The sequence below is a fragment of the Burkholderia sp. RF7-non_BP4 genome, assembly GCF_001521935.1.
Taxonomy (GTDB): Bacteria; Pseudomonadota; Gammaproteobacteria; order Burkholderiales; family Burkholderiaceae; genus Burkholderia; species Burkholderia diffusa.
In genome coordinates this window covers 1-115094 of record NZ_LOTA01000089.1, presented here as the reverse complement: position 1 = coordinate 115094, position 115094 = coordinate 1, and the positions used below count along the sequence as shown (strand labels likewise).

Sequence of the window (115094 nt, the reverse complement as noted above, 5' to 3'; positions counted from 1 at the left end):
GGCGTCCGGCGCCGTGTAGCGCGAGAAGTACCACGACGAATCGACGAACGTGTCCATCGTGTCGGTTTCGCGCTTCGCGGCCGCGCCGCACTTCGGGCACGTGCAGTTCAGGAACGCTTCCGACTTCGCGAGCGGGTTGCCCGAGCCGTCCGGCACGAGGTCTTCCGGCAGCACGACCGGCAGGTCCTGCTCCGGCACCGGCACGTCGCCGCACGACGGGCAGTGGATGATCGGGATCGGCGTGCCCCAGTAGCGCTGGCGCGATACGCCCCAGTCACGCAGACGCCACGTGACCTGCTTGTCGCCGAAGCCGCCGGCCTTCAGGTCGGCCGCGATCGCATCGACCGCCGCGCCGTATGCCATGCCGTCGTACTTGCCGCTGTTGACGCAGACGGCGACTTCCTTGTCGCCGTACCACTCCTGCCATGCGTCCAGCGAGTACGTCTGGCCTTCGGCCGCGATCACCTGCTTGATCGGCAGGTCGTATTTCTTCGCGAACGCGAAATCGCGCTCGTCGTGCGCCGGCACGCCCATCACCGCGCCTTCGCCATAGCTCATCAGCACGTAGTTGCCGATCCACACCTCGACCGGCTCGCCCGTCAGCGGATGCGATACCGTGAAGCCCGTCGCGACGCCCTTCTTCTCCATCGTCGCGACATCGGCCTCGGCGACGCCGCCGCGCTTGCATTCGTCGATGAACGCCTGCAGTTCCGGCTTGCCCTGCGCAAGGCGCGTGGCGAGCGGGTGCTCGGCCGCGATCGCGCAGAACGTGACGCCCATGATCGTGTCGGCACGCGTCGTGAACACGCGCAGGAGTGCCTTCTCGCCGTCGAGTTCGTACGGGAAGCCGAAGTTCACGCCGAAGCTCTTGCCGATCCAGTTCTGCTGCATGATCTTCACGCGCTCGGGCCAGCCGAGGCCGTCGAGGTCGTTCAGCAGCTCGTCCGCGTACTGCGTGATGCGCAGGTAGTACATCGGGATCTCGCGCTTCTCGACGAGCGCGCCCGAGCGCCAGCCGCGGCCGTCGATCACCTGCTCGTTCGCGAGCACGGTCTGGTCGACCGGGTCCCAGTTCACGGTGCCCGTCTTCTTGTACGCGATGCCCTTCTCGAGCATCTTCAGGAACAGCCACTGGTTCCACTTGTAGTAGTCGGGCTTGCACGTCGCGATCTCGCGCGACCAGTCGATCGCGAGGCCCATCGACTGCATCTGGCCCTTCATGTAGTCGATGTTGTCGTAGGTCCACTTCGCGGGCGGCACGCCGTTCGCCATCGCGGCGTTCTCGGCCGGCATCCCGAACGCGTCCCAGCCCATCGGCATCAGCGTGTTGTAGCCGTTCATCCGCAGATAGCGGTACATCACGTCGTTGATCGTGTAGTTGCGCACGTGACCCATGTGCAGCTTGCCGGACGGGTACGGCAGCATCGACACGCAGTAGAACTTCGGCTTCTGCGAATCTTCCTTCGTCTTGTAGGCATCGGCTGCGCGCCAGTCGCCCTGAGCGGCGGCTTCGACGTCGGCGGGTACGTATCTCTCGTGCATGGTGTGGTTCGGACTAGGCTTTAAGCGGCGCGCCACGAGGCGGGCACGCGGAAGTGGACGAAATCGGGCAGCCCGGCGGCGGGAGCAGGCTCACGGTTCTCGGGCCTGCCTCATGGTTCCGGATATTCGCCGGGTAACCCGGAAGGTCTCCAGGTTACCCGGCGAAACCCTGCCAACCGGGCGGAAACGACGATTATACCGTCCGTGGCGGGCGGGACGGCCGGTCTCGCGGGCCGGCCATGCATTCTTGCCCGCCCGGGCGCGCGGGCGGCCTGCGCGTCAGCGTGCCGCGCCCGCGGCAGCCGGCGCGGCGGTGCCCGCCGGCGGCATGTCGGTGACGAAGCCGATCCGCGTGAGGCCCGCGGCCTGCGCGGCGCCCATCACCTGCGCGATCACGTCGTAGCGGGTCGCGCGCGATGCGCGCAGCCGCAGCTCGGGCGGCGCAGCGCCCGCGGCGGCGGCCCGGAAACGCGCCGGCAGCGCGTCGAGTGCGACGGGCGCGTCGTCCCAGTAGAGTTTGCCGGCGTCGTCGATCGACAGCGTGACCGACTGCGGCGTGTCGCGCGCGACGCTGGCCGCGACCTTCGGCAGGTCGAGCCGGATCGCGTGCGTCATCAGCGGCGCGGTGATGATGAAGATGACGAGCAGCACGAGCATCACGTCGATCAGCGGCGTCATGTTGATCTCCGCCATCGGCGCGGACGTCTTGTGGTGCTCCAGTCCGCCGAATGCCATGGTCGTTCCTCCCGGCCGCGCGTCAGGCGCCCTGCGCGCACACGAATACGTGCAGGTCGCGCGCGAAGCCGTCGAGTTCCTCTGCGAGCTGGCGCACGAGCCGCCCGAGGATGTTGTAGGCGAGCACCGCGGGGATCGCGACGACGAGCCCGAACGCGGTCATGATCAGCGCCTCGCCGACCGGCCCCGCGACGTTCTCGATCTGCGCCTGCCCGCTCGCGGCAATGCTGCCGAGCGCATGGTAGATGCCCCAGACGGTGCCGAGCAGCCCGACGAACGGCGCGGTGCTGCCGATCGACGCGAGCAGAACCTGACCGAATTCGAGACGCCGCTGCGAGCGCAGCATCGCGTGACGCAGCGCGCGCAGCACGCGTTCGCTGCGCTCCACACGCGCGGCGAGCGCGGCCGGATCGTGTTCGTCAGCCGCATCGCGCGCGGCTTCGGCGAGCGGTACGAACACGCGCTCGCGGTCGGCATCGGCGAGCGCGGCGATGCCGGCGTCGAGCGACGCCGCGCGCCAGAACGAGGCGAGCGCCCGCGGCCCCTGCCGCTTCGCGCGGACCAGCAGCCAGGCTTTCATGAGGAGGAAGCACCAGCTGGCGACGGACATCGCCAGCAGCACATAGGCGACGGCGTGCGTGATCGCATCGCCGCTTTCGAGGTAGTGGACAACGCCGGTGGGAATCGCCATCGGAGTTTCCCCGTGAGGGTCAGCGCAGGCCGAGCACGTCCTGCATGTCGAACAGGCCCGCGCCGCGCGCCGACAGGAAGCGGACCGCACGCAGCGCGCCCTGCGCGTACGACACGCGGCTCGACGACTTGTGCGTGATCTCGATCCGTTCGCCGATCCCGGCGAACAGCACGGTGTGATCGCCGACGATGTCGCCGCCGCGCACGGCCGCAAAGCCGATCGTCGACGGATCGCGTTCGCCCGTCACGCCGTGGCGGCCGTACACCGCGCATTCGTCGAGCGAGCGCCCGAGCGCGCCGGCAACGGCCTCGCCCATCATCAGCGCGGTGCCCGACGGCGCGTCGACCTTGTGACGATGGTGCGCCTCGATGATTTCGATGTCGTAGCCATGCGAGAAATGCTTCGCCGCGAATTCGAGCAGCTTCAGCGTGACGTTCACGCCGACGCTCATGTTCGCCGCGAACACGATGCCGATCTTGCCTGCCGCGGCCTGCAGCTCCGCCTTCTGCTCGGCGGTGAAGCCGGTCGTGCCGATCACGAGCTTCACGTCGTGGCGCAGCGCGGCCGCGACGTGCGCGATCGTGCCTTCCGGCCGCGTGAAGTCGATCAGGTAGTCGGCCTGCGCGAAGACGGCGTCGAGATCGTCGGTCAGCTTGATCCCGGTTTCCTTGCCGAGGAACGCGCCCGCGTCCTGGCCGAGGAACGGCGAATCGGCGCGGTCGAGCGCGCCGACGAGCTGCGCGTCGGAATCGTTGAGAACGGCTTCGATCAGCATCCGGCCCATACGGCCCGATGCACCGGCAATCGCAATCTTCATGGCTTTCTACACGACAGGTCTAAAGGCGGGCGGCGCATGCCGCCCTGTTTCCGCTCGCCGGCCGCTTACTGCGACTGGGCCGGCGCGGTGAGCGGCTGATTCTGCAGGTTGTCCGAACCCCGCGGGCCGACCGGCGGCGACGCCTCGTTCGACACGTTCGGCTGCGGCGGGCGATGGAACTGGAATTGCGGCTGGATCGCCGGCGCGGCGCCCGGCGGCTGGCCGCCCGGCACCGGCGCGCCACCCGAGGCCTGCGCGGACGGCGTGAAGCGGCGGGCGGTCGTGCCCTGCCCCGACACCTGGTTGGTCGCGCGGTTCGCCGCGCGCGCCGCCTGGGCGTTGGCATCCTGATCGACGACCGCGCCCGAAACCGGCTCGGCGGACGGGCTCGCGGCCGCGGCCGCCTGCGCGGCGCTCGCGGCAGCAGCGGCTTCGGACGCCTTCTTCGCCGCGGCCGCGGCCTTCGCCTTCTTGCCGCCGCGATCGCCGTCGATATCGGCCAGCAGGTCGAGTTCGGAAGGCAGGTTCTCGGCACCCGTCCAGCTCGCGAGGCGGTCGCCCGCGAACGTCAGCACGAGGTCGCGCTGCTGGACGACGGACGTCGAGCCGCGCTTGAAGTAAAAGAGGTAATCCCAGCGGTCGGCATGGAACATGTCCGACAGCAGCGGCGTGCCGAGCAGCGCGCGGACCTGCTCGCGCGTCATTCCGGCCTGCAGCTGCGCGGCCTTCTCCTGCGACACGAAGTTGCCCTGCACGACGGTGATCCGATAGGGCGTGATGCTCTGCGCGATGCGCTGCGTCACGCTGTCGTACGACGAACAACCAGCCAGCGCGGCAACGGCGGCGGCAGCGATGATGGCACTCCGCATGCGACTCCTCTGAAGGTGCGAAAGAGATTCCGGGAACATTTCCGTCACCGTGCAGGCCCGCGTCGCGGGCCGCGCGTGTTTCTGGAACGGCGAAAAGCCGGTAACATTGAAGCCCTGCATTGTACTCTAGGGATGCCTAGCCATGACCAATCCGACGGATCTCAAGAATATCGGGCTAAAGGCCACCCTACCGCGCCTCAAGATTCTCGAGATCTTCCAGCAAAGCCCGGTGCGTCACCTGACGGCCGAAGACGTCTACCGCAACCTGCTCAACGAGCAGCTCGACATCGGGCTCGCCACCGTTTACCGCGTGCTGACGCAGTTCGAGCAGGCCGGCCTGCTCACACGCAGCAACTTCGAATCCGGCAAGGCCGTGTTCGAACTGAACGAAGGCTCGCACCACGATCACCTCGTCTGCCTCGATTGCGGCCGCGTCGAGGAATTCTTCGATGCCGAGATCGAAAGCCGCCAGCAGGCGATCGCGAAGGAACGCGGCTTCCGGCTCCAGGAACACTCGCTCGCGATGTACGGCTCCTGCACGACCGAGAACTGCCCGCACCGCAAGCACTGATCCGCGCGCTTCACGCCTGCGCCACGGCCCGGCCGGCATCTCGCCGTCCGGGCCGTGTCGTTTTCGGGATCGGAATGGAAAAGGCCCGCGCGTTGCGTGCGGGCCGGTTCGGGAATGTTTCCGATCGTGAGCGGCGAGCCGTGCCGCCGCCGTGTGGCGCGCGGTGCTCGACGCCTTCGCCGTGCGTCAGGCCGCGCTCGCGCACGCCGGCGCGAACTCGAGCGCCCACGCGTCGTCGAGCGGAATCTCGTCGCAGTTCGGCTGCGGGCCGCCGCGGTCGACGATCACGAAGTCGCTGACCGCGTCGAGCGCGAGCAGCGGATGGTGCCAGACGCCCTTCGCGTAGTTCACGCCCTGCCAGCCTTCGGCGAGAAACGCGCGCATCGCGTCGGGCCGGAACTCGCCGGCTGGCGCGACGACGATCGCGTAGCGCGACACGGCCGCGAGCGGAATGAACGCCTGGCTGCCGTGCGGATGGCGCTCCATCAGCGTGATCGCGACCGGCAGCGCGCGCGGCTGCGCGCGAAACACGCTGACGAGCGGCCGGCCGCCGTCCGCGCAGACGTCGATCGTCGCGAGATCGTGGAAGCGCTCGGTCGTGCCGCCGTTGATCGGGAAGTGCCGCGCGCCTTCGAGCGCGATCACGTCGCCGAACGGCGCGAACGCCTCGCGGGTCAGGCGCTCGACGCGCAGGATGTGTGGTCCGCTCATGCCGATTCCTCCCTCAAGCCGGCTCGCCCCACAGACGCAGGCGCGACACGCCGCCGTCCGGGAAGATGTTGAAGCGCACGTGCGTGACGGGGCCGAGCGCCGCGAGCTGGTCGAACGTATGCACGTGGTCCATCTGCAGCTTCTGCTCGCCGAGCAGTTCGGCCCAGAACATCGCCTGCGTGACGAGCGAATCGTCGGTGCCGCCCGCGACCCGCGCGGCCTGAAGCGAACAGCGGTCGGGGAAGTTGCCCTTGAAGAACGCCGTGTCGACCTCGACGCGCCGGATGATCCCCGGCCGCGCCAGCGCGACGATCGCCCAGTCGTTGCCGGGCTCGCGGCGGCGCCGCGTTTCCCAGCCGTCGCCCATGTTCGCGCCGCGCCCCGGCATCAGCATCTGCGACGCCGGACCGAAGTGCTGATTGTTCGCGGCCACCAGGTAACCGCCGTTCTCGATCGCCGCGAGATCGACGAGCTCGCCGGCCGGCACGTGGCGCCAGTCGCGCTGCGGCTGGCCGTATACGCGCAGCCGCGCGAGCCCGCCGTCCGGATACAGGTTCACGCGCAGGTGCGTGACCGGCCGCGCATCGTCGACGCTCACGTAGTGGTGCGAATTGCCCTGCAGCGTCGTCGCGGGCACGATCGTGCGCCATTCGGCGTCGTCCGGCGGCGTGTCGCCGTCCACCGCGCATGCCTCGATCGACGCGGCCGGCGGGAAGTTGCCGGTGAAGTGGCTCGTATCGAGATCGACGCCGTGAATCACGCCCGGCCGCGCGAGCCGGACCACGCAGAAGTCGTGGCCGGTGGTGCGCTTGCGGCGCGTTTCCCAGCCGTCCATCCACTTGCCGTGGTCGTCGTACTTGCCGGGAATGAAGACGGCCGGCTCGGGATTCAGCATGCGCTCCTTCGGCGCGAAGAATTCGTCGCTGGCGAAGAGCGCCTGCGCGCCCAGGCGCGGATCGGCGAGGTTCATGTAGCGCCGCGTGAAGGCCGGCGCGTTCGGATCGAGGATGGGGGCTGCCATGTCGTCTCCATTATCTTGATGAGGGCCGGCGCATCGTGGCGCCGGCCGCAGGAAATTCGTTCGCGCGAAGCGGTCGGGGAAGCCGCTTCGCGCGAGGACGCTCAGAGCGCGTGAGCCTGGTCGCCGGCGACCGGTGCGGCGCTGCCCTGCTCGTCGGCCACGTAGCGCAGTTCGCGGTTCAGCACGCGCGTCGCGCGGGCCCGGTCGATGTCGTTCTCCCACACGGCGACGACCACCGTCGCGACGCAGTTGCCGATCAGGTTGGTCAGCGCGCGGGCGATGCCCACGAACCAGTCGACCGGCAGGATCAGCACGAGGCCGAGCACCGGAATCGCGGGAATCGCCGACAGCGTCGCCGCGAGGATCACGATCGCCGACCCCGGAATCCCGTGCGCGCCCTTCGACGTGACGAGCGATACCAGCAGCACGACGATCAGGTCGTGCGTGGACAGCGGCGTGTTGGTGGCCTGCGCGATGAACAGCACGGCGAGCGTCAGGTAGATCGAGAAGCCGTCGAGGTTGAACGAATAGCCGGTCGGGATCACCAGGCCGACCGTCGAATCCTTGATGCCCATGTATTCGAGCTTGCTCATCACCTGCGGCAGCACCGCGTCCGACGACGCCGTGCCGAGCACGATCGACAGCTCCTCGCGCAGGTAGCGGATCAGCTTGAACACCGAGAAGCCCGCGATGCGCATCACAATGCCGAGCACGACCGTGACGAACACGATGCAGCTCAGGTAGAACACGGCGACGAGGTAGCCGAGCTGCTTGAGCGACGCGACGCCGTACTTGCCGGTCGTGAACGCGATCGCGCCGAGCACGCCGAGCGGCGCGAGCTTGATGATGAAGCCGATGATGCGGAAGAACACGTGCGACAGTTCCTCGATCAGGCTGTTCACGCGCTGCGCCTTGTCGCCGAGCAGCGACAGCGCGGAGCCGAACAGCACCGCGAACACGAGGATCTGCAGGATGTCGCCCTTCGCGAACGCGTCGATCGCCGTCTCGGGGATGATCTTCATCAGGTAGCCGGCCGTGTCCTTCAGGCTTTCGGCGTTCTTCGCGTACGACGAGAGCGAGGCCGCGTCGAGCGAGCGCAGGTCGATGTTCATCCCGACGCCCGGGCGCGTCAGCCACGCGAGGACGAGCCCGATGCCGAGCGCGATCGTCGTCATCACCTCGAAGTAGACGACCGCCTTCAGGCCGACCCGGCCGACCTTCTTCAGGTCGCCCGCATTGGCCATCCCGCTGACCACGACGCAGAACACGATCGGGCCGATGACCATCTTGATGAGCTTCAGGAAGCCGTCGCCGAGCGGTCGCAGCGATTCGGCGAAATGCGGGAAGAACGCGCCGAGCGCGACCCCCAGGATTAATGCGACGACTACCCGGCCAAACAGCGAATTGAGGAATTTCGACACGGCGCTCTCCCGATCCAACGGTTGCAGTTTCGTCTGTTCATACTGGTAAGACCAGTGATGTTATGGTGGATAGTAGGAAGCCGATATAGTCGCGTCAAGGACGAACAAAATAGGGATTTCCCGCGCATGGAGGGGCGGATCGTGGCTTTCCCGTAGGCCGGTCATGCATCGCGCGCGGGCGGATTACAATGCCGGTCAGACCGGCCATCGTCCACATCATGAAAAACGTTCCGCACACCGTGACCGACGCCGCCATCGCGACGATCCGCGACCGGATCGAGGCAGGCGTGTATCCGGTCGGCAGCCTGCTGCCGGCCCAGCGCCAGCTCTCCGAGGAGCTGGAAATCAGCCGCGCGTCGCTGCGTGAGGCGCTCTCCACGCTCGAGGCGCTCGGGATGCTGCGCATCCGCGCCGGCAAGGGCGTGTATGTCGAAAGCGCCCAGGCGACGGCCGCCCATCCGTGGCAGTTCGCCGAGCAATCGTCGCCGCCCGACACGTACCAGATGCGCTATGCGCTCGAAGGGTTCGCCGCGCGGATGGCCGCGCACGTCGTCACCGACGACGACATCGCGTGGTTCGAGGACAACCTTGCCGACCTGCACGTCGCGCTGACCGAAAGCGCACTCGACGAAGCGTCGCGGCTCGACTTCGACTTCCACATGCGGATCATCCATCTCGCGGGCAACGCGGCGATCGAGTCGGTGCTGCGCAGCAGCGCCGACATCATGAAGGAAAGCCAGCGCATGCCGTTCTACCGGCGCGAGCTGCTGCTGTCGACGTGGCACGAGCACCGCGCGATCGTCGACGCGTTGATCGCCCGCGATGCGGCCGCGGCCGGCACGGCGATCGAGACGCACATCGCGAACGCCGCGCAACGCGCGGGCATCTTCTTCCCGACGCCGGGCGCCTGACGCCGCCGTCGGCCGGCGGTCCCGGCCGCCGCGGCAGCCATTCGCCGGTCGTACCGGTCATCCCCCCGCAGGATCGCGATACGCGAGCGCACGCGCGATGAACGCGCGCGCCGCGACGCTGCGGTACGCGCCCTTGCGCGTGAGCAGCGCCGCCGTGCGCGACGGCAGCGGCGGATCGAGCGCCAGCGCACACAGGTCGCCGCTCTCGCGCGCGACCGCGTCCGGCAGCACCGTCGCGAGCCGCCCGCGGCGCACGAGCTCCAGCACCGCGCTGACCGTGTTCGTCTCGATCGCGATCGTCGGCCGCGCGCCCTGTTCGATGAAATACCGGTCGATGCTTTCCCGCGTCGCGAACGCGCGGCTCAGCAGCACCAGCGGCTCGCCGACGAGCTCGGCCGGGCTCAGCGCGCGCCGGCGGCGGGCAAGGCGATGCGTGCGGCCCGTCACGAGCGCGAGCGGTTCGTCCCACAGCGGCAGCGCGTCGATGTCCGGCGCGCGCGGCGGCACGAACGCGAAACCCGCATCGAGCCGGTCGTCGGCGAGCAGCGCCTCGATGCGCTCCTGCGGCATCGCGTCGATCGTCAGCGCGACGTTCGGGAAATCTGCATGGAACGCGTCGATCAGCGAGCCGCTCAGGTAGGCCGCGAAGGTCGGCATCATCGCGAGCCGCAGCGAACCGCTGCCGAGATCGGCGACGTCGTGCAGCGCGCGCTGCCCCGCATCGAGCTCGTGCAGCGCCGCGCGCGCGTGACGCGCGTAGACCTCGCCGAATTCGGTGAGCTGCACCGCGCGGCCCGATCGGTCGAACAGCTGCACGCCGAGCATGTCCTCGAGCTGGCGGACCTGCTGCGACAGCGTCGGCTGCGACACGTGCAGAACATCGGCCGCGCGCGTGAAGCTGCGCTGCTCGGCGACGGCCAGGAAATAGCGGATGTGGCGGAGTAGCATCGTGGGCGATGTATTGGTAACGCCAATGGATACCATAAGAATCCAGTCTTGGACGCTATGGTTCGATTTCCGCATCATACGCACATCCGCTCCCGCCCACGGCGCCTGGCCGCCGCACCGGAGCGGCCCACCCGGGCCCGCCCTCCCTTCGCCCGCCGCACGACGCGCCGCCGCCAACCTCATCCGGACGCCGGCCACGCTCCGCCCGGCGCGCATCGGCGCATCGCCGAGCCGTTGAAGCCGGCCCCGACTTCCGCAACCCCGCGTTGCCGACGGCCCATGCCGCCGGCCGGCGCCGCTGTTTTTTCGCGACCATGGAACCGCATCACGACAACCATCCTCCCCTGACCCGCGCGATGACGCTGCTGTTCGCCTGCGCGTGCGGCATCGTCATCGGCAACATCTATTACGCGCAGCCGCTGCTCGCGGCGATCGCCCACAGCTTCGGCCGCCCGCCCGCCGAACTCGGCTATCTCGTCACGCTGACCCAGCTCGGCTATGCGGCGAGCCTGCTGCTGATCGTCCCGCTCGGCGACGCGGTCAATCGCCATACGCTGATCGTGCGACTGCTCGCGCTCAACGTGATCGCGCTGGTCGCCGTCGCGTTCAGCACGAACTTCACGATGTTCGTCGTCGCGAACGTCGCGCTCGGCTTCGTCACGTGCTCGACGCAGCTGCTCGTGCCGTTCGCCGCCTCGCTCGCCGATGCGCGCACGCGCGGCCGCGCGGTCGGCACCGTGATGAGCGGACTGCTGCTCGGCATCCTGCTCGCGCGCGTCGCGGCCGGCGCGATCGCCGACGGGTTCGGCTGGCGCGCGGTGTACGGAATCGCCGCGGCGATGATCCTCGCGCTGACCGGCGTGCTCGCCGCGAAGCTGCCGAAGGATCGCCGCCACGCACGGCTCGACTACGCGGCGCTGATGAAGTCGCTCGTCGCACTGGTGCGCGCGCAGCCGCTGATCGCGCTGCGCTCGACCTACGGCGCGCTCGTGTTCGCATGCTTCAGCCTGCTGTGGACCGGCCTCACGTTCCTGTTGAGCCAGCCGCCGTACAGCTATTCCGAAGGGCAGATCGGCCTGTTCGGGATCGTCGGCGCGGTGGGCGCGCTCGCGGCGACGTCGGCCGGCCGCCTCGTCGATCGCGGCCACGGCAACGCGGCGACCGGCCTGTTCGCGGCGGCCGTGCTCGCCTCGTTCGCACTGATCGCGGCCGGCGCGCATTCGCTCGTCGCGCTGATCGCGGGCATCCTGCTGCTCGACGTGGGCGTGCAGGGCATGCACATCTCGAACCAGAGCGTGATCTATGCGCTCGCCGGCCACGCGCGCAGCCGCGTGACGACGATCTACCTGACGAGCTACTTCATCGGCGGCGCATTCGGGTCGTTCGCGGCGAGCGTCGCGTACGGCGTCGACGGCTGGCGTGGCGTGTGCATCGCGGGCGCGGCGCTCTCCGGCGTGCTGATCGCCCTGTGGCTCGCGTCGCAGCGCGTCGGCGCGCGGCAAGTCACGCAATAGCCCGCTTTCGCCCCGGCCAATGAAAAAGGCACGCTCCGCAAATCGCGGGCGTGCCTTTTCCGCATGCGCGCCGTCGCGCCATCAGCAGACGATCATGCCCCCTCGTGCGCGAAATCGATCAGCACCTTCATCGCACGCTGCCGGTCACCGGCCAGCTCGAACGCGCGATTCGCGTCGCGCATCGGGAACACGCCCGTCACGGCCGGGCTCAGGTCGACGCGCCGCGCATTGATCAACTGCACCGCGAGCGCGAATTCCGCATGGAAGCGGAACGAACCGCAGATCGACAGCTCCTTGGCGACCACGACGTTCTGCGGCAGGCTGACGTCGCCGCCGAGCCCGAGCTGCACGACGACGCCGCGCGGCCGCATCACGTCGAGGCCGTCGCGCAATGCGCGCGCATTGCCCGAACACTCGATCATCACGTCGAACGTCCCCTTGTCGGCGCCGTAGCGCGCGACCCAGCCGGTGTCCGTCGACGCGTTGATCGCGTGATCCGCGCCGAGCGCGCGGGCAACCTCGAGCGGCGCATCGACCACGTCGGTCGCGACGATCTCCGCCGCGCCGTGCACGCGCGCCGCCGCGACCGCCAGCACGCCGATGGGCCCGCACCCCGACACGAGCACGCGGCGGCCGATCAGCGGGCCGGCGCGCGACACCGCATGCAGCCCGACCGCGAACGGCTCGGCGAGCGCCGCGAGCGACAGCGGCACATGGTCCGCCACCTTCACGCACTGCGCGGCATCGCACACGAGCGCGTTGCGAAATGCGCCCTGCACGTGCGGCATGCGCATCGCGCTGCCGTAGAAGCGCATGTCGAGACACTGGTTCGGGAGCCCTTCCAGGCAGTAGCGGCACGCGCCGCACGGGCGGCTCGGATTCACCGCGACGCGATCGCCGACCTTCACCGACGTCACGTCCGGCGCGACCGCCGCCACCGTGCCGGCCACTTCATGGCCGAGCACCATCGGCTGCTGCAGCCGGATCGCGCCGAAGCCGCCATGCCGGAAATAATGGAGATCGGAGCCGCAGATGCCGCCCATCGCGACATCGACGCGCACCTGGCCCGGGCCGATCTCGCCCGCGTCCTGCTCTTCGAGCCGCAGGTCGTTCGGCCCGTGGATCACGAGACACATGCAACGCATACGCATGACGTTCTCCTATACCGCGCTGATCAGGCCGCCGTCGACGAACAGCGTCTGGCCGTTCACGAAATCCGATGCGGCCGATGCGAGGAAGATCGCCGCGCCGCACAGCTCGTCGACGCGCCCCCAGCGGCCGGCTGGCGTGCGCTTGCACAGCCAGTCGGAGAACGCCGCGTCGTCGACCAGCGCGCGGTTCAGCTCCGTCTCGAAATAGCCTGGCGCGAGGGCGTTCGCCTGGATGCCATGCCGCGCCCAGTCGGCACACATCCCTTTCGTCAGCATCCGCACCGCGCCCTTGGTCGCCGCATACGGCGCGATCGTCGGCCGCGCAAGCTCGCTCTGCACCGAGCAGATGTTGATGATCTTGCCGCGGCCGCGCGCGATCATGTGGCGCGCCACCGCCTGCGCGACGTTGAACACGCCGTCGAGATTCACGCGCATCAGCGCATGCCAGTCGTCCGGATCGAATGCATCGAGCGGCGCACGGCGCTGGATGCCCGCGTTGTTCACGAGGATGTCGATCGCGCCGACGCGCGCCTCGACATCGTCGATTGCCGCACGCACCTGCGCGTGCTCGGCGACGTCGAACACCGCGTGATCGGCCGCGAAACCTTCGTCGCGGAAATGGCGCGCGAGCGTCGCGGCCTTCTCCTCATTGCGATCGTTGATCACGATCGCCGCACCGGCCTCCGCGAGCCCGCGGGCGAGCGTCAGCCCGATCCCGCGTCCGGAACCCGTGATCAGTGCGCGGCGGCCGTCCAGGCGGAACCGGTCAAGCGCGTTGCTCATGCATGTCTCCTCGTGCCATCGAGCCGCCCGCCGGTCGCGGCCGGTCTCGCGATGAGCGTATCTTCGGCGCTCGGCCGGGGTCACGCCAATGGTCTTTTTTGATCCGGTTATCATGAAATCCGATCACCGTCTGCTGCCGCCCGCCCACCATGGAACTCAAGCAATTGCGCGCCTTCGTCACGCTCGCGGAAGAGCTGCATTTCGGGCGCGCCGCGCAGCGCCTGTTCATCGTGCAATCCGCGGTGAGCATGCAGATCAAGGCGCTCGAGGAAGATCTGGGCGCACGCCTGTTCGAGCGCGACCGCCACAAGGTCGAACTCAGCGATACCGGGCGCGTGTTCCTGCCCGAGGCGCGGGCGACGCTGCAGCAGGCCGCGCGTGCGGAGCAGATGGCGCGGCTGTCGAGCCGCGGCGAGATCGGCACGCTGCGCATCGCGTTCGTGTCGTCGGTGCTGCCGGCGCTGCTGCCGGCCGTGCTGCGCACGATGCGCGAGCGCTATCCGCTGATCGCGCTCGAGCTGAAGGATCTGCCGACACCCGACCAGATTGCCGCGCTGCGCGACCGGCGCATCGATTTCGGAATGATCCGGCTGCCGGCCGCGTATGCGGGCATCGACACGCGCGTGGTGCTCGAGGAGGGCTTCGTCGTCGCGCTGCCGATCGACCATCCGCTCGCCGCGCACGAGACGATCGCGCCGGCCGCGTTGCGCGGCCAGCCCGCGTTCGTGCTCGCGCGCCGCTACGCGCCCGGCTTTCACGACGACATGCTGCTCGCGCTGAGCCGCGCGGGCACGACGCTCGAGATCGCGCAGGAATTCGGCGAATTCACGACGATGCTCGCGCTCGTCGCGGCCGGGATGGGGATCGGGCTGATCCCGGCGGAAGCCGCGAGCGCGCTGCCGCCGAACGTGCTCGCGCGGCCGCTCGACCTGGCCGGGCACCGGACCGGCATCGGCCTCGCGTGGACCGACCTCGACAGCCCGTTGAAGCGTGCGTTCGTCGACGCGCTCGAACACGTGACGGCGAACGCCGGGCAATAAAAAAGCCCGGCCGGAAAAACCGGGCCGGGCTCGTTCGTCACGCAGACCGCCTTGCGGCGGCCGCGCGACGTGCGGGATTACTTCGCGTTCGCGAATGCGACTGCCGTATCCAGCATGCGGTTCGAGAAACCCCACTCGTTGTCGTACCAGCTCGACACCTTGACGAGGCGGCCCGACACCTTGGTCAGCGTCGCGTCGAACGTCGACGAAGCCGGGTTGTGGTTGAAGTCGATCGACACCAGCGGTGCGTCGTTGTAGCCGAGGATGCCCTTCAGCGCGCCTTCCGATGCTTCCTTCATGATCGCGTTGACTTCCTCGACCGTCGTGTCGCGCTTCGCGATGAACGACAGGTCGACGATCGACACGTTGATCGTCGGGACGCGGATCGCGTAACCGTCGAGCTTGCCGTTCAGTTCCGGCAGCACGAGGCCGACGGCCGATGCAGCACCCGTCTTCGTCGGGATCTGGCTGTGGGTGGCCGAACGCGCGCGGCGCAGGTCTTCGTGATAGACGTCCGTCAGCACCTGGTCGTTCGTGTACGCGTGGATCGTCGTCATCAGGCCGGTTTCGAGGCCGATCTTGTCGTTCAGCGGCTTGACGAGCGGCGCGAGGCAGTTCGTCGTGCACGATGCGTTCGAGATGACGGTGTGCTCGGCCTTCAGCACGTCGTGGTTCACGCCGTAGACGATCGTCGCGTCGACGTCCTTGCCGCCCGGCGCCGAGATGATCACCTTCTTCGCGCCGCCCTTCAGGTGCGCGCTCGCCTTTTCCTTCGTCGTGAAGAAGCCCGTGCATTCCATCACGACGTCGACGCCCAGCTCGCCCCACGGCAGTTCCGCCGGGTTGCGGTTGGCCAGCACGCGGATCTTGTCGCCGTTCACGACGAGGTAGTCGCCGTCGACCGACACTTCGCCCGGGAACTTGCCGTGCGCGGTGTCGTACTGGGTCAGGTGCGCGTTGGTCTTCGCATCGCCCAGATCGTTGATCGCGACGATCTCGAGATCGTGCTTCTTGCCGTTTTCATAAAACGCGCGCAGCGTATTGCGGCCGATACGGCCGTAGCCGTTGATTGCGACGCGAATCGTCATGGTCTATCTCCTGATGGCTGAAAAAATTCGTTTCGTGCAGCTTCACGGTGCGACGCGCGCGGGGGTGGCGCGCGTCGCGAATGCTTTTAGGCCAGCACGGCCTTCGCGGTCTCGACGACGTGCTCGACAGTGAAGCCGAAGTACTTGAACAGCACGCCGGCCGGGGCCGATTCGCCGAACGTGTCGATCCCGACGACGCCGCCTTCGAGGCCGACGTACTTGTGCCAGAACGCGGTCACGCCCGCTTCGATCGCGACGCGGCGCACGCCGTGCGGCAGCACGCGTTCACGGTATTCGGCGTCCTGGCGGTCGAACACGTTGGTCGACGGCATCGACACGACGCGGGCCGCGATGCCCTGCTGCGCGAGCGGCTCGACGGCCTTCATCGCGAGTTCGACTTCCGAGCCCGTCGCGATCAGGATGATCTTGCGCGCGACGATCTCTTCGTCCCAGTCCTTCAGCACGTAGCCGCCCTTCTCGATGTTCGCGATCTGCGCGTCGGTGCGCGGGTTGAACGCGAGGTTCTGGCGGCTGAAGATCAGGCTCGACGGACGGTCTGCGGCAACCGCGTGGGTCCATGCGACGGCCGTCTCGACCGTGTCGGCCGGACGCCATACGTCGTGGTTCGGGATCAGGCGCAGGCTCGACACGTGCTCGATCGACTGGTGCGTCGGGCCGTCTTCGCCGAGGCCGATCGAATCGTGCGTGAACACGAAGATCGACGGGACCTTCATCAGCGACGCGACGCGCAGCGCGTTGCGGCTGTAGTCGGAGAACGTCAGGAAGGTGCCGCCGAACGGCTTGTGGCCACCGTGCAGCGCGAGGCCGTTGATCGCGGCGCTCATGCCGAATTCGCGCACGCCGTAGTTGATGTGGTTGCCGAGCAGCACGCCCGCGCCTTCCGGGTTCGCGCGGACCGCCTTCGATGCCTTCCAGTTGGTCAGGTTCGAGCCGGTCAGGTCGGCCGAGCCGCCGAGCAGTTCCGGCAGTGCGGCAGCCAGCCCTTCGATCGCCTGCTGCGATGCCTTGCGGGTCGCGACCGTCTCGGCGCGCTCGTTCGCGCCGGCGATGATCGCCGCGGCCTTCTCGGCCCAGTCGGCCGGCAGCTTGTTGGCCATCCGGCGCTCGAATTCAGCGGCTTCTGCCGGGAACTTCGCGCGATATTGCGCGAACGATGCGTCCCACTCGGATTCGGCACGCTTGCCGGCTTCCTTCGCGTCCCATGCCGCATAGACTTCCTGCGGGATCACGAACGGTTCCCACTTCCAGCCGAGCGCTGCGCGCGTCTTCGCGATTTCTTCCGCGCCGAGCGCCGCGCCGTGCACGTCGTGGCCGCCGGCCTTGGTCGCCGCGCCCTTGCCGATCACCGTCTTGCAGCAGATCAGCGTCGGCTTGTCCGACAGCTTCGCCTTCGCGATCGCCGCGTCGACCGCGTCGACGTCATGGCCGTTCACGTTCGGAATCACGTTCCAGCCGTAGGCTTCGAAGCGCTTCGGGGTGTCGTCGTGGAACCAGTTGACGACGTCGCCGTCGATCGAGATGCCGTTGTCGTCGTACAGCGCGATCAGCTTGTTCAGCTTCAGCGTGCCCGCGAGCGAGCAGGCTTCGTGCGAGATGCCTTCCATCAGGCAGCCGTCGCCGAGGAACACGTACGTGTGGTGATCGACGATCTTCGCGCCGTCGCGGTTGAACTCGTCGGCCATCAACGCTTCGCCGAGCGCCATGCCGACCGCGTTCGCCAGACCCTGGCCGAGCGGGCCGGTGGTCGTCTCGACGCCCGGCGTGATGCCGTATTCCGGGTGGCCCGGCGTCTTCGAGTGCAGCTGGCGGAAGTTCTTCAGCTCTTCCATCGGCAGGTCGTAGCCGGTCAGGTGCAGCAGCGAGTACAGCAGCATCGAGCCATGGCCGTTCGACAGCACGAAGCGGTCGCGGTCTGCCCAGTGCGGGTTCGTCGGGTTGTGCTTCAGGTGGCGCGACCAGAGCGCAACGCCGATTTCGGCCATGCCCATCGGCATGCCGGGGTGGCCGGAGTTCGCTTGCTGGACGGCGTCCATCGCGAGCGCACGGATCGCGTTGGCCATCAGGGTGGTGGAGGCGGGAGACGAAGTCGTCATGTCGAGTCCGGAGAACGAGTCGAGGAAACGGGGGCACGGCGGATCCGGAAGCTCGAGCGTCAATCGTTCCCGGCGCGCGGTGCGGCGCCTGACGGACGCGAAGCGGACGGAGCCTACGGACGGGGCTGCAAAGCTCGACATTTTAACAGATGGGCTGACATTTCCCTTGTCGGCGCACGGTGTTCCGGCACGCTTTTCCGCGGAACCGCACGCCTCCTATAATTCAGGCGTCGGAACTGCCCGCCCCGAGCGGCCCGCCCGTGAACACGACCCTTCTCTTCCATCCCACGCCCGACGCCGCGTACGGCTTCCCGAACGCACGCCGGCTCGCGCACGTCGCGTCGCCGCACCAGCACATCGAAGTCTGGGAAACCCCGCAGCTCGGGCGCCTGTTCACGCTGGACGGACGGCCGATGACGTCGGTCGGCGACGAATACGTGTACCACGAGTGCATGACGCACCCGGCCGCGCTCACGCATCCGTGCCCGCGCAAGGCGCTCGTGCTCGGCGGCGGCGACGGCGGCGCGGCGCGCCAGCTGCTCAAGCACGCGTGCATCGAGCGGATCGTCGTCGCCGAACTCGACGATGAAGTGGTCGGCATGGCGCGCCGCTATCTCGACGACGTGCACCAGGGCGCGCTCGACGACCCGCGCGTCGAGGTCGTGATCGGCGACGCCGCGCATTTCGTCACGTCGACCGTCGAGCATTTCGATCTCGTCGTGTTCGACCTCACGCCGCCCGATTCGCCGGCGGCCGGCCTCTATACGCGCGAGTTCTACGCGCGACTCAAGCGGATCCTCACGCCGTGCGGCGCGATCTCGCTGCATCTCGGCTCGCCGGTGTTCCACGCGGCGCGCATCGCCGCGCTGCTCGCCGACCTGCGCGCGAGCTTCGCGTTCGTCGATCCGTTGTCCGCGCACGTGCCGCTGTACGGATCCCAATGGCTGATGGCGATCGCGAGCGACACGCTCGATGCCGCCGCGCTGTTCGCGCACGACATCGACGAGCGTCTCTCCGCGCGCCGCGTGCAGGGCTTGCGCTACTACGATGCGCGGCTCCATGCGGCCCTCTTTGCCCTGCCGCGCGCGCTGCGCGATACACTGGGCGTTCGTCGCTGAGCGTCCCGGGCGGACGCATCGTTCTTCGGGTTGGCCGCGCGTTCTCCCGCGCCCGACCCGCGACGCCCACGCCCGGAACGATGCACGCGGCCCGCCGGCATGTCCGCGGGACCGCACCGGGCACCCGCGCGCCAATATCCGTTGGACTGCCAAGCATGGGACCGGAGCAACCGCTCAAGCGCCAACACCGTTCGACAGGAGATTTCATGACCGATCCACGTCCGGCCAACGTGCCTTGGTTGACGCCTTACCTGGCCGTGCGCAATGCGCATGCGGCCATCGAGTTCTTCCAGGCCGCATTCGGCTTCGAGTTGCGCGACGTCCTCGACGAGGACGGCGCGATCATGCACGTCGAGATGACCTACCGCGGGCAACTGATCGTGATGTTCGCGCCCGAAGGTGCATTCGGCTCCACCGCGCTCACGCCGAAGAGTGCGGGCGCAACCGCCCCGCAATCGTTCTATTTGTATGTCGACGACGTCGACGCGACCTGGCAGCGCGCGCTCGACGCGGGCGCAAAATCGCTGACCGCGCCGCAAGACCAGTTCTGGGGCGACCGCTTCGCGCAGATCGAGGATCTCGACGGCTACCGCTGGGCGCTCGCGCGCCGTCTGAGCGCATGAACGGAGCTGCGATACGCATGAGTGAAGCCACCACCACCGCGGCCGTGCCGCGCTTTTTCATCGAGGCGGCGCTGCGCACCGACGCGACGCTCGCGTTGCCGGCCGACGTCGCGCGTCACGCGCAAGTGCTGCGGCTGCAGCCCGGCGACGCGCTGGCGCTGTTCGACGGCAGCGGCGGCCAGTACCGCGCGCGGCTCGTCGAGATCGACAAGCGCAGCGCGCTCGCGCAGATCGAGGCGTTCGACCCGGCCGAGGCCGAGCCGCCTTATCGCGTGACGCTCGCGCAAGGCATCGCCGGCGGCGACAAGATGGATTGGGTGATCGAGAAGGCCGTCGAGCTCGGCGTCGCGGCGGTCGTGCCGCTGTCGACCGCGCGCGGCGTCGTGAAGCTGTCCGGCGAGCGCGCGGACAAGCGCGTCGCGCACTGGCGCGGCGTCGTGCGCGCGTCGTGCGAACAATGCGGGCGCAACCGCGTGCCCGACGTCGCGCCGGTACGCGGCTTCGGCGCCTGGCTCGATGGGCTGCCGGCCGCGCCGGCCGACGGCGAGCTGCGGCTGCTGCTGTCGCCGCGCGCGAGCATCCCGTTCGCGTCGCTGCCCGACGCGCCGCCTACGGCGACCGTCACGCTGCTGATCGGCCCCGAAGGCGGGCTGTCGCCGGACGAGGAAAACGCGGCACGCGCACGCGGGTTCACCGCGTTGTCGCTCGGCCCGCGCGTGCTGCGCACCGAGACGGCCGGCGCGGCTGTGCTCGCGGCGCTGGCCGCGCGCTGGGGCGGCTGGTGACGAACCCGACGCGTCGCGACACGCGGCGCGCGGGCTCTCGGGGTCGCCGCGCGAATGCGTCGCGCGGACGCAAAAAAGCCCGCGCGAGGCGGGCCTTTTGCCGGATCGGCCGCGTTCGGGCGGCCGACGGGTTCGCGCTTTACGCGAACGAATAGAACACGCGGAACGCGACCTTGCGCTCGGCCCAGAATTCGGCGGCTTCGCGGAACACGTCGAGCAGCGTTTCGCGCCCTTCCTTGTCGAATTTCTGCGCGATCGGCAGCCCTTCGAGGACGATCACGAAACCAGGCTGCGCGCCGGCCTTCGCGACCAGGTCGGTCAGGCAGTCGTACAGCGCATCGTAGTTCTTCCCGAAATGTTTCGGAAACAGGAACGACGTCGCGATCGTCTCCATCACTTCCTGCTTCGACTGCGCGGCGCCGCAATGCGCGTACAGGAAATGCTGGCCGAGCCGGTTGGCTTCGTCGGCGAGATCCTGCACGCGGAACGCGCGGATCGACTGCACGAGATTGGGTCGCACGGTCGTGAAAAGGCTCATAGGCTCCTCGTTCGATGAAAGCCCGGGCTCGGCTTCCTGTTGCTCCGGCGAGCCGCCGGCCTGTGCCGCCGCGTGGAGTTGCATCACGCGCTGAAACAGATTGCCGTCGCCGGCCGCGAACAGTTCCGCCGCCGCCGTATCGTGCGCGTAGATGGAGTCGCTCATTCCGTTCATCCCGAAGTCATTCAACAATACGTTTAAAACTGTTGTAGTGGTCGTCTGTGTAATAACAGTTGTCGATCCGGCGCAATGGCCCGCCGCAGACGATCCGGCGCGCGCCGCGATTGCGTGCGCGCGGCGTCGGCACCGTGTACTCGTGGTAGTAGCCGCGCTTCGCCTTCGGCAGGATCCGCTCGCGGTTGCCGAAGACGACGCCGTCTTTCTCGTACGGATAGGGGCCACCGGCGCCGATCAGGCCAAGCGTGGTCACGGCCTCGCGCGGCAGACGGGCGGTCGGGATCGTATCGACCCCGCCGACGGCCAAGTCGGCCGACGCGGCCTGCCGTGCGTAAGCGGCGGAAACCAGACTGCCCGTCGGTGTACCGACGATACCCATCGCGAACATCGCGAAGACGGACGCGAGCGCGCCGTTGCGGAGCCACTTGCGTGCCATGAACCAGGGTTCCCGCTGTTAAATCAAGTAGTTGACGACCAACCAAAGGCGTTAGCGTAGCGCTATTGTCCGCGCGAATCAATGTTCGTTTGGGAATCGAAAGGCTGGCCCCGCCCGGAATCGCGCATTTTTTACCGAAATAAGACTACATTTATCTTACATGAGATAGAATATTGGCGGCATCTCTCGTATGGCAAGACTTTGCCTCCTTGCCACGCTCGCTACCTGGAGTGGAGAGATGTTGCTGCTGCTTATGGGAAGCGCGTTTGCGCCCTGCCCGACGGCGTGCCCATTGCGGGCACGCCTCTTTTTGCTTTTGTTTACAATTTCGCCCGCCGCGCGGCACCGGTTCGACCGTTGCCGCGCGATTCTTTCCGGCTCAGCGGGCGGCGTTCACGTCGGCGACCAGCAGCGCCGCCATGTTGACGATGCGGCGAACGGTCGCCGATTCGGTCAGCACGTGCACCGGCTGGGCCGCGCCGAGCAGGATCGGCCCGATCGCGATGTTGTTGCCGGCGGCCGTCTTCAGCAGGTTGTACGCGATGTTCGCGGCATCGATGTTCGGCAGGATCAGCAGGTTCGCGTCGCCTTCCAGCGTCGATTCCGGCAGGATTTCCTTGCGCAGCGCCGCGTCGAGCGCGACATCGCCATGCATTTCGCCGTCGACCTTCAACTCCGGCGCACGTTCCTGCAGGATCGCGAGCGTATCGCGCATCTTCTGCGCCGAAGGCGCGTTGCTCGTGCCGAAATTCGAGTGCGACAGCAACGCGACCTTCGGCTCGATACCGAACCGGCGCACCTCTTCCGCGGCCATGATCGTGATCTCGGCAAGTTGCTCCGGGGTCGGATCGACGTTCACATGCGTGTCGACCAGGAAGATCTGGCGGCCCGGCAGCACGAGGCCGTTCATCGCCGCATACACGCTGCAGCCCGGGCGCTTGCCGATCACCTGGTCGATGAAGTGCAGGTGGCGGTGGGTGGTGCTGATCGTGCCGCAGATCATCCCGTCCGCTTCGCCCTTCTTCACCAGCATCGAGCCGATCAGCGTCGTGCGGCGGCGCATCTCCACACGGGCCAGCTGCTCGCTGATGCCCTTGCGCGCCATCATCTTGTAGTACGTTTGCCAGAAATCGCGGTAGCGCTCGTCGTGCTCGGTGTTGACGACCGTGAAGTCGGTGCCCGGCGTGAGACGCAGGCCGTAGCGCTGGATACGGTGTTCGATCACCGACGGACGGCCGATCAGGATCGGCTTGGCGAGCTTCTCGTCGACGATGATCTGAACGGCGCGCAGCACGCGCTCTTCCTCGCCCTCCGCGAACACGACGCGCTTCTTCTCCGCCGGCGCGCTGCGCGCGAGCTGGAAGATCGGCTTCATCGTCGTGCCGCTGTGGTACACGAACTGCTGGAGGTGAACGCGGTACGCCTCCATGTCCTCGATCGGGCGCGTCGCGACGCCGCCGTCCATCGCGGCCTGTGCGACGGCCGGCGCGATCTTGACGATCAGGCGCGGATCGAACGGCTTCGGAATCAGGTATTCGGGCCCGAACGACAGGTCCTGGATCCCGTATGCGGTCGCGACGATGTCGCTTTGCTCGTGCTGCGCCAGCTCGGCGATCGCGTTGACGGCCGCAATCTCCATTTCACGCGTGATCGTCGTCGCACCGACGTCGAGCGCGCCGCGGAAGATGAACGGGAAGCACAGGACGTTGTTGACCTGGTTCGGATAGTCGGTGCGGCCGGTCGCGAGAATCGCGTCGGGGCGCACTTCGAGCGCCGCTTCCGGCAGGATTTCCGGCGTCGGGTTCGCGAGCGCGAGGATCAGCGGGCGCTCGGCCATGCCCTTCACCATCTCCGGCTTCAGCACGCCGGCGGCCGACAGGCCGAGGAAGATGTCCGCGCCGTCGATCACCTCGGCCAGCGTGCGGGCTTCGGTTTCGCGGGCGAAACGCTCCTTGTCCGGATCCATCAGCTCGGTGCGGCCCTTGTAGACCACGCCGGCCAGGTCGGTCACCGTGATGTTCTCGAGCGGCAGGCCGATGTCGACCAGCAGGTCCAGGCACGCGAGCGCGGCCGCCCCCGCGCCGGACGCGACGAGCTTCACCTTCTTGATGTCCTTGCCGACGACCTTCAGGCCGTTCGTGACGGCCGCGGCCACGACGATCGCGGTGCCGTGCTGGTCGTCGTGGAACACCGGAATCTTCATCCGCTTGCGCGCTTCGCGCTCGACGATGAAGCAGTCCGGCGCCTTGATGTCTTCCAGGTTGATCCCGCCGAAGGTCGGCTCCAGGGCGGCGATCACGTCGACCAGCTTGTGCGGGTCCGACTCGTTCAACTCGATGTCGAACACGTCGATGCCGGCAAACTTCTTGAACAGTACGGCCTTGCCTTCCATCACCGGCTTCGACGCGAGCGGGCCGATGTTGCCGAGCCCGAGCACCGCCGTGCCGTTCGTGACGACGCCGACCAGGTTGCTGCGCGCCGTGAAGCGCGCGGCGTTCAGCGGGTTCTCGACGATCTCCTCGCACGCGTACGCGACGCCCGGCGAATACGCGAGCGCGAGGTCGCGCTGGTTGATCATCTGCTTGGTCGGGGCGATCGCGATTTTCCCCGGGGTCGGGAATTCGTGATAGTCGAGAGCGGCTTCGCGGAGCTTGGCTTTGGAGGAGGCTTGGGTCGACATGTGTCTCTTGACGTGCGGATTAGAATAACTGTTCGACGGCATTGTAGCGCCAATCGAAGGCCGCCAGACCGGCGATTCGGGTGCAACAGCCGCGACAAAAATGTACTGAACGGTGCAGGAACGGCGCCATTCGCTGCGTACAATGCCGTTCCCTTCACCGCTTCCGGGTTCGTCCGCCGTGCCAGCCGCCTTGTCCGAGTTTTCGCTGATCGATCGCTTCTTCGCGCGCCGCGCGGCCCGGGGGGCGCGTGCGTCGACGCTCGGCATCGGCGACGATTGCGCGCTGATCGCGCCTCGATCCGGCAAATTGCTGGCCATTTCGACGGACATGCTGGTCGAAGGCCGCCATTTCTTCCCCGATGTCGCGCCCGACGCGCTCGGACACAAGACGCTCGCGGTCAACCTGTCGGATCTCGCGGCGATGGGCGCTGAGCCGCGCGCGTTCACGCTCGCGTGCGCGCTGCCGCGCGCCGACGCGGCGTGGCTCGAGGCGTTCAGCAATGGGCTGTTCGCGCTCGCCGAGCGGTTCGGCTGCGAACTGATCGGCGGCGACACGACGAGCGGGCCGCTGAACCTGTGCGTGACCGTGTTCGGCGAAGTCTCGCCGGACGCGGCGCTGCGGCGCGACGCCGCGCGCGACGGCGACGACGTCTGGGTGTCCGGCACGCTCGGCGACGCCCGCGCGGGGCTCGGGCTCGCGCGCGGCGAATGGACCGCCGGCGCGGACGAAGCCGCCGCGTTCCGGCAGGCGCTCGAGCGTCCCGAGCCGCGTATCGCGCTCGGGCTTGCGCTCGCCGGCGTCGCGCATGCGGCGCTGGACATCTCGGACGGCCTCGCCGGCGACCTGCAGCACATCCTGACCCGCTCGAACGTGCGCGCCGAGATCGACGCGGACGCGGTGCCGCGCTCGGCCGCGCTCGCGACGCTGCCGCCCGACGTGCAGCGACGCTGCACGCTCGCCGGCGGCGACGATTACGAACTGTGCTTCACCGCGCCGGCCGCGGCCCGCGCGGCGATCGAGGCAGCGGGCGCGAGCGCCGGCGTTCGGGTGACGCGAGTCGGTACAATACACGCGTTGTCCTCGCCGTCGGAGCAGCCCGCGATCGCGTGGCGCGACGCCGCCGGCGCCCCCCTGACTCTCACGTTGCACGGTTTCGACCACTTCCATGCAGACTGACCCGACCGCGCAATCCGCGGCCGCGCCCGGCGCCGCCCGACACGTGCCGCAGCGCGCCACCGCGCGCTTCATGCTGTCGCACCCGGCGCACATCGTGTCGCTCGGCTTCGGCAGCGGGCTCGCGCCGTTCATGCCCGGCACGTTCGGCTCGCTGTTCGGCTGGCTCACGTTCGTGGTGTTCAACCGCTACCTGACGGTGCCCGAATGGTGGGCGCTGATCGCGGTCGGTTTCGCGGCGGGCACGTGGATCACCGGTTTCACCGCGCGGAAGATGGGCACGTCCGATCCGGGCGCCGTCGTCTGGGACGAGATCGTCGCGATCTGGCTCGTGATGCTGTTCGTCACGCCCGCGACCTTCATCGGCCAGTTGTGGGCGTTCGTCGTGTTCCGCTTCTTCGACATGCTCAAGCCGCCGCCGATCCGCTATTTCGACCGTCGCGTGAAAGGCGGGCTCGGCATCATGGTCGACGACCTGATCGCCGCGTTCATGACGCTGCTCGTGATCGCGTTCTGGCGCTCCGTCGTCGGCTGACCGATTTCCCGACTCCCGTTTCCCGACGCGCATGCCAACCGATTCCGTCGTCCATCAGCTTGCGATCCGCGCAGGCAACAAGCTGCGTGACGAGCACCTGTCGCTCGCCACCGCCGAATCCTGCACGGGCGGCATGATCGCCGCCGCGATCACCGACATCTCCGGCAGCAGCCAGTGGTTCGAGCGCGGCTTCGTCACCTACTCGAACCAGTCGAAGATCGACATGATCGGCGTGCCGCCCGACCTGATCGAGAAACACGGCGCCGTCAGCGAGCCGGTCGCGCGCGCGATGGCCGAAGGCGCGCTGCGCAACAGCCGCGCGCAGGTCGCGCTGTCCGTCACCGGCATCGCCGGCCCGGCGGGCGGCAGCGAGAAGAAGCCAGTCGGCACCGTGTCGTTCGCGTGGAGCAACCGGCTGCATACCGACGTCGAGACCCTCGTATTCAAGGGCGACCGCGAGCAGATCCGCACGCAGGCGGCCACGCATGCGCTGCGCGGACTGCTGAAGCTGCTCGACGAACGCGAACGCTGATTCGCCGACGCAGCGGCAGGGGCGGCCTCCGCCCGTGCAGACAGCCCGTGTTTCGGCGATATTTCAGCGATACGCGTTGATCGTATCGCGCGTCTTCTGCGCGGCGAGCGCGGCGGCTTCGGCGAAATCCTCGCCCTTGCTCGCGTAAAGGATCGCGCGCGACGAGTTGATCATCATCCCGGTGCCGTCGGCGGTGCGGCCCGCGTTGACGGTCGCCTGCACGTCGCCGCCCTGCGCGCCGATGCCGGGGATCAGGAGCGGCATGTCGCCGACGATCCCGCGTACGATCTCGATTTCCTTCGGGAACGTCGCGCCGACCACCAGGCCGAGCTGGCCGTTCTTCGCATTCCACTTGTTCGCCGCGAGGTCGGCCACGACCTGGTACAGCGGCCGGCCGTTGGTGTCGAGGAACTGCAGGTCCGACCCGCCCGGGTTCGACGTGCGGCACAGCACGATCACGCCCTTGCCTTCATGCTCGAAGTACGGCTCCACCGAGTCGTAGCCCATGTACGGGTTCACGGTGACCGCGTCCGCGCGATAGCGCTCGAACGCCTCGCGCGCGTACTGCTCGGCCGTGCTGCCGATGTCGCCGCGCTTCGCGTCGAGGATCACGGGCAGGCCCGGATGCTGGAGGTGGATGTGCGCGATCAGGCGCTCGAGCTGATCTTCCGCGCGATGCGCGGCGAAGTACGCGATCTGCGGCTTGAACGCGCTCGCATACTGCGCGGTCGCGTCGACGATCTGCCGGCAGAATTCGAAGATCGCGTCGGGCTGGCCGTCGAACTGCACGGGAAAGCGCGACGGCTCGGGATCGAGGCCGACGCACAGCAGCGAATTCGTGCGCTGCCACGCGGCGCGCAGCGATTCGATGAAAGTAAGCGGGGAAGACATGGCGGATACTCGCGGCAAACCGTTGGTAGACCGCGTATTTTACCCGCGTCGCCGGCGTCCTTCGCGCGCGGCGGCGTCGATGCGCGCATCGGACCGTTCGACGGTGAACGCGAAACGCCGCGTGAGCCGCTCGCCCGGCGCGAGCAGCGTCATCCCGTGCGCGGCCGCGCCGCCCGGCAGGTTCACCGCATTGATCGGATGATCGACCGGCTCGAAGCAGAAGAAATGTTCGCCGGGCGGCGTATAGAGCACATACGAATCGGCGTCGGCCGCGATCGTCAGCAACAGCCCGCGGCGCGGCCAGCTTACCGTCGCGTGGCCGCCCCAGCCGGTGAACGCATGATTGACGAGCGTCGCCGGCAACGGATACGCGACGCCGAACTGCCAGGCCGGCGGCACGCTCACGTGCCGCACCGGCAGAAAATCCGTGCCCGACAGCCACAGGCCGCCCGCGGCCGCGGCCAGCTCGGTCGCGTCGTCGCGCACGAGGAACGGATGCAGGCCGAGCCCGAACGGCAGCCGTGCACGCCCCGCGTTTTCGATCGTCAGCGCGATCGACAGCGTCGTGTCGTCGAGCGCGAACGACTGGATCGCGCGAAACGCGTACGGCGCGCCGCTCGCGCGATCGAGCGACAGCTGCAGCGTCGTGTCGGTCGCGTCGTCCACCTGCCACGGCGCGAGCCAGCCGTCGCCGTGAATCGGCAGCGGCTCGTCGCGGCGGTTGCGCGGCACCGCGACGCTGCGTCCGTCGCATTCGAAGCGGCCGTTGCCGATCCGGTTCGAGTACGGCAGCAGCGGATAACACGCGAGCGCGTTCGGATCCGTCGCCGTTTCCGGGTGCTCGCACCGCCGGAACACCGGCACCAGCGCGCCGTGGTCGCCGCGCCAGTCGAAGCGCGCGATGCCGCCGCCCAGGTGCGGCAGCACGTCGAGCCGCAGCGACGCGTTCGACAGCGTGACGGCCGCCGCATGCGCGGCGCCGACGCCCTGCGCGAACGCGGCGGTCTGCGGGCCGGCGCTGACCGGCTGCGCGGCGGCAGCCAGGCGCGCGCGGCGCGACTGGCTCGTGGACGACGACGATGCGCGCGAGGACGTGGCGGTCATGGTGAGCTCCTTTCCTTCGTCGATGAAGCGATACGGGTCGTCGCGCGGTGCCGCGCGAACGCGAACCTCGGCAATCAGGCCCAGCCGCCGTCGACCACCACGTCCTGCGCGGTGATCATCCGGCTGTCGTCGGCCGCGAGAAACAGCGCCATGCGCGCGAGATCGTCCGGCAGCAGCTCGGCGTCGATGCACTGGCCGGCCTTGATCGCCGCGCGGCCCGCGTCGTCGAGCCACAGCCTGCGCTGCTTGTCGGTCATCACCCAGCCGGGCACCAGCGAATTCACGCGGATCCCGAACGGGCCGAGATCGCGCGCGAGCCCGCGCGTGAGGCCCTGCACGGCCGCCTTCGCCATCACGTAGACGGGGTAGCCGCCGTTCTTCAGCATCCAGCTGATCGAACCGAGATTGATGATCGCGCCGCCGCCGCGCTGCTTCATGTCGTCGATCACCGCCTGCGCGGCGAAGAACTGATGGCGCAGGTTCACCGCGATGCCCGCGTCGAACGATTCGGGCGTCACGTCGCCGATCGCGTGGCGCGTGTCGTTCGCCGCGTTGTTCACGAGCACCGCGATCGCGCCGATGCGCGCGCGGATCGCGTCGATCGCATGGCGCAGCGCGTCGATGTCGGTCAGGTCGCACGGGATGAACAGCGGCGCGTGGCGCACGTCCGGCGCCTGCGCGAGGTTTTCCGCAAGCGCCTGGCCCGCGTGCGCGTCGAGATCGACGAACGCCACGCGCGCGCCCTGCCGCGCGAAGTGCTCGACGAACGCCGCGCCGATTCCGGTCGCGCCGCCCGTGATCAGCACCGCGCGATCCTCCAGGCTCGGGTAGCGCGCATAGCGCGCGTCGCTCGCGGCGCGCGGATCCTGCGCGGAAGTTTCGATGGTCATGCGAATCGTCTCCGTGGAATCGGTCAGTCGCGTACGCCGCGGTTCTTTAGCTGGTCGAGCAGCACGGCCGCGAGCAGGATCGCGCCGCGCACCAGGTACTGGTAGAACGCGTCGATGTTCAACAGGTTCATCACGTTCTCGACGGTGCCCATGATCAGCACGCCGATCACGACGCCCGAGATCGTCGCGCGGCCGCCCATCAGCGACACGCCGCCGAGCACGCACGCGGAGATCACGTTCAGCTCGAAGCCCTGCGCCGCGTTCGGCTGGCCCGACGTGATGCGCGATGCGAGGATCACGCCGGCGAGCGCCGTCACCGCGCCCTGGATCAGGAAGATGTACACGCGCGTGCGTTCGACGTTGATCCCCGCGAGGCGCGACGCCTCGGGGTTGCCGCCGATCGCGAGCGTGTTGCGGCCGTACACGGTCTGGTTCAGCAGCACGCCGAACACGATGAAGCACATGAGCGTGACCCAGATCGGCAGCGAGACGCCGAAGAGCGACAGCCCGCCGAGCGCGATGAACGTATCCGACGACACGCCGACCGCCTGCCCCTTCGACACGATGAAGCCGAGCCCGCGCACGATTTCCATCGTCGCGAGCGTCGTGATCAGCGCATTGATGCGCAGGTACGCGATCACCGCGCCGTTCACGAAGCCGATCGCCGCCCCGGCCGCGACCGCCGCGACGATCGCGACGAACGTGTTGTCGGTCGCATTCAGCACCATCGCGCACAGCACGCCCGAGAACGCGACGGTCGAGCCGATCGACAGGTCGAAGTCGCGCGAGGCCAGACAGAACATCATCGTGCACGCGACCATCCCGATCTGCGAGATCGACAGCGCGAGGCCGAGCATGTTGTCGATCGAGAAGAAGTGATCGACCGTCAGCGACATCGTCAAGAACATCACCGCGAAGATCGCGATCAGGCTGTATTCGGTGAGGTGCTGCCACCACTTCTGGCGGTCGCTCTGCTGGGGGACCAGCGCGTCGGCCGACGGCTTCACGGCTGCGCTGGCGAGGTTTTCCCTGACTTGCATGGTTGTGTCTCCTGCTCCTGCATCGCGCGGCCCGCGCCGCGCTTGATCGATTCGAATGTCGTGCGCCGCCCGTGGCGACCTCACGCTGCGTCAGCCGCCTCGACGACGCTCGTCTGCGGCAGCGCGAGGCTCAGCACCGCATGCTCGTTCGCCTGCTCGCGCGGCAGCTCGCCCGCGATGCGGCCTTCGCGCATCACGACGATGCGGTCGGACACGCCGAGCACTTCCGGCAGTTCCGACGACACCATCACGATCGCGCAGCCGCGCTCCGCGAGCCGGTAGATCACGTCGTAGATCTCGTGCTTCGCGCCGACGTCGATGCCGCGCGTCGGTTCGTCGAGGATCACGACCTTCAGGTCGGGCTCCGCGAGCCAGCGCGACAGGATCGCCTTCTGCTGGTTGCCGCCGGACAGGAAGCGGATCTTCTGCCGCCGGTTCGGCGTCTTGATCTTCAGCCGCTGGATGAAGCGGTCGGCCGTTTCGCTTTCGGTCTTGCGGTCGATGAACAGGCCCGCGCGCAGCGAATGTCGGCGGCAGCTGATGTTGATGTTCTCCGCGACCGACGCCATCGCGATGATCCCTTCCTCCTTGCGGTCTTCCGGGCACAGCACGATGCCGTGACGAATCGCGTCGCCGGTGCGCTTCACGTCGATGCGCTTGCCGTCGAGCGTCAGCGCGCCCGCGCGCCGACGGTCCGCGCCGTACACGAGCCGCATCAGTTCGCTGCGCCCCGCGCCGACCAGCCCGAAGAAGCCGACGATCTCGCCCGCGCGCACCGAGAAGCTCGCGGGTTCGCGCAACGCGGGGCCGTCGACGCCTTCGGCCGAAAACCGCACGTCGCCGAGCGCACGCGGCGCGTAGTGATAAATGTCCGCGATCTCGCGCCCGACCATCTCGGCGACCAGCCGCTCGCGCGGCACGTCGGCGAGCGATTCGTGCGACGCGATCTTGCGCCCGTCGCGAAAGATCGTGCACGCATCGCACAGCCGGTAGATCTCGTCCATCCGGTGCGAGATGTAGATCAGCGCGCGGCCCTGCGCGCGCAGATCGTCGACGAGCTTGAACAGCACCTCGGTCTCGCGATGCGACAGCGAGCTCGTCGGTTCGTCGAGCGCGATCACGCGCGCGTTGCGCATCAGCGCCTTGCAGATCTCGACCATCTGCCGCTGCGCGATCGACAGCCGCCCGAGTTTCGCGTCGGGATCGAGATCGACGCCCATCGCGGCAAGCCGCTCGCGCACATGGCGCTTCGCCTCGCCCTTCCTCACCCAGCCGAGCGCATTCGGCAGGCGGCCGAGCAGCAGGTTCTCCGCGACCGTCAGGTCGGGCACGTACTGCAGCTCCTGGTGAATCACCGCAATGCCGGCCGCGATCGACGCGGCCGCACTCGAAAAATGCACGGGCTGGCCGTCGACCAGCACGCTGCCCGCATCGGGCTGGTATTCGCCGCCGAGAATCTTCAGCAGCGTCGACTTGCCCGCGCCGTTCTCGCCCATCAGGCCATGCACCTCGCCCGCGTGCACGTCGAACGAGATGCCGTCGAGTGCGCGCACGCCGGGAAATACCTTGCCGATATTGTCAAAACGCAGTGCCGCTGACACGTCGTCTCCCTGCTTCCAGTTCCATCGATCGCCGGCCGCCGCATCGCCGCGGCAGCCGGCGGGCCGCTTACTTCGATGCGAGCCCCATCTCCTCGCGCACCTTCGACACGTTGTCGCGCGTCGCGAGCATGCCCGTCGTCAGCGTCAGCGCCGGCGGTGCCTTGCCCTGCGTGATCCACGCGTACATCAGGTCCGAGGTTTCCTCGCCGTGGCGCTTCGGGCTGATGATCACGGTGCCGTAGAAGCCCGTCGGCTGCGGCTTCTTGAACTCGTTCAGCGCCGAATCGGAACCGCCGATGCCGATGCCGATCATGTTGTCCGCCTTGAAGCCGCGTCCTTCCGCCGCGCGCACCGCGCCGAGCACGGCCTCGTCGTTCAGGCCGTACGCGACCCAGTGCTTGAACTGCGGGTTCTTGGTGAGCGCGATGTTCGCCGCGTTGAACGCGTTCTCGGTGTCGGTCTTCGCCTGCGGCGCCGCGATCACGTTCGCCTTCGGGAAGCCGGCCGCCACCAGCGCGTCGGTCGCGCCGCTCGTGCGGTCGTGCGCGGTCGGCAGCTGCTCGTAGGTGATGTCGATCGCGCCGACGTCCTTCATGTCCCAGCCGCGCTTCTTGATCTCGGCCGCGATGCCGTCGCCGACCTGCTTGCCGATGTTGTACGCGGAGATCCCCATGTGCGGCACCGCATCGATCGGCTTGCCCGCGCCGTCGACGAGGCGGTCGTCGACCGTCATCATCTTCAGGTTGTGCGACTTCGCCTTCGCGACGATGCCCGGCCCGAGCTTCACGTCGGGCGTGCAGATGATGAAGCCCTGCGCCTTCTGCGCGGACAGGTTGTCGATCGCGCTCATCACCTTCTCGCCCGACGGCGCGCCGATCTTCACGAGCGTGAAGCCCTTGTTCTTCGCCGCGATCTCGGCGAACTTCCATTCGTCCTGGAACCACGGCTCTTCCGGCTGCTTCACCAGGAAGCCGATCTTGACCGGGTCGGCCGCATGCGCGACCGGGCTGCCGATCACCACTGCCGCCGCCGCGGCCAGCGTTACGAAGGTTCTGCGTTTCATCTCCAGTGTCTCCTTGTCTTCATCGAACGGAATGCAGCCGCTTGTTGGTTTCGACGCAGCGTGCGCGCGGCCGTCGCACGTGCGGTCTGTCGAATCGTTGCGTCAGTCGTGGTACAGCGCCGCGCGCCCGCCGTCGACGGTGATGCACGCGGCATTGATGAACGGTGCCTCGTCGGACGCGAGGAACACGGCCGTCATCGCGACTTCCTCCGGTTTGCCGATCCGCTTCATCGGCTGCAGCGCGAGCGTCTCGGCGCGCGCCGCGGCCGGGTCGGCCTGCGCGTCCCACCAGTCGCGCGTGAGCTGCGTCTCGATGTAGCCGGGCGCGATCGCGTTCACGCGCACGTTGCGCGCCGCGTATTCGATGCCGAGCGCACGCGTGAGGCCCAGCACGCCGTGTTTCGCGACCGGGTACGGAAAGCAGCCCGGGATGATCCGGAACGCATGCGTCGACGCGATGTTCACGATGCTGCCGCGACCGCGTTCGACCATCCCCGGCAGCGCCGCGCGGCAGCCGTGCCACACGCCGTCGAGGTCGACCGCGAAGCAGCGGCGCCAGTCTTCGTTCGTCATCGTCAGCGGATCGGCGAATACGTTGATGCCGGCATTGTTCACCAGCACGTCGAGCGGGCCGAATGCGGCCTCGGTCTGCGCGAGCGCGTCGCGCACCGAATCCTGCCGCGTGACGTCCGCAAGCAGCGGCAGCACGCGCGCGCCGTCGATGTCGTCGGCGATCGCCGCGGCCGTGCGCTGCGCTTGCGGGAAGTCGAGGTCGACGAGCGCGACGGCCGCGCCCTCGCGCGCGAACGCCCGCGCGATCGCGGCGCCGATCCCGCGGCCCGCGCCCGTCACCATCGCGACCTTGCCCGCGAGACGTCCCATCATGCGGCTCCGCCGCGCGCCGCGCGCAGGCCGGCCTGGAACGCGCGCGCGTTCGCCGCGGTCTCGTCCGCCGACTGGCCGGGCCGGTACAGCGCCGAACCGAGCCCGAAGCCGTTGGCGCCGGCCGCGAGGAACGGCTGCATGTTGTCCGGGGAAATTCCGCCGACCGGAATCAGCGGCACCGCGCGGTCGATCACCGCGCGCCATGCCTTCACGACGGCCACGCCGAGCTGCTCGGCCGGGAACATCTTCAGCACGTCGGCGCCGTTCGCGAGCGCGGCGAACGCCTCGGTCGGCGTCGCGACGCCCGGTGCGCTCGCGAGCCCGCGCTCGCGTGCACGGCGGATCACGGCCGCGTCGCTGTGCGGCATCACGATCAGCGTGCCGCCCGCGTCCTGCACGCGGTCGACATGCTCGGCGCGCAGCACGGTGCCGGCGCCGACGATCATGTCGTCGGGCAGCGCGCGGCGCAGCGCCGCAATACTGCCGAACGGATCCGGCGAGTTGAGCGGCACCTCGACGATCCGGAAGCCCGCTTCGTGCAGCGCAAGGCCGTGGTCGGCCGCTTCGGCGGGCGTGATGCCGCGCATGATCGCGATCAGCGGACACGCGTCGAAAGCGCGCATCAGCGCGGCGTGCGGCGTGTACGGTGCGGGCAGCGTAAGGTCGGACGACATCGACGGTTCCTCTTCAATCGGTTCACTGGTCGGCGCAGACGGGCTCGCCGTCCGCGCGCACGAGCCCGGCTCGCGACGCGATCCACCACAAGCCGCGCTCCGTCGCCTGCGCGACGACGCGCGCGTGCGTGCAGCCGAACACGCTCAACGCGTCGACGTAGCGCGCGCACAATCCGTCGTCGCCGATCAGCAGCAGCGGCTGGTTCGCGAGCGCGACACCGCGCTCCGCGAGCATCGCGTCGAGCGCGTTCAGCTCATGGCCGATCAGCAGGCCGGACAGGTAATCGCCCTGCGCATCGGGCGCGAGCCGGTCGGTCAGGCCGAGCGTGCGCGTGCTGAAGATCGTCGCGAGCAGCCCCGCGCGCTGCGCGCCGCGTGCCACCGCGACACCGCGCGCGAATGCCGCGCGGTCGGGCGATTCGCTCGCGCGCATCGTGCGGCCGAGGATCGTGTGATCGCGCAGCGCCGCGAACAGCTCGCCGGTCATGAAGGTCTGGAAGCGCTCGATGAGCCCGTCCTTCACCCATGCCCATTTCGCATGCGTGCCCGGCAAGCCGATCAGTACGCCTGAACGATCTGCATCAAGCATGGGATCGTTCGCGAGTGCGCCGAATATCTGCGTTTCTTCGCCGCGCATCACGTCGGGCAAGTCGCCCGTCGCGATCACGCCCGGCACGATCGACACCGTCGTACCGCGCGACGTCGTCACCGTGACGAGCCCCGCGACGAGCGCGTCGGCGCCGGCCGGCACCTGGACGTACGGCGCCTCGCGCCAGCCCTGCGCGCTGCCGACCATCCCCGCTGCCAGCACCGGCACGCCCGGCGCGCGGTCGAGCCAGTCGCCGCACGCTTCCTCGAACACGACGTCGAACGCACGCGCGCCGCCGGCCGGCACGTGCATCACGCCCGCGGCACGGCTGCGCGTGTCGAGCAGCGCACCGTGCGCGTCGAACAGATACGCGCGCAGCGACGTCGTGCCCCAGTCGAGCGCGATCAGCGACGGTGCGGCGCAGGAGGCGTCCGGAGCGGTCCGGGTCGAATTGGTCATCGTTTGATCCTGCGGGTACCCTGCGGCGGGCTCCAGCCCAGTTCCGCGGAAATGGCTCGCGCTTCGCGCTGCACGAGCGGAATCAGTTCGTCCATCCGGTCGTGCGGCATGTACGGAATCGTGCTCGCGACCGATACGGCCGCGACGATCGCGCCCGACGCGTCACGGATCGGCGCGGCCACGCAGCGGATCGACGCCTCGTTTTCCTCGAGGTCGAACGTGTAGCCGCCGGCCGCGTAATGCGCCATGCGCTGCAGGAACGCGCTCGTCTCGGGCCGGTTGTCCGGCTTGAAGTTGACGCCGGCCAGCGCGCGCCGCGCGGCTTCGAACAACGAGCGCCACAGGTCCGGATCGAGGTCGAGCATCATCGCCTTGCCGATGCCGGTCGAGGCGAGCGGCATCCGGTGGCCGACACGCGAGCGCATCTCGAGGCCGCGCGTGCCGGGGATCTTGTCGATGTACAGCACGTCGTCGCCGTCGCGCACGCCGAGGTGGATCGTGTCGAGCGTCGCTTCGGCGAGTGCCTCGAGGTGCGGCCGCGCGACCGCCGTGAGCGGCATCTGCTCGAGCGCGATCGTGCCGAGCTCGATCAGCTTCGGGCCGAGCAGATAGCCGCCCTGCACCTGGCGCAGGTAGCGCGCCTGCACGAGGCTGCTGACGAGACGGTGCGTCGTGCTGCGCGTCGTGCCGAGCGCGGCGCCGATCGCACGCATGTCGCGCGCGCCGTTCGCGATCGCTTCGAGGATCGCGAGGCCGCGCAACAGCGTCTGCGTGCCGGCTTGCTGCGCGGCGAGGTCGAGCGGCGTGCTGGTCGCGCCGATGGTGTCGGTGAGCGGCGCATCGTCCGGCGTCGCGCGCCGGGCGTCTAGAGCAAGGGAATCGGGCATCTTGGTCATGGAACGTGCTTCTTCAGCGGAATCGGGGAAGCCGCTGTCGCGACGCCGGAACGAGGTCGGGCGTCGTGGCAACGCGGCGGTCGATGCACCGAGGAAAGCGCCCGGCGAACTTCATGGAATGTGTCTCCGTGTGCGTCGGGCGCCGCGCGATGCGTGGGTCCGAAGCTGTCGATGTGCTTCGGATTGTAGGAGCGCACGCATTCGCCTCCAATATTTGAATGCGTTGTCCAGATAATGAGATAAATCGGCAAAGTGCTGCGGCGGCCGTCGCGAAACGGCCGCTCCATGCGCACGGGGGCGGAACCCGACACGTCGCGGGTTCCGCCCCCGTGTTGGTCACGCGCGCCGCGCTTACTGCTGGTTCGTGCTGCGCGCCTGCATGTAGCGCTGCACGTCGGAGAACGACACGCGACCGCTACCGCTCGCGTCGATCTGCCGGAAGTGATTCGCGACATAGCCGAGGCCGGCCGCGCGCGCCTGCGCTTCGGTGATCGAGCCGGTGTTCTGCGTATCGGCCGCGCCGAACTGCCGCGCGAGCTTGCGCACCACCTGCGCGTGCAGCGCGGCGCCCGTCGTCTGCGTGCCGGCGGTCGGCTTGCGCGCGGCCGGCGGCACGTACGGATCGCCGAGCTGCGCTTGGCGCGCGCGCGCCGGGGTGGCGGCGTCGCTCGCCTGCGCGAACGCGGACACCGATGCGGATGCTGCAACGCCGGCGCACGCGAGCGCGGCGGCAACGACGATGAAACGTTTCTTCATGTCAGGCTCCAGTCTGGAATGAGGTCGTCGGCGGCCGGCGAACGGCGCCGCCACGGGCGCGCGTCGCCAGGCCCGCACATCGCATCAGTGCGCGGCCGCGTTGTAGAAAGTCACAAGGTCGGCTTTCTCCTGCGGACGCGACGTATCGTCGAGATAGACCATGTGTCCACCCTGATAGTCCTTGATCGTCAGGTTCGGTTGCGAGCCGAGCCGCGCGAGGTCGAGCTCGGTCTGGTAGAACGGCGTCGCGATGTCGTGATACCCGTTCAGCGACAGCACCTTCAGCGACGGATTCAGCGTCAGCGCAGCCGCGAGATCGGGAATCGTGTCGGGCATCGCGAGGCCGTCGTGCGTCCAGTCCCAGGTCTGGATCGCATTGCTGCTGAGCGAATACGCCGACTGCGCGCTGTACTTCAGCACGTTCGGCAGGTAGCTGCCGATCGTGTCGCTGAACGGCTTCGTGATGAACGTGCTCGACGGGTCGCCGTCCGCCGCGAGCGGGCTCGACGACGGCACGTTCACGCGTGCGTCGTAGCGGCCGATCAGCGTGCCCGGGATCAGCGACACCTGGAAGCTGTTGTCGAAGAAGGTCGGGACGACGTTGAAGTCCGCGTTCCACAGCGACTGCTTCACGCCGGTCGAATTCACCATCGTCGTGACGAGCGTCGGCGGGGGCGGCGTGTGGCTCGCGAGATACGCGTTCACGGCGGGCACGTAACTGCCGGCCGTCAGCTGGCGCATCTGGTCCGCGTATTGCGGCAGGCTCGACGGGTTCGGGTTGTCGAGCTGGTAGTACGCGCCGACGGTGCCGTAGGACGGCACGAAGCCCGCGCAACTCACGGGGCTCGCCCCGTTGTTCGAGTTGCCGACATAGTCGCTCGCCATGTCGCAGTTCGCGTTGTAGTTCAGGATCGACGACTGCAGCACGATGCCGTCGAGCTTCACGCCGGCCGTCTCGAGCAGGTTCGCGAGCACGTCGGTGCGCGGCGTGCCGTACGACTCGCCGAACAGGTATTTCGGCGAAGTGTCGCGCTGGTTCACGGCGATGTAGCGCGTCACGAAGTCGCGGAACGCGCCGCCGTCCTGGTCGACGCCCCAGAACGTCTGGTTCGTGTTCGGCGCGATCGCCTCCGAGAAGCCGGTGCCGATCGCATCGACGAACACGAGGTCGGTCGTATCGAGCAGGCTTTCCGCGTTGTCGACGAACGGGAACGTCGACGCGTTCGCGTTCGGGTCGCCGGTCTGGATCCGCTTCGGACCGAACGAGCCGAGATGGAGCCACACCGATGCGGAGCCGGGACCGCCGTTGTACAGGAACGTGACGCGCCGCTTCGCCGCGGGCTGGTTGTCGGCGGTGTACGCGACGTAGAAGAACGATGCTTCGGGCGCGCCCGTCTGCGGATTGCGCGCGACGAGGTGGCCGGCGGTGGCCGTGTAGCGAATCGTCTTGCCGTTCAGCGTGATCTGGTGATGGGTGACGGCGGCCTTTTCGACCGCGGCGGACGCGTCGAGCGACGCGGTCGCGCTCGACGAATAACTGTTGGGATCGTTGTACGGCTTGTCCACCTGAGCGGCGGGATCGGCTGAATTGTCGGTACCTGCTGCGGAGGACGACGTCATGTCGTCGTTGCAGGCCGTCAGAATCAGCGAAGAGAACACAACTCCCAACAACAGCTTCGCTTTGCTCGCTGGCATCGTTGCTTTCCTTCTCTCGAATGTTTTTTGTGTCGAGCAGCCGGGTAAGCCGCCCCCCGCCTCGATTGCGGCCGATAAGCCGAGGCGCTGGCCAATATACGTGAGCGGGTGGGCTTTGAAAAATTTGGAAATATTCGAGCGACGTGCGGTGCGGTGCACACCTTTCAGGAATGCTTCGATTGCCGAACCATTGTTTTTCGGCAGCCTTTCAACTGCTTTCGCGTTTACCCGGAAACACTAAAACCGCGCGGATTTCGTGCCATATCGGCAAACAAAATCCCGCGCGGGCGGGCATTGCTCAGTAAAGCGAAATAGACGAATTCGTCTAATGGATATGTCCCGAAATGCGGGCGACATGAATGCGCTGCAGCGCACCAATGGCGCGCCGGCGACGGAACGGACAATGTGACGGCGCGGGCGCGCCGCTCACTGCGATTGCGGAAGTTCGGCCGCGCCCATCCGGCGGGCGATCACGGCCGCGCGCTGCGCCTGGTACGCCGAGCCGCGGTGCGCGTCGAACCAGCGCGGCTTCGGCAGCATCACCGCGAGGCGCGCCGACTGCCACGCGCCGAGCCGGCTCGCGGGAATCCTGTAGTAATAGCGGGCGGCGGCCTCGGCACCGTACACGCCGCGGCCCCATTCGACGGAATTCAGGTAGATCTCGAAGATTCGCTCCTTGTCGAGCACCGTCTCGAGCATCCACGTGATGATCAGCTCCTGCCCCTTGCGGATGTAGCTCTTCTCGCGCGACAGGAACAGATTGCGCGCGAGTTGCTGCGTGATCGTCGAACCGCCCGCGACGATCCGGCCGCGCGCCTTGTTCTTCTCCCACGCCTGCAGGATCGCGTCGACGTCGTAGCCGTTGTTGGTCGCGAAGGTCGAATCCTCCGACGCGATCAGCGCGCGCTTCAGGTTGCGCGAGATCTGGTCGTACGGCACCCACTGGTGCTGGATCCGCGCGGGCGGATTGTCGCGCGACAGCCACCACGCGTCGGTCCGCATGAACGCGGTGGAACCCGGATTGATGAGCGACCACAGCGCGATCTGCACGAGATAGAACAGCTGCGTCGCGAGCCACGCGCCCGCGAACACCGAACCCGCATAGACGATCCAGCGGGTCGGGCTGATCGTCCGTGTGCGCTGCGTACCGCTTACCGCCACCACCTGCCGCGCTCCGGTCAGGCCGCCGCGAGCGCCTGGCGCAGCGCGGCCAGCACCGGTGCGCCGTCCGGCCGCACGCCGCGCCAGATGAAGAACGATTCGGCCGCCTGCTCGACCAGCATCCCGAGCCCGTCGGCCGTGCGTGCGCCGAGCGACGCCGCATGCTGCATGAACACGGTCGGCTGCGCGCCGTACATCATGTCGTACGCGAGCGTGCCCGCGCCGAACGCGGCCGCGTCGCACTCCGGCAGCGCCGCGTCGAGGCTGCCGGCCGTCGCGTTGACGATCACGTCGTACGGTTCCGCACGCACGGTGTCCGGGCCGCCGCCCGACAGCACGCAGCCCGCATCGTGCGCGGCCTGCGTGAACTGACCGACGAGCGCCTCGGCCTTGCTCGCGGTGCGGTTCACGATCGTGATCGACAGCGGCGCGCGCTCGAGCATCGGCAACACGACGCCACGCGCCGCGCCGCCCGCGCCGAGCAGCAGGATGCGCGCACCCGCGAGCGACACGCCGAGATTCGATTCGATGTCGCGCACGAGGCCGACGCCGTCCGTGTTGTCGCCGTAGATGCGGCCGTCGGCTTCGATGCGCAGCGTGTTGACCGCGCCCGCCGCCGCCGCGCGCGGCGACAGCGTGTCGGCGAGCGCGTGCGCGTCGAGCTTGAACGGCACCGTCACGTTCGCGCCGCGCCCGCCTTCGACGATGAATGCGCGCACGGCGGCCTCGAAACCGTCGAGCGGCGCGAGCCGGTGCTCGTAGACGATCGCCTCGCCCGTCTGCGCGGCGAACTGCGCGTGGATGAACGGCGACTTGCTGTGCGCCACCGGATTGCCGAACACCACGTAGCGGTCGGCGCCGCTCGTCGACGCGGCTGCGTTCATGATGCGCGTCCCTCTTCGCTCTCTTCGCTTTCCTGGCCGTTGCCGCTCGCGGCCTCGCCGCCTTCGACCGCCGCGCCGTCCGCTTCGGCCAGTGCCTCGGCCTCGGCTTCCGCCGACGCGTCTTCCGCATCGACCAGCGTGTCGTCGCCGCCTTCGGTCTCGTCTTCGTCGTCGGCCGCGTCGCCGCTCGTCACGGTCGGCGCGTCGAGCACGTTCAGCAGCCGCACCGACGCCTCGATCGTCAGCTCGTCGAGCGACATCACGTCGAGCAGCACGCGCGTGCCGCGCGCATGCACACCGAGCCCCGGCACGTGCAGCAGCAGCGGAATTTCCTCGAGGCGCACCAGGTCGCCCTTCACGACGCTCGCGACGACCTGCTTCTTCTGCTCCTGCGCGAGCCAGCGCAGGCACCAGAAGTACTCCATCCGGCGCTGGTAGTCGGCGTAGGCGGTATAGGTGTCGTCGAAGCCCTGCACGACCGCGTACAGGTCGGCGTCCTTCGGCTTGAACGGCGCGGCGAGCTTCGCGGTGACGCCGTGCTGCACGCACGCGAGCAGCTGCCACTGGTTCACGAGGTCGACGTAGCGGCGCAGCGGCGACGTGCTCCACGCGTACTGCGCGACGCCGAGGCCTTCGTGCGGCGCGGCCGTCGTCTGCATCCGCGTGCGCTTCGGGCCCGGCGCGCCGAAACCGCGCTGCGAGCGATAGATGCCGGGCACCGTGTGATCGTGCAGGAACGCGCCCCACGTCGAGTTCGCGAGGATCGCGAGCTCCGACACGATCAGGTCGAGCGGCGACCCGCGGCGACGCGGCGTGATCGTCACGTGCTCGCCTTCGACGTAGAAGTTGTAGTCGGTGTTGCGCTGCACTTCGCGCTTCAGGCCGTAGCCCGCGCGCGCGACCTGGCGCTTCTCGAACAGCGCCTGCGCGAGCGGCCACAGCACGGCGATGTCGTCCTTGTGCGGGTAGTCGCCGGTGCCGGCCGCGAGCGTCTCTTCGTTGACGAGCTCGTCGAGCGTGTTGTGGCGCAGGTTGTTCTTCACGAACACGAGTTCGGCACGCGTCTCGTTCGCGACGATCTCCTGCGTCTCGCGGTTGACGATGATGTACAGCGACAGCGCCGGGCGGTAATCGCCTTCCTTCAGCGTGAACACGTCGACGACGTCGTCCGGCAGCATCGTGATCTTGTCGCCCGGCATGTAGACGGTCGACAGGCGCGCGCGCGCGATCGCGTCGACCGCGTCGCCGCGCACGATGCCGAGCGCCGGCGCCGCGATGTGCACGCCGACCCGCACACGACCGTCGGACAGGTGTTCGACCGAGAACGCGTCGTCGATTTCGGTCGTCGTGATGTCGTCGATCGAGAACGCCTCGACGTCCGCGCGCGGCAGGTCGTCCGGCAGCGGGCCGACCGTGACGGCGGGAAAGCCCGTGCCGTGCGGGAAGAATTCCGCGAGGAAGCGCGCCTCGTGCAGCGCACGCGGCGACGCGATGCCGCCGCAGTCGAGCATCAGCCGCGCCGGCGACACGCCGCGCGCCCCGGCGGCCGCTTCCATCGCCTTGTATTCGATCGCGTTCTTGTCCGGCCGCGTCAGCAGCCCGAGCACCTTGCCCGCGAATGCCTCCGGCAGCTTGCCGGCCTTCAGTTCCTCTTCATACTGCGCCTGGACGAGCGCCTGCTGGCGCTTGCGCTCGAGCGACGCGAGCGCCATCTTGAGCTGCTCTTCCGGCGCGCGCTGATACTGGCCGCGCCCCTTGCGTCGGAAGTAGACGGGCGAGCCGTGCAGCCGCAGCACCAGCGCCGCGCGCTCGACCGGGCCGTAGGTCGCGCCGAAATATTCCGAGGCGAGCGCCGTATATGCGAATTCCTCGGCCGGCGCGCATTCCCACAGGAAGTCCAGGTCGATCTGTTGCGCGGCCGTATCGGCTTCCTGCATCAGCTCGCTCGCGGCCGGCTTCTCGAATTCGATCAGCACGTCCTTTGCACGGACCTTCGCACGCCGCCCGCCGGGCAACTCGACCTGAAATGCGTCGCCCTGGCGCGACAGCACGCTGCCCGCCTTGAAACTGCCCGATTCCTCGAAGAAAACGTTCACTCAGTACTCTCGTTCAGACTGCCGGGCGCCGCATCGGCGGCGCCGCATGATGATGGGAATTCGATCGGCATGACGCCGGGTTCATGACGTTCTTTCGTCGCAAAAGGCGAGAACGTCGTCGACATAGTCGGCAAATTCGCTGATTCCATGATCGCTGCCTTCGATCACGCGCGTTTTCGCGCCCGGGTAATGGGCGAGCATCTCGCGGTAGTCCAGCACTTCGTCGCCCGTCGCCGCGAACAGATAGTAGCGTTCGGGCCGCGAAATCGCTGGCACGCGCAGCGCATCGAGCTCGTGCAGGTGACGGCGTTCGACGACGATCGACCCGCCGCCGTGCCACAGCGGCTGTTCGCCCAGATACTGCTCGAGATCGCGCTGCGGCACGATCGCCGGATTCAGCACCACCGCCTTCCAGCCGTGCTTTTCGGCGAGCCAGGTCGCGTAGTAGCCGCCGAGCGAGCTGCCGATGACCGTCACGTCGTGCGCACCGGCCACCTCGGCTTCCGCGACGGCGATCGCCTCGAGCGGCGACACCGACAGCGACGGGCAGCGCCACTCGTGCGTGCGGCCGAGTTCGGCCATGCGCGCGGCGAGGAGCCGCGACTTCTGCGACTCCGGCGACGACCGGAATCCGTGCAGGTACAGGATCACGCGCGGCTCCCGAGCGCGTCGAGCAGCTTCTGGTGCACGCCGCCGAAGCCGCCATTGCTCATCACGAGCACGTGGTCGCCCGGGCGCGCGGCCTCGACGACCGACTTCACCAGCAGGTGAAGATCGTCGAACGCGCGGGCCTTGTCGCCGAGCGGCGCGAGCGCGTCGCCGAGGTTCCAGCCGAGCGCGTCGCGCCCGGTCGGGGCACCGTAGCCGAACACCAGGTCGGCGTCGGCGAGGCTTGCCGGCAGTTGCGCCTTCATCACGCCGAGCTTCATCGTGTTCGAACGCGGCTCGAGCACGGCGAGAATGCGGGAATTTTGACGGCCGATGCGCGCACGAAGACCGGCGATCGTCGTTTCGATCGCGGTCGGATGGTGCGCGAAGTCGTCGTAGACGGTCACACCGTCCACGCTGCCGCGCACTTCCATGCGCCGCTTCACGTTGCGGAACGATGCGAGGGATTCGGCGGCCTGCGCGGGCGGCACGCCGACGTGGCGCGCGGCGGCGATCGCCGCGAGCGCGTTCATCCGGTTGTGGTCGCCCTGCACCTGCCACGCGACCTCACCGACGCGCTCGGCCTGCAAATACACCGCGAAACGCTCGTCGACCGGCACGCCGTCCTCGGCAGGTAGCGCCTGCCAGCCGCCGTCGACGCCGAAGCGCTCGACCTCGCTCCAGCAGCCGCGCGCGAGCACGCGCTCCAGCGCGTCCGAGCGGCCGTTGGTCACGATCCGGCCGACGCCCGGCACGGTGCGCACGAGGTGATGGAATTGCGTTTCGATCGCGGCGAGATCCGGGAAGATGTCGGCGTGATCGAACTCGAGATTGTTGAGCACCGCGGTGCGCGGCCGGTAGTGGACGAACTTCGAGCGCTTGTCGAAGAACGCCGTGTCGTATTCGTCGGCCTCGATCACGAAGAAACTCGAATCGGTCAGCCGCGCCGACACGCCGAAGTTCAGCGGCACGCCGCCGATCAGGAAGCCCGGGTTCAGGCCGGCATCTTCCAGCAGCCACGCGAGCATCGACGACGTGGTCGTCTTGCCGTGCGTGCCCGCGACCGCCAGCACCCATTTGCCGGCCAGCACGTGCTCGCCGAGCCATTGCGGGCCCGATACATACGGCAGACCGCGATCGAGGATCGCCTCCATCAGCGGGTTGCCGCGCGTGACGACGTTGCCGATCACGAACAGGTCGGGCTTCAGGTCGATCTGCTCGGCGCCGTAGCCCTCGATCAGCGTGATGCCCTGCGCCTCGAGCTGCGTGCTCATCGGCGGATAGACGCCCGCGTCGCAACCCGTCACCGTGTGGCCCGCCTCGCGCGCGAGCACGGCGAGACCGCCCATGAAGGTGCCGCAGATGCCAAGAATGTGGATGTGCATAGATGAATGCTTTCGCGCCGCCGGGCGCCGTCGATTCGGAAAGGAAGGTCTGCGGCACGCCGGACAGGCCGCCCGGCCAACGACTTTCGCCGCGACACAAAGACCGTCATTGTAACTGACGGCCCGCCCTGCCCGGCGGCCCGAACGATGGATCCGAACGCCGCGCGGCGCGGCGGGCGGCACCCGGCCGCACCGCGTTCGGCCGTGGCGGCGATCGAGTATGATTGCCGGATCATGTCTCGCAAACCTCTTGTCGACCCGCGGCGCGCCCGCGAGGAAATTGCCCAGTCCGCCGCCCGCCTGATCGCGGAAGACGGCCTCGATTACGCCGGCGCGAAACGCAAGGCCGCGCGCCAGCTGTTCGGCGATACGCGCGTTGCCGGCGAATGGCTGCCTGATAACGACCTGATCGAGGAAGAACTGCGCGAGTACCTCGCCCTGTTCCAGAGCGACACGCAGCCGGACGAACTGCGCCGTCTGCGCGAGATCGCGCTCGACTGGATGCGCCGGCTCGCCGAGTTCAATCCGTACGTGACGGGCGCGGTGCTGAACGGCACCGCGAACGCGCATTCGGACATCCATTTGCAGATATTCACCGACAACCCGAAGGACGTCGCGATCTACCTGCTGAACCAGAACGTTCAGTACGACGTGTCCGAAACGCGGCATTTCGCCGGTCGCGCCGACGTCGAGACGCTCAGCTTCCTGTGGCGCCCGCGGCGCGACGTGGACGCGATCGGCATTCACGTCGCGCTCTACGCGAGCGACGACCTGCGCGGCGCGGTCAAGGCCGACGCCCGCGGCCGGGTCGCCCGCGCCGACGCCACCGTGTTGCGCGCGCTGCTCGAGGCCAGCAACGCCCCTTCCGAACCGGAATGATTCAACGATGATGATGAAACGCATGTTGGCGCTCGCGGTGGTCGCGGCCGCCGCCGTCGCCGGCGGGCTCGCCGCCGGCCATTGGTTCCGCGGCGGCAGCGCCGATGACGGCGTCGCCGTCGCCGCCTCCACCGCGAAAGGCAGCCCGGTCGAGCAGCTGTGGGCCGCGTCGCTGACCGGCGTCGACGGCAAGCCGGCGTCGCTCGCTTCCTTCAAGGGCCAGAAGGTCGTGGTCAATTTCTGGGCGTCGTGGTGCGGCCCGTGCGTCGAAGAAATGCCGGAGCTCGTCGCGCTGTCGCACCAATACAAGCAGAAGGGGATCCGTTTCATCGGGATCGGCGTCGATTCCGACCAGAACGTGAAGAACTTTCTGCAGAAGGTGAAGGTCGACTATCCGGTTTTCGTCAGCGGTTATGCGGGCGCGGATCTGGCCCGCAATTTTGGAAATACCGCCGGCGCGCTGCCGTTTACGGTCGTCATCGACGAAACCGGCAAGATTCGCGAGACAAAATTGGGACAAATCCAACCGGCCGAGCTGAAAAAGACCCTCGACGCGTTGTGATCGCCCTGAACGGCTGCCTGCGCGTTGGCGGCGATTTGTGCGTCGATCGGCGCAATTTCACGGGAATTCGCTGATACTTTGCGGCCGCACCGGTAATTCTTGCAGGTCCGGCGCGCGTGGCCGTTCGGCAAAACTAGACAAATTTCTCTAAATAGCGCTAAAGTTCGCGCAATTCCGCAGAAATAGAAGCGACCATGACACGATTGCTGGTGGTGCACGGCCCCAACCTGAACCTTCTCGGCACCCGGGAACCGGAGGTGTACGGCCGCGTCACGCTCGCGCAGATCGATCAGGCGCTTGCCGCGCGGGCGCAGGAAGCCGGCGCCGAACTGTCGTCGTTCCAGAGCAACCATGAAGGCGCGCTCGTCGACCGCATCCAGGCCGCGCGGGAGGAACAGACCGATTTCATCCTGATCAATCCCGCCGCGTATACGCACACGAGCGTCGCGATCCGGGACGCGATCGCCGGTGTTGGCATCCCGTTCGTCGAGGTTCATCTGTCGAACGTGCACCGCCGCGAAGCGTTCAGGCACCACTCCTACTTTTCCGACCAGGCCGAAGGCGTGATCTGCGGGCTCGGCTGGAAAGGTTATCTGTACGCGCTCGAGTACGCGCTCGACAAGCTGCAAGGCACGTCGCGCGGCTGATTTCGCGATCTAGATTCAGCGCCGGTCCCACCGGCGCTTTCACGTATTGAAAGGGGAATTCCCGATGGATCTTCGTAAGCTGAAAACTCTGATCGACCTCGTCTCCGAATCCGGCATCTCCGAGCTGGAAGTGACGGAAGGCGAAGGCAAGGTGCGTATCGTCAAGAACGCGCCGCCGGTCTATGTCCAGCCGACGGGCGGATTTGCCCCGCAGGTCAGCGCACCGGCCCCGGCGGTCGCGCTGCCGACCGAAGGCGCGGCTGCCGCGCCGGCCGCAGGCGCCGCTGCCGCGCCCGCCGTGCCGCAAGGCCACGTCGTGACGTCGCCGATGGTCGGCACGTTCTATCGCGCACCGTCGCCGGGCGCGGACCCGTTCACCCAGGTCGGTGACACGGTCAAGGAAGGCCAAACCATCTGCATCATCGAAGCGATGAAGCTGCTCAACGAGATCGAGTCGGACAAGGCCGGCGTGATCAAGGAAATCCTCGTCGAGAACGGCCAGGCCGTCGAATACGGCCAGCCGCTTTTCGTGATCGGCTAAGCCCGCCGCGCGGCCTGTCCGGCCGCGCTCCGCCGATGCTCGCCAGGCGCCGTTCGCGCGCCCCTCGAAGAGACGAATACTCGCTATGTTTGAAAAAATCCTCATTGCCAACCGCGGTGAAATCGCGCTGCGCATCCAGCGCGCGTGCCGCGAGCTCGGCGTCAAGACGGTGGTCGTCTACTCGGAAGCCGACAAGGAAGCCAAGTACGTCCGCCTCGCGGACGAAGCCGTCTGTATCGGCCCGGCCCCGTCGAACCTGAGCTACCTGAACATGCCGGCGCTGATCAGCGCCGCGGAAGTCACCGATGCCGAGGCGATCCACCCCGGCTACGGCTTCCTGTCGGAGAACGCCGACTTCGCGGAACGCGTCGAGCAGTCGGGCTTCACGTTCATCGGCCCGCGTCCGGAAACGATCCGCCTGATGGGCGACAAGGTCACCGCGAAGCAGACCATGATCAAGACCGGCGTGCCGTGCGTGCCGGGTTCGGAAGGCGCGTTGCCGGACGATCCGAAGGAGATCGTGAAGATTGCCCGCGCGATCGGCTATCCGGTCATCATCAAGGCAGCGGGCGGCGGCGGCGGGCGCGGGATGCGCGTCGTGCACACCGAGGCCGCGCTGGTCAATGCGGTCAACATGACCCGCGAGGAAGCCGGCCGTGCGTTCGGCAACCCGCAGGTGTACATGGAGAAGTTCCTCGAGAACCCGCGCCACATCGAAATCCAGGTGCTGTCGGACGCGCACAAGAACGCGATCTGGCTCGGCGAGCGCGACTGCTCGATGCAGCGCCGTCACCAGAAGGTGATCGAGGAAGCGCCGGCGCCCGGCATTCCGCGCCGCCTGATCGAGCGCATCGGCGACCGCTGCGCGGACGCGTGCAAGAAAATGGGCTATCTCGGCGCGGGCACGTTCGAATTCCTGTACGAGAACAACGAGTTCTACTTCATCGAGATGAACACGCGCGTGCAGGTCGAGCACCCGGTGTCGGAGATGATCACGGGCGTCGACATCGTCCAGGAACAGATCCGCATCGCGGCCGGCGAGAAGATCGCGCTGCGCCAGCGCGACATCCAGTTCCGCGGACATGCGATCGAATGCCGGATCAACGCGGAAGATCCGTTCAAGTTCACGCCGTCGCCGGGTCGGATCACGTCGTGGCATACGCCGGGCGGCCCCGGCGTGCGCGTCGACTCGCACGCATACAATGGCTATTTCGTGCCGCCGAACTATGATTCGATGATCGGCAAGCTGATCACCTACGGCGCGACGCGCGACCAGGCGATCCGCCGGATGCGCATCGCGCTGTCGGAGATGGTCGTCGAAGGCATCCAGACCAACATCCCGCTGCACCGCGAGCTGATGATCGACTCGAAGTTCGTCGAAGGCGGCACCAGCATCCACTATCTCGAACACCGGCTCGCCCAGAAGCAGCAGGTCGCACCGGAAGAAGCGTAAGCATGAGCTATCGCGAACTCGTCGTCGAACTGGCCCGTGAGCATGCGGAGGCGCTGTCCGACGCGCTGCTCGACCTGGGCGCGCTGTCGGTGTCCGTCGAGGACGCCGACGCCGACACGCCCGACGAACAGCCGCTCTTCGGCGAGCCGGGCCTCGTTCCCGAACGCACCGCATGGCAGCACTCGCGCGTGATCGCGCTGCTGTCGCCCGATCACGATCCGGCCGTGCTGCTCGCGGCGGCCGCGAACGAGATCGGCGTCGCCGAGACGCCGAAGTTCGACGTACGCGAAGTCGAGGAACAGGACTGGGTGCGGCTCACGCAGTCGCAATTCGAGCCGATTCCGATCGGCGAGCGGATCTGGGTCGTGCCCTCGTGGCACGACGCACCCGACCCCGACGCGCTGATCCTCGAACTCGACCCCGGCCTCGCGTTCGGCACGGGCAGCCACCCGACCACGCGCCTGTGCATGGAGTGGCTCGAACAGTCGGTGAAGCCCGGCCAGTCCGTGCTCGACTACGGTTGCGGCTCGGGCATTCTCGCGATCCTCGCGAAGAAATGCGGGGCGAACCCCGTGGTCGGCATCGACATCGATCCGCAAGCGGTCGAATCGGCGCGGCAGAACAGCGAACGCAACCACGCGGAAGTCACGTACGGCCTGCCCGACGCATGCCCGGCCGGTGAATTCGACATCGTCGTCGCCAACATCCTGTCGAACCCGCTGAAACTGATGGCGTCGATGCTCGCATCGAAGGTGAAACCGGGCGGGCGCATCGCGCTGTCGGGCGTGCTCGCGCGCCAGGCGGACGAAGTCGCGGCCGTCTATGCGCGCTACGTCGACATCTCGGTCTGGCGCGAACACGAAGGTTGGGTATGCCTCGCCGGAACGCGGCGGGAAAGCCATTAGAATAGCGCTGTCCTTCACTCTGGCCAGCAGGCCGCCCGGCTCGACATGCTTCTTGCGACGCGCTGCCCTCATTGCGAAACCGTCTTCCGGCTGCAGCAGGAACAGCTCTCGCTGCATGACGGGCTCGTGCGCTGCGGACACTGCCATCAGGTCTTCAACGCGTCGCAGTCGCTCGTTCCCGAGCCTGCGCTGACCGAAGCGGCACCGGCCGGGCCGGCCGCCGCCGTACCGCAACACGAAGCCGCGCCCGCGCGGCTCTTCGCCACCGACGCACCGGTCGAGCCGACGTCCGGTTCCGACTACCAGCCCGAAGGCTGGGACATGTGGGCGCCGTGGCTCGATGCCGGCGTCGACCCGTCCCTGCAGCACACCGTGCAGACCGTGCGAACCGAGCCGCTGGTGCCGCTCGCGCTGCCGGCCATGGACGCCGGCGTCGTCCACCTGTCCGGCACGCCTGCCCCGATCTCATCGGCTCCAGCCGAACTGCACGCTGTCGCGTCGGCCGAGCCGGATTGGGCGCGGCACGAAACCGACTCATCCGGCGCATCGCGGGCCACGCCACCCGCCGAACCCGACCTGCGCGAACCGCGCTTCGTCGCGCACACGCCGCCAGCGGCCGACGCGGACGAACCTGTCGGCAACGCGCACTTCTCCGTACCCGACGACGAACGCGCACCGCGCGAACCGCGCTTCGCATTCACGCCGGCGCAAGCCGTCCCTGAACCCGGCGCCGACGCCGACGAGCGCGCCCCCGCACCGGCCGCGGCCGCCAGCGAAGCGGCCGTCCAACCGGCCGCGCCCTTCCCCGCCGCACTGGCCGACGACGATCGCCCGCACTTCGCCGTGACCCGCGAGACACGCGCGCCGCAGCGACGCGGGATGCTCGGCGGCTTTTTCGGCGGACTCGTGGCCGCCGCGCTCGCGGTGCTGCTCGTCGCGCAACTCGCGTGGTGGCAGCGCGAAACCGTGATGATCGACTGGCCGGTCACGCAGGGCTGGTTCCGGCAGGCGTGCGCGCCGCTCGGCTGCACGGTCACGCCGCCACGCGCGATCGACGGGCTGCGGCTCGACGCGGCCGACCTGCGCCAGCTCGACGGCCCGCGCGTGCTGGAGTTGAAGGTGCCGCTGACGAACCGCTACCGCGTCGCACTCGCCTACCCGTCGCTCGAGCTGACGCTGCTCGACGACACGAATCACGTGACCGTGCGCCGCGTGCTCGCGCCGCGCGACTACGTCCGCCCGGGCACGCCGATCGACGCCGGGCTGCCGCCCGGCACAACGCGGACGATGGTCGTCCGTCTCGACACGAACGGCGCACCCGCCTCGAATTTCCGCGTCCAGATCTTCTATCCGTGACGCCCCGCGGCGCGCGCATGCGCGCCGTCTCAACCCGCGCGCCGCAGCGGCGCGCTATTTCGGAGCACGAACATGAGCAAAGTTACGCTGGGTGGCAACCCGATCGATCTCGCCGGCACGTTCCCGGCCGTCGGCTCGCAAGCCCCCGACTTCAAGCTGGTCGGCAAGGACCTCGCCGATCTGTCGCTCGCCAGCTTCGCCGGCAAGCGCAAGGTGCTGAACATCGTCCCGAGCCTCGACACGCCGACCTGCGCAACGTCGACCCGCAAGTTCAACGAAGCCGCGTCGTCGCTCGACAACACGGTCGTGATCGTCGTATCCGGCGACCTGCCGTTCGCCGCCACGCGCTTCTGCACGACGGAAGGCCTCGCGAACGTCGTGACGGCTTCGACGTTCCGCGGTGCCCGCGCGTTCGCGAACGCGTACGGCGTCGACGTGACGAGCGGTCCGCTGAACGGCCTGACGGCCCGCGCGGTCGTCGTGCTCGACGCGCAGGACAAGGTGATCCACGCGGAACTCGTCGGCGAGATCAAGGACGAGCCGAACTACGACGCAGCGCTCGCCGCACTGAAGTAACCCGCTGCCGCCCGGCGCTGCCGCGCGAGGCCCGACGGCCTCGGCGCGCCGGCCGGGCGGCCGCTTCCTTTTGCTCTCTACAGGAACGCACGCCTTGACTACGCTGATTTGCGGCTCGCTCGCCTACGACAACATCATGACCTTCGAAGGCCGGTTTCGCGAGCACATCCTGCCCGACCAGGTTCACCTTCTGAACGTGAGCTTCCTCGTGCCGACGATGCGTCGCGAATTCGGCGGTTGCGCGGGGAACATCGCTTACGCGCTGCACATGCTCGGCGGCGACGCGCGCATCATGGCGACGGTCGGCGCGAACGACGCCGATCGCTATCTCGAGCGTCTCGACAGCCTCGGCCTGTCCAGGGCCAGCGTGCGCGTGGTGCCCGAAACGCACACCGCGCAGGCGATGATCACGACCGATCTCGAGAACAACCAGATCACCGCATTCCACCCGGGCGCGATGATGCAGTCGCACCTGAACCGCGCGGACGAAGTGTCGGGCGTGAAGCTCGGCATCGTCGCGCCGGACGGCTTCGACGGGATGGTCCAGCACGCCGAGCAATTCGCGAAGGCCGGCGTCCCGTTCATCTTCGATCCGGGCCAGGGCCTGCCGCTGTTCGATGGTGCGACGCTGCGCCGCATCATTGAACTCGCGACCTTCGTCGCGGTCAACGACTACGAGGGCAAACTCGTCAGCGACAAGACGGGCTGGTCCGAACAGGAAATCGCCAGCCGGGTTCAGGCGTTGATCATCACGCGCGGCGAGCACGGCTCCACTATTCTTCACAAAAACGGCGAAGAACAGATTCCGGTCGTGCAAGCCGAGCGTGTCGTCGATCCGACCGGCTGCGGCGACGCCTTCCGTGGCGGCCTGCTGTACGGCATCGAGAATGGCCTCGACTGGGCAACCACGGGCCGCCTCGCGAGCCTGATGGGCTCGATCAAGATCGCTCACCAGGGGCCTCAAACTTACGCACTGACGCGCGCCGAAATCGACGCGCGTTTCGAGGCTGCCTTCGGGTACAGTCTCAAATGAATATTGTGGGAGATCAAAAATGATGACCAAGAAAACCCTCACGCTCGCCGCCATGCTGACGGCCACGCTGACGCTCGCGGGCTGCTTCACGGCGCCGGGCTCGGCAGATGTCTATAGCGTCGGCCAGGCGCAGCGCGAACAGACCGTCCGCATGGGCACGGTCGAAAGCGTCCGTGCCGTGCGCATCCAGTCCGACGGCGGCGGCAGCGCGATCGGCACGCTCGGTGGCGGTGCGCTCGGCGCGGTCGCGGGCAGCGCGATCGGCGGTGGCAAGGGGTCGATCCTGACGGCCATCGCGGGCGGTCTCGTCGGCGCGGTCGCGGGCAACGCGGTCGGCGAAAACCTCAGCACGGCGAACGGTGTCGAAATCACCGTGCGCCTCGACAACGGCGACCTGCGCTCGATCACGCAGGCGGCGAGCGGCGAAGTGTTCCGCGCCGGCGAGCGTGTGCGACTGCTGTCGAGCGGCGGCGTCACGCGCGTCACGCACTAACGAGCATCCTCAGCATGCGGCGCAAGCCGCGGTCGAACGCATGTGCGAAGCTGCACATGCGTTTTTTTTCGTCCATGCCCGACAGCCGGTCGACGCATCGACGAATACGGACGAAAAAAATCCCGCCACCTGAGCCAGATGGCGGGACCGATTGAGTAGCGCTACTCAACCCGCGGACACCACGTGAGTGTCCGGGTGGTGCGGGTCAGCCGCGATTACGGACGGCTGCCGGTCGGGAACGGCCATGCCGCTGCCGGGTTGAGCGCGGTCTTCACGCCCGATGCCGGCGCGACCGATGCGGTCGACGCGGTGGTTGCCGGTGCAGCCTTCTTCACGACGGCCTTCTTCGGAGCAGCAGCCTTCTTCGCCGGGGCAGCGGCCTTCGGTGCGGCAGCCTTCGGTGCAGCGGCAGCCTTCTTCGCGGGCGCAGCCTTCTTGGCAGGGGCAGCCTTCTTAGCAGCGGCCTTCTTCGCAGGCGCAGCCTTCTTCGCGGCAGCCTTCTTCGCCGGCGCGGCCTTCTTCGCAGCGGCCTTCTTCGCCGGTGCGGCCTTCTTCGCAGCAACCTTCTTCACTGCGACCTTCTTGGCTGCAACCTTCTTCGCAGCGGCCTTCTTCGCCGGTGCTGCCTTCTTCGCGGCAACCTTCTTCACCGCGACTTTCTTCGCTGCAACCTTCTTGGCTGCAACCTTCTTCGTTGCGACCTTCTTTGCCGCGACCTTCTTCGCAGCGGCCTTCTTCGCCGGTGCTGCCTTCTTCGCGGCAACCTTCTTCACCGCGACCTTCTTCGCAGCAACCTTCTTCACCGCAGCGGCCTTCTTCGCCGGAGCAGCAGCCTTCTTCGCAACGGCCTTCTTGGCAGCGACCTTCTTAGCAGCCGGTTTTTTCTTGGCAGTAGCCATGTTGTTCTCCTTCAGGTTCAGATGAGAGTCAGTTCAAACTACACCCTTCGTCAAAACCCGCTTCCCGCGGACGCTGTTCAGGACGTGCGCTTCGAAGCGGGCTATTCATCGGCGTACGCGGATACCACGCGCTTACGCTAATGAATACGGTATGGCGCGCGTGACCCCATGGCCTCGCGCGCCAAATCAAGTCGGTAGCCGGCGCACCTCGCGCCGCTACCCCTAATCGCTTGATCAAGCGGACCGCCACACGGCCGTCCGCTTTTTCCGGAGGGAAGTTTGCCCATCCCACTGAAGGGTTCGCAAAGTGCCGATCATGTCGTTGGGCCGATAAGGCACCGGGCATGCTTTGCATCAGGCGTTCTTGCTCCTAAACCTTGGGCCGGGGCCGAGAGGCCGCCGGCTGCTCCATCATGTGACGGGTTCGCTGCTGCGGGTTATTCCCAGGACAGCGCACCGCCCGTCTGATACTCGATCACACGCGTCTCGAAGAAGTTGCGTTCCTTCTTCAGGTCGATCATCTCGCTCATCCACGGGAACGGGTTTTCCTCGTTCGGGAACAGCGGATCGAGGCCGATCTGCTGGCAACGACGGTTGCTGATGAAGCGCAGATAGCTCTTGAACATCGACGCGTTCAGACCCAGCACGCCGCGCGGCATCGTGTCCTCGGCGTAGCGGTATTCGAGTTCGACAGCCTGCTTGAACAGCTCGCGGATCTCAGCGCGGAATTCCGCGGTCCAGAGATGCGGGTTCTCGAGCTTGATCTGGTTGATCAGGTCGATGCCGAAATTGCAGTGCATCGACTCGTCACGCAGGATGTACTGATATTGCTCTGCAGCACCCGTCATCTTGTTCTGGCGGCCGAGTGCGAGGATCTGCGTGAAGCCGACATAGAAGAACAGGCCTTCCATGATGCAGGCGAACACGATCAGCGACTTCAGCAGCTTCTGATCCGCTTCGAGCGTGCCGGTCTTGAAGGCCGGGTCCGTCAGCGTGTGGATGAACGGGATCAGGAATTCGTCCTTCGCGCGGATCGACGTGACCTCGTGGTACGCGTTGAAGATCTCGCCTTCGTCGAGACCGAGCGATTCGACAATGTATTGATACGCGTGCGTGTGGATCGCTTCCTCGAACGCCTGGCGCAGCAGGAACTGCCGGCATTCGGGCGCCGTGATGTGGCGGTACGTGCCGAGCACGATGTTGTTCGCGGCGAGCGAATCGGCCGTCACGAAGAAGCCGAGGTTGCGCTTGACGATGCGGCGCTCGTCCTCGGTCAGACCGTTCGGGTCCTTCCACAGTGCGATGTCGCGGGACATGTTGATTTCCTGCGGCATCCAGTGGTTCGCGCAACCCGCCAGATACTTTTCCCACGCCCACTTGTACTTGAACGGCACCAGCTGATTGACGTCAGTCTGGCCGTTGATGATGCGTTTGTCGGCGACATTGACCCGCGCTTCCGAACCGCCAGCGGGAACAGCCGATGCTTGCGGCGGCACCGCAAGATCGCCTTCGAAAATGTCGCGGACCTGATGGGCGGCAGGCGTTGCAGCCTGCAGTCCGACAGCCATCCCTGCGGAGGTGCGCATCGCGTTTTGCTGCGCTCCGCTCGCGGGGGTTACGGCAGTCTTCTCGTCATCCCAGTTGAGCATAAATTCTCACCATCAATTTAGAACGGTTTGTACCATCTTTTCCTGAGCGATAAAAGGGTTCGCTCACGAAAAATCCTTTTTTCGATTCGCGTTGCGACCTCGATACAACACTTTGAGCAACGCATCGTCGTTCATGCAGAGCGCGACGCGTGTCACGCATGTATCGCGAGGTGCGCTCGACGCATCGAACGCTGATCGAAACGCGACGTCGTCGGGGATGTTTCGATCGCTTGTCACTGCCTGCAACGCAAGTGCCGCGTTACAGATTCCTTATCATTTTTTTAGTAGAGAGCGGCGCACACTTCAACCTCGATCGGTTGCCGTGCGCGCCGCCCGAACCTTCTTCAGGTCATGCGCGCCGCGTTACTGGCAGGCTTCGCACTCGTCGAAGCCCGGATCGCCCGGACGCATCGTGCACACCGGACCGTCTGCTTCGACCGGCGCCAGCGCCGGTGCAGCATTGATCGCGCCCGACGATGCATCGCCGCCCGCCGCACCGAAGCCGCCTGCCGCGCCTTGCGCGCCGCCGCTGCTCGAGCCGCCGCTCGTCGGCACTGCGTTCAGCGCGCCGTGTGCGACCGTCGACTTCTCGACGTGCGTCGCCGCCATCGTGCGGAGGTAGTAGGTCGTCTTCAGACCGCGCAGCCATGCGAGCTTGTAGACCTCGTCGAGCTTCTTGCCCGACGCGCCGCCCATGTAGATGTTCAGCGACTGCGCCTGGTCGATCCACTTCTGACGACGCGACGCCGCTTCGACCAGCCACGTCGGGTCGACTTCGAACGCGGTCGCGTAGATCGCGCGCAGGTCGGCCGGGATGCGGTCGATGCGCGACAGCATGCCGTCGAAGTACTTCAGGTCGGCGACCATCACTTCGTCCCACAGGCCGCGTTCCTTCAGGTCGCGAACGAGGTACTCGTTGACCACCGTGAATTCGCCCGACAGGTTCGACTTCACGTACAGGTTCTGGAAGGTCGGCTCGATGCATGCCGACACGCCGATGATGTTCGAGATCGTCGCCGTCGGCGCGATCGCGACGCAGTTCGAGTTGCGCATGCCGTGTGCGGCGATCCGCGAACGCAGCGTCGTCCAGTCGAGCGACTCGGACGTGTCGACCTCGACGTAGCCGCCGCGCGCTTCCGTCAGCAGCTTCAGCGTGTCCTGCGGGAGGATGCCGCGATCCCACAGCGAGCCGCGGTAGCTCGAGTAACGGCCGCGTTCCTCGGCCAGCTCGGTCGACGCGTAGTACGCGTAGTAGCAGACCGCTTCCATCGAACGATCGGCGAACTCGACGGCCGCTTCCGACGCGTACGGCGTGCGCAGCAGGTGCAGGCAGTCCTGGAAGCCCATGATGCCCATGCCGACCGGACGGTGCTTCAGGTTCGAGTTACGCGCCTTCGGCACCGCGTAGTAGTTGATGTCGATCACGTTGTCGAGCATGCGCATCGCGACGCTGATCGTGCGCTTCAGCTTGTCGTGGTCGAGCGCGTAGCTGCCGTCGGCCTGCTTCACCAGGTGGGCGACGAGGTTCACCGAGCCCAGGTTGCACACCGCGATTTCGGTGTCGCTCGTGTTCAGCGTGATTTCCGTGCACAGGTTCGACGAATGGACGACACCGACGTGCTGTTGCGGCGAGCGCACGTTGCACGGATCCTTGAACGTGATCCACGGGTGGCCGGTTTCGAACAGCATGCCGAGCATCTTGCGCCAGAGTTGCTGCGCCGGGATCTTCTTGAACAGCTTGATCTCGCCGCGCGCGACCTTGTCTTCGTAAGCCGTGTAAGCCTTCTCGAACTCCGCGCCGAACTTGTCGTGCAGATCCGGGCAGGTCGACGGCGAGAACAGCGTCCAGTCGGCGCCTTCCATCACGCGCTTCATGAACAGGTCGGGAATCCAGTTCGCCGTGTTCATGTCGTGCGTACGGCGGCGGTCGTCGCCCGTGTTCTTGCGCAGCTCGAGGAATTCCTCGATGTCGAGGTGCCACGATTCCAGGTACGCGCACACCGCGCCCTTGCGCTTGCCGCCCTGGTTGACCGCGACGGCCGTGTCGTTGACGACCTTCAGGAACGGGACCACGCCTTGCGACTTGCCGTTCGTGCCCTTGATATGCGAGCCGAGTGCGCGCACGCGGGTCCAGTCGTTGCCGAGGCCGCCGGCGAACTTCGACAGCAGCGCGTTTTCCTTCAGCGCTTCATAGATGCCGTCGAGGTCGTCCGCGACCGTCGTCAGGTAGCACGACGACAGCTGCGAGCGGTGGGTGCCCGAGTTGAACAGCGTCGGCGTCGAGCTCATGAAGTCGAAGCTCGACAGCACGTTGTAGAACTCGATCGCGCGCGTTTCGCGGTCGATCTCGTTCAGCGACAGGCCCATCGCGACGCGCATGAAGAATGCCTGCGGCATTTCGATGCGGGCGCCGTCGACGTGCAGGAAGTAGCGGTCGTACAGCGTCTGCAGGCCGAGGTAGCCGAATTGCAGATCGCGGTTCGCGTCGAGCGCTTCGCCCAGACGCTTCAGGTCGAACTGCAGCAGCTTGTCGTCGAGCAGGCCGGCGTCGACGCCGCGCTTCAGGAACTGCGGGAAGTATTCGGCGTAGCGGGCCGACATTTCGGCCTGGACCACTTCCTCGCCGAGGATCTCGCGACGGATCGTGTGCAGCAGGATGCGGGCCGTGACCTGGCTGTATGCCGGATCCTTTTCGATCATCGTGCGCGCAGCGAGGATCGCCGAGTCGTAGACCTGGCTCATCGGCACGCCGTCGTACAGGTTCTTCACCGTTTCCGCGACGATCGGGTCAGGGTTAACCGCAGCGCCGAGGCCGTCGCAGGCCGACACGATCAACGCACGCAGCGCGTTCAGGTCGAGCGGACGCGTGACGCCGTTGTCGACGACGTTGATGCCGGTGCTCGCCTCGCCGCCCGCGGCCGCTGCTTCCTCGCCCGCATGCTGACGCTCGAGGTGACGCTTCTCGCGATACAGCACGTACGCACGCGCGACGTTGTGCTCGCCGCCGCGCATCAGCGCGAGTTCGACCTGGTCCTGGATATCTTCGATATGGAACGTACCGCCGTTCGGACGGCTGCGCACGAGCGCGCGCACGACGTTGTGCGTCAGCTGCTCGACGAGTTCGCGTACGCGCGCCGATGCCGCGCCCTGCCCGCCGTTGACGGCCAGGAAAGCCTTGGTCACCGCAATCGCGATCTTCGAAGGCTCGAACGACACCACGCTGCCGTTGCGGCGGATCACCTTGTAGTCGGCGAACGTGGCCTGCGGCGCGAGCGCCTGTGCGCCCTGTTCGGTCCCGCCGAGCGGACGGCTCGAGGCGCTCTCGTACTGGGACGTCGCGTTGTCGGTGGTTTGCATGTGCAAAGCTCCTGGTGTTGGATGGTGCGGAGAGAACCGCGGATTAAAACGAACGCTGCGCAATGGCGTGCGCGAGCGGTAAGAGGCGAGCGATGCGTCGGGGAAGCCGGTTCGGTCGATGCGCGACAACCGTTCCGGTCGTGTGCTTCGTCATGTATACCCTGCCCCGTCGAAGTTCGCTGCGCTTGATCGCGACGCCCGGACCGCCCGGCCTGGCGCGCCGCCCTGAGAACCCTGTCCGCCGGCGTTGCCCGCCGGCCGGTGCCGCTCGGGTTTCCCCTGCGACACACACTATATCTAGTACAGAACTGCTCAACTGGCACCAAGTATAGTGGACATTCGGACGAGGTCAAAACGGATAATTTGCGATGGAGGTCTTGACATCGCTCGCGCGCAGACACGACAAGGCATTGGTCGGAGAAAAAACTTTCCCCGGTCAAAAAACCCTGCGCTCAGTGCTGACGGAAAGGAAAGTATTCGGCGGAAAAGCCGGCATCGCCTGCGAAGCGTTGCCAATCGAAGTGCGGTCCCGGGTCGGTCTTGCGGCCCGGCGCGACGTCGGAATGCCCGGCCACCGCATCGATCGGATAGCGCGCGGCAAGCGTGCGCGCGAGCACGCCGAGCGTCGCGTACTGCGCCGCGTCGAACGGCACGTCGTCCGCGCCTTCGAGCTCGATGCCGATCGAGAAGTCGTTGCAGCGCGGCCGGCCGAAGAACTCGGACGCGCCCGCGTGCCATGCACGCTCGTCGCACGACACGAACTGCACGAGCTCACCGTCGCGACGGATCAGGAAATGCGCGGACACGCGCACGCCGCGCAGGTGGCTCTGGTAATACGGGTGCGCATCGCAATCGAGGCGATTCAGGAACAGCGCCTCGATCGCGTCGCCGCCGAACTCGCCGGGCGGCAGGCTGATGTTGTGGACGACGACGAGCGTCGGCACCGCGCCCGCGGGCCGCGCCTCGAAATTCGGCGACGGCGCGTGGCGCGCTTCGCGCACCCAGCCGCGCGCGTCGACCGACAGCAGCGCTGCGTCGCTCATCGCGCGTCGCGGCCGCTCGCGTGTGCGCCGTGGCGCTGCGCGTGCTCGGTGCTGCAGAAGTATTCGCCGCCCGCGGCGACGGCGTCGCCTTTCGGCGTATGCACACCGCATTCGGCACAGCGCACCATCGGTTCGGGCAGCGAGCGCGCATCGCCGTTCGGGCGTGCCGTCCCGGCGCCGCCGGAACCGGGCGCGCCGTCGAAGCCGCCACCGCGGCCGTTGCGCGCCTGCGCGTGCTCCTGGGCCTGGCGCAGCTTGCGCGTGAGCCACGAACCCGCGAAGAAGAGAAGGATCAGGAGAAGAATCTGTCGCATCGGAAACCTGCGTTCAAACCACGGAGCGGTGCAGCAGCACCTCGAAAACGAACCGGCTGCCGACATACGCGAGCAGCAGCGCGGCGAACGACACGAGCACCCAGCGCGCGGCGCCGCGCCCACGCCAGCCCGACGTCTTGTGGGCGACCAGCAGGCCGCCGAACATCAGCCACGACAGCACCGCGAACACGGTCTTGTGATCGAGCCGCAGCGCGCGCGCATCGACCTGCTCGCTGAACAGGATCCCCGACGCGAGCGTCAGCGTCAGCAGCACGAAGCCGGCGCCGATCAGGCGGAACAGCAGCTTCTCGAGCGTGAGCAGCGGCGGCAGCGTTTCGAGCCAGCTCGCGATCCAGCCGGTCGAGCCGTCGCGCCCGCCGCTCCTCAACGACTGCAGACGCCGCTCGACCATCAGCATCAGGACCGCGTGCAGCGCGGCGATCGCGAAAAGGCCGTACGCGATGTTCGCGATCAGGAAGTGCATCTTGAACAGCGGCGCTGCGGCATAAGGCAGCACCCGCACGCCGCCGAACACGAGCGGCAGCAGCGACGCGCCGCACGCGAGCGGCAGCACCAGCAGGCGCAGGCTGTCGAGCGGGAAGAAGAAGCTCTCGATCCAGTAGATGCCGGCGCCGAGCCAGAACATCGCGGACAGCGCGAACGCGAAGCCGAAGACCATCGCGTCGTGCGGAAAAATCGTCATGTGCAGCAGCACGCCGTGCGCGACGAGCGCCGCGAACAGCAGTGCGCGGCCGGCCCCGCTCATCCCCGACGCGGCGGACGCTGGAACCGGCACGGCCGGCACGCTCGCGACGAGCGAGGTCGCGCCCTGGCGGTGCGTGCGCCAGCCTGCGACGGCGAGGCCGCCGTACAGGAATGCGGTGAGGGCATACAGTACAATATCCATGTTCGAAGTTTACACTAGGCCCCCTTCCCGCGACGGCTCCCTTTGTTCGGTTCCGTTGCGCCTTCGGGCCCCACTGTCCATCGCTCCCCATGCTCGACAATCTCACTCAACGGATGGCGCGCGTCGTCAAGACGCTGCGCGGCGAGGCCCGGCTCACCGAGGCGAACACCCAGGAGATGCTCCGCGAGGTGCGTCTCGCGCTGCTGGAAGCCGACGTCGCGCTGCCCGTCGTTCGCGAATTCATCGCCAAGGTCAAGGAAAAGGCGCTCGGCGAGGAAGTGATCAGCAGCCTGTCGCCGGGTCAGGCGCTCGTCGGCGTGGTCCAGAAGGAACTGACCGCCGTGATCGGCGGCGACTACGAAGGCAAGGCCGCCGAGCTGAACCTCGCCGTCACGCCGCCCGCCGTGATCCTGATGGCCGGCCTGCAGGGCGCCGGCAAGACGACGACCGCCGGCAAGCTCGCGAAGCTGCTGCGCGAGAAGTACAAGAAGAAGGTGCTGACGGTGTCGTGCGACGTGTATCGCCCGGCCGCCATCATGCAGCTGAAAACGGTGAGCGAACAGGTCGGCGCCGATTTCTTCCCGTCGACGCCGGATCAGAAGCCCGTCGACATCGCACTCGCGGCCGTCGACTGGGCGAAGCGCCACTACCATGACGTGCTGATCGTCGACACGGCCGGCCGCCTCGGTATCGACGAGGCGATGATGCAGGAAATCGCCGCGCTGCACGGCACGCTGAAGCCGGCCGAAACGCTGTTCGTCGTCGACGCGATGCTCGGTCAGGACGCGGTCAACACCGCGAAGGCGTTCAACGACACGCTGCCGCTCACCGGCGTCGTGCTGACCAAGCTCGACGGCGATTCGCGCGGCGGTGCCGCGCTGTCGGTGCGCCACATCACGGGCAAGCCGATCAAGTTCGTCGGCGTCGCCGAGAAGCTCGACGGCCTCGAGGTGTTCCACCCGGACCGGATGGCGAACCGGATCCTCGGCATGGGCGACATCCTCGCGCTCGTCGAGGAGGCCCAGCGCGGCGTCGACGTGCAGGCCGCGCAGAAGCTCGCCGACAAGGTGAAGAAAGGCGGCGACTTCGACCTGAACGATTTCCGCGCGCAGATTTCGCAGATGAAGAACATGGGCGGCCTGTCGTCGCTGATGGACAAGCTGCCCGCGCAGTTCCAGCAGGCGGCGGCCGGCGCCGACATGGGCCAGGCCGAGAAGCAGATCCGCCGCATGGAAGGGATCATCAGCTCGATGACGCCCGCCGAGCGCGCGAAACCCGAAATCATCAAGGCGACGCGCAAGCGCCGCATTGCAGCCGGCGCGGGCGTGCCGGTGCAGGAAGTCAACCGGATGCTGAACCAGTACGACCAGATGCGTACGATGATGAAGAAGCTGAAGGGCGGCAACATGCAGAAGATGATGCGCGGCCTGAAGGGCATGATGCCCGGCATGCGCTGATTCCGCCCGTCGGTCGGCGCGCGGGTTTTTGCCGTAGCGCGCGCCGGTCGTTCTGCTTCATCCTTATTTGTATACCGACTGCCCGCCAGAACACATGAACCGCGAAGAAGCCCTCCACATTTTCGACCACTCCGAAGAGATCGTCTCGGCCGATGCCGTCAACGCATCGATCGCCCGGATGGCCGACGCGATCCGCGCCGACATCGGCGACGCGTTCCCGCTCGTGCTCTCGGTGATGGGCGGCGCCGCGGTGTTTACCGGGATGCTGCTGCCGCATCTCGATTTCCCGCTGGAATTCGACTACATCCACCTGACCCGCTACCGCAACACGACGCAGGGCAGCCCCGAGATGCACTGGCGCGTCGCGCCGCGCGAATCGGTGAAGGACCGGATCGTGCTCGTGCTCGACGACATCCTCGACGAAGGCGAGACGATGGCGGCGATCCGCGACCGCATCCTCGACATGGGTGCGAAGCGCTTCATGTCCGCCGTGCTGTGCGAGAAGACGCTTACGAAGGCGAAACCGCTGCACCCCGACTTTTGCGGCTTCTCGGTGCCGGACCGCTACGTGTTCGGCTGCGGGATGGACGCAAAGGGCTACTGGCGCAATCTGCCGACGATCCGCGCGCTGACCGCGAACGTCTGACCGCCCTGCCCGCCACAAAGAAAAGCGGCGCTCCGGTTTTCCGGAGCGCCGCTTTTTTGCGTCGGCACGCGCCGAGCCGCCCGCGCTACAGCTGGTGCACGAACGCCCGGATGCCGGCCAGCAGCATCTCGACCGAGATCGCGACGAGCACCAAACCCATCAGCCGCTCGAATGCGGCGACGGTCCGCTCGCCGAGCCACTGCTGGATCCGTTCGGCCAGCACCAGCGTGATCGCGCAGACGATCATCGTGACCGTCAGCGCGCCCACCCACTCGAACATCTTGCCCGGCGCCTGCGACGTCAGCAGCATCACCGTCGCGAGCGCGGACGGCCCGGCAAGCGCCGGAATCGCGAGCGGCACGATGAACGGCTCGCCGCCTGCGCGCGGATCGCTGCCGAGCGCGCCATCCGGATGCGGGAAGATCATCCGCAGCGCGATCAGGAACAGCACGATCCCGCCGCCGAGCCGCAGCGACAGGTCGGTGAGGCTCATCATCCGCAGGAAACGATCGCCGACCACCATGAAGAACAGCAGGATCACGAACGCGATCCCCACTTCACGCAGGATCAGCTTCACGCGCCGCTCGCGCGGCACGTCCCGCATCGCCGTGATGAACAGCGGAATGTTGCCGAGCGGATCCGTGATCAGCACGAGGAGCACGGTGGCCGACAGGAAGGTGTATTCCACCGTGTCCCCCGGTTGCAGCGCTTAGCGCGCGAGCGCGGCGCGGATCTTCTCCGTCACCGTCGCCGCGGCCGCGTCGGCCGGCAGCAGCGTCGCTTCGGCGTCGCGGCGGCCCTGATACTCGATCTTGCCCTCCTTCAGGCCACGTTCGCCGATCACCAGGCGATGCGGCACGCCGATCAGTTCCCAATCGGCGAACATCACGCCCGGGCGCTCGCCGCGATCGTCGAGGATCACGTCGATGCCGGCAGCGGCCAGTTCCGCGTACAGCTTGTCGGCCGCCTCGCGAACCATGTCGCTGCGATCGTAGCCCATCGGGCACAGCACGACCTCGAACGGAGCGATCGACTCGGGCCAGATGATGCCGCGGTCGTCGAAGTTCTGTTCGATCGCCGCGCCGAGAATGCGCGTGACGCCGACGCCGTAGCAGCCCATCAGCATCGGCTGCGGCTTGCCCGATTCGTCGAGGAACGTCGCGCCCATCGCTTCCGAGTACTTGGTGCCGAGCTGGAACACGTGGCCGACTTCGATGCCGCGGCAGATGTCGATCTCGCCCTTGCCGTCCGGCGACGGATCGCCTTTCTTCACGTTGCGCACGTCGGCGACGTCCGGCTCCGGCAGGTCGCGGCCCCAGTTCACGCCCGCGATGTGATAGTCGACCTCGTTCGCGCCGACGACGAAATCGCTCATGTTCGCGACCGTGCGATCGGCGATCACCTTCACCGGCTTCTTCGTGCCGACCGGGCCGAGATAGCCCGGCGGCGTGCCGAACCACTCGACGATTTCCTGCTCGGTCGCGAAGCGGTGGTTCTTCAGCCCCGGCAGCTTCGACACCTTGATCTCGTTCAGATCGTGGTCGCCGCGCAGCATCACGAGCCAGATGGTCGGCTCGGCGCCTTCGTTGTCGGTGGCAAGCACGATCGACTTGATCGTGCGCTCGAGCGGGATCGCCAGCAGTTCGGCGACGGCCTCACACTTCGCCTTGCCGGGCGTCGAAACCTTCTCCATCGCTTCGGCCGGTGCGGCGCGCGCGGGCGTCAGCGGCAGCGCTTCGGCCGCTTCGACGTTCGCCGCGAAGTCGGACGTCGGGCAGTAGGCGATCGCGTCTTCGCCGGTATCGGCGATCACGTGGAACTCGTGCGAGAAGTTGCCGCCGATCGAGCCGCTGTCGGCCGCGACCGCGCGGAACTCGAGGCCGAGGCGCGTGAAGATGCGCACGTATGCGTCATACATCTTGCGATACGACTCGTTCAGGCCGGCCGCGTCCTTGTCGAACGAATACGCGTCCTTCATGATGAATTCGCGGCCGCGCATCACGCCGAAGCGCGGACGAATCTCGTCGCGGAACTTCGTCTGGATCTGATAGAAGTTCACCGGCATCTGCCGGTAGCTCTTGATCTGGTTGCGCGCGATGTCGGTGACGACTTCCTCGTGCGTCGGCCCGATCACGAAGTCGTTGTCCTTGCGGTCCTTGAAGCGCAGCAGTTCCGGGCCGTACTGTTCCCAGCGCCCCGATTCCTGCCACAGCTCGGCCGGTTGCACGGCCGGCATCAGCAGCTCGATGGCGCCTGCCCGGTTCATTTCCTCGCGCACGATCGCCTCGACCTTGCGAATCGAACGCAGGCCGACCGGCAGGTAGTTGTAGATGCCGCCGGCGACGCGACGGATCATGCCGGCGCGCACCATCAGCTTGTGGCTGACGATCTCTGCGTCGGCCGGTGCTTCTTTGAGGGTGCCGATAAAGAAACGGGAAGCTTTCATGCGGACGGTTCCAAATACGGCGCCCCCAGGCGGGGCGCCCGAAAAAGTTTCAAGGTGAAAAAGCTGCGCGCGACGAACGACGATGGCGCAGATGACGTAGCAGACTAATCAGGGACAATTCAGCCGGTGCACCCCGCGCGGATTCGCTCCGTCACGGTGCGCAGCGCCCGTTATCTGTTTATAATCAAAGCAATTTTAAAGGATTCGAAGGTGGTTGTATGCTGGATCGTGAAGGCTTTCGCCCGAACGTCGGCATCATCCTCTTGAACGCGCGCAACGAGGTGTTTTGGGGCAAGCGGCTCCGCGAGCATTCCTGGCAGTTTCCTCAAGGTGGGATCAAGTACGGCGAGACCCCCATGCAGGCGATGTACCGGGAACTGCACGAGGAGACCGGGCTGCACCCGGAACACGTCAAGATAATCGGCCGCACCCGCGACTGGTTGCGTTACGAGGTGCCTGACAAGTTCATCAAACGCGAAGTACGCGGCCATTACCGCGGCCAGAAGCAGATCTGGTTCCTGCTGCGGATGGTCGGACGCGATTGCGACATTTGCTTGCGCGCGACCGATCACCCGGAGTTCGATGCGTGGCGCTGGAACGAGTACTGGGTGCCGCTCGATGCGGTGATCGAGTTCAAGCGGGATGTCTATCAGTTGGCGCTGACGGAACTGTCGCGCTTCCTGCGCCGCCCGGCGCAGCGAGCCGAAAAGCCGCGTGGGCCGCGTCCGTCGCGCTATCCGCGCGTCATCGGTGCGCAGGTCCAGCAGACGCTGACGATTGTCGACACATCGGTGGTCTGTTCGGAGATCGAAGTGGAGGCGAGCACGCTCGACGAGATGCCGCCCCGCGAGATCATCGGCAAATGACGAGTCGGACTGCATGACCGGGCGCGACCTTGTGTCGCGCCCTTTTTTTACGAGGAATGCATATTGAAAGCGATTGCTCTCGCGCTCGCATCGATTGTCGCCGCGGCCACGCTGGCCGGTTGCGCGAATTCGAAGACGCCGACCAACAAGGATGACAGCGAGTTCGTGTACCTGCTGGACCGCCAGGGCAACTGGAAGGAAAACCCGGTCGACACGCTGCCGCCGCTTCCACAAGCAGGCGACCTGCTGCCGTTCAACGTATCGCAGAACACGCCGCTCAAGTTCTCCGTCGATGCGAAGTCGCTCGCGGTCGGCACCGACGGCGTCGTGCGCTATGCGGTCGTCATCACGAGCCCGGCCGGCGCACGCAACGTGAACTACGAAGGCATCCGCTGCGACACCTACGAATGGCGTCAGTATGCAGGCCTGAATTCGGACCACGACGGCTGGGACCGCACGGTCGAGAACGACTGGCGTCGCATCGAGAACGGCGAGCTGAACGCGTACCACTCGGCGCTGTACCAGGACTACTTCTGCTCGAACAAGATGCCGCAGGGCACGACCCAGCAGATTCTCGAGAACATCCGGTTCCACCGCACCGCGATGAGCCAGCTGCGCTGACCGCGCGACGCAGGGCGCCGGCCCGGCCCTGCCTCTCGCCAGTCGCAACAAAAAGCCCGCATAACGCGGGCTTTTTGTGTCTCGCGACGCCTTGGCCGAATGATTACACGAGCACGAGGTTGTCCCGGTGAATCAGCTCCGGTTCCAGCATGTAGCCAAGCATCGCCTCGATCTCGCCGCTCGGCTTGCGGTGAATCAGCTTCGTTTCCGCGCTGCTGTAGTTCGTGAGACCGCGCGCCACTTCGCGTCCGTCGGGGCCGACACATGCGATCACCTCGCCGCGCGCGAATGCGCCCTGCACGCCGATCACGCCGATCGGCAGCAGGCTCTTGCCGCCAGCCGTCAGCTTCTCGACCGCGCCGGCGTCGATCACGACGTGCCCGCGTACCTGCAGATGATCGGCCATCCATTGCTTGCGCGCAGCCATCCGCGCGGTGCGCGCGATCAGCTGCGTGCCGATCGCCTCGCCCGCCGCCAGTCGCACCAGCACGTCGGCTTCGCGGCCGCTCGCGATCACGGTGTTCGCGCCGCTGTGCGCTGCGCGCTTCGCCGCGAGGATCTTCGTCAGCATTCCGCCGCGGCCGAGGCTCGAGCCGGCTCCGCCCGCCATCGCCTCGAGTTCCGGTGCGCCCGCACTGGCTTCCGCGACCAGCGTCGCGTTCGGATCCTTGCGCGGATCGGCGGTGAACAGCCCGGACTGATCGGTCAGGATGATCAGCGCATCGCCTTCGATCAGGTTCGCGACCAGCGCGCCGAGCGTGTCGTTGTCGCCAAACTTGATTTCGTCGGTGACGACCGTGTCGTTCTCGTTGATGATCGGCACGACGCCGAGCCGCAGCAGCGTGAGCAGCGTCGAGCGCGCGTTCAGATAGCGTTCGCGATCGGCAAGGTCGGCATGTGTCAGCAGGATCTGCGCGGTGCGGATATCGTGCTCGGTAAAGCGGCTTTCGTAGACTTGCGCGAGCCCCATCTGGCCAACCGCGGCGGCGGCCTGCAACTCGTCGATCTCGCGCGGACGCTTGCTCCAGCCGAGCCGCTGCATTCCTTCAGCGATCGCGCCCGAACTGACGAGCACCACTTCCTTGCCCTGCGCGCGCAGCGCGGCGATCTGGGCCGCCCAGCGGCCGATCGCAGCATGATCGAGCCCCTTACCGTCGTTGGTTACGAGGCTCGAGCCCACCTTCACCACCAATCGCTTCGAATCCGCGATGATCGAACGCATCGTGCGCTGTCTCCTGTATCTGATGCCGGCCCGACAGGGCGCGATTAAATTCCGGCACCAGGCGCGACGCCCGGTGCGTTCCGGCCCCGCTCAGGCGTCGTCGCCGGGCGTCGCGCCGCCATCGGCGGGCGGCGCATCGCGGAACCGCACGTCCGCGGCCAGATCTTCCTCTTCCGCCGCACGATGCGCGTCCGAATGCTCGGCGAGGTAGTCGTAGATCGCGTAGCAAAGCGCTTCGCAGCCCTGACCCGTGAGCGCCGAAATCTCGAACACCGGGCCGTCCCAGCCGAAACGGTCGAGGAAATCGGCGACGCGCGCCTCGCGCTCGTCTTCCGGCACCATGTCGAGCTTGTTGAGGACGAGCCAACGCGGCTTCTCGTAGAGCGCCTCGTCGTACTTGCGCAGTTCGCCGACGATCGCGGTTGCTTCCGCGACCGGATCGACGCTTTCGTCGAACGGAGCCAAATCGACGAGATGCAGCAGCACACCGGTGCGCTGCAGGTGTCGCAGGAACTGGTGGCCGAGGCCCGCACCTTCGGCTGCGCCCTCGATCAGCCCCGGGATGTCGGCGATCACGAAGCTCTTGCTCGGGCCGACGCGCACGACGCCGAGGTTCGGCGCGAGCGTCGTGAACGGATAGTCGGCGATCTTCGGCTTCGCGTTCGACACCGACGAGATGAAGGTCGACTTGCCGGCGTTCGGCATGCCGAGCAGACCGACGTCGGCGAGCACCTTCAGTTCGAGCCTCAGCATGCGCCGTTCGCCCGGCTTGCCGTCGGTTTTCTGGCGCGGCGCGCGGTTCGTGCTCGACTTGAAATGCAGGTTGCCGAGGCCGCCTGCGCCGCCCTTCGCGAGCATCACCTGCTGATCGTGCTCGGTGAGGTCGGCGATCAATTCGCCCGTGTCCATGTCCGTCACGACCGTGCCGACCGGCATGCGCAGCGTGACGTCGTCACCGCCCTTGCCGTAGCAATCGGATCCGCGGCCGTTTTCGCCATTGCGCGCCAGATGCTTCTTCGCGTAACGGTAGTCGATCAGCGTGTTGATGTTACGGTCGGCGATCGCGTAGACGTTGCCGCCCCGGCCGCCGTCGCCGCCATCCGGCCCGCCGAACGGGACGAATTTCTCGCGGCGCATCGACGCGCTGCCATCGCCTCCGTCGCCGGCGATGACTTCGATTCGTGCTTCGTCAATGAACTTCATTCGTCACTCCGACCAGTATTTCCGCTATTGTGCCGCGCGCCGGCGCGCTTGAACAATCTGCCGTTCGGCCGATTGCCCGCCGTTTCGCGACAGCCGCCGGTGCGCACATGCGCCCGGCGGCCAAATAAAAAAAGGCCCCGCGAAGACTGCGGGGCCTTTCGGCTACGAAGCCCGTGGGTGCCTGAACTTAGGCAGCCGCCGGGACGACGATGACCAGATGCTTCTTGTCCGCGCCCTTGGTCGCGAACTTGACGTGACCGTCGACCAGCGCGAACAGGGTGTGATCCTTGCCCATGCCGACGTTCTCGCCAGCGTGCATGCGCGTACCGCGCTGACGCACGATGATGCCGCCAGCGTTGATCGCCTGGCCGCCGTACACTTTCACGCCGAGACGTTTCGACTCGGAGTCGCGGCCGTTCCGGGAAGAGCCGCCTGCCTTTTTGTGTGCCATCTGATTGCTCCTTTACCGAGGCGCTTACGCGTTGATCGCGTCGATGCGCAGCTCAGTGTAGTTCTGGCGGTGGCCGCCGTGCTTTTGGTAGTGCTTCCGGCGACGCATCTTGAAGATGGTGACCTTGGCATGACGACCGTGCGACACAACGGTGGCCTTGACGGAAGCCCCACTGACCAGCGGCGTACCGAACTTAATCGATTCGCCTTCGCCCACTGCGAGAACCTGGTCGAGCGTGATTTCAGCGTCAATGTCAGCCGGTATCTGTTCTACTTTGAGTTTTTCGCCAACGGCAACCTTGTACTGCTTGCCGCCGGTTTTTATGACCGCGTACATTGAGAACCTCACTCTGGATCCAATTTTTCCGCACACCACGCGCGGAAAACACGTGATTATACATGGGGTTAGCACCCAAGTCAAAGGCGATCCACGATTGCTGCGCGCAAGCCTTGGCCGGACGGCCAAAATCACGGTGCCGGCACGTCCGACAGACCGGGATATCGCGGATTCGACTTATAATCCGCGGCATCACCCATTTCGATCATCATGTCGTCGTCCACCGCCTCCCCCACCCTCAGCGCCGCCCACCTGCTCGCCCCGATCGCCAGCGACATGGAGCAGGTGAATCGCGTTATCCGGCAAAGCCTCGCGTCCGACGTGCTGCTGATCAACCAGATCGCCGAGTACATCATCGGCGCGGGCGGCAAGCGGCTGCGTCCGGCCCTGTTGTTGCTCGTCGCCGGTGCGCTCGGCGAGACGTCGCACCAGCGGCACGTGCTGGCCGCCGTCGTCGAGTTCATCCACACGGCCACGCTGCTGCATGACGACGTCGTCGACGAATCCGAACTGCGGCGCGGCCGCCAGACGGCGAACGCGCTGTTCGGCAATGCGGCGAGCGTGCTGGTCGGCGACTACCTCTATTCGCGCTCGTTCGAGATGATGGTCGGCGTCGGCAAGATGCGCGTGATGGAAATCCTGTCGGAAGCGACGACGATCATCTCCGAAGGCGAAGTGCTGCAGCTTCTGAACATGCACGACGCGGACGTCGACGAGTCGCGCTACATGCAGGTGATCCGCTACAAGACGGCGAAGCTGTTCGAGGCATCGGCACGCCTGGGCGCGGTGCTCGCCGGCGCCGATGCGCCGACCGAAGCCGCCGCGGCCGAATACGGCCGCCGGATCGGCACCGCATTCCAAATCATGGACGACTGGCTCGACTACGCGGGCACGGCCGAAGCGATGGGCAAGAATGCCGGCGACGATCTGCGCGAAGGCAAACCGACGCTCCCGCTCATCTATCTGATCGAACGCGGCACGCCCGAACAGTCGGCGCTTGCGCGCGAGGCGATCGAACAAGGCGGCACCGATCGCTTCGATACGATTTTCGACGCGATCACGCGTTCCGGCGCGCTCGACCATACGCTCGAATGTGCGCGCCAGGAAGCACAGGCCGCTGCGGCCGCGATCGGCGCGTTCCCGGATTCGATCTACAAGGAAAGCCTGCTCGCGCTGTGCTCGTACTCGACGTCGCGGCAGTCGTAAACGCGCCGCGAAGGGGACGCGATACCTTGCCTCGAAAAATTTCTTCACCAAGGTATTCCCTTTTAGAAAAAACATCGTTATAGTTACGTTCTTGCTTGAGACGACGCAGCGATCTTCACGAAGGCGCCAGAGTCGGAAGAGCAAAAAATCGGGGTGTAGCTTAGCCTGGTAGAGCGCTACGTTCGGGACGTAGAGGCCGGAGGTTCGAATCCTCTCACCCCGACCAGATTTGAAAAAACCGTGCACCATGTGCACGGTTTTTTTTTGCCTTCGTTTTGCCCGGTCGCACGGGCCCGATGCCGCGTGCGACACATCCCGGCCGCCGGCCTCTGCTATATTCCCTCCATCCCTGTCCTTCACTGCCCTTCTGACGCGTGGACCAAATTCCCTTATGGGCGCAAATCGGCGCCGTCTTCCTGCTTCTCCTCTGCTCCAGCTTCTTTTCCATTTCCGAGACCGCGATGATGGCGCTCAACCGCCATCGGCTGAAGCATCTCGCCGGTCAGGGCGTGCTCGGCGCGAAAACCACGCAGGGTCTTCTCACGCGCACCGACCTGCTGCTCAGCGTGATCCTGATCGGCAACAATCTGTTCAACACGATCATCCCGGTTCTGACGACCTCGCTCGCGCTGCATACGTTCGGCCGTAACAACCTCGCGCTGTCGATCGCGACCGGCATCGTCGCGTTCCTGATCATCGTGTTCGCGGAAATCGCGCCGAAGATCGTCGGCGCAACCTTTCCCGAGCGCATCGCGCTGCCCGCCAGTCTCGTGATCGCGCCGCTGATGCGCGTGTTCAAGCCGGTCGTCTGGTTCGTCAACGCGCTCGCGAACGGCGTGCTCTGGGTGCTGCGTATCAACACGAAGAAGGGCCGCGATCAGCGGATGTCGGCCGACGAGCTGCGCGCGATCGTGCTCGAATCGAGCAGCTTCATGCCGACGAAGCACCGCAGCATCCTGCTCAACCTGTTCGACCTCGAGAACATCACGGTCGACGACGTGATGGTGCCGCGTCGGCAAATCGAATCGCTCAACTTCTACGCGCCGCTCGACGACATCCTGCATCAGCTCGAGACCTGCTATCACAACCGCCTGGTCGTCTACGAAGGCGACATCGACAAGGTGCTCGGCGTGCTGCACGTCCGGAAGACACTCACCGCACTGCACAACCAGGATTTCGACCGCGAAACGTTGCGCACGCTGCTCGCCGAGCCGTACTACGTGCCGTCGGGCACGCCGGTCGTCCAGCAGCTCCAGTATTTCCAGGAAAGCCGGCAGCGAACCGCTCTCGTCGTCAACGAGTACGGCGAACTCGAGGGGCTCGTCACGCCCGAGGACATCATCGAGGAACTGATCGGCGAATTCACGACGTCGATGCCGCGCGGCGAACGCGCGGGCGGCTGGGACCAGAACGGCGAATGCATCGTCGCCGCCAGCATGCCGCTGCGCGAACTGAACCGCTGGCTGCACCTGCAATTGCCAACCGACGGACCGAAGACGCTGAACGGCCTCATCCTCGAAATCCTCGAGGAAATTCCCGAAGGCGACGTGTGCCTGAAAATCCGCGACGTGATGCTCGAGGTCATGCGCAGCGACGATCAGGCCGTACGCACCGTCAAGCTCTTCAAGCCGCGCGGCACGCGCGCACGCGCCGCGCGCTAGCCGAACGGCCGACTGTCGGCGCCGCTCGCGATACGCGACCATTTGCTGGTCACGATCAACAGGCGGCCGAGCGCCGGCTCACATGCACTTCCCACCTCCCGGGGCGCCGCCGCGCACGCAGCGGCCGCCTGCCTCCCTCGACGCATCGCCCGCTGAAACGCCCCGGTCGCTCGATGCGGCGCAACTCGACGACTCGCCCGCCGTACGGCTGCTGACCGACACGTTGCACGCCGCCCGCGTGCGCAACGCGTCCGACATCCACGTCGAGCCGTTCGAAGGAGGCTGGCGCATCCGCCTGCGCATCGACGGCGTCCTGCATGAACACGCGCGGCCGCCAGCTCATCTGCGCGACGCACTCGTGACACGCATCAAGGTGCTCGCCCGCATGGACATCGCCGAGCGCCGGCTTCCGCAAGACGGCCGGCTGCGCATCGCGGTCGACGGCGGCATGCGAGGCGACTACCGGGTCAGCTCGCTGCCCACGCTGTTCGGCGAGAAGCTCGTGTTGCGCCGCCTGGAAATGTTGCCGCCCGACCTCACGCTCGCGCGCCTCGGCTTCGACGCGCGGCAGGCCGAGGCGATGGAGGCCGCGATTCGCGCGCCGCACGGTCTCGTGCTCGTCACCGGGCCGACCGGAAGCGGCAAGACGCTGTCGCTCTATTGCGCGCTGCAGATGCTCGACCGCGATGCGCACAACGTGTGCACGGTCGAGGATCCGGCCGAGATTCAGCTCGACGGCATCAATCAGGTCGGCGTGGCCGAAAAAGCCGGGCTCACTTTCGCCACTGCGCTGCGCGCGCTGCTGCGGCAGGACCCGGACGTCATCATGGTCGGCGAGATTCGCGATGCGGAGACGGCCGACGTCGCGATCAAGGCCGCGCAGACCGGGCACCTCGTGCTGTCGACGCTGCACACGAACGACGCGCCGACAGCCGTCGCGCGCCTGCTCGACATCGGCGTCGCACCATACAACCTGGCGGCCGCATTGCGCCTCGTCACCGCGCAACGCCTCGTCCGGCGCCTGTGCACCGTCTGCCGCGTGCGCTCGGACGCATCGGCACGCGCGCTACGCGAAGCAGGCTGCGATTCGGCAGCGCTGGAATCCGGATGGCGTCCGTTCGTCGCGCGCGGCTGTGCCGCCTGTCACGGCATCGGTTATCGCGGCCGGATCGGCCTGCATCAGACGATGCCGGTTTCACCGGCAATGGCGGAGCACATCGTCGCACGCGCAAGCGTCGGCACGCTCGCGCAATGCGCGGCGTCCGAGGGCGTGTGCAGTCTGCGCGACGCGGCACTCGCGCACGTCCGCGACGGCACGACGAGCATCGCGGAAGCGCTGGCCGCGACGCCCGACGCATGATCGCCATGCATGCACCGCCAAAGGAAACCTGCTTCGCGTGGCGCGGCCGTCGTCGCGACGGCACGCCATGCCGCGGGAACGTCATCGCCTTCGATGCAGCCGCCGCACGGGCAGCACTCGCGCGCGACGGCGTCGCGGTGCTGTCGCTCGACGTCCGCGGCGCGGCCCGACCACCCGCGGCCGGCGCACGAGAGGTCACGCGCTTCACGCGTCAGCTCGCGAGCCTGCTGCAAGCCGGACTACCGCTCGCACCGTCGCTCGAGATGCTCGCCCGCACCCGTACACGCGACGGGTTGCCGCGCATCGCCGCCGGTCTCGCGCGCGAGATCATCGGCGGGCAACGCTTCGCCGCCGCGCTCGCACGCTATCCGTCCCAGTTCGGCACGCTGTATCGCCAGTTGATCGAGGTGGGCGAGGCATCGGGTGCGCTCGGTACCGTACTGACCCGCGTCGCGGAGCACCGGGAACGCGCCGACGCGCAATGGCGCAAGCTGCGTGCCGCGCTCGCATACCCGGTCGCCGTCATCGTGTTCGCGCTCGCGATCTCTGCCGCGCTGATGGTGTGGGTCGTGCCGACGTTCCGACAGATTTTCGACGGTTTCGGCGCGGCGCTGCCGGCACCAACCCGCGCCCTGCTCGCCCTCTCGTCCGCGACATCGGCCTGGGGTGGCACGTTGGTTGCGGGCGCAGCCGGCGCCGGACTCGTCGCGCGCCACGCGCTGCGGCGCTCGCCTTCGCTGCGCTATACGGTCGCGCGGCATCTGTTGAATCTGCCGCTCGTCGGCACCGCGCTCATACGCTTCGCGACCGCGCGCTGGTGCCGCTCGCTTGCAACGCTGCTCGGCGCGGGCGTCCCGCTCGCCGATGCGTTCGCCACGCTCGAGCGCACCGCCGGCCATCCGGTGTTCGAACAGGCCACCGCACAGATCGCGACGCGCGTGCTGCGCGGCGCGCGACTGGCCGATGCGATGCACGCGGCGGGATGCTTCCCGGACGACGTCGTGCAGCCGATCGCCGTCGCCGAGGAAACCGGCGCGCTCGACACGATGCTCGCCGATATCGCCGCGCTATGCGAGCGTCAGCTCGACGCGCGCCTCGATGCGCTCGCCGCGCTCGGCGAGCCGTTGATCGTGATCGTGCTGGGCGCACTCGTCGGCGGACTCGTGATCGCGATGTATCTGCCCATCCTTCAGCTGGGCAACGTGGTGTAGCATCGCAACCGATTCTGTCGCCTTTCATGCCCGAACCCGAGCCCCATGACGTCCGCGCCCCTCATAACCGTATTCGACTCGCCCGACAGCACGTTGCTCGCGCTGGCGATGCTGCCGCCCGCGGTGCAGTATGCGTTCGCCATCGTGCTCGGCCTGTGCGTCGGCAGCTTCGTGAACGTCGTCGTGCACCGGATCCCAGTGATGATGCAGCGCGCCTGGCAGGCCGAGATCGCCGAAGCGACCGGCAGCGCAAGCACGCCGCCGGATGACGGCTATCCGCCGCGCTACGACCTGTGGCGCCCGCGCAGCGCCTGCCCGCATTGCGGTCACGTGCTGCGTGCGTGGGAGAACATCCCGCTCGTCAGCTACTTGCTGTTGCGCGGGCGCTGCCGTCAGTGCGGCCATGCGATCGGCGTACGCTATCCGCTCGTCGAGCTCGCCGGTGCGCTGCTCGCCGCCGGTTCGCTCGCCGCGTTCGGCCCCACCGTCGCCGCACTCGCCGCATTCGGATTGTGCGCGGCACTGCTGGCAATGAGCGCGATCGATATCCGGACCGGGTACCTGCCCGACTCGATGACGCTGCCGTTGCTTTGGGCCGGGCTCGCACTGAACCTCGGCGGCACGTTCACGTCGCTGCGTTCGGCCGTGGTCGGCGCGATGGCCGGCTACCTGTTCCTGTGGTCGATCTACTGGCTGTTCAAATGGTTGCGCGGCATCGAGGGTATCGGCTTCGGCGACCTGAAGCTGCTCGCCGCGCTCGGCGCATGGATGGGCTGGGCCGCGCTGCCGCAGGTCGTGCTGTTCGCCGCGGTGACGGGCGCGCTCGTCGGGCTCGTCGCGACCTGGCGCGGACGCATGCGCTTCGAGGAGCCGATTCCGTTCGGCCCGTTCCTCGCGGCAGGCGGCGTCGCGACGCTGTTTTTCGGCACCCCTTTCTATTCGGCACTCGGCGGCTGACATGACGCACTGCCGGCGGCCGCCATGTTCGCTGCGTCGCGGGGAGGCGCTTCGCTGCCTCGTGACGGCACGGCGGAGGCTCACATGTTTGCAATAGGACTCACCGGCGGCATCGGCAGCGGCAAGACGACCGTCGCCGACATGTTCGCCGCACGCGGTGCATCGATCGTCGATACCGACCTGATCGCGCACCGCATCACCGCACCGGCCGGCCTCGCGATGCCGTCGATCGAACATGCCTTCGGACCGGACTTCGTCGCGGCCGACGGCTCGCTCGACCGTGCAAAGATGCGCGCACTCATTTTCAGCGACGACGACGCGCGCCGGCGCCTCGAAGCGATCACGCATCCGCTGATCCGCGCCGAGACCGAGCGCGAGGCCCGCGAAGCGCAGGGCCCTTACGTGATCTTCGTCGTGCCGCTGCTCGTCGAGTCAGGTAACTGGAAGGCGCGCAGCGATCGCGTGCTGGTCGTCGACTGCCCGGTCGAGACGCAGATCGCACGTGTGATGCGGCGCAATGATTTCACGCGCGAACAGGTCGAAGCGATCATCGCAAGACAAGCGACGCGCGAAGCGCGTCTCGCTGCGGCCGACGACGTGATCGTCAACGACGCGACGACACCCGCAGCTCTCGCCGCACAGGTCGATGCACTGCACCAACGTTATCTCGCATTCGCGGCCGCCGCGCACTGATCGCCGCGCGCGATCGTGATGGTGTACGAAATTGGTGCGTTGCTAGGGTAGACAGTGAGCATTAGAATGTCCTGCATTGTTTCAATCCCTACCCTAGAGGCGAGCGCGCTTGATTCTTTACGAGTATCCGTTCAACGAGCGAATTCGCACGCTGTTGCGCCTCGAAGACCTGTTCGAGCGCTTCGCGTTCTTTTTGGCTCAGGAGGACCCGCGTGAACATCACGTCGCGCTGACGACGCTGTTCGAAATCGCCGAGGTCACGGGCCGCGCGGACCTGAAATCGGATCTGATGAAGGAGCTCGAACGTCAACGCCAGACGCTCGCCCCCTTTCGCGGCAATCCGGGCATCGAACAGAATGCGCTCGAGGCCGTGCTCGGTGAAATCGAGCAGACGCTCGCCAATCTTGCGCAGATGCAGGGCAAGACCGGGCAGCATCTGATCGACAACGAGTGGCTCGCCAGCATCCGCAGCCGCGCGGTGATTCCCGGCGGCACGTGCAAGTTCGACCTGCCGTCGTACTATGCGTGGCAGCAATGGCCCGCGGAACAGCGGCGCCAGGACATCGCGAAATGGATCCTGCCGCTGCTGCCGTTGCGCGACGCCGCTGCGATCGTGCTGCGGCTCGCGCGTGAATCGGGCCAGGCTTCGAAAGTGATGGCGATGCAGGGCAGCTACCAGCAGATGCTGTCGGGGCGCACCTACCAGCTGATGCAGGTGCGCGTGCCCCCGGAGCTGCGCGTGATTCCCGAAGCGAGCGCCAACAAATACATGCTGTGGGTACGGTTCACCATGCAGGACGGCGACGTGCGGCCGCGTGCGGTGGACATCGACGTACCATTCCACCTGACCCTGTGCAATCTGTAACGGCCGCGTGCCGGTTCGACGCTCTCGTATGACTACCGTTGTGAAATGTCCTTCGTGCGGCGCAGAAGTGCGATGGACACCTGAAAACAAGTTCCGTCCCTTCTGTTCGGCCCGCTGCAAGCAGCTCGACCTCGGCGCATGGGCCGCAGAAAAGTACCGGATCGGCGGGTCCTCCGACGAGGGTCCGTCGTCGGAGGAAGACGGCACCGACGGCCGCCGCGACAGCTGAGCGGCGCGCGACGCCGCCCGTCCTGCGATGTGGCCCGCCTTTCAGGCGAGCCGCCACGGCGTCATTGCGACGCCGCCTCCTTCTCGAGCAGTTCCAGCACCGGCAGCGCCGCCGGCAACAGCGGCGCGACCTCGACCGGCAACTGCTGCCACACGAACGCCTGCCCTTCCTTGCTGTGCGGCTCGCCCGTCCAGCCCGTCACCTTGCAGAAATAGAGCCGCACGTACGCGTGCGGATAATCGTGCTCGAGCGTATGCCAGCGGTGGCTGGCTGTGACTTCGATGCCGAGCTCCTCGTGCAATTCGCGCGCCAGCGCGTCCTCCACGCTCTCCCCGGCCTCCAGCTTGCCGCCGGGAAACTCCCAGTAGCCCTCGTACGGCTTGCCCTGCAGCCGCTGCGCGAGCAGGTAACGACCGTCCGCCTGCACCATCACGCCGACCGCGACCTCCGTCACCTTGCGTCCATCAGGCGCGCGCACGCCGCCTGCTGCGAAATCCGCACTCATGCCTGCTCCTTGCGACCCGACCAGTCGCGCGCGAATTGCCATGCGACGCGACCCGAACGCGAACCGCGCTCGAGCGCCCAGACGAGCGCGTCGCCGCGCGCCGTCTCGATCTCGGCGTCCGCGCAGCCGAAATAGCGCAGCCAATGCGCGACGATGTCGAGGTAGTCGTCCTGCTTGAACGGGTAGAAGCTGACCCACAGCCCGAAGCGCTCCGACAGCGAGATCTTTTCCTCGACGACTTCACCGGGGTGGATCTCGCCGTCCGGCAGATGCTTGTACGACTCGTTGTCGCTCATGTACTCGGGCAGCAGATGGCGGCGGTTCGACGTCGCGTAGATCAGCACGTTGTCGGACTGCGCGGCGATCGAGCCGTCGAGCGCGACCTTCAGCGCCTTGTAGCCCGACTCGCCCTCCTCGAACGACAGGTCGTCGCAGAACACGATGAACCGCTCCGGACGCTGCGCGATCAGGTCGACGATGTCGCCGAGATCATGCAGGTCGTCCTTGTCGACTTCGATCAGGCGCAGGCCGTCCTTCGCATACGCGTTCAGGCAGGCCTTGATCAGGGACGACTTGCCGGTGCCGCGCGCACCGGTCAGCAGCACGTTGTTCGCCGGCTTGCACTGGACGAACTGTCGCGTGTTCTGCTCGATCAGCCCTTTCTGTCGATCGATGTTGTGCAGGTCGTCGAGTGTGATCGACGATGCTGCCGGCACCGGCTGCAGATAGCCGCGCCCCTGGCGCTTGCGCCAGCGGAACGCGGTGGCGGCGTTCCAGTCGATGGCCGCCGGCGCAGGCGGCAGCATCCCCTCGAGGCGGCCGAGCAGCGCTTCCGCGCGCGTCAGAAACTGTTCGAGCTTGTCCATGTCGTTCGAGCGCTCCCGATCAGGAGCGGTAATCCGCGTTGATGCTCACGTAATCGTGCGAAAGATCGCACGTCCAGACGGTTGCCTGCGCGTCGCCGCGGCCGAGCAGCACGCGGATCGTGATTTCGCTCTGCTTCATCACGCGCTGGCCGTCCTCCTCCTGGTAAGCCGGATTGCGGCCGCCGGCCTTCGCGACGAGCACGTCGTCGAGATAGAGATCGATCTTGCCCACGTCGAGATCCGTGACGCCCGCGTAGCCGATCGCCGCGAGAATCCGGCCAAGATTGGGGTCGGATGCATAGAAAGCCGTCTTCACAAGCGGCGAGTGTCCGATCGCATACGCGATCTGGCGGCACTCGGCGACGCTCTTGCCGCCCTCGACCTGCACCGTCATGAATTTCGTCGCGCCTTCGCCATCGCGCACGATCAGCTGCGACAGCACCTGGGCGACCTGCGTAACCGCGTCGCGCAGCGCCGCATAGGCCGGCGAGTCGGTCGACATGATCGCGGGCAGCGTGCTCTTGCCCGACGCGATCAGGATGAACGAGTCGTTCGTCGACGTGTCGCCGTCGATCGTGATGCAGTTGAACGAGCGGTCGGCCACTTCCTTCACGAGCGTGTCGAGCACCGGCTGCGCCACGTTCGCATCGAACGCGAGGAAGCCCAGCATCGTCGCCATGTTCGGCTTGATCATGCCCGCACCCTTGCTGATGCCCGTCAGCGTGACCGTGTGGCCATCGATCGTCACCTGGCGCGACGTGGCCTTCGGCAGCGTGTCGGTCGTCATGATCGCCTGCGCGGCGTCGTACCAGTTCGCGGCCTTGCGGTTTGCGAGCGCTGCCGGCAGCCCGGCCTTCAGGCGGTCGATCGGCAGCGGCTCGAGAATCACGCCGGTCGAGAACGGCAGCACCTGTGCAGCGTCGATGCCCGCGAGGCGCGCGAGTTCCGAGCAGGTCTCGCGCGTGTTCGCGAGGCCCGGCTCGCCGGTGCCCGCATTCGCATTGCCCGTGTTCACGACGAGCGCGCGGATGCCCGCACCGCCGGCACGCACCTTTGCCAGGTGCTCGCGGCACACCGTCACCGGCGCGGCGCAGAAGCGATTCTCGGTGAACACGCCGGCGACCGTCGCCCCTTCGTCGACGGAGATGACCAGCACGTCCTTGCGATTCGGCTTGCGGATGTTCGCTTCCGCCCAGCCGAGCGTGACGCCGGCGACGGGATGGAGTTGGGCGGGATCGATCGACGGAAAATTGACAGCCATGGGGCACACCTGCCGGATGGAAAATGCCGGCATGCGCCGGCATCGATTGGAAGAACCGGCGGCCGCACGCGCGGGCCGCCGCAACTCACATCACTGACTCGAAGCTGCGAACGAAGCGGCACGCGAATGCGCGCCGCCGCCGATCATGACAGCTTCCCGTGACATTGCTTGTACTTCTTGCCGCTGCCGCACGGGCACGGGTCGTTGCGGCCGACCTTCGGCATCTCGCCGCCGGGGCCGCTGTGGGTCATCGCGCTGCCAACCATGTCGGCCGTCGCCGTGGCCGCGGTGGCGGCCGCGACGTTCGCGACCGGCGCGCCGGATTCCGCGTAGTCGGCATGCTGATACTCGACGTTTTCGAGATGACCGCCGCGCTCCTCGATCTGCTCGGCGGCTTCCTCGAGTTGCTCCGGCGACTGGATCTGCACGTTCATCACGATGCGCGTGACTTCCTGCTTGATCGCCTCGAGCATCGCGGCGAACAGCTCGAACGCTTCGCGCTTGTATTCCTGCTTCGGGTTCTTCTGCGCATAGCCGCGCAGGTGGATGCCCTGGCGCAGGTGGTCGAGCGCCGCGAGGTGCTCGCGCCACAGGCGGTCGACCGTCTGCAGCATCACCGAGCGCTCGAACGCGCTGAACGATTCGCGGCCGACCATCGCGACCTTCGTCTCGTACTGCTCGTCGGCGGCGGTCGTCACCGCTTCGAGAATCTCCTCGGCCGTGATCGACGACGACTCGTTCACCATTTCCTGGATCGCGAGGTCGAGCTGCCAGTCGTTGCGCAGCGCTTCCTCGAGCTCGGGCACGTCCCACTGTTCCTCGATGCTGCCTTGCGGCACGAACTGGTGGACGACTTCGGCGATCACGCCATGACGCATTGCCGAGATCGTCTCGGTGATGTCGTGAGCTTCGAGCAGTTCGTTGCGCTGCTGATAGATCACCTTGCGCTGGTCGTTCGACACGTCGTCGTATTCGAGCAGCTGCTTGCGGATGTCGAAGTTGCGCGCTTCCACCTTGCGCTGCGCGGACTCGATCGAACGCGTGACGATGCCGGCCTCGATCGCCTCGCCTTCCGGCATCTTCAGGCGATCCATGATCGAGCGCACGCGGTCGCCCGCGAAGATGCGCAGCAGCGGATCGTCGAGCGACAGGTAGAAGCGCGACGATCCCGGGTCGCCCTGGCGGCCCGCACGGCCGCGCAGCTGGTTGTCGATCCGGCGCGATTCGTGGCGCTCGGTGCCGATAATGTGCAGGCCGCCCGCGGCCTTCACCTGCTCGTGCAGCGTTTCCCACTCGTCGTGCAGCTGCTTGATGCGGCGCGCTTTTTCGTCGGCGGGGATCGCGTCGTCGGCGTCGATGAACGCAGCCTGCTTCTCGGCGTTGCCGCCGAGCACGATGTCGGTACCGCGACCGGCCATGTTGGTCGCGATCGTGATGCGGTTCGGCCGGCCGGCTTCCGCGACGATCGCGGCTTCACGCTCGTGCTGCTTCGCGTTCAGCACCTCGTGCGGCAGGCCTGCCTGCTTAAGCAGGTGCGACAGCAGCTCCGAGTTCTCGATCGACGTCGTGCCGACCAGCACCGGCTGGCCGCGCTCGTAGCAGTCGCGAATGTCGCGGATCACCGCGTCGTAGCGCTCCTTGGCCGTCTTGTAGATCTGGTCCTGCTTGTCGATCCGCTTCGGCGGGCGGTTGGTCGGGATCACGACCGTCTCGAGGCCGTAGATCTCGTTGAATTCGTACGCTTCGGTGTCGGCCGTACCGGTCATGCCCGCGAGCTTCGCGTACATGCGGAAGTAGTTCTGGAACGTGATCGAGGCGAGCGTCTGGTTCTCGCTCTGGATCTTCACGTGTTCCTTCGCCTCGACCGCCTGATGCAGGCCGTCGGACCAGCGGCGGCCCGCCATCAGGCGGCCCGTGAATTCGTCGACGATCACCACTTCGCCGTTCTGCACGACGTAGTGCTGGTCCTTGTGGAATAGCGTGTGCGCGCGCAGCGCGGCGTACACGTGGTGCATCAGCGTGATGTTCTGCGGCGCGTACAGGCTCTCGCCCTCGCCGATCAGGCCCCACTCGGCGAGCAGCCGCTCGGCCTTCTCGTGGCCCGACTCCGTCAGGAACACCTGGCGCGCCTTCTCGTCGAGCGTATAGTCGCCCGGCTTCTCGACGCCCGTGCCGTCGGCCTTCTCCTCGCCGATCTGGCGCTCGAGCAGCGGCGGCAGCGCGTTCATCCGCACGTACAGTTCGGTGTGATCTTCCGCCTGGCCGGAGATGATCAGCGGCGTACGCGCCTCGTCGATCAGGATCGAGTCCACTTCGTCGACGACCGCGAAGTTCAGTGCCCGCTGCACGCGCGCGTCGGTCTCGTAGACCATGTTGTCGCGCAGGTAGTCGAAGCCGAACTCGTTGTTCGTGCCGTAGGTGATGTCCGACGCGTAGGCCTGCTGCTTCTGGTCGTGCTCCATGCCGGACAGGTTGATGCCGACCGACAGACCGAGGAAGTTGTAGAGGCGCGCCATCCATTCGGCGTCGCGCTGCGCGAGGTAGTCGTTGACCGTCACGACGTGCACGCCACGGCCGGCCAGCGCATTCAGGTAGACGGGCAGCGTCGCGACGAGCGTCTTGCCCTCGCCGGTGCGCATTTCCGCAATCTTGCCGTAGTGGAGCACCATGCCGCCGATCATCTGCACGTCGAAGTGGCGCATCTTCAGCACGCGGCGGCTCGCCTCCCGGCAGACCGCGAACGCCTCGGGCAGCAGCTTGTCGAGCGACTCGCCGCCCGCGATCCGCTGGCGGAACTCATCCGTCTTGCCGCGCAACTGGTCGTCCGTCAGCTTCTCGATCTGCGTTTCGAGCGCATTGATCGTCGCGACGGTCTTTTGGTATTGCTTGACGAGCCGCTGGTTGCGGCTGCCAAAAATTTTCTGGAGAAAACCGGTTGTCATCGGATCGGATCCTGCGTCGCAGCACCGGCGCCCGGCGCGCGTTGCGCGCCCCGACGCCCGAGCCTCGGCGGCTTAGCGAATTAGTGGAATCAAACGAGGAATTTTAGCACGCGAGGAAGCATGCGCCGGTGTCCCGGCCGGACTCGCGCCGCACGCCAAACCCGTGCGTGCAATCGGGCGCATGGCCCGAAAGCCGCCCGTGCGCGAGCCGGCGCGGGTACAATCGGCGTCAACGTCCGCGCCCGTGCGCGCCCGAAGAATGCCTCGATGAACCGATTTTCCAAGCGTTTCGGCCCGCTCGCCGCGTATCGCCCGCAACCCGTGTCCGAAGTGCTCAACCGCACCGACGCGTTCGCGGCGCTGCGCGCCGGCGTCGAACAGGTCGCGTCGCTGCAGCGCGACCTGGCCGCGCTGCTGCCCGACTATCTCGCGAATCACGTCGAACCGGGCTCCATCAAGGACGGCACCCTGACCCTCTTTGCCGCGCACAATGCGCTCGCCGCCCGGCTGCGGCAGGTCGAGCCGCGCCTGCTCGCCGATCTCCAGAAGCGCGGCTGGCCGGTTTCGGCGCTGCGCGTGCGCGTGCGTCCGAAAGACGCGCCGGAACCCCCGCACGTGAAGCAGGCGCGCATGACGACCGTCGGCGCCACCGCGTTGCGCGACCTCGCCGATCACCTCGAGCCGTCGCCATTGCAGGCTGCACTCGCGCGAATGGCCGCGCGGCACGGTGCGAAGTCGTCGCGCTGAGTACGCGCCGCCCCCCGCGGGCCCGACGCCCAACAAAAAAGCGACCCGAAGGTCGCTTTTTTATCGCGGGTGGCGAACGCCGATCAGGCGAAGGCCGTCTGCGTGTCGAACGCGAAGCCGCTCGGCGCGGCTTGCGGATCGTCGAACGTGACGATCTCGTACGCGTCCTCGTGCGCGAGCAGTTCGCGCAGCAGCGCGTTGTTCAGCCCGTGACCCGACTTGTATGCAGTGTACGACGCCAGCAGCGGATGGCCGACCACGTACAGGTCGCCGATCGCGTCGAGCATCTTGTGCTTCACGAATTCATCGTCGTAGCGCAGCCCGTCGTTGTTCAGGATCCGGTATTCGTCGAGCACGATGGCGTTGTCCATGCTGCCGCCGCGTGCGAGACCCAGCTCGCGCATCATTTCGACTTCATGGGCAAAACCGAACGTGCGCGCACGCGCGATCTCGCGCACGTACGACGTGTTCGCGAAGTCGACCTCGAGTTCCTGGCCGGTCTTGTCGACGGCCGGGTGACGGAAGTCGATCGTGAACTTCAGCTTGAAGCCGAAATACGGATCGAGACGTGCGAACTTGTCGCCGTCGCGGATTTCGACCGGCTTCTTCACCTGGATGAAGCGCTTCGGCGCGTTCTGCTCCTCGATGCCCGCGGACTGGATCAGGAACACGAAGGACGCGGCGCTGCCGTCCATGATCGGGATTTCTTCGGCCGTCACGTCGACGTAGAGGTTGTCGATGCCGAGACCGGCACACGCCGACATCAGGTGCTCGACGGTCGACACGCGCGCACCATCCTTCTGCAGCACCGACGCGAGCCGCGTGTCGCCGATCGACATCGCGGATGCCGGAATGTCGACAGGCGTGGGCAGGTCGACGCGCGAGAAAACGATCCCCGTGCCCGGCGCGGCCGGGCGGAGCGTCAGTTCGACCTTGCGGCCCGAGTGGAGACCGATGCCCACGGTCTTCACGATCGATTTGATGGTGCGCTGCTTCAGCATGATGTTCTTCATCTTGATTGAGAATATCAATCAGGAGTTATATTCGATAGGTGGGATTATAGCGTAATTCCCTATTCAACGCTGTTTGAAACTGCGTATCAATCTGTTTCGACTGTTTACCCGCGCCGATACGGGACGGGCCGATGCCCGGAACGGAGGCGTTTCCGGTCATCGGCCCGTGTTACAACTGCCCTGAGGCCGATGCGCAGCGTTGCCGGCAGGCAACGGCGCACCGCACGATCAGGACGTCAACGTCGCGAGCACGCTCGCCGCATCGCTCACTTCGAACTTGCCCGGCGCTTCGACGGCCAGCGTCTTGACCACACCGTCGTCGACCACCATCGCGTAGCGCAGGGAACGGATTCCCATGCCACGCGCGGACAAATCCTGCGTCAGCCCCAGCGCATGAGTGAAAGCAGCGCTGCCGTCCGCCATCATGCGCACCTTGCCCGCGGTGTGCAGATCACGTCCCCATGCGCCCATCACGAATGCGTCGTTGACGGACACGCACCAGAGCTCGTCGATGCCCGCCGAGCGCAGTTGCTCGGCGTGCTCGACATAGCCCGGCACATGCTGCGCCGAACAGGTCGGCGTGAAAGCGCCCGGCAATCCGAAGATCACCACCCGCTTTCCCGCAACCTGATCGCGCACGCTGCAGGCATTCGGCCCCAGCGTGCAGCCTTCGCGCGCGTCGTCGATGAACTCGAACAGTTGCGCGTCGGGCAGCGCGTCGCCCACTTGAATCATGGCTGGTCCCTCATAGCGATACGGTTTTTCGGCGTATTGCGGACAGCACGTCCCATCCCGCTCCGCTCATGCGAAGAGGGCACGTTTCCCGGCCCGGCGTCGCATTCGACGCGGCCTGTCGTGGTCCGTGGCATCCGTCACGCCGGCGTTACCGCGGCAATCTCGTCGATCGCGCCGCGGCTTCGCCTGTGTGTGCGTCGTCAGTCAGCCTGCTTGCGCAGGAAAGCCGGGATGTCGTACGTGTCGACACCCTTCTCCTGCAGCGCCTGCACGTGCGATGCCGCGGTTTCGCGCGAGTTGCGCCACACCGCCGGCGTATCGAGCGCGCCGTAGTCGGCCGTGCTGACGTGCTGCGGTTGCGCATAGCCGTGCGAGACCGCGCTGACCGGCTGGTTGTCGGTACCCGTGCGCAGCAGCGTCATCGGAGCCGATTGCTGCTTCTTCGCCGCACGGCCCAGACCCGTCGCCACGACCGTCACGCGCAGTGCATCGCCCATTGCGTCGTCGTACACCGCACCGAAGATCACCGTGGCGTCTTCCGCCGCGTAGCTCTTGATCGTGTTCATCACTTCGCGCGTTTCCGACAGGCGCAGCGAACGGCTCGACGTGATGTTGACCAGCACGCCGCGCGCGCCCGACAGATCGACGCCTTCGAGCAGCGGGCTCGCCACGGCCTGTTCCGCCGCGAGGCGTGCGCGATCGACGCCGGCGACCGTCGCCGTGCCCATCATCGCCTTGCCCTGCTCGCCCATCACCGTCTTCACGTCTTCGAAGTCGACGTTCACGAGGCCATCGACATTGATGATTTCGGCAATGCCTGCAACCGCGTTGTTCAACACGTCGTCCGCGCACTGGAAGCACTTGTCCATCTCGGCGTCATCGCCCATCACGTCGAACAGCTTGTCGTTCAGGACGACGATCAGCGAGTCGACGTGATCCTCCAGTTGCTGCGAGCCTGCTTCCGCGACGCGCATGCGCTTGCCGCCTTCGAATTCGAACGGCTTGCTGACGACACCCACCGTCAGGATGCCCATCTCCTTCGCGATCTGCGCGACCACCGGCGCCGCGCCCGTGCCCGTACCGCCACCCATGCCGGCCGTGATGAACACCATGTGCGCGCCACGCAGCGCGTCGGCGATGCGCTCGCGCGCCTCTTCCGCCGCCGCCTTGCCCATTTCCGGCTTCGCGCCGGCGCCGAGGCCGGTGTTGCCGAGCTGGATCACGGACGGTGCGCGCGCGCGCGACAACGCCTGTGCGTCGGTGTTCATCACGATGAAGTCGACGCCCTGCACGCCACGGTTGATCATGTGCTGAACGGCATTGCCGCCAGCGCCGCCAACGCCGACCACCTTGATGATGGTGCCGTTGGTTTCGGTTTCCAGCATTTCGAATTCCATTGTTGCCTCCGTCAAGAAAATAAAACTACTCGGCCGTTATTCGGCAGGAGATCGGGCAACCCCCTGTCGCGCGCCAGCCGCCGGCACCGGCGCGAATTTCTATTCGGTTCGTCAGAAGTTGCTCAGGAACCATTCCTTCATCCGCGAGAAGATCTGCCCCGCGTTGCCGGACTGCACGGCGACCTTGCGGCCGCGCATGCGCTGAGCACTGCCTTCGACGAGCAGGCCCATCGCCGTCGAGTAGCGCGGATTGCGCACCACGTCGGCGAGGCCGCCTGCGTATTCCGGCGCGCCGATGCGCACCGGTTTCAGGAAAATGTCTTCGCCGAGCTCGACCATGCCCGGCATCATCGAAGCCCCGCCGGTAATGACCACGCCGGAGCTCAGCAGTTCTTCGTAACCCGACTCGCGCACGACCTGCTGCACGAGCGAGAACAGTTCCTCGACGCGCGGCTCGATCACGGCCGCGAGCGCCTGGCGCGACAGCGTGCGCGGGCCGCGTTCGCCGAGGCCCGGCACTTCGACCATCTCGTCCGGATCGGCGAGCGCCTGCTTCGCGATCCCGTAGCCGACCTTGATGTCTTCCGCATCCGGCGTCGGCGTGCGCAGCGCCATCGCGATGTCGCTCGTGATCTGGTCGCCGGCGATCGGAATCACCGCGGTATGGCGGATCGCGCCTTCGGCGAAGATCGCGATGTCGGTCGTGCCGCCGCCGATGTCGACCAGCACCACGCCGAGATCCTTCTCGTCTTCTGTCAGCACGGCCAGCGACGACGCGAGCGGCTGCAGGATCAGGTCGTTCACTTCCAGCCCGCAGCGGCGCACGCACTTGACGATGTTCTGCGCGGCACTGACCGCGCCCGTCACGATGTGCACCTTCACCTCGAGGCGGATGCCGCTCATCCCGATCGGCTCGCGCACGTCTTCCTGGCCGTCGATGATGAATTCCTGCGTGAGGATGTGCAGCACCTGCTGGTCGGTCGGGATGTTGATCGCCTTCGCGGTCTCGATCACGCGCGCGACGTCCGTCTGCGTGACTTCCTTGTCCTTGATCGCGACCATCCCGCTCGAGTTGAAGCTGCGGATATGGCTGCCGGCAATCCCCGTGAACACGTTGGTGATCTTGCAGTCGGCCATCAGCTCGGCTTCCTCGAGCGCGCGCTGGATCGACTGCACGGTGGCCTCGATATTGACCACCACGCCCTTCTTCAGACCCTTCGATTCGCTCTGGCCGAGGCCGATCACCTCGTAATGGCCTTCGCCCTTCAGCTCGGCGACGATGGCCACCACCTTCGACGTGCCGATGTCGAGGGAAACCAGCAGATCCTTGTAGTCTTTGCTCATAAAGTGCTCTTGCGTGTGATCTCTCGTTACTTCTTGCGCTTGTCGGTATCGGTCAGGAACCGCATGCCTGCCGCACGAATCGCGAATCCGTTCGGATAACGCAGGTCCGCGTACTCGATGTCGTTGCCCCAACGCTCCGTGACGGCCGGCCACGCGGCGACGAGGCGCTGGCTCCGGTCATGCAGGGTCTCGCTGGTGCGCTCCTTGCCCAGCTCGACCTGCATGCCGTTCGACAGCTTCACCGTCCACGCGTAGCGCGCCGACAGCGTCACTTCTTCCGGCGCCGCCTTCAGCGGCGCAAACCAGTTCGTGAAGTCGCGATACCGCGTGACGACTTCCTTCGCACTGCCCTCCGGGCCGTCGAACGCCGGCAGTTCCTGATCCAGTTCGCCCTGGTTCGCGGTGAACAGCTCGCCGTCGACGCTCACGAGCTGCGCGCTGCCCCAGGTCCCGAGCGGTTTGTACTCCTCGAGCGTGACAGCCAGCGCATTCGGCCACACCCGGCGCACGCTCGCGTGGCGCACCCACGGCATCTGCTCGAACGCGGCACGCGCCGTATCGAGATCGACCGTGAAGAAATTGCCCTTCAGCCGGCCGACCACGCCCGCACGCACCGTCGGCGTGTTGATGTGCTCGGTGTCGCCGTCGATCCGGATTTCGCGCAGCGCGAACGTCGGACGCTGGATCAGCCAGTAGCAGCCGGCCGCCGCCAACACGAGCAGCAACAGCGCGTACAGCGCGCTGGCGGCAAGGTTGAGTTGGCGAACGTTGTTCCACATACGTCGTTCCGTTCCTGCGTCAGTCGTTGAGCGTAAGCGACAGCACCTTCACGACCAGCTCCGAATAGCTGATGCCGATCGACCGCGCCGCCTTCGGCGGCAGCGAGTGGTCGGTCATCCCGGGGGCCGTGTTCACTTCCAGGAAATACGCGTTGCCGGCGGCATCGAGCATGAAGTCCGCCCGACCCCAGTCGGTGCAGCCGAGCACGTCGAACGCGCGGCGCGCGATGCGCTTCAGTTCCGCTTCCTGTTCCGCGGGCAGCCCGCACGGAATCAGGTACTGCGTATCGTCGGCGACATACTTCGCGTGGTAGTCGTAGAACTCGCCGGCCGGCACGATCTTGATCAGCGGCAGGTCGAGATCGCCGGCGATGCACGCGGTGTATTCGCCGCCGCCTTCGATGCTCTTCTCGACGATCACGATCTTGTCGTGTGTCGCCGCTTCCGACAGTGCGGCGGGCAACGCGTCGGCCGTCTTCACCTTCAGCACCGCGACGCTCGAGCCTTCGCTCGCCGGCTTCACGAACAGCGGCAGGCCGAGCTTCGCGACGATGTCCGCCGCGCGCGCCGCGTAGTCGTCGCCGCGCATCACCGTCTCGAACGGCGGCGTCGGCACGCCCGTCTGCTGCCACACGAGCTTCGTGCGGAACTTGTCGAGGCCGAGCGCCGAGCCGAGCACGCCGCTGCCCGTGTAGCGGATTCCGTAGAAATCGAGCGCGCCCTGGATCTGGCCGTTCTCGCCGTAGCCGCCGTGCAGCGCGTTGAACGCGCGCACGAAGCCTTCGTCCTTCAGCGCCGACAACGGCCGCTCGGCCGGGTCGAACGGATGCGCGTCAACGCCCGCGTCACGCAGGCCCTGCAGCACGAGACGGCCCGAGGTGAGCGACACCTCGCGCTCGGCGGATTCGCCGCCGAACAACACCGCCACCTTGCCGAAACGTTTCGGATCGATCCCGCTCATGTCATGCCTTCTGTTGTGTGTGTTGCACGAGCTTCGCCGGCACGCCGCCGATCGAACCCGCGCCCATCGTGATCACCACGTCGCCGTTCTGCGCGACCTTGGCCAGTGCGTCCGGCACGTCGTCGACCGTCGCGACGAACACCGGGTCAACCTTGCTCACCGCGCGCAGCGCACGCGACAGCGCGTCGCCGTTGGCCGTCGCGATCGCCGCTTCGCCCGCGGCATAGACTTCCGTCAGCACCAGCGCGTCGACCGTCGACAGCACGTTGACGAAGTCGTCGAAACAATCGCGCGTGCGCGTGTAGCGGTGCGGCTGGAACGCCAGCACGAGGCGGCGGCCCGGGAACGCGCCGCGCGCGGCCGCGATCGTCGCGGCCATCTCGACGGGGTGATGGCCGTAGTCGTCGATCAGCGTGTAGTGGCCGCCGTCCGCGCTCGGCACCTCGCCGTAGCGCTGGAAGCGTCGGCCGACGCCGTTGAATTCCGCCAGCGCCAGCTGGATCGCGTCGTCCGCCACGCCGAGATCGGTCGCGATCGCGATCGCCGCGAGCGCGTTCTGCACGTTGTGCAGGCCCGGCAGGTTCAGCACCACCGCGAGCGGCGCACGGCCTTCGCGGATCACCGTGAAGTGCATGCGGCCGTCGCGCGCGTCGATGTCTTCCGCACGCACCTGCGCGTCCGGCGACAGCCCGTAGCGCACGACCGGCTTCGAAATGAACGGGATGATCTGCCGCACGTTCGGATCGTCGACGCACACCACCGCGCTGCCGTAGAACGGCAGGCGCTGCGTGAATTCGATGAACGCCTGCTTGAGCCGCGCGAAATCGTGGCCGTAGGTGTCCATGTGATCGGCGTCGATGTTCGTGATGACTTCGATCACCGGATACAGGTTCAGGAACGACGCGTCCGACTCGTCGGCCTCGGCGACGATGAAGTCGCCCGTGCCGAGCCGCGCGTTCGCGCCGGCGCTGATCAGCCGGCCGCCGATCACGAAGGTCGGGTCCAGCCCGCCCGCCGCGAGCACGCTCGCGACGAGGCTCGTCGTCGTGGTCTTGCCGTGCGTGCCGGCGATCGCGATCCCCTGCTTCAGGCGCATCAGCTCCGCGAGCATCACCGCGCGCTGCACGATCGGCACGCGCTGGTGGCGCGCGGCGAGCACTTCGGGGTTGTCCGAGCGCACGGCCGTCGACACGACGACCGCGTTCGCGCCCTCGATGTTCGCCGCGTCGTGCCCGATCGCGATCCGCGCGCCGAGCGCCGCGAGACGATCGGTCACCGCGTTGCGCGACAGGTCGGAGCCGCTGACCTCGTAGCCGAGGTTGACGAGCACTTCGGCGATGCCGCTCATGCCCGCGCCGCCGATCCCGACGAAATGAATGTGTTTGACGATGTGTTTCATTGCAGTTGTTCCAGGTTCGCGCCGGCCACCTTCGCGCAGACGCGCGCGACTTCGTCGGTGGCCTCGGGCTTCGCCAGCGAGCGCGAACGCTCCGCCATGTCCGCGAGCGACGCCCGCGACTGGCCGCGCAGCCAGTCGGCAAGCAGTTCCGCCGACAGGTCGCGTTGTTGCACCAGCACCGCCGCGCCCGCATCGGCAAGGAACGCGGCGTTGGTCGTCTGGTGGTCGTCGACCGCGTACGGGAACGGCACGAACAGCGCCGCCACGCCCACCGCCGCGATTTCCGACACCGTCATCGCGCCGGAGCGGCAGATCACGAGATCCGCCGCCGCGTATGCGGTGGCCATGTCGTCGATGAACGGCACGAGCCGCACGTCGTCGCCGCCGGTGAATCCGGCCGCTTCGTAATTCGCCTTCAGCGCGTCGATGTGCTTCGCGCCGGCCTGGTGCACGATGCGCGGGCGCTCGCCCGGCGCCAGCAGCGCCAGCGCGCGCGGCACGACTTCGTTCAGCGCGGCGGCGCCGAGACTGCCGCCGACGACCAGCACGTTCAGCGGACCGCTGCGCGACGCATAGCGTGCTTTGGGCGTTTCCGTGCGCGCAAGTTCCGCGCGAATCGGGTTGCCGGTCCATTCCGCGTGCGGCAGTGCGCCGGGGAACGCAACGAGCACGCGCTTCGCGAATTTCGCGAGCACCTTGTTCGCGAGACCGGCGATCGAATTCTGTTCGTGCAGCACGAGCGGGCGGCCCGACAGCGCGGTCATCACGCCCGCCGGGAACGTGATGTAGCCGCCCATCCCGAGCACGACGTCCGGCCGCACGCGGCGCAGCGCGCCGAGACTCTGCCAGCACGCGCGCAGCAGGTTGAACGGCAGCGTCAGCTTGGTCTTCAGGCCCTTGCCGCGCAGTCCGCCGAAGCGCACGTATTCCATCGGAATGCCGTGCTTCGGCACGAGCGTCGCTTCCATCCCGGCCGGATTGCCGAGCCACACGACGCGCCAGCCCGCCGCTTCCATCCGGTGCGCGACGGCGAGCCCCGGGAACACGTGGCCCCCGGTGCCGCCTGCCATCACCATCAGCGTGCGTCGCGACGCGGTCATACCTTCCCTCCCCGCATCAATACGCGATTTTCATAGTCGACACGCAACAGCACTGCAAGCGCGACACAGTTCAGCAGGATGCCCGAGCCGCCGTAGCTCACGAGCGGCAGCGTCAAGCCCTTGGTCGGCAGCAGGCCGAGGTTCACGCCCATGTTGATGAACGTCTGCGCGCCGAACCAGATGCCGATGCCCTTCGCCATCAGGCCCGCGAACGTGCGGTCGAGCGCGAGCGCCTGACGGCCGATCTCGAACGCGCGGCGCACGATCCAGTAAAACAGCAGGATCACGACCAGCACGCCGACGAAGCCGAGCTCCTCGCCGATCACCGCGAGGATGAAGTCGGTATGCGCTTCGGGCAGGTAGTTCAGCTTCTCGACGCTGCCGCCGAGGCCGACGCCGAACCACTCGCCGCGGCCGAACGCGATCAGCGAGTGCGTGAGCTGGTACGCCTTGCCCTGCGCATAGCGTTCGTCCCACGGATCGAGGTACGCGAAGATCCGCTCGCGACGCCACGGCGACAGCCATACGAGCATCGTGAAGGTGCCGACGGCCGTCGCGACCAGGCCGCCGAACAGCTTGCCGTTCACGCCGCCGAGGAACAGCACGCCCATCGCGATCGCGGCGACCACCATGAACGCGCCCATGTCCGGCTCGAGCAGCAGCAGCGCGCCGACGAGACCGACCGCGAACGCCATCGGCAGGAAGCCCTTCGCGAAGCTCTGCATGTATTCCTGCTTGCGCACCGTGTAGTTCGCCGCGTAGATCGTCACCGCGAGCTTCATGATTTCCGACGGCTGCATGTTCGTGATGCCGAGCGGAATCCAGCGGCGCGCACCGTTCACACCCTTGCCGACGTGCGGGATCAGCACGATCACGAGGCCGACCAGTGCGATCAGGAAGAGATGCGGCGCGTATTTGTCCCAGGTCGACACGGGCACGCGGAACGCGATCACCGCCGCGATGAACGCGACGCCAAGCGACACGCAGTGGCGCATCAGGAACGCATAGTCGTGATACGACGCGTATTTCGGTGAATCGGGCATCGCGATCGACGCCGAATACACCATCACCACGCCGAGCCCGAGCAGCGCGATCGCGACCCACAACAGCGAGTAGTCGAAATCGAGCATCCGCGAGCGGCTCGGCCGCACGCCGTTGACGACGCTCGCGAGGCCGCCGGTCGCGGCGCGCGTGGCCGACGCGACGCGGCCGCCGGCGGCATTGCCGCCGGTGTCGCGCCGGTCGTTGAAACGGGAGACGAGGCGATCGGACCAGCTCATGGCGTCGCTCCTTTGTCGATGGCGATTTCATCCACCGCCGCGCGGAACACATCCGCGCGATGGGCGTAGTTCCTGAACATGTCGAGGCTCGCGCACGCGGGCGACAGCAGCACCGCATCGCCCGGCTCGGCGAGGTCGGCGGCGGCACGCACCGCGCCTTCGAGCGTCGCGTGGTCGGCGAGCGGCACGCCGGTTTCGGCGAGCGTGTCGCGAATCGCCGGCGCATCGCGGCCGATCAGCATCACCGCACGGCACCAGCGCGCGACCGGCGCGACCAGCGGCGCGAAATCCTGACCCTTGCCGTCGCCGCCGGCGATCAGCACGGTCTTCTGCGCGAGCCCGTCGAGCGCGGCCACCGTCGCGCCGACGTTCGTTCCCTTGCTGTCGTCGACGTAGTCCACGTCGTCGATCGTCGCGATCACTTCGACGCGATGCGCCTCGCCGCGATATTCGCGCAGCGCGTGCAGCAGCGGCGCGGCCGGCAGGTCGATCGCGCGTGCAAGCGCGAACGCGGCCAGCGCGTTCGCCGCGTTGTGCAGCCCGCGGATGCGCAGCGCGTCGGCCGGCATCAGGCGCTTCTGCGCGATGTCGGGCGTATGCGCGCCGTCGCGCTTGCGGCGACGGCTCGTCGTCGTCTCGTCCGGCGCGTCGCGGTCGACCGCTTCGACCAGCCACGCAATGCCGTTGTCGCGCGACAGGCCATAGTCGCCGTCCTGCGTCGGTTCGTTCAGGCCGAACGTGACCGTGCGCGCCGCATCGGCCGCGCCGGCGGCCGGCGCGAACTTCATCACGGCCGCATCGTCGCGGTTGAGCACGCGCGTGGTCGTCGCGCCGAAGATCCGGCCCTTCGCGGCCGCATAGGCGTCGAAGCTGCCGTGCCAGTCGAGGTGATCCTGCGTGATGTTGAGGATCGCGGCCGCATCCGGCGCGAACGTGCGTGCCGTCTCGAGCTGGAAGCTCGACAGTTCGAGCACCCAGACGTCGGGCAACGCCGTATCGTCGATCGCGCCCGCGAGCCGGTCGAGCATCGCCGGGCTGATGTTGCCGGCGACGGCGACCTTCTTGCCCGAACGCTGGCACAGCAGGCCCGTGAGGCTCGTCGTCGTGGTCTTGCCGTTGGTGCCGGTGATCGCAAGCACCTTCGGCTGGTAGCCGCTCGTGCCGAGCGCGCGCAGCGCCTGCGCGAAGAATTCCAGTTCGCCCCACACGGCGATCGCGCGCTCGTTCGCGGCCGCGATCAGCGCCGCCAGTGCCGGTTCGAGCGGCGACAGGCCGGGGCTCAGCCCGACGATCTCGACGCCGCCGTCGAGCAGCGCAGGCGTGAACGGCCCGCCGACGAACTCCGCATCGATGCCTTCGGCCTGCAGCGCGGCAAGGTTCGGCGGCGCCTCGCGGGTATCGGCAATTCGCAGCCGGCACCCGTGCCTCGCGCACCATCGCGCGATCGCGAGACCCGATTCCCCGAGCCCCAGTACGAGCACCATCGGCCGCTGCCGATCTCCAAACATCTCGCCAGACATCCTTGTTACCTTTCCTTTACCGCAACTTGAGGGTGGACAGACCGAACAGGCACAGCATCAGCGTGATGATCCAGAAACGCACCACCACCTGCGTTTCCTTCCAGCCGGACAATTCGAAATGGTGATGCAGCGGTGCCATCTTCAGAAGGCGCCGCCCTTCGCCGTAACGCTTCTTCGTGTACTTGAACCACGACACCTGCAGCATCACCGACAGCGTTTCCGCGACGAAGATGCCGCCCATGATGAACAGCACGATTTCCTGGCGCACGATCACCGCGACCGTGCCGAGCGCGCCGCCGAGCGCCAGCGCGCCGACGTCGCCCATGAACACCTGCGCGGGGTGCGTGTTGTACCAGAGGAACGCGAGCCCTGCCCCGCCCATCGCGGAGCAGAAGATCAGCAATTCACCGGCGCCCGGGATGTGCGGGAACAGCAGGTATTTCGAATAGACCGAGCTGCCCATCACGTACGCGAACACGCCGAGCGACGCACCGACCAGCACGACCGGCATGATCACGAGACCGTCGAGGCCGTCGGTCAGGTTCACCGCGTTGCTCGCGCCGACGATCACGAAGTAGGTCAGGACGATGAAGCCCCAGACGCCCAGCGGGTAGCTGATCGACTTCAGGAACGGCAACATCAGGTCGGCCCGCGCGGGCAGCCCCATCGACAGGCCGCTGCGCACCCACGCCATGAACAGGTCGAACACACGCACGTTGTTCGCCTCGGACACGCTGAATGCGAGGTAGACCGCCGCGAACAGCCCGATCACCGACTGCCAGAAATACTTTTCGCGCGACGACATCCCGCGCGGGTCCTTGTAGACGACCTTGCGGTAGTCATCGACCCAGCCAATGACGCCGAAGCCGAACGTGACGAGCATCACGATCCAGATGAAACGGTTCGTCAGGTCGCCCCACAGCAGCGTCGCGACCGCGATGCCGATCAGGATCAGCACGCCGCCCATCGTCGGCGTGCCGGACTTGACGAGATGGCTCTGCGGGCCGTCCTTGCGCACGGCCTGCCCGACCTTCATTTGCGTCAGCTTGCGGATCACCCACGGTCCGCACACGAGCCCGATCCCGAGCGCGGTGATGGTAGCCATCACCGCACGGAACGTCAGGTACGTGAACAAGCGCAAAAAGCTTGCGTCTCCTTGCAGCCATTGCGCCAGCGCCAGCAGCATGCTTCCTTCCTTCTACTCAGTGTGCCGCGGGCACCGTGCCCGCCGCGGGTTGTTTCGTCAGCGCGTCGACCACGCGCTCCATCTTCATGTACCGCGAGCCCTTCACGAGCACCGTTGCCTGCGCGCCGTAGCCCGCCGCGAGCAGCGCCGTCACCAGCGCGCCGACGTCGCCGAAATGGCGGGCCGTGTCGCCGTACGCGGTACATGCATCGCGCGACGCATCGCCGAGCGCGAACAGCGCATCGATACCGCGCTCGCGCGCATATGCGCCGATCTCCCGGTGAAATGCCGGGCCTTCGTCGCCCACCTCGCCCATGTCGCCGATCACCAGCACGCGCGGCGCCGGTTGTGCGGCCAGCACGTCGATCGCCGCGCGCATCGAATCGGGGTTCGCGTTGTAGGTGTCGTCGACGACCGTCGCGCCCGCGAGGCCGCCGACGTCCGCTCGCCGGACCTGCAAACGGCCCTTGACCGGCTCGAACGATTCGAGACCCTGCTTGATCGCGGTCAGCTCGATACCGGCCGCGAGCGTCGCGGCCGTGGCCGCCAAGGCGTTGCGTGCGTTGTGCTCGCCGAGTGCGCGCAGCCGCACCGTCACCGAGCCGGACGGCGTGTCGATCGCAAGCTCGCCGCCGTGCAGACGGCCCGTGACCTGCGCATCGATCTGCCGTTCGGCGTCGTGCAGCGCGAAATCGAGAATCCGGTTGCCGGTCGCCGCGACACGCCAGATACCGGCGTACGCGTCGTCGGCCGGAAACACCGCGACGCCATCCGGCGTCAGCGCGTGGATCACGGCCGCGTGTTCGAGCGCGACCGCCTCGACCGTCGCCATGAATTCCTGGTGTTCACGCTGCGCATTGTTGACGAGCGCGACGGTCGGCGCCGCGATGCGCGCGAGAACTTCGGTCTCGCCCGGGTGATTCATCCCGAGCTCGATCACCGCGACGCGATGCGCGTCCGACAGGCGCAGCAGCGTCAGCGGCACGCCGATGTCGTTGTTCAGGTTGCCGGCCGTCGCCAGCCGCGCGTCTGCGCCGACTGCCGCCGTAAAGATCGACGCGATCATTTCCTTGACGGTCGTCTTGCCGTTGCTGCCCGTCACCGCGACGAGCGGCACCGCGAAGCGCTTGCGCCAGCCGTGCGCGAGCGCGCCGAGCGCGGCACGCGTTTCACCGCCCTCGACGACCGGCATCGCAAGGCCCGCCGGCGCATGCGCGACGAGCGCCGCGGCCGCGCCGCGCGCGGCCACGTCGCCGAGGAAGTCGTGCGCGTCGAAGCGCTCACCCTTCAGCGCGACGAACAGGTCGCCCGGGCCGACCGTGCGGCTGTCCGTCGACACGCGCTCGAAGGTGGTGTCCGGATCGCCGTGGACGGTCGCGCCGGGAATCAGGCGCGCGGCTTCGCCGAGACTGAGCATCGTCATTCGCCGCCTCCCTTGCCGTGCGTCGCGCGTGCCGCGAGCGCGAGCCGCGCGTGATCCTGATCGGAGAACGCGCGCTTCTTGCCCATGATTTCCTGCGTCGCCTCGTGCCCCTTGCCGGCCAGCACGACGACGTCCTCGCGGGCGGCACCGCGCACGGCCTGCAGAATCGCGCTCGCGCGATCCTCGATGCGGCGTGCGCGATCGGGCGCGGTCATCCCCGCGATGACCTGGTCGATGATGCGCTGCGGATCCTCGCTGCGCGGATTGTCGCTCGTGACGACGACTTCGTCGGCGAGCCGCTCGGCGATCGCGCCCATCAGCGGGCGCTTCGTCGCGTCGCGATCGCCGCCGCAGCCGAACATGCAGACGAGCCGCCCGCCGCGCGCCGCCGCGATCGGGCGCAATGCATCGAGCGTCTTGTCGAGCGCATCGGGCGTGTGCGCGTAGTCGATCACGACCAGCGGTTCGTCGTTCTGCAGCCGGCCGCCAAGGCGCTGCATGCGCCCGTTGACGGACTCGAGCCGCGCAATCTCCGCGACGGCCGCGTCGAACGGCACGTCGGCCGCGAGCAGCGAGCCGAGCACCGCGAGCAGGTTGCTGACGTTGAACGTGCCGAGCGTGCCGACCTCGACGTCCGCGTCGCCCCACGACGAGCGCAGGCGGAAAGCCGTGCCCGTGGCGGTCGCGCGCACGTCGATCGCGACCAGCTCGCGATCGGCGTCGGCCGCCTGCGCGTCGCCGATCCCGTATGCGATCGTGCGCACGCGGCCGGCCAGCTTCTCGAGCAGCCGGCGGCCGGCTTCGTCGTCGCGATTGACGACCGCCGCGCGCAGACCGCGCCACGCGAACAGCTTCGACTTCGCCGCTTCGTACGCGTCGAACGTGCCGTGATAGTCGAGGTGATCCTGCGTGAGGTTCGTGAAGACGGCGATGTCGAATGCCGTGCCGTTCACGCGGCCCTGATGCAGCGCGTGCGAAGACACTTCCATCGCGACGGCCTTCGCGCCCGCGTCGTGCAGTTGCGCGAGGCTGCGCTGCAGCTGCGGCGCATCAGGTGTCGTGAAACCGGTCGGCACCAGCTGCCCCGGCATGCCGCTGCCGAGCGTGCCGATCAGCGCGCACGGCTGGTGCAGCGCCGTCAGCGCGGCCGCGATCCATTGCGTGCAGGACGTCTTGCCGTTGGTGCCGGTCACGCCGATGGCGAGCAGGCTGTCGCTCGGGTCGCCGTACCAGCCGCTGGCGATCTCGCCGGCCAGCTGGTCGAGCGCCGGCACCGCGAGTGCGACGGGCACGGCCGGCGCGGCTTCGAGGCCTTCCGGCTGATACAGCACGGCGGCCGCGCCGCGCGCGACGGCATCGGAAATGAAGGCGCGATTGTCTGCCCCGTCGACCGCATAGCCGAGGAACACGTCGCCGGCCTTCAGGCTGCGCGTGTCGGCATGCAGTTGCGCCGCGGGGGCCACATGCTGGCGCAGCCACGCAAGCGCGGCCGCGATCTGCTGATGCGCCGGATGGGAACTGCGAGCGGCGCTCATCGAACAACTCCTGGTGAATTACGTGTCGTGCTGGATACGATCATATGCTTCGCGCCGCCGCCCGCGGCGAGCTTTTGCGGGCCCGTCCCGGCGGGCGCGCCAGGCGCGTCGTCGGACACGACGAGCTGCTTGATCGGCATGTTCGGCGGCACGTTCAGCGCGCGCATCGTATCGCCCGCGATCGCCGAGAATACGGGGCCCGACACCTGGCCGCCGAAGTGGCTGCCGGCGGTCGGCTCGTCGACCGACACCGCGATCACGACGCGCGGATTCGGCATCGGCGCCATGCCGACGAACGACGCGCGGTACTTGCGCGTGTAGCCGTGACCTTCATGCTTGTACGCGGTACCGCTCTTGCCGCCGACCCGATAACCCGGCACGGCCGCATCCGGCGACGTGCCGCCCGGCGCCACCACCGTTTCGAGCATCGCGCGCACTTCGCGCGCGGTGGTCGGGTTGAACACCTGCGTGCCCACGATCGGCTGATTGGGGTCGGTCTTGAAAATGGTCACGGGCATCAGCTCGCCGTCATGCGCGATCGCCGTGTAGGCGCGCGCGAGCTGGAACAGCGACACCGACAGGCCGTAGCCGTACGACATCGTCGCCTGCTCGATGCGGCGCCAGCTCTTCCACGGACGCAGCCGACCGGCCACCGCGCCCGGGAACCCGACCTTCGGCGCCTGGCCGAGGCCGATGCTCGTATACATATTCCACATTTCCTCGGGCCGCATCGTCATCGCGATCTTCGTCGCACCGATGTTGCTCGACTTCTGGATCACGCCGCCGACCGTCAGCGTGCCGAAACCTGCGTCGTCGGTGATCGGAGCGCCGTCGAGCACGAAATGCCCGTTGCCCGTCTCGACGAGCGTATTCGGCGTCACGCGGTGCAGATCGAGCGCGAGCGACACCGTAAAGGGCTTCATGATCGAACCCGGTTCGAACACGTCGGTCATGATCCGGTTGCGCAACTGCTCGCCCGTCATGCGCGAGCGGTCGTTCGGGTTGTACGTCGGGTAGTTGACGAGCGCCAGCACCTCGCCGGTGCGCACGTCGACGACCATCGCCGCGCCGGCCTTCGCCTTGAACTTCTCGACGGCGGCCTTCAGGTTCGCATACGCGATGTACTGGATCTTGCTGTCGATCGACAGGTCGACGTCCGTCCCGTTGTGCGGCGGAATCTGTTCGGCGACGTCCTCGACGATGTGCCCCATCCGGTCCTTGATCACGCGGCGCACGCCGGATGTGCCGGACAGCATCTTCTGGTCGCCGAGTTCGACGCCCTCCTGCCCTTCGTCCTCGACGTTCGTGAAGCCGATCAGGTGAGCGGTGATCTCGCCTTCCGGATAGAAGCGCTTGTATTCGTTGCGCTGATAGATACCGGGAATGTCGAGCGCGGCGACCTTGTCCGCGACGTCGATCGGCACCTGGCGCTTTACGTAGACGAAACCCTTGTCCTGCGACAGCTTCACGCGCAGTTCCTTCGGCGTCATGCCGAGGAGCTTGCCGAGCTGGTTGACCTTGCCGGCGTCGAGATCGTCCGGCACGGCGTCCGGAATCGCCCAGATCGCGCGCACGGGCAGACTCGTCGCGAGCACGAGCCCGTTACGGTCGAGGATCTTGCCGCGCGTGGCCGGCAGCTCGATCGTGCGCTGGTAGCGGCTCTCGCCCTGCTTCTGATAGAACGCGTTGCCGGGGCCCTGGATCCAGAATGCCCGCGCGGCGAGCGCGACGAACGCCATGAACAGCAGGAACACGACGAGTTTCGAGCGCCACATCGGCAGGTGCACGCCGAGCACGGGGCTCGACGAGAACTTCACGTCCTGGCGCTTTTGCGACGGCTTCATCGCGCGCCTCCGTTGCCCTTGGTGGCCGTATCGGCCGACGCGGGAATCGGCGCGTCGATCGCCTTCGCGGCGCCCGACGGCAGCGTCAGGTACTGGGTGCGCCCCGTCGTGATCGGCTGCATCTTCAGCGAATCGTTCGCGAGCTGCTCGATGCGGGACGTCTTGGACAGCGCGCTCTGCTGATATTGAAGCTGCGCGTAGTCCTGCTGGAGCTGACGCTCCTGCGACTGCGCGCGCTGCAGCTGAATGAAGATCTGGCGCTGCTGGTTCGTCGAGTTGACGACCGACAGCGCGCAGCCCATCACGATGATCAGCAGGAAGATGTTGAAGCGGCTCATGGCGTGACGCGCTCCGCGATGCGCATCACGGCCGACCGGGCGCGCGGATTCGCGGCGACTTCCGCCTCGCTCGGGAACTGACGGCTGATGATCTTGAGCGGCGGGCTCGGGAGGTCGACGGCGCGGATCGGCAGGCGACGATCGACCGCGGGCGCACTCGCGTGCGCCTGCATGAATCGCTTGACGATCCGGTCCTCGAGTGAATGAAAGCTGATGACCACCAGCCGCCCCCCTTGCTCCAGCAACGACAATGCCGCGTCTAGTACGACTTGCAGGTCCGCAAGCTCTTGATTGACGTGAATCCGTATAGCCTGAAAGGTGCGGGTTGCCGGATCCTTGCCCTTCTCACGGGTTTTGACGACGTTACCCACGATTTGGGCAAGCTCGCCCGTGGTGTCGAGAGGCCCAAGACGGTCGGACTCTGCCCGGCGAGCAACAAGCGCCTTTGCAATCTGAAAAGCAAACCGTTCTTCCCCATAATCTCGTATCACCTCCGTCAATTCCTGCACCGAAGCCCGCGCGAGCCACTCGGCCGCCGACTCGCCGCGCGTCGGGTCCATTCGCATGTCCAGCGGGCCATCCGCGCGAAAGCTGAAGCCGCGCGCCGGATCGTCCACCTGCGGCGAGGACACGCCCAGGTCCAGCAACACACCCGACACCTTCTCGACACCGCGCGCCGCAAGCGCGTCGCGCATCGATGCAAAGCTGTCATGCACGATCGAGAAGCGCGCATCCTCGATGCGCTGCGCCGTCTCGATCGCCCTCGGATCCTTGTCGAACGCGATCAGCCGGCCGCCCGGCGCCAGCCGCGCGAGCACCGCGCGGCTATGACCGCCGCGCCCGAACGTGCCGTCGACATAAATGCCGTCCGGCCGCGTCACGAGCGAATCGACCGCTTCGTCCAACAGTACGGTCCGATGCTGCAATTCGTTTCCCATCGCGGGCGTCTCCGTCACCGCAATCAGAACGTGAAGTTCTTCAGCGCGTCGGGCATGCCCTGCGCCATCGCTGCCTGCTCCCTCGCGATGTAGGTCTGCGAATCCCACAGCTCGAAGTGACTACCCATTCCCAACAACATGACTTCCTTTTCCAGTCCGGCCGCCATCCGCAGCTCGGGCGATACGAGAATCCGGCCTGCGCTGTCGAGATCGACATCCATCGCATTGCCGAGAAAAATTCGCCGCCACCAATGCGCGTCCATCGGCAGCGCGGCGATCTTGGCGCGGAATACTTCCCATTCGGGGCGCGGAAACAGCAACAGGCAGCCGTCCGGGTGCTTGGTCACAGTCACCCGTCCTTCTGCCTGTCCTTGCAGCGCTTCGCGATAGCGAGCCGGCACCGACATCCGCCCTTTCGCATCGAGCGTCAGCGCCGACGCCCCTTGGAACACTTTCCGCTCTCCCGTTCAGGGCACCGAAGCACCCGCTCAATGCTCAAGAATTTAGCCCGAATGGCCCGCTAAATCACACAAAAATACACTTTCTCACACTGTCTCCCACTTTAGTGGAAGGGTTTGGCACGGTCAAGGGAGCGGCCCGGTTTTTTGACGAATTTTGTTAGTTAGAACAAGGACTTACGCGCGCATGCTCATGCGGCCCCTCATACCAAAAACCGTTATAAATGAATGAGCTAGTGCAACTTGTGAAGGTGATACGTGAGAAAGGCGGGCCAGACTGGCGTGCGGACGGGGCTTTCGGGGGCGGGAAAACGCGGAAAAAACGGGCGGTATCGGGGACGGCGAACCAGGACGGCGTCGCGCGCCGCCCCGGCCCAAATGTCAGAGATAGTATGCAGTGCTCGTCATGACTTTCGACGCGGCACGCATCAGCATCCGCGCGGGCAGCGGCAGCTCGATCCCGCCGGCGTCGGTCGCGGCCTTGCCGTGCTTCACCTCGTCGAGCCGCATCTGCTCGACGATCGCACGCGACGCCGTGTCGGTCGGCGGCAGCTCGGACAGGTGCCCGTCGAGATGGCTCTCGACCTGGCGCTCCGTCTCCGCCATGAAGCCGAGGCTGACCTTGTCGCCCAGCGTGCCGGCGACGACGCCGATCGCGAGCGCGCCCGCGTACCACAGCGGGTTGAGCAGGCTCGGACGCGAATCGAGTTCCTTCAGCCGATGCGCGGTCCACGCGAGATGATCCTCCTCCTCGCGCGCGGCTTCCTCGAACATCGCCTTCGACGACGACGAGCGCGCGGTCAGCTTCTGCGCCTGATAAAGCGCCTGCGCGCAGACCTCGCCGACATGGTTCACGCGCATCAGCCCGGCGGCGTGCGTGCGCTCCGCGGGCGTCAGTTCGCCGGCCGGTGGCTCCGCCGGCGCGGGCACCGGGCGGCTCATCCGGCTAATGCCGGTCAGCGATCGCAGGCCGCGATCGAATTCGCTGATCAGTTCATCCAACACCATCCTGTTCTCCTGGCTGCGTGTGCTGCCGCGGGCGGCAAAGGCACGTGCTCCGCTGCGTAACCGACTTGATTATTCAGCGGAAATTGCGGTTAACCCGTGATTTTAACCATTGTTGCATAAAGGAAACATGGCAGCCTTGCGCCACGGCATTTCGCTTTGTCGGAAAAATCGGCTTTGCTACATTACGTGCAACTTCTTGCGAAGTTGACGGGGCCCGTCAACACAACATAACTATCCGCCCCGCCAAAAAAATTCAGTGTTTCTTGGAGATCCGTTAATGAAAAAGTCGCTTCTCGCGCTCGTCGCGCTGGGCGCGTTTGCTGGCGCAGCCCATGCGCAAAGCAGCGTGACGCTCTACGGCATCATCGATGAAGGCTTCATCTTCAACAACAACGCCAAGGGCGGCCACTTGTACGGTCTGGCAAGCGGCGTGATGCAAGGCAGCCGCTTCGGCCTGCGCGGCACCGAAGATCTGGGCAGCGGCCTGAAGGCGATCTTCGTGCTCGAAAACGGTTTCGACGTCAACTCCGGCAAGCTGGGCCAGGGCGGCCTGATGTTCGGCCGCCAGGCTTACGTCGGCCTGTCGAGCCAGTACGGTACGGTCACGCTGGGTCGCCAGTACGACTCCGTCGTCGACTTCGTCGGCCCGCTCGAGGCAGGCGACCAGTGGGGCGGCTACATCGCTGCTCACCCGGGCGACCTCGACAACTTCAACAACGCATATCGCGTGAACAACGCGGTCAAGTACACGAGCCCGACCTACGGCGGCTTCTCGTTCGGCGGCCTGTACAGCTTCGGCGGTCAAGCCGGCCAGTTCTCGAAGAACCAGGTCTGGTCGCTCGGCGCCGGTTACAACAACGGCCCGCTGGTGTTGGGTGTCGGCTACTTGAACGCACGCACGCCGGCGAACTTCGGCGGCATGTTCAACACCGGCGCGTCGGCTGCAGCGACGGCCGTGTCGTCGCCGGTCTACGGCGCATATGCGAACAGCGCGAACACGTACCAGGTCATCGGTGCGGGCGGTGCGTATACGTTCGGCGCAGCAACGATCGGCGCAACGTACTCGAACACGAAGTTCAAGGGCTTCTCGGTCGGTCCGTTCGTGAACCAGACCGCGACGTTCAACAACGGCGAAATCAACTTCAAGTATCAGCTGACCCCGGCGCTGATCGTCGGCGCGGCGTACGACTACACGCAAGGCAGCAAGATCGACGGCAACTCGGCAGCCAAGTACCACCAAGGCTCGCTGGGCGTCGACTACTTCCTGTCCAAGCGCACGGACGTCTACGTGATCGGCGTGTACCAGCATGCGTCGGGCAACGCGCTGAACTCGAAGGGCGAGGTCATTCCGGCAACGGCGTCGATCAACGGTCTCGACCCGTCGAGCACCAGCAACCAGGTTGCAGCGCGCGTCGGCATCCGTCACAAGTTCTAATCAGCTTGACTGACAAGCCGCAGCATATTGAAGGCGCCTTCGGGCGCCTTTTTCTTTTGCGGCGGCGAAGCGGTGGGCGGCGAACCGTTCGCGACGTCTCATCGACGTGAAGGCCGCCGCTGCCGGCGGGTGGCACGCACCGAGGTACCGCGCCATACGGATCGCGGCCGGCGGCGGCCCGATCGAGCCGCTCCGTCGGCCACGGCGCATCCCGGTAGAACGCGCGCCGTTACTGCGACCGTCGAACCACGACGCGGCATCCTCGATGCCGGCACCACAAATAAAAAAGCCCGGCACTGGCCGGGCTGGTTGATTCGACTTCGGTGTTACGCGCGTCCGTCGCGCAGTTCGCGCCGCAGGATCTTGCCGACATTCGTCTTCGGCAGCTCCGTGCGGAACTCGACGAGTTTCGGCCGCTTGTAGCCGGTGAGCCGCTCCTTGCAGTACGCGAGGATGTCCTTGTCGGTAAGCGCCGGATCCTTCTTCACGACGAACAGCTTCACGGCTTCGCCCGAGTGCTCGTCCGGCACGCCGACCGCCGCCACCTCGAACACGCCCGGGTGCGACGCCACCACGTCCTCGACCTCGTTCGGATACACGTTGAAACCGGATACCAGGATCATGTCCTTCTTCCGGTCGACGATCTTCACGTAACCGCGCGCGTCCATCACGCCGACGTCGCCGGTCTTGAAGAAACCGTCCGGGAACATGACCTTCGCGGTTTCGTCCGGACGGTTCCAGTAGCCGGCCATGACCTGCGGCCCGCGGATGCAGATCTCGCCCGGCTCGCCGAGCGCGACGTCGTTGCCGGCGTCATCGCGGATGGCCACTTCCGTCGACGGCAGCGGCAGGCCGATCGTCCCGCTGTATTCGGTCGCGGTCACCGGGTTGCAGGTCGCGACCGGCGAAGTCTCCGACAGGCCGTAGCCCTCGACGATCGCCGTATGGGTCTTCTCATACCAGCGCTTCGCGACGCCTTCCTGGATCGCCATGCCGCCACCATTGGCGATCACGAGCTTCGACAGGTCGAGCTGATTGAATTCGGGATGGTTCAGCAGTGCGTTGTACAGCGTGTTGACGGCCGGAATCGTCGAGATCTGGTACCCCTTCAACTCCTTGATCATGCCGCCGATGTCGCGCGGATTCGGGATCAGGACGCCCATGCCGCCCGTGCGCATCGTCAGGAAGCCGCAGACCGTCAGCGCGAACACGTGATAGAGCGGCAGCGCGACAACCGTCACGAACTGTTTCACCTCGGGGTACTTCTCGTGCGCCGGATGATGCCATGCGCCCGCCTGCAGCACGTTCGACACGATGTTCCGGTGCAGCAGCGTCGCGCCCTTCGCGACACCCGTCGTACCGCCCGTGTACTGGAGGAACGCGACGTCGTCGGGGCCGAGCTTCTCTGCCTTGAAGGTCTGCCGCGCACCTTCCGACAGCGCGGCCTTGAAGCGCGTGAACGACGGAAGCTGCCACGCCGGCACCATCTTCTTCACGTTGCGCACGACGTAATTGACGAGCCAGCCCTTGATGCCCAGCAGATCGCCCATCGACGCGACCACGACATGCTTGACCGCAGTATTGGCGATGACGGCCTGCAGCGTCGACGCGAAATTCTCGAGAATGACGATCGCCTCCGCTCCGCTGTCCTTCAGCTGATGTTCGAGCTCGCGCGGCGTGTAGAGCGGGTTGACGTTGACGACGGTGAAGCCCGCGCGGAGCACCGCGACGATCGCCACCGGGTACTGCAGCACGTTCGGCATCATGAGCGCGACGCGCGCGCCGCGCTTCAGGCCGCGCGACTGCAACCACGCGCCGAACTGGCGCGACAGCGCATCGAGTTCGCCGTACGTGATGCTCTTGCCCATGCAGACGAACGCCTTGCGGTCACGATACTGCCTGAAGCTTTCGTCGAGGAGATCCGGGATGGAAGGATACGGGGACGCGTCAATTTCGGCTGGAACGCCGGGTGGGTACGATTTCAGCCAAATTTTGTTCATACTTCGCGTCTCCTCACAGATTTTCGAATGGTCGTGCTAAAACGCATCGTAGCGGCTCGTCCATGCTGAGACAACAGGGTTAGATGCCCACTTCGAACTTTCGGATACATTCGTCTGATGGTATCAAGAAGTTCGGTCAAATCCGCTCAACTTCCACCAGACAATCGTAAAACGTCGCCGAGTTGCCGAGATCGGTCAGCGCCTGGCTCGTCACTTCGTTCGCGTTCCGTCCATCCGCCGACAGTTTCTTCCACCAGATCGACAGTCCGACGACGAGCCCCGCGCGCGCACGATCGGTCACTCTCGCGACCGCCTGCATCGATCCGCGGTCGTTGAAGATGCGCACGATGTCGCCCTCCCCGATGCCGCGCGCGTCGGCGTCGGCCGGGTGTATATCGAGGTGCGGCTGGCCTTCCGTACTGCGCAGGCTGTCCACGTTCACGAACGTGCTGTTCAGGAAGTGGCGGGCCGGCGGGGAAATCATCGCCAGTGGATAGCGAGCGGCGAGTTCAGGCGCGGCCTCCGCCGATTCGAACGGCGGCAGATAATCAGGCACCGGGTCCATGCCCATCTGCTCGAGCCGCGCACTGTAGAACTCGCATTTGCCGGACGGTGTGCGAAAGCCGCCATTCGCGAAAGGCGCGTCCGCCACCTTGAGCTTCAGCCAGCCGGCACGCTTCAACGTGTCCCAATCGCTGTCGAGTGCCGGATCGTCCCAACGGAGCGCCGTCTGCGCAACCTCTTCGTCACTGTGATAAAGCGCGGGCTCGTCGAGCCCCATGCTGCGTGCGATGCCCCGAAAGATTTCCGTGTTCGGCCGTGCGTCGCCGACTGGCGGAATTGCCGGTAGATTCGCCATCACATAGGTGTGGCCGTACGACTTGTGGACGTCGAGATGCTCGAGTTGCGTCGTGGCCGGCAACACAATGTCGGCGAAATCGACCGTATCTGTCTTGAAGTGCTCTAGAACGACCGTGAACAGATCTTCGCGCGCGAACCCGGCGGCAACTTTCGACGAGTCGGGCGCGACCGCGACGGGATTCGAGTTGTAGACGATCACCGCTTCGAGCTTCGGCCCGAAGGTGGCGTCGCCCGGATGCAGCAGCGCATCGCCGATTGCATTCATGTTGATGATGCGCGGCAGTTTGTGAGGCCAGCCGGGCATCAGATCCGGACGCAGCAGCCCCGCCTGATTGACCGGTGCGGATTCCGACGACGACAGCAGAAGCCCGCCGGCCCGGTCGCGCCACGCGCCTGTCAGCGCGGGCAGGCTCGCTATCGCGCGCACGGCATTGCCGCCGCCGCGCACGCGCTGCATGCCGTAATTGAGGCGAATCGACGCCTTGCGGGTCGCGCCGTAACGACGTGCGAGTTCGATCAATTCCGACGCTTCGATGCCGCAGATTTGCGCGACACGCTCCGGCGGATAGGACAGGGCTCGCGCCTTGAGCGCGTCGAAGCCGAGCGTATGACGCGCGATGTAGTCGTGATCGAGCAGATCTTCGGTAATCAGCACATGCATCATGCCGAGCGCGAACGCGCCGTCGGTGCCCGGTTTCAACGCGATGTGCTGATGGCATTTCTCGGCCGTCAGCGAGCGGTAGGGATCGATCGCGACCAGACGGGCGCCTCGACGCTTGGCTTCCTGCGCTCGGGTCCAGAAATGCAGACTGGATGCGATCGGGTTGGCGCCCCAGATCAGGATCAGTTCGCTTTCCTCGAAATGCTCGAGATGCATGCCGACGCTTCCACCATACGTGTAGCGCAGCCCCGCTGCACCGGCTGCGGCGCAGATGGTCCGCTCAAGCCGGGACGCACCGAGCTTATGGAAGAACCGCTGTGCAATGCCTTCGCCCTGCACGAGTCCCATCGTTCCCGCGTAGCTGTACGGCACGATCGCCTCCGGCGCGCGCGCGGCGATTTCCCCGAGACGACGACCGATCTCGTCAAGTGCTTCGCTCCAGCTGATCGGCACGAAGCGCCCTTCCCCCTTCGCGCCGATGCGCTTGAGGGGAACGGTGAGCCGGTCGGGATGATGAACGCGGTCGGCATATCGGCTGACTTTCGTACACAACACGCCCTGCGTGGGCGGATGGTCGGGATCGCCCGTCACCTTGATGGCCCGGCCGTTTTCGACGGTCACGCGCATTGCGCACGTATCCGGACAATCGTGAGGGCAAACGGCCCGAGCTATCTGAATGGCGGCGTTCATCGTTCTGGATGCGACTGGGGTGGAGATTCGCAAATTTTACGTGGATGGGCCGAATAAGGCCTCATTTCGCGCGAATTTCCCGCCTGTGCAGTGAGAAAACGGGGATGACGGATGAAAAATATCGATGCTGGACCGGCTCCGAATTGCCGATGCGACGATACGGACGTGGAGCGGGTGTTAGAAGTGCCTTGCCGAACCGGCCCGAGTCGCCTCCCTGGCTGGAGATTGCAGCGAATCGGCGGGGGATTGGTCCGGGATGATGGAAAGCGCTGGATTCCGGCGACGCGCTTGGGCCGCAAACGGAGAGGTTCGATTGCCTGCACTCGCATTTCCGCCGCCCCAATGCAAAAACCCCCGCCTGGTCGGGCGGGGGTTTCTGGCTAAGGGAGCCTGACGATTACCTACTTTCACACGGGAATCCGCACTATCATCGGCGTAGAGTCGTTTCACGGTCCTGTTCGGGATGGGAAGGGGTGGGACCGACTCGCTATGGTCATCAGGCAAAGAGGGTTGTCCTGCTGGCATGGCCAACAGAACCAATCTGGGAAGAAGCAGTAATTAGGTTGTGAGCTGTATCTCACACGTACGCGGTACTTCAACCGCAGTACGTCGAGTGCTTTGCACTCGACGTTCGACATTCGTAAGCGCTGAAGCGCTAACGACTGTCGAAACAGACTTGTTATAGGATCAAGCCTTACGGGCAATTAGTATCAGTTAGCTGAACGCATTACTGCGCTTACACACCTGACCTATCAACGTCCTGGTCTCGAACGACCCTTCAAGGGGATCTAGTCCCCAGGGATATCTCATCTTAAGGCGAGTTTCCCGCTTAGATGCTTTCAGCGGTTATCTCTTCCGAACATAGCTACCCGGCGATGCCACTGGCGTGACAACCGGTACACCAGAGGTTCGTCCACTCCGGTCCTCTCGTACTAGGAGCAGCCCCCTTCAAATATCCAACGCCCACGGCAGATAGGGACCAAACTGTCTCACGACGTTTTAAACCCAGCTCACGTACCTCTTTAAATGGCGAACAGCCATACCCTTGGGACCGGCTACAGCCCCAGGATGAGATGAGCCGACATCGAGGTGCCAAACACCGCCGTCGATATGAACTCTTGGGCGGTATCAGCCTGTTATCCCCAGAGTACCTTTTATCCGTTGAGCGATGGCCCTTCCATACAGAACCACCGGATCACTATGACCTGCTTTCGCACCTGCTCGACTTGTCGGTCTCGCAGTTAAGCACGCTTATGCCATTGCACTATCAGCACGATTTCCGACCGTACCTAGCGTACCTTCGTACTCCTCCGTTACGCTTTGGGAGGAGACCGCCCCAGTCAAACTGCCTACCATGCACTGTCCCCGACCCGGATCACGGGCCAAGGTTAGAACCTCAAACAAACCAGGGTGGTATTTCAAGGACGGCTCCACCGAAACTAGCGTTCCGGTTTCATAGCCTCCCACCTATCCTACACAGATCGGTTCAAAGTCCAATGCAAAGCTACAGTAAAGGTTCATGGGGTCTTTCCGTCTAGCCGCGGGTAGATTGCATCATCACAAACACTTCAACTTCGCTGAGTCTCGGGAGGAGACAGTGTGGCCATCGTTACGCCATTCGTGCAGGTCGGAACTTACCCGACAAGGAATTTCGCTACCTTAGGACCGTTATAGTTACGGCCGCCGTTTACCGGGACTTCAATCAAGAGCTTGCACCCCATCATTTAATCTTCCGGCACCGGGCAGGCGTCACACCCTATACGTCCACTTTCGTGTTTGCAGAGTGCTGTGTTTTTATTAAACAGTCGCAGCCACCAGTTTATTGCAACCCCTTCACCCTCCTGGCGCAGGCCAGTCAAGCTACAAGGGCGTACCTTATCCCGAAGTTACGGTACCAATTTGCCGAGTTCCTTCTCCCGAGTTCTCTCAAGCGCCTTAGAATACTCATCTCGCCCACCTGTGTCGGTTTGCGGTACGGTCATCGTTAGACTGAAGCTTAGAGGCTTTTCTTGGAACCACTTCCAATTGCTTCGCTCCCTAAGGAGCTCGCGCCACACCCTTGAATCCTGCGCCCGGATTTGCCTAAGCGCCTTCTCCAATGCAGCGACCGGGACTTCCAACACCCGGACAACCTTCCGCGATCCGTCCCCCCATCGCATCTAACAATGGTGCAGGAATATTGACCTGCTTCCCATCAGCTACGCATTTCTGCCTCGCCTTAGGGGCCGACTCACCCTACGCCGATGAACGTTGCGTAGGAAACCTTGGGCTTACGGCGAGGGGGCCTTTCACCCCCTTTATCGCTACTCATGTCAGCATTCGCACTTCCGATACCTCCAGCACCCTTTACAAGGCACCTTCGCAGGCTTACGGAACGCTCTCCTACCATGCGTGCAAGCACGCATCCGCAGCTTCGGTATATAGCTTAGCCCCGTTACATCTTCCGCGCAGGACGACTCGATCAGTGAGCTATTACGCTTTCTTTAAAGGGTGGCTGCTTCTAAGCCAACCTCCTGACTGTTTTAGCCTTCCCACTTCGTTTCCCACTTAGCTATATTTGGGGACCTTAGCTGGCGGTCTGGGTTGTTTCCCTCTTGACACCGGACGTTAGCACCCGATGTCTGTCTCCCGTGATTGCACTCTTCGGTATTCGGAGTTTGCTATGGCGGGGTAATCTGCAATAGACCCCCCAACCATGACAGTGCTCTACCCCCGAAGGTGAGACACGAGGCACTACCTAAATAGTTTTCGGAGAGAACCAGCTATTTCCAGGTTTGTTTAGCCTTTCACCCCTATCCACAGCTCATCCCCTAACTTTTCAACGTTAGTGGGTTCGGACCTCCAGTACGTGTTACCGCACCTTCATCCTGGCCATGGATAGATCACCTGGTTTCGGGTCTACGCCCAGCAACTGAACGCCCTATTCGGACTCGCTTTCGCTACGCCTGCCCTATACGGTTAAGCTTGCTACTGAACGTAAGTCGCTGACCCATTATACAAAAGGTACGCCGTCACCCCTTACGAGGCTCCGACTGTTTGTATGCATGCGGTTTCAGGATCTATTTCACTCCCCTCCCGGGGTTCTTTTCGCCTTTCCCTCACGGTACTGGTTCACTATCGGTCGATCACGAGTATTTAGCCTTGGAGGATGGTCCCCCCATCTTCAGACAGGATTTCACGTGTCCCGCCCTACTTGTCGCACACCTAGTTCTTTCATACTGTTTTCGCCTACAGGGCTATCACCTGCTATGGCCGCACTTTCCAGAGCGTTCGGCTAACAATACAAATAAAGAGTGCAAGGCTCATCCCATTTCGCTCGCCACTACTTTGGGAATCTCGGTTGATTTCTTTTCCTGCGGTTACTTAGATGTTTCAGTTCACCGCGTTCGCTTCGCATGGCCTATGTATTCAGCCATGGATACTCCAAAAGGAGTGGGTTTCCCCATTCGGACATCTACGGATCAAAGCTCGTTTGCCAGCTCCCCGTAGCTTTTCGCAGGCTACCGCGTCCTTCATCGCCTGTGATCGCCAAGGCATCCACCACATGCACTTGTTCGCTTGACCCTATAACGAGTCTGTCTC

Annotated in this window: 104 protein-coding genes, 1 tRNA gene and 2 rRNA genes (1 of these 107 running past the window's edge); 35 read left to right on the top strand and 72 right to left on the bottom strand. The window is 66.5% G+C overall.

Annotated features, from left to right (window positions below):
• The 5 genes from leuS to WS49_RS27800 form a co-directional block, all read right to left on the bottom strand.
• Positions 1 to 1542, bottom strand: the 5' portion of a protein-coding gene (leuS, locus tag WS49_RS27820; protein ID WP_059535290.1) for a leucine--tRNA ligase. The gene continues 1053 nt to the left of window position 1, outside the view; 1542 of the gene's 2595 nt are visible here — the first part of the coding sequence; it begins with the start codon at positions 1540 to 1542; its stop codon lies beyond the left edge, outside the window.
• A 279-nt stretch (positions 1543 to 1821) separates the two neighbouring features.
• Complete coding sequence (locus tag WS49_RS27815) at positions 1822 to 2277, bottom strand: ExbD/TolR family protein (RefSeq protein ID WP_059535288.1); 456 nt, start codon at positions 2275 to 2277, stop codon at positions 1822 to 1824.
• A gap of 22 nt (positions 2278 to 2299) precedes the next feature.
• Positions 2300 to 2968, bottom strand: a complete 669-nt coding sequence (locus tag WS49_RS27810) for a MotA/TolQ/ExbB proton channel family protein (RefSeq protein ID WP_059535286.1) — start codon at positions 2966 to 2968, stop codon at positions 2300 to 2302.
• A 19-nt stretch (positions 2969 to 2987) separates the two neighbouring features.
• Complete coding sequence (dapB, locus tag WS49_RS27805; RefSeq protein ID WP_059535284.1) at positions 2988 to 3785, bottom strand: 4-hydroxy-tetrahydrodipicolinate reductase; 798 nt, start codon at positions 3783 to 3785, stop codon at positions 2988 to 2990.
• Positions 3786 to 3850: 65 nt separating this feature from the next.
• Positions 3851 to 4654, bottom strand: a complete 804-nt coding sequence (locus WS49_RS27800) for an outer membrane protein assembly factor BamE (protein ID WP_059535282.1) — start codon at positions 4652 to 4654, stop codon at positions 3851 to 3853.
• Between the two features lie 142 nt (positions 4655 to 4796).
• Here WS49_RS27800 and fur point away from each other — a divergent pair, with 142 nt between their 5' ends.
• On the top strand, positions 4797 to 5225 hold the full coding sequence (gene fur, locus WS49_RS27795) for a ferric iron uptake transcriptional regulator (RefSeq protein ID WP_006753314.1): 429 nt from the start codon (positions 4797 to 4799) through the stop codon (positions 5223 to 5225).
• Between the two features lie 186 nt (positions 5226 to 5411).
• Here fur and WS49_RS27790 read toward each other — a convergent pair whose 3' ends face one another.
• The 3 genes from WS49_RS27790 to WS49_RS27780 all read right to left on the bottom strand — a co-directional run bounded on the left by WS49_RS27790 (position 5412) and on the right by WS49_RS27780 (position 8378).
• Entirely contained in the window at positions 5412 to 5936 is a 525-nt protein-coding gene (locus tag WS49_RS27790) for an ureidoglycolate lyase (protein WP_059535280.1), read from the bottom strand.
• Between the two features lie 13 nt (positions 5937 to 5949).
• A complete protein-coding gene (gene alc / locus WS49_RS27785; protein ID WP_059535278.1) occupies positions 5950 to 6957 on the bottom strand; it encodes an allantoicase in 1008 nt (335 codons plus the stop codon).
• A 101-nt stretch (positions 6958 to 7058) separates the two neighbouring features.
• Complete coding sequence (locus tag WS49_RS27780; RefSeq protein WP_059535511.1) at positions 7059 to 8378, bottom strand: C4-dicarboxylate transporter DctA; 1320 nt, start codon at positions 8376 to 8378, stop codon at positions 7059 to 7061.
• A gap of 188 nt (positions 8379 to 8566) precedes the next feature.
• Between WS49_RS27780 and WS49_RS27775 the strand changes: the two genes are divergently transcribed.
• Positions 8567 to 9289, top strand: a complete 723-nt coding sequence (locus WS49_RS27775) for a FadR/GntR family transcriptional regulator (protein ID WP_175911119.1) — start codon at positions 8567 to 8569, stop codon at positions 9287 to 9289.
• A gap of 57 nt (positions 9290 to 9346) precedes the next feature.
• Here WS49_RS27775 and cynR read toward each other — a convergent pair whose 3' ends face one another.
• A complete protein-coding gene (gene cynR / locus WS49_RS27770) occupies positions 9347 to 10237 on the bottom strand; it encodes a transcriptional regulator CynR (RefSeq protein WP_059535276.1) in 891 nt (296 codons plus the stop codon).
• A 314-nt stretch (positions 10238 to 10551) separates the two neighbouring features.
• Between cynR and WS49_RS27765 the strand changes: the two genes are divergently transcribed.
• Positions 10552 to 11751 (top strand): MFS transporter, encoded by a 1200-nt coding sequence (locus WS49_RS27765; protein WP_059535274.1) that lies wholly within the window; start codon positions 10552 to 10554, stop codon positions 11749 to 11751.
• A gap of 92 nt (positions 11752 to 11843) precedes the next feature.
• Here WS49_RS27765 and WS49_RS27760 read toward each other — a convergent pair whose 3' ends face one another.
• The gene (locus tag WS49_RS27760) at positions 11844 to 12902 is read right to left on the bottom strand and encodes an L-idonate 5-dehydrogenase (RefSeq protein ID WP_059535272.1); all 1059 of its coding nucleotides are present in this window, start codon (positions 12900 to 12902) and stop codon (positions 11844 to 11846) included.
• A 9-nt stretch (positions 12903 to 12911) separates the two neighbouring features.
• Positions 12912 to 13685, bottom strand: a complete 774-nt coding sequence (locus WS49_RS27755) for an SDR family NAD(P)-dependent oxidoreductase (RefSeq protein ID WP_059535271.1) — start codon at positions 13683 to 13685, stop codon at positions 12912 to 12914.
• Between the two features lie 149 nt (positions 13686 to 13834).
• On the opposite strand from WS49_RS27755, the gene WS49_RS27750 reads away from it, so the two are divergent.
• A complete protein-coding gene (locus WS49_RS27750) occupies positions 13835 to 14725 on the top strand; it encodes a LysR family transcriptional regulator (RefSeq protein WP_059535269.1) in 891 nt (296 codons plus the stop codon).
• A gap of 77 nt (positions 14726 to 14802) precedes the next feature.
• Here the strand turns inward: WS49_RS27750 and gap are convergent, their stop codons facing one another.
• Positions 14803 to 15813: a type I glyceraldehyde-3-phosphate dehydrogenase gene (gene gap / locus WS49_RS27745; RefSeq protein ID WP_006485712.1), complete on the bottom strand. Its 1011-nt coding sequence runs from the start codon at positions 15811 to 15813 to the stop codon at positions 14803 to 14805.
• An 86-nt stretch (positions 15814 to 15899) separates the two neighbouring features.
• Positions 15900 to 17927: a transketolase gene (gene tkt / locus WS49_RS27740; RefSeq protein ID WP_059535506.1), complete on the bottom strand. Its 2028-nt coding sequence runs from the start codon at positions 17925 to 17927 to the stop codon at positions 15900 to 15902.
• Between the two features lie 260 nt (positions 17928 to 18187).
• On the opposite strand from tkt, the gene speE reads away from it, so the two are divergent.
• The 3 genes from speE to WS49_RS27725 all read left to right on the top strand — a co-directional run bounded on the left by speE (position 18188) and on the right by WS49_RS27725 (position 20453).
• A complete protein-coding gene (speE, locus tag WS49_RS27735; RefSeq protein ID WP_059535267.1) occupies positions 18188 to 19045 on the top strand; it encodes a polyamine aminopropyltransferase in 858 nt (285 codons plus the stop codon).
• A gap of 206 nt (positions 19046 to 19251) precedes the next feature.
• A complete protein-coding gene (locus WS49_RS27730; protein WP_059535265.1) occupies positions 19252 to 19668 on the top strand; it encodes a VOC family protein in 417 nt (138 codons plus the stop codon).
• Positions 19669 to 19685: 17 nt separating this feature from the next.
• On the top strand, positions 19686 to 20453 hold the full coding sequence (locus WS49_RS27725; protein WP_059535263.1) for a 16S rRNA (uracil(1498)-N(3))-methyltransferase: 768 nt from the start codon (positions 19686 to 19688) through the stop codon (positions 20451 to 20453).
• A 139-nt stretch (positions 20454 to 20592) separates the two neighbouring features.
• Here the strand turns inward: WS49_RS27725 and WS49_RS27720 are convergent, their stop codons facing one another.
• From WS49_RS27720 to WS49_RS27710, 3 genes are all read right to left on the bottom strand, one after another.
• Positions 20593 to 21156 carry a barstar family protein gene (locus WS49_RS27720; protein WP_059535504.1) on the bottom strand — a complete coding sequence of 188 codons (564 nt, stop codon included), beginning with the start codon at positions 21154 to 21156 and terminating at the stop codon, positions 20593 to 20595.
• A 16-nt stretch (positions 21157 to 21172) separates the two neighbouring features.
• Entirely contained in the window at positions 21173 to 21604 is a 432-nt protein-coding gene (locus WS49_RS27715; RefSeq protein WP_014898117.1) for a ribonuclease, read from the bottom strand.
• A gap of 379 nt (positions 21605 to 21983) precedes the next feature.
• Positions 21984 to 24326: an NADP-dependent malic enzyme gene (locus WS49_RS27710; protein WP_269467394.1), complete on the bottom strand. Its 2343-nt coding sequence runs from the start codon at positions 24324 to 24326 to the stop codon at positions 21984 to 21986.
• Positions 24327 to 24426: 100 nt separating this feature from the next.
• On the opposite strand from WS49_RS27710, the gene thiL reads away from it, so the two are divergent.
• From thiL to WS49_RS27695, 3 genes are read left to right on the top strand one after another with little or no spacing between them, the layout of a single operon-like run.
• The gene (thiL, locus tag WS49_RS27705; protein WP_156441465.1) at positions 24427 to 25461 is read left to right on the top strand and encodes a thiamine-phosphate kinase; all 1035 of its coding nucleotides are present in this window, start codon (positions 24427 to 24429) and stop codon (positions 25459 to 25461) included.
• A complete protein-coding gene (locus WS49_RS27700) occupies positions 25451 to 25993 on the top strand; it encodes a phosphatidylglycerophosphatase A family protein (protein ID WP_059535259.1) in 543 nt (180 codons plus the stop codon). The genes thiL and WS49_RS27700 overlap by 11 nt, the downstream gene beginning before the upstream one ends.
• Positions 25994 to 26024: 31 nt before the next feature.
• The gene (locus tag WS49_RS27695) at positions 26025 to 26525 is read left to right on the top strand and encodes a CinA family protein (protein ID WP_059535257.1); all 501 of its coding nucleotides are present in this window, start codon (positions 26025 to 26027) and stop codon (positions 26523 to 26525) included.
• A gap of 63 nt (positions 26526 to 26588) precedes the next feature.
• Here the strand turns inward: WS49_RS27695 and pyrF are convergent, their stop codons facing one another.
• The 17 genes from pyrF to mpl all read right to left on the bottom strand — a co-directional run bounded on the left by pyrF (position 26589) and on the right by mpl (position 45242).
• Complete coding sequence (gene pyrF / locus WS49_RS27690) at positions 26589 to 27416, bottom strand: orotidine-5'-phosphate decarboxylase (RefSeq protein WP_059535255.1); 828 nt, start codon at positions 27414 to 27416, stop codon at positions 26589 to 26591.
• A gap of 39 nt (positions 27417 to 27455) precedes the next feature.
• The gene (locus tag WS49_RS27685) at positions 27456 to 28520 is read right to left on the bottom strand and encodes an aldose 1-epimerase (RefSeq protein WP_059535253.1); all 1065 of its coding nucleotides are present in this window, start codon (positions 28518 to 28520) and stop codon (positions 27456 to 27458) included.
• A 74-nt stretch (positions 28521 to 28594) separates the two neighbouring features.
• Positions 28595 to 29410 (bottom strand): SDR family NAD(P)-dependent oxidoreductase, encoded by an 816-nt coding sequence (locus WS49_RS27680; protein WP_059535251.1) that lies wholly within the window; start codon positions 29408 to 29410, stop codon positions 28595 to 28597.
• Between the two features lie 23 nt (positions 29411 to 29433).
• Positions 29434 to 30450: an L-arabinose ABC transporter permease AraH gene (gene araH / locus WS49_RS27675; protein WP_059510986.1), complete on the bottom strand. Its 1017-nt coding sequence runs from the start codon at positions 30448 to 30450 to the stop codon at positions 29434 to 29436.
• An 80-nt stretch (positions 30451 to 30530) separates the two neighbouring features.
• The gene (araG, locus tag WS49_RS27670) at positions 30531 to 32051 is read right to left on the bottom strand and encodes an L-arabinose ABC transporter ATP-binding protein AraG (protein WP_059535249.1); all 1521 of its coding nucleotides are present in this window, start codon (positions 32049 to 32051) and stop codon (positions 30531 to 30533) included.
• Between the two features lie 67 nt (positions 32052 to 32118).
• Positions 32119 to 33114: an arabinose ABC transporter substrate-binding protein gene (locus WS49_RS27665; protein WP_059535248.1), complete on the bottom strand. Its 996-nt coding sequence runs from the start codon at positions 33112 to 33114 to the stop codon at positions 32119 to 32121.
• A 102-nt stretch (positions 33115 to 33216) separates the two neighbouring features.
• Positions 33217 to 33996, bottom strand: a complete 780-nt coding sequence (locus tag WS49_RS27660) for an SDR family oxidoreductase (protein ID WP_059535500.1) — start codon at positions 33994 to 33996, stop codon at positions 33217 to 33219.
• A complete protein-coding gene (locus WS49_RS27655) occupies positions 33996 to 34673 on the bottom strand; it encodes a 2-dehydro-3-deoxy-6-phosphogalactonate aldolase (protein ID WP_059535246.1) in 678 nt (225 codons plus the stop codon). The genes WS49_RS27660 and WS49_RS27655 overlap by 1 nt, the downstream gene beginning before the upstream one ends.
• Positions 34674 to 34695: 22 nt before the next feature.
• On the bottom strand, positions 34696 to 35721 hold the full coding sequence (locus WS49_RS27650) for a 2-dehydro-3-deoxygalactonokinase (RefSeq protein WP_059535244.1): 1026 nt from the start codon (positions 35719 to 35721) through the stop codon (positions 34696 to 34698).
• The gene (locus WS49_RS27645) at positions 35718 to 36617 is read right to left on the bottom strand and encodes an IclR family transcriptional regulator (protein WP_059465354.1); all 900 of its coding nucleotides are present in this window, start codon (positions 36615 to 36617) and stop codon (positions 35718 to 35720) included. The genes WS49_RS27650 and WS49_RS27645 overlap by 4 nt, the downstream gene beginning before the upstream one ends.
• 351 nt (positions 36618 to 36968) lie before the next feature.
• Positions 36969 to 37373 (bottom strand): hypothetical protein, encoded by a 405-nt coding sequence (locus tag WS49_RS27640; protein ID WP_059535242.1) that lies wholly within the window; start codon positions 37371 to 37373, stop codon positions 36969 to 36971.
• Positions 37374 to 37457: 84 nt separating this feature from the next.
• Positions 37458 to 39068 (bottom strand): S10 family peptidase, encoded by a 1611-nt coding sequence (locus WS49_RS27635; protein ID WP_059535240.1) that lies wholly within the window; start codon positions 39066 to 39068, stop codon positions 37458 to 37460.
• A 426-nt stretch (positions 39069 to 39494) separates the two neighbouring features.
• Positions 39495 to 40232 carry a monofunctional biosynthetic peptidoglycan transglycosylase gene (gene mtgA, locus WS49_RS27630; protein WP_059535238.1) on the bottom strand — a complete coding sequence of 246 codons (738 nt, stop codon included), beginning with the start codon at positions 40230 to 40232 and terminating at the stop codon, positions 39495 to 39497.
• 14 nt (positions 40233 to 40246) lie between these two features.
• The gene (aroE, locus tag WS49_RS27625; RefSeq protein WP_059535236.1) at positions 40247 to 41113 is read right to left on the bottom strand and encodes a shikimate dehydrogenase; all 867 of its coding nucleotides are present in this window, start codon (positions 41111 to 41113) and stop codon (positions 40247 to 40249) included.
• Complete coding sequence (locus WS49_RS27620; protein ID WP_059535235.1) at positions 41110 to 43209, bottom strand: RNB domain-containing ribonuclease; 2100 nt, start codon at positions 43207 to 43209, stop codon at positions 41110 to 41112. The genes aroE and WS49_RS27620 overlap by 4 nt, the downstream gene beginning before the upstream one ends.
• An 81-nt stretch (positions 43210 to 43290) precedes the next feature.
• Positions 43291 to 43860 (bottom strand): YqiA/YcfP family alpha/beta fold hydrolase, encoded by a 570-nt coding sequence (locus tag WS49_RS27615; protein ID WP_059535233.1) that lies wholly within the window; start codon positions 43858 to 43860, stop codon positions 43291 to 43293.
• Entirely contained in the window at positions 43857 to 45242 is a 1386-nt protein-coding gene (gene mpl, locus WS49_RS27610) for a UDP-N-acetylmuramate:L-alanyl-gamma-D-glutamyl-meso-diaminopimelate ligase (RefSeq protein WP_059535231.1), read from the bottom strand. The genes WS49_RS27615 and mpl overlap by 4 nt, the downstream gene beginning before the upstream one ends.
• A 234-nt stretch (positions 45243 to 45476) precedes the next feature.
• On the opposite strand from mpl, the gene WS49_RS27605 reads away from it, so the two are divergent.
• The 10 genes from WS49_RS27605 to WS49_RS27560 all read left to right on the top strand — a co-directional run bounded on the left by WS49_RS27605 (position 45477) and on the right by WS49_RS27560 (position 53687).
• Positions 45477 to 46121 carry a hypothetical protein gene (locus tag WS49_RS27605; protein WP_059535498.1) on the top strand — a complete coding sequence of 215 codons (645 nt, stop codon included), beginning with the start codon at positions 45477 to 45479 and terminating at the stop codon, positions 46119 to 46121.
• A 7-nt stretch (positions 46122 to 46128) separates the two neighbouring features.
• Positions 46129 to 46683 (top strand): TlpA family protein disulfide reductase, encoded by a 555-nt coding sequence (locus tag WS49_RS27600; protein ID WP_059535229.1) that lies wholly within the window; start codon positions 46129 to 46131, stop codon positions 46681 to 46683.
• A gap of 194 nt (positions 46684 to 46877) precedes the next feature.
• Entirely contained in the window at positions 46878 to 47330 is a 453-nt protein-coding gene (aroQ, locus tag WS49_RS27595) for a type II 3-dehydroquinate dehydratase (RefSeq protein WP_059535227.1), read from the top strand.
• A 64-nt stretch (positions 47331 to 47394) separates the two neighbouring features.
• Positions 47395 to 47871, top strand: coding sequence for an acetyl-CoA carboxylase biotin carboxyl carrier protein (gene accB, locus WS49_RS27590; RefSeq protein WP_059535226.1), 477 nt, complete (start codon positions 47395 to 47397; stop codon positions 47869 to 47871).
• A gap of 85 nt (positions 47872 to 47956) precedes the next feature.
• On the top strand, positions 47957 to 49324 hold the full coding sequence (accC, locus tag WS49_RS27585) for an acetyl-CoA carboxylase biotin carboxylase subunit (RefSeq protein WP_059535225.1): 1368 nt from the start codon (positions 47957 to 47959) through the stop codon (positions 49322 to 49324).
• 2 nt (positions 49325 to 49326) lie between these two features.
• Positions 49327 to 50229, top strand: a complete 903-nt coding sequence (gene prmA, locus WS49_RS27580; protein ID WP_059535223.1) for a 50S ribosomal protein L11 methyltransferase — start codon at positions 49327 to 49329, stop codon at positions 50227 to 50229.
• A 45-nt stretch (positions 50230 to 50274) separates the two neighbouring features.
• The gene (locus tag WS49_RS27575; protein WP_059535221.1) at positions 50275 to 51585 is read left to right on the top strand and encodes a DUF3426 domain-containing protein; all 1311 of its coding nucleotides are present in this window, start codon (positions 50275 to 50277) and stop codon (positions 51583 to 51585) included.
• Positions 51586 to 51657: 72 nt separating this feature from the next.
• Positions 51658 to 52161: a thiol peroxidase gene (tpx, locus tag WS49_RS27570; RefSeq protein WP_059535219.1), complete on the top strand. Its 504-nt coding sequence runs from the start codon at positions 51658 to 51660 to the stop codon at positions 52159 to 52161.
• Between the two features lie 94 nt (positions 52162 to 52255).
• The gene (locus tag WS49_RS27565; protein WP_059535217.1) at positions 52256 to 53194 is read left to right on the top strand and encodes a carbohydrate kinase family protein; all 939 of its coding nucleotides are present in this window, start codon (positions 52256 to 52258) and stop codon (positions 53192 to 53194) included.
• Between the two features lie 19 nt (positions 53195 to 53213).
• Entirely contained in the window at positions 53214 to 53687 is a 474-nt protein-coding gene (locus WS49_RS27560) for a glycine zipper 2TM domain-containing protein (RefSeq protein WP_059535216.1), read from the top strand.
• 215 nt (positions 53688 to 53902) lie between these two features.
• Here the strand turns inward: WS49_RS27560 and WS49_RS34395 are convergent, their stop codons facing one another.
• From WS49_RS34395 to WS49_RS27530, 7 genes are all read right to left on the bottom strand, one after another.
• A complete protein-coding gene (locus WS49_RS34395) occupies positions 53903 to 54586 on the bottom strand; it encodes a histone H1-like DNA-binding protein (protein ID WP_082725593.1) in 684 nt (227 codons plus the stop codon).
• 28 nt (positions 54587 to 54614) lie between these two features.
• Entirely contained in the window at positions 54615 to 54941 is a 327-nt protein-coding gene (locus WS49_RS34390; protein ID WP_082725592.1) for a hypothetical protein, read from the bottom strand.
• 82 nt (positions 54942 to 55023) lie between these two features.
• Positions 55024 to 56235, bottom strand: coding sequence for a ribonucleotide-diphosphate reductase subunit beta (locus WS49_RS27550; protein ID WP_059535212.1), 1212 nt, complete (start codon positions 56233 to 56235; stop codon positions 55024 to 55026).
• Positions 56236 to 56598: 363 nt separating this feature from the next.
• Positions 56599 to 59592: a ribonucleoside-diphosphate reductase subunit alpha gene (locus WS49_RS27545; RefSeq protein WP_059535210.1), complete on the bottom strand. Its 2994-nt coding sequence runs from the start codon at positions 59590 to 59592 to the stop codon at positions 56599 to 56601.
• Between the two features lie 452 nt (positions 59593 to 60044).
• The gene (gene ampD / locus WS49_RS27540) at positions 60045 to 60635 is read right to left on the bottom strand and encodes a 1,6-anhydro-N-acetylmuramyl-L-alanine amidase AmpD (protein WP_059535208.1); all 591 of its coding nucleotides are present in this window, start codon (positions 60633 to 60635) and stop codon (positions 60045 to 60047) included.
• Positions 60632 to 60949, bottom strand: a complete 318-nt coding sequence (locus WS49_RS27535; RefSeq protein ID WP_059535206.1) for a PP0621 family protein — start codon at positions 60947 to 60949, stop codon at positions 60632 to 60634. Before WS49_RS27535 ends, ampD begins: the two co-directional genes overlap by 4 nt.
• A 13-nt stretch (positions 60950 to 60962) precedes the next feature.
• Positions 60963 to 61856 carry a cytochrome C assembly family protein gene (locus tag WS49_RS27530; RefSeq protein ID WP_059535204.1) on the bottom strand — a complete coding sequence of 298 codons (894 nt, stop codon included), beginning with the start codon at positions 61854 to 61856 and terminating at the stop codon, positions 60963 to 60965.
• An 89-nt stretch (positions 61857 to 61945) separates the two neighbouring features.
• On the opposite strand from WS49_RS27530, the gene ffh reads away from it, so the two are divergent.
• Both ffh and WS49_RS27520 read left to right on the top strand, forming a co-directional pair.
• On the top strand, positions 61946 to 63313 hold the full coding sequence (gene ffh / locus WS49_RS27525) for a signal recognition particle protein (protein ID WP_059465333.1): 1368 nt from the start codon (positions 61946 to 61948) through the stop codon (positions 63311 to 63313).
• 94 nt (positions 63314 to 63407) lie between these two features.
• Positions 63408 to 63959, top strand: coding sequence for a hypoxanthine-guanine phosphoribosyltransferase (locus tag WS49_RS27520; protein WP_059535202.1), 552 nt, complete (start codon positions 63408 to 63410; stop codon positions 63957 to 63959).
• Positions 63960 to 64044: 85 nt separating this feature from the next.
• On the opposite strand, the gene WS49_RS27515 is transcribed toward WS49_RS27520, so the two are convergent.
• Both WS49_RS27515 and WS49_RS27510 read right to left on the bottom strand, forming a co-directional pair.
• Positions 64045 to 64647, bottom strand: coding sequence for a MarC family protein (locus WS49_RS27515; protein ID WP_012363042.1), 603 nt, complete (start codon positions 64645 to 64647; stop codon positions 64045 to 64047).
• A gap of 21 nt (positions 64648 to 64668) precedes the next feature.
• Entirely contained in the window at positions 64669 to 66405 is a 1737-nt protein-coding gene (locus WS49_RS27510; protein ID WP_059535201.1) for a proline--tRNA ligase, read from the bottom strand.
• Positions 66406 to 66623: 218 nt separating this feature from the next.
• Here WS49_RS27510 and WS49_RS27505 point away from each other — a divergent pair, with 218 nt between their 5' ends.
• Both WS49_RS27505 and WS49_RS27500 read left to right on the top strand, forming a co-directional pair.
• Positions 66624 to 67271, top strand: coding sequence for an RNA pyrophosphohydrolase (locus tag WS49_RS27505; RefSeq protein WP_059535199.1), 648 nt, complete (start codon positions 66624 to 66626; stop codon positions 67269 to 67271).
• A 63-nt stretch (positions 67272 to 67334) separates the two neighbouring features.
• The gene (locus WS49_RS27500; protein ID WP_059465329.1) at positions 67335 to 67892 is read left to right on the top strand and encodes a CNP1-like family protein; all 558 of its coding nucleotides are present in this window, start codon (positions 67335 to 67337) and stop codon (positions 67890 to 67892) included.
• Positions 67893 to 67995: 103 nt separating this feature from the next.
• Here the strand turns inward: WS49_RS27500 and proB are convergent, their stop codons facing one another.
• The 4 genes from proB to rplU form a co-directional block, all read right to left on the bottom strand.
• The gene (gene proB / locus WS49_RS27495) at positions 67996 to 69114 is read right to left on the bottom strand and encodes a glutamate 5-kinase (protein ID WP_059535197.1); all 1119 of its coding nucleotides are present in this window, start codon (positions 69112 to 69114) and stop codon (positions 67996 to 67998) included.
• 90 nt (positions 69115 to 69204) lie between these two features.
• Positions 69205 to 70317, bottom strand: a complete 1113-nt coding sequence (gene cgtA / locus WS49_RS27490) for an Obg family GTPase CgtA (RefSeq protein WP_059535195.1) — start codon at positions 70315 to 70317, stop codon at positions 69205 to 69207.
• A gap of 187 nt (positions 70318 to 70504) precedes the next feature.
• Positions 70505 to 70768, bottom strand: a complete 264-nt coding sequence (rpmA, locus tag WS49_RS27485) for a 50S ribosomal protein L27 (RefSeq protein WP_006476999.1) — start codon at positions 70766 to 70768, stop codon at positions 70505 to 70507.
• A gap of 24 nt (positions 70769 to 70792) precedes the next feature.
• The gene (gene rplU, locus WS49_RS27480) at positions 70793 to 71104 is read right to left on the bottom strand and encodes a 50S ribosomal protein L21 (protein ID WP_006025184.1); all 312 of its coding nucleotides are present in this window, start codon (positions 71102 to 71104) and stop codon (positions 70793 to 70795) included.
• Between the two features lie 210 nt (positions 71105 to 71314).
• Here rplU and WS49_RS27475 point away from each other — a divergent pair, with 210 nt between their 5' ends.
• The 9 genes from WS49_RS27475 (at position 71315) to WS49_RS34375 (ending at position 79286) form a co-directional block, all read left to right on the top strand.
• The gene (locus WS49_RS27475) at positions 71315 to 72310 is read left to right on the top strand and encodes a polyprenyl synthetase family protein (RefSeq protein WP_059535193.1); all 996 of its coding nucleotides are present in this window, start codon (positions 71315 to 71317) and stop codon (positions 72308 to 72310) included.
• Between the two features lie 149 nt (positions 72311 to 72459).
• Positions 72460 to 72536: transfer RNA gene (locus tag WS49_RS27470), tRNA-Pro, on the top strand.
• Between the two features lie 148 nt (positions 72537 to 72684).
• Positions 72685 to 73971 (top strand): HlyC/CorC family transporter, encoded by a 1287-nt coding sequence (locus WS49_RS27465; protein ID WP_082721944.1) that lies wholly within the window; start codon positions 72685 to 72687, stop codon positions 73969 to 73971.
• Between the two features lie 82 nt (positions 73972 to 74053).
• On the top strand, positions 74054 to 75331 hold the full coding sequence (locus tag WS49_RS27460; protein WP_059535191.1) for a GspE/PulE family protein: 1278 nt from the start codon (positions 74054 to 74056) through the stop codon (positions 75329 to 75331).
• Positions 75328 to 76542, top strand: coding sequence for a type II secretion system F family protein (locus tag WS49_RS27455; RefSeq protein ID WP_059535190.1), 1215 nt, complete (start codon positions 75328 to 75330; stop codon positions 76540 to 76542). Before WS49_RS27460 ends, WS49_RS27455 begins: the two co-directional genes overlap by 4 nt.
• A 45-nt stretch (positions 76543 to 76587) precedes the next feature.
• Positions 76588 to 77499, top strand: coding sequence for a prepilin peptidase (locus WS49_RS27450; RefSeq protein ID WP_059535188.1), 912 nt, complete (start codon positions 76588 to 76590; stop codon positions 77497 to 77499).
• A gap of 84 nt (positions 77500 to 77583) precedes the next feature.
• Positions 77584 to 78192, top strand: a complete 609-nt coding sequence (gene coaE, locus WS49_RS27445; RefSeq protein ID WP_059535186.1) for a dephospho-CoA kinase — start codon at positions 77584 to 77586, stop codon at positions 78190 to 78192.
• A 109-nt stretch (positions 78193 to 78301) separates the two neighbouring features.
• Positions 78302 to 79057, top strand: coding sequence for a cell division protein ZapD (zapD, locus tag WS49_RS27440; protein ID WP_059535184.1), 756 nt, complete (start codon positions 78302 to 78304; stop codon positions 79055 to 79057).
• 28 nt (positions 79058 to 79085) lie between these two features.
• Positions 79086 to 79286, top strand: coding sequence for a DNA gyrase inhibitor YacG (locus WS49_RS34375; RefSeq protein WP_039317342.1), 201 nt, complete (start codon positions 79086 to 79088; stop codon positions 79284 to 79286).
• 61 nt (positions 79287 to 79347) lie between these two features.
• On the opposite strand, the gene WS49_RS27435 is transcribed toward WS49_RS34375, so the two are convergent.
• The 4 genes from WS49_RS27435 to secA all read right to left on the bottom strand — a co-directional run bounded on the left by WS49_RS27435 (position 79348) and on the right by secA (position 84860).
• Entirely contained in the window at positions 79348 to 79791 is a 444-nt protein-coding gene (locus tag WS49_RS27435; protein WP_059535183.1) for an NUDIX domain-containing protein, read from the bottom strand.
• On the bottom strand, positions 79788 to 80657 hold the full coding sequence (locus WS49_RS27430) for an ATP-binding protein (RefSeq protein WP_059535181.1): 870 nt from the start codon (positions 80655 to 80657) through the stop codon (positions 79788 to 79790). The genes WS49_RS27435 and WS49_RS27430 overlap by 4 nt, the downstream gene beginning before the upstream one ends.
• A gap of 19 nt (positions 80658 to 80676) precedes the next feature.
• Positions 80677 to 81918 (bottom strand): bifunctional glutamate N-acetyltransferase/amino-acid acetyltransferase ArgJ, encoded by a 1242-nt coding sequence (gene argJ, locus WS49_RS27425; protein ID WP_059535179.1) that lies wholly within the window; start codon positions 81916 to 81918, stop codon positions 80677 to 80679.
• 143 nt (positions 81919 to 82061) lie between these two features.
• The gene (gene secA, locus WS49_RS27420) at positions 82062 to 84860 is read right to left on the bottom strand and encodes a preprotein translocase subunit SecA (protein ID WP_059535177.1); all 2799 of its coding nucleotides are present in this window, start codon (positions 84858 to 84860) and stop codon (positions 82062 to 82064) included.
• Positions 84861 to 85127: 267 nt separating this feature from the next.
• Between secA and WS49_RS27415 the strand changes: the two genes are divergently transcribed.
• Positions 85128 to 85607: a DUF721 domain-containing protein gene (locus WS49_RS27415; protein ID WP_059535175.1), complete on the top strand. Its 480-nt coding sequence runs from the start codon at positions 85128 to 85130 to the stop codon at positions 85605 to 85607.
• 83 nt (positions 85608 to 85690) lie between these two features.
• On the opposite strand, the gene lpxC is transcribed toward WS49_RS27415, so the two are convergent.
• The 18 genes from lpxC to coq7 all read right to left on the bottom strand — a co-directional run bounded on the left by lpxC (position 85691) and on the right by coq7 (position 105865).
• Positions 85691 to 86608, bottom strand: a complete 918-nt coding sequence (gene lpxC, locus WS49_RS27410; protein ID WP_059535496.1) for a UDP-3-O-acyl-N-acetylglucosamine deacetylase — start codon at positions 86606 to 86608, stop codon at positions 85691 to 85693.
• Positions 86609 to 86848: 240 nt separating this feature from the next.
• Entirely contained in the window at positions 86849 to 87355 is a 507-nt protein-coding gene (locus tag WS49_RS27405; RefSeq protein WP_059535173.1) for a peroxiredoxin, read from the bottom strand.
• Positions 87356 to 87555: 200 nt separating this feature from the next.
• On the bottom strand, positions 87556 to 88752 hold the full coding sequence (gene ftsZ, locus WS49_RS27400) for a cell division protein FtsZ (RefSeq protein ID WP_011883181.1): 1197 nt from the start codon (positions 88750 to 88752) through the stop codon (positions 87556 to 87558).
• 111 nt (positions 88753 to 88863) lie between these two features.
• A complete protein-coding gene (ftsA, locus tag WS49_RS27395; RefSeq protein WP_006752447.1) occupies positions 88864 to 90096 on the bottom strand; it encodes a cell division protein FtsA in 1233 nt (410 codons plus the stop codon).
• A gap of 26 nt (positions 90097 to 90122) precedes the next feature.
• A complete protein-coding gene (locus tag WS49_RS27390) occupies positions 90123 to 90875 on the bottom strand; it encodes a cell division protein FtsQ/DivIB (protein ID WP_057926855.1) in 753 nt (250 codons plus the stop codon).
• A 19-nt stretch (positions 90876 to 90894) separates the two neighbouring features.
• The gene (locus WS49_RS27385) at positions 90895 to 91836 is read right to left on the bottom strand and encodes a D-alanine--D-alanine ligase (protein ID WP_059535171.1); all 942 of its coding nucleotides are present in this window, start codon (positions 91834 to 91836) and stop codon (positions 90895 to 90897) included.
• 1 nt (position 91837) lies between these two features.
• Positions 91838 to 93235 carry a UDP-N-acetylmuramate--L-alanine ligase gene (gene murC, locus WS49_RS27380; RefSeq protein ID WP_059535170.1) on the bottom strand — a complete coding sequence of 466 codons (1398 nt, stop codon included), beginning with the start codon at positions 93233 to 93235 and terminating at the stop codon, positions 91838 to 91840.
• Positions 93232 to 94335, bottom strand: coding sequence for an undecaprenyldiphospho-muramoylpentapeptide beta-N-acetylglucosaminyltransferase (murG, locus tag WS49_RS27375; RefSeq protein WP_059535168.1), 1104 nt, complete (start codon positions 94333 to 94335; stop codon positions 93232 to 93234). Before murG ends, murC begins: the two co-directional genes overlap by 4 nt.
• Positions 94332 to 95615, bottom strand: coding sequence for a putative lipid II flippase FtsW (gene ftsW, locus WS49_RS27370; protein WP_059535166.1), 1284 nt, complete (start codon positions 95613 to 95615; stop codon positions 94332 to 94334). Before ftsW ends, murG begins: the two co-directional genes overlap by 4 nt.
• Positions 95612 to 97123: a UDP-N-acetylmuramoyl-L-alanine--D-glutamate ligase gene (murD, locus tag WS49_RS27365; protein ID WP_059535164.1), complete on the bottom strand. Its 1512-nt coding sequence runs from the start codon at positions 97121 to 97123 to the stop codon at positions 95612 to 95614. Before murD ends, ftsW begins: the two co-directional genes overlap by 4 nt.
• Before the next feature lie 28 nt (positions 97124 to 97151).
• Positions 97152 to 98321, bottom strand: coding sequence for a phospho-N-acetylmuramoyl-pentapeptide-transferase (gene mraY, locus WS49_RS27360; RefSeq protein ID WP_059451891.1), 1170 nt, complete (start codon positions 98319 to 98321; stop codon positions 97152 to 97154).
• A gap of 16 nt (positions 98322 to 98337) precedes the next feature.
• Entirely contained in the window at positions 98338 to 99744 is a 1407-nt protein-coding gene (locus WS49_RS27355; RefSeq protein WP_059535161.1) for a UDP-N-acetylmuramoyl-tripeptide--D-alanyl-D-alanine ligase, read from the bottom strand.
• A complete protein-coding gene (locus WS49_RS27350; protein WP_059535160.1) occupies positions 99741 to 101279 on the bottom strand; it encodes a UDP-N-acetylmuramoyl-L-alanyl-D-glutamate--2,6-diaminopimelate ligase in 1539 nt (512 codons plus the stop codon). Before WS49_RS27350 ends, WS49_RS27355 begins: the two co-directional genes overlap by 4 nt.
• Positions 101276 to 103123 carry a peptidoglycan D,D-transpeptidase FtsI family protein gene (locus WS49_RS27345; protein WP_059535159.1) on the bottom strand — a complete coding sequence of 616 codons (1848 nt, stop codon included), beginning with the start codon at positions 103121 to 103123 and terminating at the stop codon, positions 101276 to 101278. Before WS49_RS27345 ends, WS49_RS27350 begins: the two co-directional genes overlap by 4 nt.
• Positions 103120 to 103461: a cell division protein FtsL gene (gene ftsL, locus WS49_RS27340; protein WP_059535158.1), complete on the bottom strand. Its 342-nt coding sequence runs from the start codon at positions 103459 to 103461 to the stop codon at positions 103120 to 103122. Before ftsL ends, WS49_RS27345 begins: the two co-directional genes overlap by 4 nt.
• Positions 103458 to 104399: a 16S rRNA (cytosine(1402)-N(4))-methyltransferase RsmH gene (gene rsmH / locus WS49_RS27335; protein ID WP_059535156.1), complete on the bottom strand. Its 942-nt coding sequence runs from the start codon at positions 104397 to 104399 to the stop codon at positions 103458 to 103460. Before rsmH ends, ftsL begins: the two co-directional genes overlap by 4 nt.
• Before the next feature lie 23 nt (positions 104400 to 104422).
• The gene (gene mraZ, locus WS49_RS27330) at positions 104423 to 104851 is read right to left on the bottom strand and encodes a division/cell wall cluster transcriptional repressor MraZ (protein ID WP_059535154.1); all 429 of its coding nucleotides are present in this window, start codon (positions 104849 to 104851) and stop codon (positions 104423 to 104425) included.
• Positions 104852 to 105238: 387 nt separating this feature from the next.
• On the bottom strand, positions 105239 to 105865 hold the full coding sequence (gene coq7, locus WS49_RS27325) for a 2-polyprenyl-3-methyl-6-methoxy-1,4-benzoquinone monooxygenase (RefSeq protein ID WP_059535152.1): 627 nt from the start codon (positions 105863 to 105865) through the stop codon (positions 105239 to 105241).
• A 277-nt stretch (positions 105866 to 106142) separates the two neighbouring features.
• On the opposite strand from coq7, the gene WS49_RS27320 reads away from it, so the two are divergent.
• Positions 106143 to 107300 (top strand): porin, encoded by a 1158-nt coding sequence (locus tag WS49_RS27320; protein WP_059535150.1) that lies wholly within the window; start codon positions 106143 to 106145, stop codon positions 107298 to 107300.
• Between the two features lie 326 nt (positions 107301 to 107626).
• Here the strand turns inward: WS49_RS27320 and WS49_RS27315 are convergent, their stop codons facing one another.
• The 4 genes from WS49_RS27315 to WS49_RS27300 form a co-directional block, all read right to left on the bottom strand.
• Positions 107627 to 109300 (bottom strand): long-chain fatty acid--CoA ligase, encoded by a 1674-nt coding sequence (locus WS49_RS27315; RefSeq protein WP_059535148.1) that lies wholly within the window; start codon positions 109298 to 109300, stop codon positions 107627 to 107629.
• A gap of 136 nt (positions 109301 to 109436) precedes the next feature.
• Positions 109437 to 111512, bottom strand: a complete 2076-nt coding sequence (locus WS49_RS27310) for a molybdopterin-containing oxidoreductase family protein (RefSeq protein WP_059535146.1) — start codon at positions 111510 to 111512, stop codon at positions 109437 to 109439.
• A gap of 388 nt (positions 111513 to 111900) precedes the next feature.
• Positions 111901 to 112013 (bottom strand): 5S ribosomal RNA (gene rrf / locus WS49_RS27305).
• A gap of 182 nt (positions 112014 to 112195) precedes the next feature.
• Positions 112196 to 115076: ribosomal RNA gene (locus WS49_RS27300) — 23S ribosomal RNA — on the bottom strand.
• Between the last annotated feature and the right edge of the window lie 18 nt (positions 115077 to 115094).

Coding starts and splice junctions, on each gene's coding strand:
- WS49_RS27815 (WP_059535288.1), bottom strand. CDS start 2,277: ATGGCATTCGGCGGACTGGAGCACCACAAGACGTCCGCGCCGATGGCG.
- WS49_RS27810 (WP_059535286.1), bottom strand. CDS start 2,968: ATGGCGATTCCCACCGGCGTTGTCCACTACCTCGAAAGCGGCGATGCG.
- dapB (WP_059535284.1), bottom strand. CDS start 3,785: ATGAAGATTGCGATTGCCGGTGCATCGGGCCGTATGGGCCGGATGCTG.
- WS49_RS27800 (WP_059535282.1), bottom strand. CDS start 4,654: ATGCGGAGTGCCATCATCGCTGCCGCCGCCGTTGCCGCGCTGGCTGGT.
- fur (WP_006753314.1), top strand. CDS start 4,797: ATGACCAATCCGACGGATCTCAAGAATATCGGGCTAAAGGCCACCCTA.
- WS49_RS27790 (WP_059535280.1), bottom strand. CDS start 5,936: ATGAGCGGACCACACATCCTGCGCGTCGAGCGCCTGACCCGCGAGGCG.
- alc (WP_059535278.1), bottom strand. CDS start 6,957: ATGGCAGCCCCCATCCTCGATCCGAACGCGCCGGCCTTCACGCGGCGC.
- WS49_RS27775 (WP_175911119.1), top strand. CDS start 8,567: ATGCCGGTCAGACCGGCCATCGTCCACATCATGAAAAACGTTCCGCAC.
- cynR (WP_059535276.1), bottom strand. CDS start 10,237: ATGCTACTCCGCCACATCCGCTATTTCCTGGCCGTCGCCGAGCAGCGC.
- WS49_RS27765 (WP_059535274.1), top strand. CDS start 10,552: ATGGAACCGCATCACGACAACCATCCTCCCCTGACCCGCGCGATGACG.
- WS49_RS27760 (WP_059535272.1), bottom strand. CDS start 12,902: ATGCGTATGCGTTGCATGTGTCTCGTGATCCACGGGCCGAACGACCTG.
- WS49_RS27755 (WP_059535271.1), bottom strand. CDS start 13,685: ATGAGCAACGCGCTTGACCGGTTCCGCCTGGACGGCCGCCGCGCACTG.
- WS49_RS27750 (WP_059535269.1), top strand. CDS start 13,835: ATGGAACTCAAGCAATTGCGCGCCTTCGTCACGCTCGCGGAAGAGCTG.
- gap (WP_006485712.1), bottom strand. CDS start 15,813: ATGACGATTCGCGTCGCAATCAACGGCTACGGCCGTATCGGCCGCAAT.
- tkt (WP_059535506.1), bottom strand. CDS start 17,927: ATGACGACTTCGTCTCCCGCCTCCACCACCCTGATGGCCAACGCGATC.
- WS49_RS27730 (WP_059535265.1), top strand. CDS start 19,252: ATGACCGATCCACGTCCGGCCAACGTGCCTTGGTTGACGCCTTACCTG.
- WS49_RS27725 (WP_059535263.1), top strand. CDS start 19,686: ATGAGTGAAGCCACCACCACCGCGGCCGTGCCGCGCTTTTTCATCGAG.
- WS49_RS27720 (WP_059535504.1), bottom strand. CDS start 21,156: ATGAGCGACTCCATCTACGCGCACGATACGGCGGCGGCGGAACTGTTC.
- WS49_RS27715 (WP_014898117.1), bottom strand. CDS start 21,604: ATGGCACGCAAGTGGCTCCGCAACGGCGCGCTCGCGTCCGTCTTCGCG.
- WS49_RS27710 (WP_269467394.1), bottom strand. CDS start 24,326: ATGCCGTCGAACAGTTATTCTAATCCGCACGTCAAGAGACACATGTCG.
- thiL (WP_156441465.1), top strand. CDS start 24,427: ATGCCGTTCCCTTCACCGCTTCCGGGTTCGTCCGCCGTGCCAGCCGCC.
- WS49_RS27700 (WP_059535259.1), top strand. CDS start 25,451: ATGCAGACTGACCCGACCGCGCAATCCGCGGCCGCGCCCGGCGCCGCC.
- WS49_RS27695 (WP_059535257.1), top strand. CDS start 26,025: ATGCCAACCGATTCCGTCGTCCATCAGCTTGCGATCCGCGCAGGCAAC.
- pyrF (WP_059535255.1), bottom strand. CDS start 27,416: ATGTCTTCCCCGCTTACTTTCATCGAATCGCTGCGCGCCGCGTGGCAG.
- WS49_RS27685 (WP_059535253.1), bottom strand. CDS start 28,520: ATGACCGCCACGTCCTCGCGCGCATCGTCGTCGTCCACGAGCCAGTCG.
- WS49_RS27680 (WP_059535251.1), bottom strand. CDS start 29,410: ATGACCATCGAAACTTCCGCGCAGGATCCGCGCGCCGCGAGCGACGCG.
- araH (WP_059510986.1), bottom strand. CDS start 30,450: ATGCAAGTCAGGGAAAACCTCGCCAGCGCAGCCGTGAAGCCGTCGGCC.
- WS49_RS27665 (WP_059535248.1), bottom strand. CDS start 33,114: ATGAAACGCAGAACCTTCGTAACGCTGGCCGCGGCGGCGGCAGTGGTG.
- WS49_RS27660 (WP_059535500.1), bottom strand. CDS start 33,996: ATGGGACGTCTCGCGGGCAAGGTCGCGATGGTGACGGGCGCGGGCCGC.
- WS49_RS27655 (WP_059535246.1), bottom strand. CDS start 34,673: ATGTCGTCCGACCTTACGCTGCCCGCACCGTACACGCCGCACGCCGCG.
- WS49_RS27650 (WP_059535244.1), bottom strand. CDS start 35,721: ATGACCAATTCGACCCGGACCGCTCCGGACGCCTCCTGCGCCGCACCG.
- WS49_RS27645 (WP_059465354.1), bottom strand. CDS start 36,617: ATGACCAAGATGCCCGATTCCCTTGCTCTAGACGCCCGGCGCGCGACG.
- WS49_RS27640 (WP_059535242.1), bottom strand. CDS start 37,373: ATGAAGAAACGTTTCATCGTCGTTGCCGCCGCGCTCGCGTGCGCCGGC.
- WS49_RS27635 (WP_059535240.1), bottom strand. CDS start 39,068: ATGCCAGCGAGCAAAGCGAAGCTGTTGTTGGGAGTTGTGTTCTCTTCG.
- aroE (WP_059535236.1), bottom strand. CDS start 41,113: ATGAACGCAGCCGCGTCGACGAGCGGCGCCGACCGCTACGTGGTGTTC.
- mpl (WP_059535231.1), bottom strand. CDS start 45,242: ATGCACATCCACATTCTTGGCATCTGCGGCACCTTCATGGGCGGTCTC.
- WS49_RS27605 (WP_059535498.1), top strand. CDS start 45,477: ATGTCTCGCAAACCTCTTGTCGACCCGCGGCGCGCCCGCGAGGAAATT.
- WS49_RS27600 (WP_059535229.1), top strand. CDS start 46,129: ATGATGATGAAACGCATGTTGGCGCTCGCGGTGGTCGCGGCCGCCGCC.
- aroQ (WP_059535227.1), top strand. CDS start 46,878: ATGACACGATTGCTGGTGGTGCACGGCCCCAACCTGAACCTTCTCGGC.
- accB (WP_059535226.1), top strand. CDS start 47,395: ATGGATCTTCGTAAGCTGAAAACTCTGATCGACCTCGTCTCCGAATCC.
- accC (WP_059535225.1), top strand. CDS start 47,957: ATGTTTGAAAAAATCCTCATTGCCAACCGCGGTGAAATCGCGCTGCGC.
- prmA (WP_059535223.1), top strand. CDS start 49,327: ATGAGCTATCGCGAACTCGTCGTCGAACTGGCCCGTGAGCATGCGGAG.
- WS49_RS27575 (WP_059535221.1), top strand. CDS start 50,275: ATGCTTCTTGCGACGCGCTGCCCTCATTGCGAAACCGTCTTCCGGCTG.
- tpx (WP_059535219.1), top strand. CDS start 51,658: ATGAGCAAAGTTACGCTGGGTGGCAACCCGATCGATCTCGCCGGCACG.
- WS49_RS27560 (WP_059535216.1), top strand. CDS start 53,214: ATGATGACCAAGAAAACCCTCACGCTCGCCGCCATGCTGACGGCCACG.
- WS49_RS34395 (WP_082725593.1), bottom strand. CDS start 54,586: ATGGCTACTGCCAAGAAAAAACCGGCTGCTAAGAAGGTCGCTGCCAAG.
- WS49_RS34390 (WP_082725592.1), bottom strand. CDS start 54,941: ATGCAAAGCATGCCCGGTGCCTTATCGGCCCAACGACATGATCGGCAC.
- WS49_RS27550 (WP_059535212.1), bottom strand. CDS start 56,235: ATGCTCAACTGGGATGACGAGAAGACTGCCGTAACCCCCGCGAGCGGA.
- WS49_RS27545 (WP_059535210.1), bottom strand. CDS start 59,592: ATGCAAACCACCGACAACGCGACGTCCCAGTACGAGAGCGCCTCGAGC.
- ampD (WP_059535208.1), bottom strand. CDS start 60,635: ATGAGCGACGCAGCGCTGCTGTCGGTCGACGCGCGCGGCTGGGTGCGC.
- WS49_RS27535 (WP_059535206.1), bottom strand. CDS start 60,949: ATGCGACAGATTCTTCTCCTGATCCTTCTCTTCTTCGCGGGTTCGTGG.
- WS49_RS27530 (WP_059535204.1), bottom strand. CDS start 61,856: ATGGATATTGTACTGTATGCCCTCACCGCATTCCTGTACGGCGGCCTC.
- ffh (WP_059465333.1), top strand. CDS start 61,946: ATGCTCGACAATCTCACTCAACGGATGGCGCGCGTCGTCAAGACGCTG.
- WS49_RS27520 (WP_059535202.1), top strand. CDS start 63,408: ATGAACCGCGAAGAAGCCCTCCACATTTTCGACCACTCCGAAGAGATC.
- WS49_RS27510 (WP_059535201.1), bottom strand. CDS start 66,405: ATGAAAGCTTCCCGTTTCTTTATCGGCACCCTCAAAGAAGCACCGGCC.
- WS49_RS27505 (WP_059535199.1), top strand. CDS start 66,624: ATGCTGGATCGTGAAGGCTTTCGCCCGAACGTCGGCATCATCCTCTTG.
- proB (WP_059535197.1), bottom strand. CDS start 69,114: ATGCGTTCGATCATCGCGGATTCGAAGCGATTGGTGGTGAAGGTGGGC.
- cgtA (WP_059535195.1), bottom strand. CDS start 70,317: ATGAAGTTCATTGACGAAGCACGAATCGAAGTCATCGCCGGCGACGGA.
- rpmA (WP_006476999.1), bottom strand. CDS start 70,768: ATGGCACACAAAAAGGCAGGCGGCTCTTCCCGGAACGGCCGCGACTCC.
- rplU (WP_006025184.1), bottom strand. CDS start 71,104: ATGTACGCGGTCATAAAAACCGGCGGCAAGCAGTACAAGGTTGCCGTT.
- WS49_RS27475 (WP_059535193.1), top strand. CDS start 71,315: ATGTCGTCGTCCACCGCCTCCCCCACCCTCAGCGCCGCCCACCTGCTC.
- WS49_RS27460 (WP_059535191.1), top strand. CDS start 74,054: ATGCACTTCCCACCTCCCGGGGCGCCGCCGCGCACGCAGCGGCCGCCT.
- WS49_RS27455 (WP_059535190.1), top strand. CDS start 75,328: ATGATCGCCATGCATGCACCGCCAAAGGAAACCTGCTTCGCGTGGCGC.
- WS49_RS27450 (WP_059535188.1), top strand. CDS start 76,588: ATGACGTCCGCGCCCCTCATAACCGTATTCGACTCGCCCGACAGCACG.
- coaE (WP_059535186.1), top strand. CDS start 77,584: ATGTTTGCAATAGGACTCACCGGCGGCATCGGCAGCGGCAAGACGACC.
- WS49_RS34375 (WP_039317342.1), top strand. CDS start 79,086: ATGACTACCGTTGTGAAATGTCCTTCGTGCGGCGCAGAAGTGCGATGG.
- WS49_RS27435 (WP_059535183.1), bottom strand. CDS start 79,791: ATGAGTGCGGATTTCGCAGCAGGCGGCGTGCGCGCGCCTGATGGACGC.
- WS49_RS27430 (WP_059535181.1), bottom strand. CDS start 80,657: ATGGACAAGCTCGAACAGTTTCTGACGCGCGCGGAAGCGCTGCTCGGC.
- argJ (WP_059535179.1), bottom strand. CDS start 81,918: ATGGCTGTCAATTTTCCGTCGATCGATCCCGCCCAACTCCATCCCGTC.
- secA (WP_059535177.1), bottom strand. CDS start 84,860: ATGACAACCGGTTTTCTCCAGAAAATTTTTGGCAGCCGCAACCAGCGG.
- WS49_RS27415 (WP_059535175.1), top strand. CDS start 85,128: ATGAACCGATTTTCCAAGCGTTTCGGCCCGCTCGCCGCGTATCGCCCG.
- lpxC (WP_059535496.1), bottom strand. CDS start 86,608: ATGCTGAAGCAGCGCACCATCAAATCGATCGTGAAGACCGTGGGCATC.
- WS49_RS27405 (WP_059535173.1), bottom strand. CDS start 87,355: ATGATTCAAGTGGGCGACGCGCTGCCCGACGCGCAACTGTTCGAGTTC.
- ftsZ (WP_011883181.1), bottom strand. CDS start 88,752: ATGGAATTCGAAATGCTGGAAACCGAAACCAACGGCACCATCATCAAG.
- ftsA (WP_006752447.1), bottom strand. CDS start 90,096: ATGAGCAAAGACTACAAGGATCTGCTGGTTTCCCTCGACATCGGCACG.
- WS49_RS27390 (WP_057926855.1), bottom strand. CDS start 90,875: ATGTGGAACAACGTTCGCCAACTCAACCTTGCCGCCAGCGCGCTGTAC.
- WS49_RS27385 (WP_059535171.1), bottom strand. CDS start 91,836: ATGAGCGGGATCGATCCGAAACGTTTCGGCAAGGTGGCGGTGTTGTTC.
- murC (WP_059535170.1), bottom strand. CDS start 93,235: ATGAAACACATCGTCAAACACATTCATTTCGTCGGGATCGGCGGCGCG.
- murG (WP_059535168.1), bottom strand. CDS start 94,335: ATGACCGCGTCGCGACGCACGCTGATGGTGATGGCAGGCGGCACCGGG.
- ftsW (WP_059535166.1), bottom strand. CDS start 95,615: ATGAGCTGGTCCGATCGCCTCGTCTCCCGTTTCAACGACCGGCGCGAC.
- murD (WP_059535164.1), bottom strand. CDS start 97,123: ATGTTTGGAGATCGGCAGCGGCCGATGGTGCTCGTACTGGGGCTCGGG.
- mraY (WP_059451891.1), bottom strand. CDS start 98,321: ATGCTGCTGGCGCTGGCGCAATGGCTGCAAGGAGACGCAAGCTTTTTG.
- WS49_RS27355 (WP_059535161.1), bottom strand. CDS start 99,744: ATGACGATGCTCAGTCTCGGCGAAGCCGCGCGCCTGATTCCCGGCGCG.
- WS49_RS27350 (WP_059535160.1), bottom strand. CDS start 101,279: ATGAGCGCCGCTCGCAGTTCCCATCCGGCGCATCAGCAGATCGCGGCC.
- WS49_RS27345 (WP_059535159.1), bottom strand. CDS start 103,123: ATGAAGCCGTCGCAAAAGCGCCAGGACGTGAAGTTCTCGTCGAGCCCC.
- ftsL (WP_059535158.1), bottom strand. CDS start 103,461: ATGAGCCGCTTCAACATCTTCCTGCTGATCATCGTGATGGGCTGCGCG.
- rsmH (WP_059535156.1), bottom strand. CDS start 104,399: ATGGGAAACGAATTGCAGCATCGGACCGTACTGTTGGACGAAGCGGTC.
- coq7 (WP_059535152.1), bottom strand. CDS start 105,865: ATGGTGTTGGATGAACTGATCAGCGAATTCGATCGCGGCCTGCGATCG.
- WS49_RS27320 (WP_059535150.1), top strand. CDS start 106,143: ATGAAAAAGTCGCTTCTCGCGCTCGTCGCGCTGGGCGCGTTTGCTGGC.
- WS49_RS27315 (WP_059535148.1), bottom strand. CDS start 109,300: ATGAACAAAATTTGGCTGAAATCGTACCCACCCGGCGTTCCAGCCGAA.
- WS49_RS27310 (WP_059535146.1), bottom strand. CDS start 111,512: ATGAACGCCGCCATTCAGATAGCTCGGGCCGTTTGCCCTCACGATTGT.